Below are 115,343 nucleotides of genomic sequence, written 5' to 3'. Positions count from 1 at the left end.
GGTGGCCCGCGTGCCCGGCGTGCGCATCTACGAGGTGGGCATCAGCTACTACGGCCGCACCTACGCCGAGGGCAAGAAAATTGGCTGGCGCGACGGGCTCCGGGCGCTCTACTGCATTTTCAAATACGGGTTGCTGGGGCGGTAGCGCGGAGCCGATGGGTTGAGCGAGTCGGGAGGGGGTAGGGAATTAGCTCAGGAATAACAGTCAGCCTCAGGCCGTGAAGCGTTGAATTATTGAGCATCCTTTTCGGCCGAAAAACTGGCCTACTTAGGCGCCAGGGCTCCTAAGATTCGTAGTGTGGCGCAGGAATCCTGCGCGAAAAGCAGCTCTGTGGCGTAGGCACTCTCCAGGCGCTGACGCAGTCGGGGGGCGCAAACCACCACAGTCTGACCAGCTCGAAGGCTGGTGGCAGCCGACCCATACCGCCGCTCAACGCGGTGGCCATGAGCTGCTTGCATAGCCAGGGCGTACCAGTCCAGGGGCGCATTATTGTTCTCAGAACTCAGCATAGTGTAAGCGGTGAGGGTAGGCTGCTGCGCAGCTTGCCCGGCGAGGTAGCGCCCAAACTGCTGGTTGCCCTGCGCAAAGCGCCGCTGAAACTGGGTATCGAGCCGGTTGAGGATGGCTAGGTAAGGCAGCCAGCAAACCAACAGCCCAAATGCCAGCAGCTGCCAGGGCCGGGGCGGCCGCAGCTGAAAATAGCCAATAACGGCGGTGTGAATAAAGGTCAGGCCCATGGCGGCTAGCAGGGCCAGGAACGGGTAAATCGGCGCCACGTACCATTCCAGCTTGGTTTGGACTAGGCTGATGAGCAGCAGATGCCCGCCCACGACCAACCCAGCCAACTCCGCAAACTCGCGCAGCGCCGACAACCGGGGTTGCCGCAAGCCCAGCAGCAACCCGCTGATGGCCGGCAGCAGCCACAAGCTGAAGTGAATGGTGGTTAAGAGCTTCCAGTACCAGCTCCAGGGTTCCTGATGACCATCGAGTGCCTGCAAAGCCCGGCCTCCCAGCTCATTGGCCCATACGGCGGCCAGATAGCCCGGCGCCGCCTGCTCCCGAAGGCCATAATAGCCGGCTATCACCAGCCCAAAGCCCCCAAGACCCAGATAAAACGCCCGCTGCCGCAGCAGCCACCCCAGCTGACCGCTGCGCCACGTGAACAGCAGCAGCGCGGGCGCAAACAGCACGCCGGCAATGCCTTTGGTGAGGACGGCCAGGGCGAAGGCGGCCGCCGCCAGCAGCCCCAGCCCCGCCCGGTGGGTGCGCATATACTGAGAGAACGCCAGCGTGCCCAGCGTGGTCCAGCCTATTAGTAGGGCGTCGTAGTCGCCGGTCCGCGCCACGTGCTCACAAACGAAGCCCGCTGTAGAGAGCAGCACCAGCGCCGCCAGCCAGCCCAGTAGCGGGCTACCCAGCTGCCGGGCGCCGAAGCGAAAAACCAGCAAAATAGTAGCCAGCGCGGCCAGCGCCGAAGGCAGCCGCACTGCCAGCTGAGTGTAGCCCAACGTCTTGATGCTGAGCGCCTGAAGCCAAATCATGAGCGGCGGCTTGGTGTTCCACAGGTCGGGCTGCTGGCCGAACGTGGTGACGAGCCACTCGCGCCGGGCCAGCATCTCGGCGGCGTTCACGGCCAACCGCGACTCATCCCACAGCATCAGGGGCGCCGAGCCCAGGCGGAAAAAGAGCACGAAATAAGCCAGCCCTAGCAAGACTAGTAGAGCCTCGTAAATGAAGGCCCTGGCAGCTGGCGGCGGAGTGAAAGAAACTGGCACAGCAGGACAGATAAAGGGCCGGCGCGGGTCTGTTAGCTTACTGTAGGGCCGGCAATGGGGGTAGGGGATTGGCAAGCTGCGCCGCTTACCAGGGCCGGGACCGGTCGCGGCGGCGCAGCACCACAGCCGGCGTTCGGTCCAGCAGTTCAAAGCCCTCGGCCAGCGCTGCGTGCTGCGGCGCCAGTTGAGCATACATGGCGGGCGGCATCACCAAGTAGTCGAGGCTATCGGCGGCCATGCGGCTCAGGAACTCCGAGGCCGTGACGGCGGCGGGGTCGGCGGGCTGCCAGGCAATGCCGCGCCGGTCGTAGTACACCAAGCCGGTGTTGATGGCTTCATTGATAACCAAAATGTTGGCCGTGGCCGGTACCCCCACGCGCCGCAGCTGCTCGGCCCCGCCCCGCATCCAGAGGTGGGTGTAGTACTGCGAGAAAGGTGGGTAGTCGTCGCTCATGCGGCGCTGCAGGCGCCGGTAGCCGCTGCTGCCCAGAAACACGACTAGCGCCGCCAGCCCCACGCTCGTGAGCAGGCGCGCCCGACCCGCGTAGCGGCTCACGTTGAGCAGGGCCAGCAGCAGCAGCAGCATTGCCGGCGGCACAAAGGAGCAGATAGCATAATAATCGTGCACGATAAATTGCCGGCCCATCAGCAGCATAAACAACCCGGCGATGCCAACCGCCGCGACCAGCAGCAGGCTCAGGGGCAGGTAGCGGCCCAGGTTGGGCCGCGCGAACACCAGCAGTAGCCCCGCGCACCCGGCCAGCAGCCAGCACTGCGTGCGGGTGGCGTACTCGGGCAGCCAGTCGCGGCGCAGCGACTGCCCTACCTCATGCCAATCATTGGGGCTCTGAATGGGGTTGGGCGAGGCGAGGAACTGCCACGAGCGGTACGCCTCGTTGAGGTGCTGGTTGTGGAGGAAAAACGCCACTATCAGGCCGGTGCCCAGCCCGGCCCAGCCCAGCAATTGCCAGCGCTGCCGGCCAGTCAACAGGCTCGGCTCCAGGTAGACCCATAGCACGGTAATTCCGGCCACGGCTCCAAAGTGCAGAGCGGTGGTGGTTTTCAGCAGGCCAGCCAGCGTGAGCACCAGCAGGGCCCGCCGCAAATCGGCGAAGCGCCGCTCGTCGAAAAAGCGCAGCCAATAGTAGTAGCCCACGAAGCTCAAACTCAGGCTGCACGGGTCGGGCAGAAAGTTGCCGGCGTAGAACGCAAAAAACGGCGAGGCCAGCAAAAAGAACCCCGGCACCAGCGCGGCCACGAAATGGCCCGTGCGCTCGTAAACCAGCCGGAATAAGTAATAAAACCCCAGCACGACCACGGCCACATTCAGCAGCCGAAACAGCGGCACGATGCTGCTGCGCCCAACCACGAGCCCGCCCAGCGCCGCCACGTAGGCCTGCAAGGGAAACTCAACCCCCGTCACGCCCCCAATCGAGACCAGCGACGAGGTGCGAGGCTGGAAGAAACGAAAGCCGTAATCGTAGAAATTGAGGGCCAGCGACAGCCGGTCAGACTGCGCCCAGGTGTGGAGGCCGGTGGGCAGCCACCGTAGAAACGGCCCGTAGTAGACGGCGGCCACTACCCCGAAGAGCAGGGCCGCCGCCACATGGTAAGGCTGGGCCTGCAGGGGCCTCATGATAGAGCTAGGCAGGGGTAGGCGCAGGGCCACAGTCAAGCAAACTTAAATAGCGTAGAAAGAAAGCCGGCTCCGTTGCCTGGCGCTAGGCCTAGCGCTAGGCGCCAGGGGCTTCTACGGTCACAGTCAGGTCGTCGAGATAAATGGGCTGCGAGCTGGGGTTGTTACGCCACAAATAAATGCCAAAGCCGGTGGCGGCCGTCGCCGCATCGGGAATGTCAACTACCCGGTTCACTTCTACCCACTCGTCGTAGTTGCCGGCCACGGCCTTCACTAAATCAAAGGCGTCCCATACCAAAGGCTTGCTGCCGCCGCCGTTGCCGACTTGAGTTATCAGTAGCCCGGACGCTTCGGCGCTGGGAATGAACACCCACGCCCGCACCCTGACGCGGCGCACGCGCACGTCGCGCAGGTTGCCCAGCGTGCTGGAGAAGCCCACGCTGTATTCGGTGCTGCCGTCAACTTTAATCGAATAATGCCCTGAGTGCGCCTCTTCCCGGTTGAGCGAGGGGTTGGGTGAAGTGCCCATCCAACCCGCCAAATTCTCAAAATCAGTGCTGACCAGCACATCGCCTTTGGCCGGCGTGGCTTGGTCAGCGCCGCAACTGGTGGCAGCCAGCAGGAACAGGCCACTGGCCAGCGGCCGCAGCCCAGCCCAGCGGAAAAAAGAAAAAGCAAGCATGGCGGACAGTTTAGCTAATTGGGAGAGGAGCGAGTGAGGGCCAGAAATCAGTAAAGCCCGTATTTCCTTATCCCCTCTTAGTTGGTGATAAGTCGGAGCGTTAGTGAATCTCGGTTAGCTGCCAGTCGTCGGTAAACACAGCATCTTTAGCCGCGTTGTGCCAGACGTAGACCACTAGCCCGGTGCGGGCAGAAACTTCGGGTGGCAGCGGAACATCGCGGCTGATATACGTCCAGCGCTTATAGGGCCAATAATCGCTTAAAAACAGCTGGCTGGTTACCTGGGGCGGCGCGTTGGGCGGCGCGTCGGGCGAGTTGCCAACCAGCACAAGTTCGGCTGCTTCGTCGGGGCCCGTCACCCACACCCAGGCGCTGAGGCGCATCAGCCGGGGCCGCTGCATGAACTTCTCGCCTAGCGTCAGACGGTAGGTGATGGAAAATGGGTGTTCCTTATCAACCTTGACGGCGTAGCGGCCCGAGTGGGCGCGCTCCGTCGTGAGCGTGGGGTCAGGCGGGAGCCAGCCGGCTAAGTGCTCGAAATCTTCGGCGAACACCACCCACTCGCGCACGTCTTGCCGGCCGGCGCGGGGTTGGCAGGCCGCCAGCGCCAACAGCCCGCTCAGCCCCAGCCGTCGCCAGGTACCGCGCGGCTCCCACCGGCCACCGCTGGGCCACGGGCGGGGAAAAAGCTTGCGGGCAAGGCGCATAGTCGAAACCCAGATTTGATTTACCACGCTGCTTGTTCAAGATGGCGCCGCCGCAACACGACCACGGCCGACTGGTGGAGCACCGGGGCAAAAGCTTCGGCTAGCGCGGTTGGCTCCGCCGTCAGGCGCTGGTAGGTGTCGGGCTTCATAATCAGATAGTCCAGGCTATCGGCCGACATGTACTTAACCAAGCCGGCCACGTTCATGTCATACCGATAGTGTAGCGTCGTGCGGCCCCGACGGTCAAAGTACACGAGCGAAATATTCGACGAGTAGTCATCGAGCACCAGCACCTGCGCCTGGGCCGGCACCCCCGCTTGCTGGAGCAAGGCCGCCCCGCCCCGCATCCAGCGGTGGGTGTAGCCATCGCTCAGCGTCGGATAGTTATCGCTCATGCGGCTGGCAAAGTGACCGAAGCTGGCGTGGGTCAGGTAGCCGGCCAGTAGCAACAGTCCCCCAGTCAAAGCCGGCCGGCCCCAGCCAGCTCGGCCTGGATAGCTGGAACTGGGGGGCGGCACCAGCAGCAGCACGGCTAGCAGCAGCACTAGCACCACGGGCGGCAGAAACGAGCAGATAGCGTAGTAGTCGTGCACGGCCAGCAGCGAGCCCATCAGCTGATAGAATAGCCAGGCAACCGCCAGCGACGCCAGCACCAGTAAAGTCAGGAACCGGAAGTGCTGCCAGGCCCGGCGGGCCCGTGCCAGGCACACTAGCACCGCGGCCAGCAGCACGTAGTACTGGGAAGGGAGCAGGTACTCATAGCGCCAGCCGCCTTCTTTGGCCTTATAAACACGCATATATTCATGCCACGTAATTACGCCCTCAGCCGGCATCGCGGCGGCCAGAAACTGGTGCGACTGGTAGGTGGTGTTGAGTTGGAGATTGTGCAGGTAAAAGCCAATGAGGAGCGCGGCGCCTACCCCTAGCGTAAGCAGCAGCCGCACCCGGTCGCGCGGGGTGAGGCGGTCGGGCTCTAAAAAAACATAGAGCAGCGTAATGCCGGATACGGCCATTAGGTGCAGGCCGCTAGTGGTTTTGACGAGGGCGGCCAGCACCAAAATCAGCAGGGCCCGCTGCAAATCAGCAAAGCGCGCCGACTGATCAAAAAAGCGCAGCCAGTAGTAATAGCCTACCAGGGTGAGCGAAAAGCTGAATGGGTCAGGCAGCGCGCTGGCTGCGTAAAAGGTGAAAGTGGGCGACGCCAGCAGAAATGCGCCCGGCAGCAGGCCCGCCGCGAAGCTGCCGGTACGCTCAAACACCAGCCGGAATAAATACCAGAGTCCCACCACGTTCATGGTCACGTCGAGCACCCGAAAGGCCGTCACAATATGGCTTCGCCCCGCCACCAGCCCGCCGAGAGCCGCCAAATAAGGTTGCAGGGGAAACTCAACCCCCGTGATGCCGCCAATGGATTGCAGCGAGGAGGTACGCGGATGCCAGAAGTCAAACCCGAAATCGTAGAAGTTCAGGGCCAGCGCCAGCCGGTCAGTCTGCGCCCACACGTGCGTGCCTTCGGGGAGGCTGCTCAGGTAGGGTCCGAAAAGCAACGCCCCCAGCACCACGAACAAGCCCGCCGCTGCCGCGTGATAGGGCCGGGTTAGCTGCGGCAGCCGCCCCGAAATAGCCGTGGTAAATACAGACAAAATAACCGGATGGGTAAGCGGAAAACTCCGCAAAAGTAGCGGATTCGCCGGGAATGCTAAAGTGGCGCTGCGCGGCACATTCTGCGGGCGCCTACCTTTACGCAGGTAAAGCGCTTGACTAGACTACTGGACTAATCACGAGTCTGAGCGGGATGCCAGCGAAGCCGGCTCGCCGCTTGCCGGGCTTCGGCCCTCACTTCATGTGCTCATCATTCTCACCTGCCATCCGCGTGGAGCTATCTGTTATCATTCCCATCTACAACGAAGAAGCTAACATCGATGCCCTGTATGCGCGGCTGCGCGGCGTGATGGACATGATGCGGGTGAGCTACGAATTCATCTTCGTCAATGACGGCTCGCGCGACCAATCCCTACCCCTGCTCCGGGCCCTGGCCGCCCGCGACGAGCACGTGCGCTACCTGGATTTTAGCCGCAACTTCGGCCACCAGATTGCCGTCACCGCTGGCCTCGACCAAGCGCAGGGCGCGGCCATCGTCATTATTGACGCCGACTTGCAGGACCCACCGGAGCTGATTGTTGACCTCTACGCCCGGTTCCGGCAGGGCTACGACGTGGTATATGCCAAGCGCCGCTCGCGGCAGGGCGAGAGCCAGGCCAAGAAGTTCACGGCCAAGGCCTTCTACCGAATTCTGGCCAATATCACCCGCATTTCAATCCCCGTCGATACCGGCGACTTTCGCATCATCTCGCGGCGCGTGCTGCTGGCGCTGCGCCAGATGCCCGAGCAGCACAAGTTCCTGCGCGGCCAGATTGCCTGGGTCGGTTACCGCCAGACCTTCGTCGAATACGACCGCTCCGAGCGGGCCGGCGGCGAAACCGGCTACACCTACCGCAAGATGCTCAGCTTCGCCCTCGATGGCATCACGGGCTTCTCCGATACACCCCTTAAGGCCGCCACGCTCATGGGCTTCGCCGTGTCGGGCGTGGCTTTTCTGCTGATGGTCTACACGCTGTATTCGCGCCTGGCCCGCCACGACTATGAGCCTGGCTGGGCCTCTTTAATGATGAGCATTCTGTTTCTGGGCGGCGTGCAGCTTATCGCTGTGGGTGTCATCGGCGAATACATTGCCCGCCTCAGTGCCAACGTGCGGCAGCGCCCACTCTATATCATCGCCGAAACTGACCACGGCCCGCAGGATTTTGGCGTCGCGCCCGCGCCGCCGGTGCCTGCCGCCGCCGTCACGGCGCCCGAAGTTCGGCCAGCAGGTCGTTAGAATCACTGCCCCTAACTAGCCCACTTATCTGACGGCAGCTGGGTTGCAGCCTCGTTATTTTTCTCCCTCCATGACCACGTACTCTCTACGCCAGCAAGCCGCCCTCACCGTCCTGCTCTTTGGGATGTTGCTGCTGCTGGTGCCGCGCGCCGGCCACGGCGGTGATGTGCACTATTGGTACACTTGGGCCTGCTACATCTTCGACTACGGCCTGGGCAACGTCTACCAAGTGCCCGACAACAACTACAACCCGCTCTACCACTACATCTTGTGGGCGTTTGGCAAGCTGGCAGGCAGCAAGGAAAGAATCGACCACTATCGCCACTGGCTCAAGGCCTTCACGCTGGTGTTCGATTTTGCGGGCGCGTTTTGGGCGGCCTCACTGGTGGGGGAGCGCGAGCGGCGCTTTGGGCTGGTGCTGGTGCTGCTCTTCAACATCGGCTACTTGTACAATACGCTCATCTGGGAGCAGGTCGATGCCATCTACACCTTCTTCGCCTTTGGGGCGGTAGTCTTGGCCGTGCAGCAGCGCAGCGTGGCCAGCTTACTGTGCTTTGTGTTGGCCCTGGCGGCCAAAACGCAGGCCATAATCTTCTTGCCGCCGCTGCTCCTGCTCTGGGCCCCGCAGTGGTGGCGCCGGCCTAGCCGGTTGCTACTGGGGGGGGTAGGGAGTGCCGCGCTGCTCGCGCTGCTGCTGGCGCCCTTCATCTGGTTCGGCTACGACAACTACGTGCCGCGCATCGTCGCTATCAACTTGGGCGCCACCGAGGTCTATCCCGTCGTGTTCATGGGCGCCTTCAACTTCTGGTGTCTGCTGCCCACCCACCTAAGCCTGGACCTCTCTGACGCCACCGTGGTCGCGGGACTGAGTTACCGGGGCTGGGGGCTGGGGCTGTTCTGCGGCAGTTCGGCGCTGGCCCTGCTGCCGCTGCTGCTGGCCACCGCCCGCCAGCTGCGCGCCGGCCCGCGCGCGGCAGTGGCTCCGTTTCCTACCCCCCTCCCCCCGCCCGCCCTTCCGGCGACTGACCTCGCTCCTGACCTGGCGCTGACCTTGCTCAGCTGCGGGCTGATTCCGCTCTTGTTCTGCTTCTTCAACACCCAGATGCACGAGCGCTACTGGCACGCGGCCATCCTGTTTCTGGCTGCCTACGCCTTCCTGCGCCGCGACTACCTGCCCTATGGTCTGGCTTCTGCCGCTTATTTTCTCAACCTGGAAGGAGTGCTGCGCTACCTGAATCTGCTCAAGTATACTTCCTTCTTTCTGAGACCTTGGTTCAGCGCGGCCTTATTTGCCCTCACCATCATTATCTGCCTGGTGAAGCTCTACCGCCTGGCGACCCTGCGCGCCGCTCGGCAAGGCCGCCAGCTGGGCGCCGCGCCCAAGAGTGCCGAGAGCAGTTCGTGGCCCGTACCGGCTTAGCCTTTGAGGCGCGCTGCAACCTCTGGCCGGCGCGGTGAGTCAGACAGGCACCTCAAGCCTTGAAGCTGCTGCCTGCCGCGCGCCAGCCGACTTATTCTTCCTCCTCTGTATCGTATGGCTACTCTCTCGCGCCGTCAGCAGGCTGCGTGCCTCGCGCTGCTATTTGGGCTGCTGCTGTTCCTGCTCCCGGCCACCGGCTACGACGCTCCATTCTGGATTACCTGGACCAGCTACGGGTTTCAGCACGGGCTGAGCCGCGTTTATGAGGTGCCCGACAACAACTACAACCCGCTGTATCACTACGTATTGTGGACGTATGGACAGCTGGCCGGCAGCCTGCCGGCCATTGCGCGCTATCATTATCTGCTTAAGGGCTTCACGCTGATTTTTGATTTTGCGGGCGCGGTTTGGGCAGCGTCACTGGTGGCCGAAAAAGACCGCCATTTAGGGTTGACGCTGCTCCTGCTCCTCAATGTTGGCTACTTGTACAATACCCTGATTTGGGGCCAGGTCGACGCCATCTACACGTTTTTTGTGTTCGGGGCGGTGGTCTTGGCCGTGCAGCAGCGCAGCGTGGCTAGCGTGCTGTGCTTCGTGCTGGCCTTGGCCACCAAAACCCAAGCGGTCATTTTCCTGCCCCCCCTACTCTTGCTGTGGCTGCTGCTCTGGCGGCGGCCGGCGCAATTGCTGTGGGCGGCAGGCGCGGGGGCTGGGCTGGGGCTGCTGCTGCTGGCTCCCTTTAGCTGGGCCGGGACGTACAATTCCCTGCCGCGCATCATCGCCATTAACGTTGGCGCGGCCGAGCGCTACCCGCAGGTAGGGATGAATGCCTACAACTTCTGGCATTTGCTAGTGCCCAGCCGGCTCAGCTTTGTTGATACGCTGCCCTTTGCCGGGCTGAGTTACCGGGGCTGGGGACTGGGGCTGTTCTGCGGCAGTTCGGCGCTGGCCCTGCTGCCGCTGCTGCTGGCCACCGCCCGCCAGCTGCGCGCCGGCCCGCGCGCGGCAGTGGCTCCGTTTCCTACCCCCCTCCCCCCGCCCGCCCTTCCGGCGACTGACCTCGCTCCTGACCTGGCGCTGACCTTGCTCAGCTGCGGGCTGATTCCGCTCTTGTTCTGCTTCTTCAACACCCAGATGCACGAGCGCTACTGGCACGCGGCCATCCTGTTTCTGGCTGCCTACGCCTTCCTGCGCCGCGACTACCTGCCCTATGGTCTGGCTTCTGCCGCTTATTTTCTCAACCTGGAGAATACCATGCGCTTTATTGGGGTCCTGGCCCACAATTCTATCTTTTTTAAATCGTGGTTCGCCGCTGTCTTGTTTGCCCTGGTCATTATTATTGGGCTGGTGAAGCTTTACCGGCTGGCAGCATGGCGCGCCGACTGGCATCTGCTCCAGTCGGCGCGGCGCGGCTAATTCCCTACCCTTTGCATGACTACCAACCGCCGTTTGAATTACCTCTATTCCGTGCTGTTGGCACTGGGGCTACCTCTCGCGCAAAAACGAGTTTGCCGACACCGAGCAGCGCCACCGCAAAATCGCTTTCACCAACGACGCCTGGGAAGTCGGTATCATATGGCCCGGCCCCCACTGAGCAGCCACGATAACGCAAACCTGAGTTGTGCGGCGCGGGCCGCGGCTAGCCCCCGGCAGAAAATGGGCGTAATTCAACTCAACTGCGCCGATGCGCCACGCGCCTCGAAACGCTGTTTCGCGTTATAGCTTCGGGCGTACTTTAGCCGACTATTTTGAGGTTATAGCAATCTAATGAAACGCCCGGCCGGAGTTGGCCGGCTAAGCAGGGGGTAGGAAATGATGCGTGCGGCCGTAAGAATTTTGATCATCACGCTGGCGTTGCTCCGGCTGCCCGGCCCGGTAGCCACGGCTCAAACGCTGGCCGCATCCGCCCAAAATTCCCTGCCCCTCTCCGATTCGCTGACGCGCCATTTCCTGGCTCGCGCCATGACCATTCAGGACCATAGTGGCCTCAAGCCCGCCGAGTGGCGCGCGTTCACCACCTGGGCCGGGGCCGCCGGTACCCGCTTCGCTGGGCGGGTAGGCGGCTTCTGGTACACGCCCGAGAGCCCCACCCAGGAGCAGGCCGTGTATGACAGCTTGCGCCGTCACGTGGCCGAGCTGCACCACGCCCAGCCAAGCATGGTGGTGCAGGGCGCCATCTTCGAAATTCTCTGGCCTCACGTCAGCAACCTGCTAGTGCCGAATGCTTTGCGAGTAGAGGTGGGCGAGGACACGCTGGCCGTGCCCCGGCGCAACTTCCGCTTCGCCGACATGATGTATCCGGGCTATTTCAGCCCTGTCGATTCGGGCCATGTCCGCTGGGATAGCCGCCCGCCCGGCCAGGCCCCTGGCATGCCGGATATGAGCCGGCCCGAAACCCAGCTCTGGTTCTATCACTGCGCCCGCCGCCAACTCGATGCGGGCATTGAGGCCCTGCACTTCGGCCAGGTCATGCTCATGAACCGCCGCGACGCCGGCCACCGTGGCTGGTGGCAACTGCTGCAACGCGTGCGTGCCTACGCTCGCACCCGCAACCGGGGCTTCGTGCTCTGCGACGCTCACACTCACGGCGAATTCTACGATCCCGACCCGGCTCATCCGCTCCCGGATTCGCTGCGCCAGCTGCTTTTCGACTTCCACGCTTACCCGCTGCGCGCCGCCGAGCTGGACACGGTGCGGGCCGGCACCCACGGCGCCCGCCTCGAAATTGCCGAGAACAAGGGCCCAACCGATGCCATCTACCGCCTCAGCCGGGGCGGCCGGGCGCCGGGTGGCTGGCTCGTGCGCCAGCAGCCCGCGCTGGTCGAGCTGGACAACTGGGGCCCGGCCGCCCGGCCGGGCCAGCCGGGGCAGTGGCCCTGGCTCTGGGGGCTGGACGAGATTTCGTGGTTTGCCACCCAGCCCTCCACTTACCGCGACCTGTGGCTCGTGTACGCCGTGGCCTGGCTCCGGCAGCTCGACCCTAATACCTACCTCGAAATGCCCGGCCTGCGCGGCGTGACCCTGCCAGCGCCTACCCCCGGCTGGCTCTACCGGGCCGACACAGCCGGGCAGGGCGCCGTCATCCCCGCCATCTGGGCCGGCCAGACCGAGGAGCAAGCTCGCCGCCTGCTGCTGATTGGGCCAGTGCAATAGAGGGGGAGTGGGTAGGGAATTACTGACCTTCTGAATTTTAGGCCTCATTCTTCATTTCCTACCCTTGGGAAACCATTCGTACAGCGACCAATTGCCTTGGTGACTTATTCGGCGCAGGTGCTGCTCGCGGATGAAGTCTGGGGCACGCTCGAAGGCGGCTCGCCCCTCGGGGCGGTCCTTGAGTTGGTCGCGGTAGTAGTTGTTGCGGCCGTCGTAGTAGGCCGAATCCAGGAAAACGAGAATGGGGCGCTGGTCGAGGCGGGCGAGCAGGGCGGGGTCGGGGCCGCCGGGCCGGAAAATAGCGTATAGCTGCTGGGCCTGCAAGCGAATGGCGCGGGTGGCCTTGTGCGACATCAGGGGCAGGCCCGTGGCCATCGAGAGCTGATACGTGGTGTTGCAATGCGGGTCGTCGGGGTCGACGTTCAGCTCCGCGCCGCCCTCGGGCTCGGTGCCGACGTGGAAGTAGGGCAGGGGCAAAATGGCTTGGTAGCGGCTCTTCTCGGCCCAGCCTACTAGCTGCTGCGCGGGACTGGCGGCCACCGCCGAGGCCGCCAACAGATTGGGTCGCTGCGTGGCCGTGCGGAAGTGCCGCGCGGCATTCAAGGTATCAACTATCAGCAGCGCACTCAGCGCCAGCAGCGCCCAGCGCAGGCCCCGCAGGTGTCGCCAGCGCGCCGCATACCAGCCGAAGCCCAGCACCAGGGCCCACCAGAACGGCCAGATAAACCGCCCCAGCGCCCGAAACTGTGTGATGCGCTCCGTGATTTTGCGCAGCCAGCGAAACACATTCAGGTAGTTGTGTACCACGTAGCCACTGTTGTCCAGCTCAATATTTTCGCCCAGCGCGATGAAGGCGAGCGGCAAGCTGGCCAGCAGCAAGTATTTCAGAAACTGCGCCTGCTCATCGGCCACAGCGGCTGGCAGGCGAGCCGCCGCAGGCAGGCGCCCCACTAGCAGCAGCCCCGCCACCAGCAGCAGCCCAAACAGCACGAAACTCGTCAGGTAAGCCGATGACTCATAGGGCACCTGTCCCATGCGCTCGAAGGGAAAGCGGATTTTATTATAGACATAGCCCTGAAAGAGCCCTGTGAACTGAAACCGCCACTCAATCCAGTCGTAGCCACTGCTGCCCACGGGCCGCTCGGCGTAGCGCGGGTCGAGCCAGCGCAGCGGGCCCCAGGTCAGGGCCAGGCTGGCCAGCAGCGTGGCGCCCGTGCCCACTACCAGTCCGCGCCAGGGCCGGCCGGCCCGCCTGCTCTCATAAAGCAGCCCCACCACGAAAAAACCCAGCGTGCCGCCCAGCAGCGGCAAATAGTAGAAGTGCAGCCACGACGACGCCACAATCCCTACCCCCAGCCAGCCAAACTGCCGGCCCAGCGGCGCATTCAGGCGCCAGGCGGCGTGCAGGTGCTGTAAGCGCCAGATTACAAACAAGATAGCCGGTGTGTAGGCCAGGCTCATGTGCCCCACGTTGAGGCGGATGGTTTGCGGGCCCAGCCAGGGCAGGGCCACGGCCAGCAGCACCGTCAGGGCCGTCGGCACCGCCAGCCGCCGCAGAATCAGCACCAGCAGCCAGGTACTGATCAACAAATTGCTGAGAATAAATAAGTCGTAGAGATACAATCCATACGGTGCCAGCGCCGGCACCAGTTGCACGAGCCAGTGCAGCGGCGCCACCAGCAGCGGCGTGCTGTCGGTGTAGTACATGTACTCGCCAAACGGGTAGTTGTGCCCGCGCACCAGCATCCCGTCGCCCAGCGGCTGCCGCAGAAAAGAGGCGATGGAGAAGTAGCTCTTGATGCCGTCGTACTGGTCAATTATCAGATATTGGCCCGGATGGAAAAGCAGCTTGGCGTAGGTGAAGCCCAGCAGCAGCGCCTGCGCCAGTAGGGCCAGTAGCCGCGCCGGCCCGCGGCGGGCGGGCGCGGCGGCGGTTTCGGGTGCGGCCAGCGTTGGGGCGGCGAAGGAGGGTAGGGAGCTATTCATGCAAATGACAAAACCGGGGACGGCGGGCAGCCAGCAGGGGGGTAGGACCCGGCCCGGTGCGACGCGATGGCGGACAGTAGGGGCGGGAGGCGCGCCCCGCCCGTCGTTGAACAGGAATCAGGGCGGCGCGGCGGCCGGGCGGGGGCGCGCCCCGCGCCCTACCCGATTCCGCTTTAGCTTGCCGCCCCATTCCCGCCTGGCTCGCCAATGTTGCCTCAATTACCCTATCGAAATACTCATGTTTGAATTCGGCTTCGCGCTCCAGCCGCAGGTAGTTTTCGGGCGAAACGCAGGCGGGCAGGCCCATGAGTAAGTTAAAAAAGGCGGGTTAGAGGTTCCCAAAAATACAACCCTACCCCCCTGCTTTCTGCCCAACGCCCTACCCCGCCTTACCTTTGCCGGCTGAACCCCGCTGCTTACCCCCGTGGCCGAGCCCAACGCTGCCGACTTCTACGCCCACCCCACCGCCATCCTCGATGAGGGCTGCCGCGTGGGCGCCGGCTCCCGCATCTGGCACTTCTGCCACCTGAGCGCGGGCTGCGAGCTGGGCGAAAACTGCTCCTTAGGCCAGAACGTATTCGTGGCCGGCGGCGTGCGGTTGGGGCGCAACGTGAAGGTGCAGAACAACGTGAGCCTCTACGATGGCGTGGTTTGTGCGGACGACGTGTTCATCGGCCCCTCAGCTGTGTTTACGAACGTGAAAAATCCGCGCAGCGCGGTGCCCCGCCGCGGTGAAGGCCACTACTTAGCCACTTTCCTGGCGCGCGGCGTCAGCATTGGGGCCAATGCAACTATTGTGTGCGGCGTGCAGCTGGGGCGCTACGCCTTTGTGGGGGCGGGCAGCGTGGTGACCAGGGACGTACCGGATTTTGCCTTGGTGTACGGCGCCCCCGCCCAGCAACGCGGCTGGATAAGTGCCTACGGTGAGAAGTTGCACTTCGACCAGAGCGGTTTCGCCCGCTGCCCCGCGACTGGCGACGCTTATGAGTTAGACCACACCACTAATACAGTTTATTCGGAAGACTATTCGGCAAACGGCCACTTTGCCAAAAAATAATACTTACAGCAACAACCAGTAGACGTGTACGACGAATTAATCCGCAAAGAGGCCACGCTGGCCGTCATCGGCCTTGGCTACGTAGGCCTGCCTATTGCCCTTGAGTTTGCCCGCCATCTCAAGGTTATCGGTTTCGATATCAACGCCCAGCGCATCGACCAGATGCGCCAGGGCATCGACCCCAGCGGCGAGCTGGAGGCGCAGGACTTTGAGGGCTGCGACATCACCTTCACCGACTCGCTCGACGTGCTGCGCCAGGCCACGTTCTTTATCGTGGCCGTTCCTACCCCCATCGACGAGCACGCCCAACCCGATTTGAAGCCTCTGCTTGGCGCCTCCACCAGCGTGGGCAAAGTTCTGAAAAAAGGCGATTACGTGGTGTTTGAGAGCACCGTCTACCCCGGCTGCACCGAGGAAGACTGCATTCCGGTGCTCGAGAAGCTCTCGGGTCTGAAATTTCAGGCGGACTTCAAGGTGGGCTATTCGCCCGAGCGCATTAACCCCGGCGACAAGGAGCACACGCTGGCGACGATTGTGAAAGTAGTGGCTGGCTGCGACGCCGAAAGCCTCGACATCATCGCCAAGCTCTACGAGCTGGTGGTGCGCGCCGGCGTGCACCGGGCCAGCTCGATTCAGGTGGCGGAGGCGGCCAAAATCATCGAAAACACCCAGCGCGACGTCAACATCGCCCTGATGAATGAGCTGTCGATGATTTTCGACCGCATGAACATCAATACCTACGAGGTGCTGGAAGCGGCCGGCACGAAGTGGAACTTCCTGCGCTTCTCGCCCGGCCTGGTAGGCGGCCACTGCATCGGCGTCGACCCGTACTACCTGACGTACAAGGCGAAAGAGCTGGGCTACGACGCGAAAGTTATCCTGAGTGGCCGCACCACGAATGATAATATGGGCGCCTACATCGCCCGCAAAACCGTGCAGATGATGATTCGGCAGGGCAAGGACGTGGCCAAGAGCAGGGTGCTGGTGATGGGCGCCACGTTCAAGGAAAACGTGGAGGACATCCGCAATTCCAAGGTGGCTGATGTGATTCAGGAATTAAAAAACTTTAGCGTCAACGTCGACATCGTGGACCCGCACGCTGATTCCGACGAGCTGCATCACGAGTACGGCTTCCGCCTCACCGCGCCCGCCGAGGTACGCGAGGATTATGACGCCGTGATTGTGGCCGTCAGCCACGAAGCCTACGTGCGCAAGGACGAAGCGTATTTTCAATCGATTACCGGCGAGAAATCCGTGCTCGTTGATATCAAGGGCCTCTACCGCGGCAAGGTGCGCGAGATGCAGTACTGGAGCCTGTAGAACGAATACAATCTGAAATCCCTAACCCCCATTCGTCATGCTCATCTGGCGTCCGCCTGCGAAGCATCTTATCAGGTTAGAACGAGGCAGTAACCAACTGATTAGTGCTCGTTCTCTGGTGATAAGATGCTTCCTTCGTCAGCATGACGAATGGGGGGTAGGGAATCTAAAACTTCTAATATGACCGAACAACGTACCAAAATCCTCGTAACCGGCGGCGCCGGCTACATTGGCTCCCACGCCGTGGTCGAGCTGTATCAGGCCGGCTTTCAGCCGATTATTGCCGATGACTTCAGCAACTCGCAGCAGTCGGCGCTGGCCGGCGTGCGCGAAATCCTGGGCGTGGAAACGCCCTTCTACGAGCTTGACGTGGCCGACGAGGCGGCGTTGCGGCGGGTGTTTGAGGCCGAAAAAGACCTGCAAGGCGTCATTCACTTCGCCGCCTCCAAAGCCGTAGGCGAGTCGGTGGCCAAGCCGCTGCACTACTACCGCAACAACCTGGGTTCGCTGCTAAGCCTGCTCACGGTGATGGGCAGTTTTCAGGTCAACAACCTGGTTTTCTCCTCGTCCTGCACCGTGTACGGCGTGCCCGACGCGCTGCCGGTGACGGAGGCGACGCCGACCAAGAAGGCCAACTCGCCCTACGGCAACACCAAGCAGATTTGCGAGGACATTCTCACTGATGTCGTGCACGCTCCCGGCGGCACCTTGCGCACCATTCTGCTGCGCTACTTCAACCCGATTGGCGCGCACGAGTCGGCCAAAATCGGCGAGCTGCCCCTGGGCGTACCGCAGAACCTAGTGCCCTTCGTGACGCAGACCGCTGCCGGTATCCGCGAGCAGCTCACCATCTACGGCGACACCTACGATACGCCCGATGGCACCAACATCCGCGACTACATCCACGTCGTGGACCTGGCCAAGGGCCACGTCGTGGCCGTGCAGCGCCTGCTGGCGGGCGAGAGCGACAATGTGGAAACTTTCAACCTGGGCACCGGCCGCGGCAACTCGGTGCTGGAAGTGGTGCAGACCTTTGAGAAAGCCAGCGGCCAGAAGCTCAACTACCGCATCGGCGAGCCGCGCCCCGGCGACGTGCCCGCCATCTACGCCGACGTGACCAAGGCCACTGAGGTGCTGGGCTTCACGACGGAAACCTCGCTGGAGGACTCGCTGGCCAGCGCCTGGAAGTGGCAGCAGGCCTTGGGGAAATAGGAGGGGGTAGGGAATATAAAGAACTCATGCAGAACGCAAAGAGCCGGTCATGCAGAGCACAGCGGAGTGAAGCATCTCGCGGGCAGCAGTAGTCCAACTGTTAGTAGCCGTTGATTACTTACGCGAGCGAGATGCTTCACTCCACTGCGCTGTGCTCGGCATGACCGGCTCTTTGCGCAGATATTACATAAGCACTATGAAAATTCTCATCACCGGCGGCGCCGGCTTCATCGGCTCGCACGTCGTGCGCCTCTTCGTCCAGAAATACCCCAACTACCAGATTCTCAACCTTGACGCGCTGACCTATGCCGGCAACCTGGAAAACCTGCGCGACATTGAAAACGCGCCGAACTACCGCTTCGTCAAGGGCGATATTGCCGACCAGGCGTTTGTCGACGAGCTGTTTGCCAAAGAAGAGCCCGACGCCGTGATTCACCTCGCCGCCGAAAGCCACGTTGACCGCTCCATCACCGACCCGCTGGCGTTTGTGCGCACCAACGTGCTGGGCACGGTACACCTGCTGAACGCGGCCAAGAACCTGTGGAAGCCGGATGGCTATGAGGGCCATACCTTCTACCACGTCAGCACTGATGAAGTGTACGGCTCGCTGGATTTCGGGCCCGAGATGTTCACCGAAGAAACGGCCTACGACCCCCGCTCGCCATATTCAGCTTCCAAAGCCAGCTCCGACCATTTCGTGCGCGCCTGGCACCATACCTACGGCCTGCCCGTCAAGCTCTCGAACTGCTCGAACAACTACGGGCCCAACCACTTCCCGGAGAAGCTGATTCCGCTCGCCATTCACCGCCTGCGCACCGGGCAGCCGGTGCCGGTCTACGGCAAGGGCGAGAACGTGCGCGACTGGCTCTTCGTGAAAGACCACGCCACGGCCATCGACGCCGTGTTCCACCAGGGCAAGCTCGGCGACACCTACAACATCGGCGGCGTGAACGAGTGGCAGAACCTGAAGCTGATTCAGCTGCTCTGCGATGTGGTGGACGAGAAAACCGGCCAGCCCACCGGCACCTCCCGCAAGCTCATCACCTTCGTCACCGACCGCGCCGGCCACGACATGCGCTACGCCATCGACTCCTCGAAAATCATGAGCGAGCTGGGCTGGAAGCCGAGCGTAACCTTCGAGCAGGGTTTGGCGCAAACCGTGGATTGGTATCTGGCCAATGAAGAATGGCTTGCTAGCGTGACCAGCGGGGCGTATCAGGAATATAATTTAAAGCAGTACGGTGCGTAGGGGCGGGGCTTGCCCCCGCCCGGCGCCTGAACGACACCTATTACCTGACACCCAACCGGCGCGAGTGCCGGGCGGGGGCAAGCCCCGCACCCTACCCCCCTATGTACGACCAACCCTTCCACGAGCAGCCTCTAGACAATTTAACTTTTCTCGTCACGGGCGGGGCCGGCTTCATTGGTTCCAACATCGTGGAGTATCTGCTGAAATACGGCGCGCAAAAGGTGCGCACGTTTGATAACTATTCGAATGGGTTCCACAAAAACCTGACGCTGTTTGCCGGCCATCCAAATCTGGAAATCCTGGACGGCGACATCCGCGACGCGGCGGCCTGCGCCACGGCCTGCGCGGGTGTTAATATCGTGCTGCATCAGGCAGCGCTGGGCTCGGTGCCGCGCTCCATCAACGACCCGGTGCTGACCAACGACGTGAACGTGGGCGGCTTCGTGCAGATGCTCACGGCCGCCAAAAATGCGGGCGTGCGGCGCTTCGTGTACGCGGCCAGCTCTAGCACTTACGGCGACCATCCGGGCCTGCCCAAAGTCGAGGACCGCATCGGCAAGCCGCTCTCGCCCTATGCCGTGACGAAGTACGCCAATGAGCTGTACGCCGACGTGTTCGGCCGCACCTACGGGCAGGAAATTATCGGCCTGCGCTACTTCAACATCTTCGGCCCGCGCCAGGACCCCGGCGGCGCCTACGCGGCCGTGATTCCGCTTTTCATCGACGCGCTGCTGCGCAATCAGTCGCCCACGCTCAACGGCGACGGCGGCCAGACCCGCGACTTCACGTTTGTGGAAAACTGCGTGCAGGCCAACATCCGCGCGGCGCTGACCACGAATCCAGACGCTATCAATCAGGTCTACAACATTGCTGTCGGCGACCGCACGTCGCTGGTCGAGATGTATGATATTCTGCGCCAGGAAGCAGGCTCGGACTTGGCGCCGGTTTTCGGGCCCGACCGGGCGGGGGACATTCGAGACTCGCTGGCCGATATTTCCAAAGCCCAAAATCTGCTCGGCTACGACCCGCAAGTGCGCATCCGGGAAGGCTTGCGGCAGACGTTACAATGGTTTAAGGCGAACCAGGATTTCATTCAGCAGCGCAATTAGTTTGTAGCCTGGACTCTGTGAGTCCGGGCGTTAACCATTTTTTAACGCCCCAACTCGCAGAGTCCAGGCTACTTTCCCTACCCCCCATGAAAGGCATCATCCTCGCCGGCGGCTCCGGCACGCGCCTGCACCCACTCACGCTGGCCGTGAGCAAGCAGCTCATGCCGGTCTATGACAAGCCGATGATTTACTACCCCCTCTCGATTTTGCTAAGTGCCGGCATCCGGGAGGTGCTCATCATCACCACGCCCCACGACCAGGCCCAGTTTCAGAAGCTGCTCGGCGATGGCCAGAATCTGGGCTGCGACTTCCAGTACACCATTCAGGAGATACCCAACGGGCTGGCGCAGGCGTTCGTGATTGGGGCTGATTTCATTGGCCAGGACAAGGTGGCGCTCGTGCTCGGCGACAACATTTTCTACGGCGCGGGCATGGAAGAGCTGCTCAAAACCAACAGCGACCCCGACGGCGGCGTCGTCTTCGCCTACCACGTGCTCGACCCGGAGCGCTACGGCGTGGTCGAGTTTGACGAGAACCGCCGGGCCCTCAGCATTGAGGAAAAACCGGCCCGGCCTAAGAGCAACTACGCCGTGCCGGGCCTGTATTTCTACGACAACGACGTCATCGAAATTGCCAGGAACCTAAAACCCAGCCCGCGCGGCGAATATGAAATCACGGACGTAAACCGCGAATACCTCAAGCGCGGCACGCTCAAGGTCGGCATCCTGGGCCGCGGCACCGCCTGGCTTGACACGGGCACCTTCGAGAGCCTGATGCAGGCCGGTGAGTTCGTGCGCGTGATTGAGCAGCGCCAGGGCCTGAAAGTAGGCGCCATCGAGGAAGTGGCGTATCGCCAGGGCTTTATCACGGCCGACGAACTGCGCCGCATCGCGGAGCCCCTGCGCAAAAGCGGCTACGGCGACTACCTGCTCAACCTGCCGGAGCAGCTCATCATGGGCGAGTAGTTGCGCAGCAAGAAGCCCTACCCCCCTCTGTCCTCCCAAGCTTGCGAAGGACCTTCTCGCGCCGGTACGACGCGGTAATCTGATTACAGCAAATCGTTCGAGCGTAGTAAGATCTTTCGCAGGCTCAGGATGACAGAGGGGGGTAGGGAATTTAATAGCTCGACTACTTACTTGGCCGTCAGCAGCGGCAGCACATCCTGCACTTCAAACAGAGAGCTGTACAAGAGCTGCTCCCGCAGGAAGCTGACGTGGCCGGCCCCGATAATGAGGATGATAGCTTTATCGCGCTGCACGTCCACGGCGCGCAGCAGATTGGTGTAGATGCGCATGTTGCGCTTATAGAATTCGCCGGCCAGGTCGGCGCCGGCGTAGTTGTCGCCGCCGCCCACGCGGGCGCCGGTGAGCAGGTAGCTATCCATGTTTGCCTGCGCAAACCGCGCCGAGTTGTAGCGAATTAGCTTAGCTAACAAGGTTTCGCCGGGCGGGTCCTGTAGGTCGGGGCCAACGCCAATCCGGGTGCCGACACGCGCGGCCATTAGTTGCCCCACGCTGTCGGGCTCCGAATTGGAAAACGCGCTGGCGAGCAATTTTTCCTGCCCGTGCGCCTTGGCGTAAGCAGTAGCCGCCTCATAGTCGAATACGCCGTCGGCGTCGGCACAGTACACGCGGGGGCGGTTCAGGCGCTTGGCCAGCCGGTAGCCCACTTGGTACACTTCATTGTTGCCGAGCGTGAATTTATTTTGGCGGTAAAGCGCGTAGGTGCTATCCACGAAGCGTTGCCGGCTGGGCATCCACTCCACGAAAACTTTATCGGCCTTGGTTTTGGCTAGGCGGCCGATCATATCCTCCAACTCCTGTTGCCTCTTCGCATTACTCATGTCTGTCTTGCTGCCCTTATTAACATCATTTGAGCCGTTGAAGTGGAACGTGCCGACCAGATAAACCTTGATTCTAGCGTTGGGCGGCCCGGCTTTCGGTTGCGCAGCGACGGGTAGGGCCAAGCTCAGCGCGAGGAGCAGGCCAGCCAGCAGGGGGCGAAACGAGGAGGCGAAGAGTAGCATAAGGGCAGTTGGTGAAGGTGATGCGACAAAGGTGTTGGGCCGGCCACCCCGCCGAAAATTTATTATCCCAACCCAGTTAAACCGTATTCCAATCCGCCAAAAAGCCTGCAAAGCGGCTACGTCCCCGCAAGACGGGGAGTCGTACCGCAATTGACCCGGTTGGAATAATAAGCTGCGCTGCGCATGAGGCGCCCGCTACTTTTGGCCCATGAACCGCGCGCGCCTTTTGCTTTATCAGATGCTGGGTTGGGGGCTGATAGCCGGTTACACCTCGTGGTGGCAAGCCCTGCGGAACGCGCCCATCACGCCCGGCCTCTACAAAATCCTACTGGTGCAGCTCACGTTCTGGTTCAGCCTGATAAGCTTGTTCTACTACTGCCTGCTGCTCGTATTTCCGCTGGGAATGCGCCGGGGCCGGCGGGTGCTGCTGGTGCCGGGGCTGCTGAGTACGCCCATCGTGTTCGTCGTTATTCGCTACGGGCTGGAAGAAGTGCTGCTGCCGCTGCTGTTTGGCTTTCATAACTACGCGCCGGGGCTCACCCTGGGCTACTATTTACAGGACAACGCCTACTTTATTCTACCGATGGTAGCCTTGGCCGCCGCCGTGTGGGGAATTAAGGAGGCGTTCCTGCGCGAGAAAGAACGCGAAAACCAACTGGCCCTGCAACTGCTCCAGCAGGAGAAAACCCAGGCCGAGCTGGCGTTCTTGAAAACCCAAATCAACCCGCATTTCCTCTACAACACGCTCAACTACCTCTACTCCCTGGCCTACCCCGTCTCCGAGCCGCTGGCCGAGGCCGTGCTCAAGCTCTCGGCCCTGATGCGCTACATGCTGCACGAGAGCCCCGACGACACTGTGGCTTTGGCTCAGGAAGTTGACTATTTGGAAAACTACCTGTCGCTCTACCGCCTGCGCTTTGAGGATAACTTCTTCGTAAACTTCGACTTGCAAGGTCAACTCAATGGCCAGCGGGTACCGGCGCTGCTGCTGATTCCGTTCGTCGAAAACGCCCTCAAGCACGGCGTGACCGACGCGGCCGACCGGCCCATCGAAATCGGGCTGCACCTGCGCCCCGACCACAGCCTGCTGTTTGAGGTGCGCAACCACATCGGCCAGCACCAGCGCGACGCCACCACCGGCATTGGCCTGGCCAACCTCCGGCGCCGGCTGGCGCTGCTCTACCCCGGCCGGCACTCGCTCACCATCCACGACGACGGCGCCGTGCACCAGACCCGGCTGGAATTGCCTACCCCCTAACCGCCCGCCCATGCTGCGCTGTATCGCCGTCGATGATGAAGCCTACGCCACCCGCATCCTGGCCGCCTACATCGAGAAGGTGCCGTTTCTGACCTTGGCCGGCACCACCACCAAGCCGCTCGAGGCGCTCATGTGGGTGCAGGAAGGTCGCGCCGACGTGGTGTTTCTTGATATTCAGATGCCGGAGCTGACCGGCTTGCAGTTTCTCAAGCTCTGCGGCCCCAAGTGCAAGGTTATCCTCACCACCGCCTACCCCGAGTACGCGCTCGAAGGCTACGAGCACGACGTGGTGGACTACCTGCTCAAGCCCATTGCCTTCGACCGGTTTTTGCGCGCCGCCCAGAAAGCCTACGCCCTGCTCACGCCGCCAGCCGGGGCCAGCGCCGCGCCAGCGCTAGCCGCGCCACCAGTTTCCCTACCCCCCTCGCCCAACTACATGTTCGTCAAAGGCGAGAGCAAAAACAAGTTTCAGCGGGTCGCGCACGCCGATATTCTCTATATCGAAGGGCTGAAAAACTACGTCTCCATCTACCTGCCCGGCCAGCGTCTCGTCACCTACCAAAGCCTGCGGGAGCTGGAAACGCAATTGCCGCAGCCGCCCTTCCTGCGCGTGCACAAGTCCTACATCGTCTCGCTCAATTACCTGCGTCTTATCGATGACAATACGCTCACCATCGGCCAGGAAACCATCGTGGTGGGCGAAACCTACCGGGAAGCATTCTTTAAAATCATCCGCGAGCGGTAAGTCAATTGACAATGAGCAATTACCAACTACTCATTGTCAATTGCTCACTGTTAACCGCTCATTGTCAACTGCTAATTGATAAAAGCGCCCGCTGCCAGCGCCGCCCCCACGATGGCTACGCTCGGCACCCGCTCCCAGAGCAAGACCAGAAACGTGAGGCCGACCAGCAGCGGGTTCAGGGGCACGTTCCAGTTTGCGAGGGGGGTAGGGAGCGCCAGCAGGCGGTCGGGCAGCGGATGGTAGAGCAGCAGCGTGGCGGCAAACACCAGCCCGGCGCTGACGGCGTTGATGCCTTCCAGCGAGGCTTTCACGACCCGGTATTGCCGGAGCTGGTCCCAGAAGCGGATGACGAAGAAGATGAGGAAGGTGCCGGGCAAAAAGATGCCCGTCGCGCCCACCAGCGCGCCTAGCACCTGCCCGGAGGTGCTGCCCGCCGGCCGCATCGCCAGCGCCCCGATGTAGGAGGCGAACGAGAAATTCGGCCCCGGCAGGGCCTGCACCAGCCCCAGCCCCGACAAAAACTCCGGCGCGGTAAGGTAGTTTTTGAACTCAACGAACTCGGCGAAGAAGAGCGGCGCCAGCACCTGCCCGCCCCCAAAAACCAAGGAGCCGTTGCGGTAGAAGTTCTCGAACAGGCGCACCGGCAGCAGCCGCGTGTAGTGGCCCAGCAGCGCCGCCACCAGAAACGTGCCGCCCCAAAGCGCGAAGTTGGCCCACTCGATGCGCATGGGCTGCTTATTCTCAACCACGGCGTGGCGGCGGTAGCGCCGCGTCGTGACGGCGCCGCCCGCCAGCAGCAGCAGGGGTAGGACCCAGGGCGTCTGGAAAAAATACGCCACCATCGCCGAGGCTACGGCCAGCGCCACGGCGGTCTTCGTTTGGATAACTTTCTGCCCAATTCGGTACGCCGAAAACGCCACGAACCCCACCGCCACGGGCTGCACAAACTGCACCAGCCGCATGGTGTAGGCGTGGTCGAGCCGGCTCATGAACAGGCCCGCCAGGGTCATGATAATGACCGCCGGCGTGCACCAGACCAGCAGGGTAAGGTAGGCCAGGTTCGGCCCGCCAAGCCGGAAGCCGATGGCCGTGATGGTCTGGGTTGAGGTGGGGCCCGGCAGCAGCGCGCACAAAGCTTGCAGCTCCAGCAGCTCGGCGGCGCTGAGATAGCGGCGCTTATCGACCAGGAGCCGAAAGAACAGCGCCAAGTGCGCCTGCGGTCCGCCAAAAGCTGTGCAAGCCAGCCCGGCCACATCTTTCAGGAAAATAAAGCCCCGCACCCGGCGCGTGCGCTTGCCCGAGCGGCGCGGCGGGGGCGTCAGCGAGACTTCGGCGGGCGAGGGGGGTAGGGAAGGGGCACTCATACTAGCAGACCGTCATGCAGAGCGCAGCGAAGCATCTCGCCAGGGATAGTAATCCAATCGTTGTTTGCCATTGATTACTTCCCCACGCGAGATGCTTCGCTGCGCTCTGCATGACGGTCTTTTTCGTCTTTTTCCTACCCCCTATTTTTTCTTTAACCCCAGCTCAATCAGCCGCTCATTCAGAAACTCGCCGGCCGTGATGTCGGCTTCGTGCTTCGGGTTGTCGGGCGTGATGCAGTGTGCCAGCGCGGCCAGGCTCATCTCCGAGCGCGGGTGCATAAAGAAAGGAATGCTGTAGCGCGAGGTGTTCATCTTCTCGCGGGGCGGGTTCACGACGCGGTGAATGGTGGAGCGCAGCACGCCGTTGGTGAGGCGCTGGAGCATGTCGCCGACGTTGACCACAATCTGGTCGGGCAGGGCCGTGATGGGAATCCACTGGCCGTCGCGGCGCAGGACTTGCAGGCCATCGGCGGAGGCGCCCATGAGCAAGGTAATCAGGTTGATATCGCCGTGCTCGGCGGCGCGCACGGCGTCGGCGGGCACCGCATCGGGGTCTTCGATGGGGAAGTAATGGATGGGCCGCAGGATGGAGTTGCCGCTCTTCACTTTATCATCGAAATAGTTTTCGGGCAGCTCCAGGTACAAAGCGATGGCGCGCAGCACGTCCTGGCCGGCGGCTTCCAGGGTGCGGTAGGCGCGGAAGGTGCTCTGCTGAAAACCAGGCACTTCCTGCGGCCAGATGTTGGCCGGGTACTCGTGGCGCACGGGGTCGGTCTGGTCTTCCACTTCCTGGCCCACGTGGTAGAATTCCTTTAAGTCGCCGGTGTTGCGGCCCTTGGCGTGCTCCTTGCCCTTGCTGATGTAGCCGCGCTGCCCGGCCAGCTCGGGCACTTCGTAGGCTTGCTTGGCCGGGTCGGGCAATTGGAAAAAGGCTTGCACATCGGCGTAAAGCTGCCGGGTCTGCTCGCCGCTGAGGCCGTGGTTTTTCAGGGCCACAAAGCCGATGCTCTGGTAGGCTTCGCCGAGCTGCTGCACGAAGGCGGCTTTGCGCTGCGGGTCGGCGGAGCGAAAATCGGCCAGGTCGAGGGAAGGAATGTGGTCAGGCAGCGGATATTGTTGAGCTGGCATAATAAATTTTGAGGTTACTTTGGGGCTGATTTACAGCTTTTGGCGCAAGTTAAACAAAACGCCGGCCTCTGCTATCCCTGCCTATTTGCTTTTCCTCTACCATTTTTTCATTTATGAAAACTTCTTTGGGGCTGCTCCGCAGCCTGCCTCTCGCCTTGGCTGGCCTGGCCGTCCTCGGTAGTTGCGACACGTCGAAACAAGGCGTTGACGCGGCGGCTAACGCCAGCAGCTCGGCCACTTCGCCCGCCGGCACTTCGGCGCCGCGCCGCAGCTCCGGCCTCCCGACCATGCAAAAGAACGGCATCAACCTGACGCCCTTCGACGATTCGCCCAAGTACACCGAGGCCCAGCTGCGCCTGACTTCGCCGCCGCCCGGCGCCACCCAGCCCAGCGGCGCGGTGCCGTTCAGCTATGAGCTGACCAACTTCCGCCTCACCCAGATGACGGGCTCTGAGCACGCCGCCCAGATGGCTAACTCCATGAAGGGCCAGCACATCCACAACATCGTGGATAATCAGCCTTACTCGGCCCACTACGAGACCAAGTTCAGCAAGCCCATCGCCGACGGTCAGCACGTAGTGCTGAGCTTCCTCTCTCGCTCCTACCACGAAAGCCTCAAGCACCGCGGCGCCTACGACCTGCGCGTAGTAAACGTGGGCCAAGCCCCGCCCACGCCCCTAAACGTGGACCTGCGGGCCCCGCACCTGTTCTACAGCCGCCCCAAAGACACCTACACCGGCCCGGCCGAAACCCAGCGCGTGATGCTGGACTTCTACCTGGTCAACACCACCCTGGAGCCCGGCGGCAACAACGTGCGCGCCACCATCAATGGCACCGAGTTCATGCTCGACCGCTGGTTGCCCTACATGATGGAAGGCCTGCCCATCGGCCAGAACACGGTGAAGCTGGAGCTGGTCGACAGCAGTGGCACGCTCATCCCCGGTCCGTTCAACTCGGTCACCCGCACGTTCACCTTGCAGCCGTAAGGGGGGGTAGGGAATGCTGGTTTTTCTACAAAAGCCCCGCCGCATCTTTGCGGTGGGGCTTTTTGCTGCGCGAGGGGGGTAGGGATTTAGCGCAATGACGTTGCCGCGCCGGCCGCGGGAGAAGCTTGCCGCTCCTGCCTCAGCCCTCAGCCAGCGCCGCCTCCGTGACTTCCCGTGGCAGCTCGCGCAGCAGCTCGGCCAAGCCGTGCTCAAAATCCGCGGCGGCGGCCAGGCGCGCCGGGTCGGGCGTGTCCGGGGCTTCGAGCAAAGCGAGCGCGGGCAGCAGAGCCGTGGCGCCCAACAGGCGCAGCGTGGGCCGCAGCCGGTGCGCCACGGCCGCCAGGGCCGGCCAGTTGGCCGCGACGCGGGCGGCGGCCACTTCGGCCAGGCTGGCCGGCGTGTTGGCTTGAAATGCGGCCAGAATGCGGCTCATAAAGGCGGCACTGCCCTGCGCGGTTTCGCGCAGCAAGGTCAGGTCGTAGGGCCGGGCATGGCCGGGAGCAGGGGGGGTAGGCGGCGCCGGGACTGGCGCCGGCTCCAGGACCAGGTCGACGGGCAGGTCGGCGGCGTGCGCCGCCGGGCCCGGCGCCAAAGCTGGCGGGCGCAGCACCGAGGCCAGCTTGGCTAGCAGCTCGCTTTCCTCGAAGGGCTTGGCCAGCGTATCGTCGAGGCCGGCGGCGCGGTAGCGCTCAGCATCGGCCCGGAAAGCGTTGGCCGTGAGCGCGATGATGGGCGTAGCGGCCCGCGCCCGGTCGGGGTGGCGGCGCATGTGGGCGGTGGCTTCGAGGCCGTTCATGCCGGGCATCTGAATGTCCATCAGCACGGCGTCGTAGCGGTGCTCGTCGAAGCAGGCCAGTGCCTCGGTGCCGTTGGTAGCCTGGTCGACGCGCACGGCGTGGCGCACGAGCAGCAGCCGGGCCAGCTCGCGGTTCACGGCGTTGTCCTCGACCAGCAGCACCCGCCGCCCGCGCACGGCAGCGGCCGGGACGTTGCCGGCCACCGGCGCGGCCGGCGCCGCCACGCGCGGCAGGCGCAGCACGAAGCCGAACGTGCTGCCCTGGCCTTCGGCGCTGCAAATCAGCAGCGGCCCGCCCGCCAGCTGCTCGACCAGGCCGCGCGAGATGCTCAGGCCCAGGCCGGTACCGCCGTGCTGGCGAGCGGTGCTGGCGTAGGCTTGGGCAAAGGAGTCGAACACCGCTTCCTGCCGCTCCGGCGCAATGCCGGGGCCGGTGTCGCGCACCAGCACCCGCAGCTGCAAGTGCTGACGGCGGCGGCGCAGCACCTGCACTTCCAGCATCACGCGGCCCTGGGGCGTAAACTTAATGGCATTCGAGAGCAGGTTGAGCAGCACCTGCGTGAGGCGGTAGGGGTCGCCGCTCACCCAGGCCGGGCGCCGCAGGATGGGCGGCAGCTTCAGCTCAAATGCCAGTCCTTTCTCGGTGGCCCGGAAAGCCAGGGTTTGGGCGGCCGTGTGCAGGGCCGTGGGCAGGTCGAAGGCAATGTGCTCCAGCTCCAGCTTGCCCGACGTGATTTTGGCCATGTCCAGCACATCGTTGAGCACGGCCAGCAGGTTGCGGCCCGAGTTGCGAATCACGCTCAGAAACTGCTGCTGCTCGGTGTCAAGCGCCGTGCCGGCCAGCAGGCCGGCCATGCCCAGCACTCCGTTGAGCGGTGTGCGAATTTCGTGGCTCATGTTGGCCAGGAAGTTCTCGCGGGCCGAGGCGGCGGCTTCGGCCGCCTGCTGCGCCCGCTTGAGGGCCGTGATGTCGGTGCTCACACCCAGCACCTGCGGCGGCCCGCCGCCCGGCAGCAGCAGCGGCTGCCGGATGGTCTGGAACCAGCGCACCTCACCGCTGGCCAGCGTGAGAGCGTCGCTGGTGGTGATGCGCTGGCCGGTTTGCAGCACCTGGACGTCGGCGTCGGCGTGGCGCTGCCTTTCCTGCTGCGCTACGCCCGCGCGGGCGCCTTCGGCCTCAATATTCTGGTCGAGCACCGCGATGGCCTCGCGCATGGCGGCGTTGCTGAAGACAATCTGGCCCTCGGCGTCGCGCACGAAGATTACGTTCGGCAGCGTGTCGAGCACGAGGCTGGTAAAGGCCTGCTGGGCCAGCACGGCGGCTTCGCTGCGGCGGGTGGCTTCCTCGGCTTCGCGGCGGCGGGTGATGTCGAGGCCGTAGCTCATCATCAGGCGCAGGCGGCCGTCGGAAGCAAACACGGGCTGGTAGGAGCGCAGCCAGAAGGTGGGCTGCTGCGAGCCCGAGGGCGTAGGCCACTGCTCTTCCCATTCCACGGCGGCCCGCATCCGCACGGCCCGCTCGAAGAGGCGGCGACGACGGGTGGCCAGTGTGAACGGCAGCCCATAGTGCATACAAAACTCGCCGAACGTGTGGCCAATGCGCCAGTCGGGCTGGTCAGGGCCCGCGGGGTCGTTGGTGTTGTGGTAGCGGCAGCGCTGGTCGGCATCGAGCACGCTCACCGAGGCCGGCAGGTGGCGCAAGGTCAGCTCATGCAGCTCCTGCTGCTCGCGCAGCTCCTGCTCGGCCGCGCGCTGGGCCGTGATGTTGGTCAGATACAGCAGAGCGCAGCTTTCATCGGGCACGGGCACGGCGTAGAGCACGAAATCCTGGCCGCCGCTGCGCAGCTCCCGCACCTGCGGCAGGCCAGTGCGCAGGGCCTCGGTGGTGGCGCTTTGCAAGCGCGGGCGCAGCACGCTCGGGCCGCTGGTGCGCAGCTCCAGGGCCAGCGCCTCGGCGGCAGAATTGGCGAAACCCACGGTACCATCAGCGGCCAGGCGCAGCACGGGGTTGGGGTTGAGCGCCAGCAACTGCGCCAACTCCCGCAGCCGGACTACTTCGGCCTCGGCTTGCGCCCGCCGCGCCCGCTCGGCCCGCAGTGCCGCCCGCAGCTCAGCTAGCTCAGCCGCCAGGCCAGGCGGGGCAGCAGGGGCAGAAGCAGAACCAGGGGGTAGCATAATCATAAGCGGGGCCGGCAGCAGGAGCCAGCAAGATACGCCGAGTGCGGCTTTCTAAATAGTACTGTGAAGCTTAGCACTGACCACTAGCCCCAGCGTCTAGCATAGAAGTAAGCTTACGCATCAGCTCGCAGCCGCGCACAAACCGCGCCAAATCAATCATATAGGGCTATCAGCAGGTTCGGCAATGTACGCTGCCTCTGGTTGGATGCCCGTAAAGAACAAGCGTGCTAGTATGATTATAAAAAGAATCTAAAGTAATTTCGCGGCACCAGAGAAGCTTAAGCTGAGCCTTAGTCAGCCCTACCCCCCTGACCCTCCGGAAACTGCCCGCTGTCGCTAACCGGCCGCGAGCGGCGGCTGTCGCGGGGAAGCCTGACTAATTCCCTACCCCCCTTGCCAGCGCGAAAGCCAAGCCAACTGGCGCTCGTGCCGACCGGCTGCCAGCCTTCAGCCTCTGCGGTGCGCTGCCTATAGCTCCTTGCGCAGTCGCGCCACCGGCAAATTCAGCTGTTCGCGGTATTTGGCTACTGTGCGGCGCGCGATGTTGTAGCCGCGGGCGTTGAGCATCTTTTCCAGCTTGTCGTCGGAGAGCGGGCGCTCCTTGCTTTCCTTCTCAATCAGGTCTCTCAGGATGCTTTTTACTTCGCGGCTGCTCGCGTCCTCGCCCGAGTCAGTGGCAATACCTTCCGAGAAGAAGTATTTGAGCGGATAAATGCCGAACTCAGTTTGCACTGATTTTGAGTTGGCTACTCGGCTCACGGTCGAGATATCCATGTCGATTTTCTGGGCAATGTCCTTGAGTATCATCGGCCGCAGCCTGGTCTCATCGCCCTCCACAAAAAATTCGCGCTGCAACTCCACGATGGCGTTCATGGTGCGTAAGAGCGTGTTCTGCCGCTGCCGGATGGCGTCGATAAACCACTTGGCCGAGTCGAGCTTTTGCTTGACGAACGTCACGGCCTCCTTCATCTTTTTGTCCTTCTTGGCGGCCTTGTCGTAGGTCCGGAACATCTCGGTGTAGGCCGGGCTCACGCGTAGCTCCGGCGCATTGCGCGCATTGAGCGTCAGGCTCATCTGCCCGTTGTCGTTCGTGAGAATGAAGTCGGGCATCAGGTATTGAATGCCGCCGCGGCCGGTGCCGGTCGGGCCGGTGCCGCCGGGCTTGGGGTTGAGCTTGAGAATGACGCCAATAGCTTCCTTCAGCTCATCTTCCTCTAAGTCCAGCTTTTGCTGAATGCGGGCGTAGTGCTTCTTGCTAAATTCCTCAAATGTCTGCTCGATGATGCGCAGGGCATTGTCCGTGGCCTCATCGGCCGGGCGGCGCTCCAGTTGCAAAAGCAAACACTCCGGCAGGTCGCGAGCGGCGATGCCGGGCGGGTCGAAGCCCTGCACCACGCGCAGCACCGCCTCAATTTCGGATACAGTAGCCTCGATGTTGCGTGAAAACGCCAAATCATTAGCAATGGCCGCCAAATCGCGGCGAATGTAGCCGTCGCCGTCAATCGAGCCAATCAGCTGTTCGCCAATGGCCTGCTGCCGCTCATTGAGGTTGGCGAAGCCCAATTGGTCGAGCAGGGCGTCGTGCAGCGAGGCGCTGTTGTCGGCCAGCGGCATTTCGCGCTCTTCTTCCTCGCCGGGGCCGTCGCCCTGCATCTTGTAGCCCGCAATTTCGTCATCGTGCAGGTAGTCGCTCAGGTCCAGCTCGGCGGTGTCGGCCGTCTCCGCAGTGTCGGCGGGGCCGTCGTCGTCCTTGGGGGTCGGCAGCTCGATTTCCGGCTGCTCGCTGCTGCCGCCATCGCCATCGAAGTCCTCATCCAGGGTGTTATCGGGGTTGTCGAACTCCGCGTCCGGGTCGTCCGCGTCGCCGTCATCGTCGTCGCGCTCGGCCTCTTCGGGTGCGTCGTCGGCCTCATCTTCCTCCAGGGCCGGGTTTACTTCCAGCTCTTCCTTGATGCGGGTATCGAGTTCGGCCGTCGGAATTTGCAGCAGCTTGATGAACTGAATTTGCTGAGGGCTAAGCTTTTGGGAAAGCAGCTGCTTGAGGTCGAGGCGTTGCATGGCGGGCGGAGAGGGCAAAAAGACAGCAAGGATGGCCGGACTTTTGCGGCCCGCCCCCAAATGTAGGGGTAGGCTTACTAGAAAGAAAGCGGAAATATTGAGGGGTAGGGAACGGACCTGGAAATTGGCGCGGGGCTGTGCCCCGTGCCGACTGCTGCCTAGCCTTCAGCTGGGTCGCGCCAGTAGCGTCGATTAGCCGGGCTGTCGTGCTGGCGTCATCGTTCTTCCGGCCGGAGGCCGGATAGTAGTTGGCACGAGGCACAGCCCCGCGCCAAGTGCGCCGCTGCGCATTTTGATGCGCGCCCATTCCGCCTACCTTTGCCCGCTCATTTCCGCGACCTTATGGCTACTGAAACCCTGCGCCGCACCGGCGTCAAAGAACTGCTGGCCGCTGCCACCCTCGACCGCGAGGTGCTTGTCAAAGGCTGGGTGCGCACGCGCCGCGGCAATAAGTACGTGCAGTTCATCGCCCTCAATGACGGCTCCACGATTCATAACCTGCAAATCGTGGCTGCTGCCGAGCAGTTTCCCGAAGAGTCGCTCAAGGACGTGACCACCGGCGCCTGCCTGGCCGTACGCGGGCAGCTCGTGGCCTCGCAGGGCAAAGGGCAGGCCGTGGAAGTGCAGGCCACGGAAATTACCGTTATCGGCCAGGCCGACTCGGCTTCCTACCCCCTCCAAAAGCGCGGAAGTGACCAGAAAGGTATCTCGCTCGAAGCGTTGCGCGAGATTGCCCACCTGCGGCCCCGCACCAACACGTTCGGCGCGGTCTTGCGCATCCGGCACGCGCTGGCGTTTGCCATCCACAACTACTTCAATGCCCACGGATTCTTCTACGTCCACACGCCCATCATCACTGGCTCCGACGCCGAAGGCGCGGGGCAGATGTTCCGCGTGACGACCTTGCCGCCGGAGCACCCGCCGCGCACGGCCGACGGCTCGGTGGATTACGCCGAGGACTTCTTCGGCAAGCAAACCAACCTAACGGTTTCCGGGCAGCTCGAAGGCGAGATTGCCGCCCTGGCTTTGGGCAAAATCTACACCTTCGGCCCCACGTTCCGGGCCGAGAACTCTAACACCGCCCGCCACCTGGCCGAGTTCTGGATGGTGGAGCCGGAAATGGCTTTCTATGAATTAGAAGACAACATGGACCTGGCCGAGGACTTCCTCAAAAGCCTGGTCAAGTACGCCCTGAATCACTGCGCCGACGACCTGGCCTTCTTGCAGGAGCAGTACGACAAGGAATTGCTGGGCCGGCTCAACTTCGTGGTCGAGAACGACTTCCAGCGCCTGACCTACACCGAGGCCGTCGAAATCCTGAAATCCGCGAAGCAGAAGTTCGAGTTTCCCGTCGATTGGGGCACCGATTTGCAAAGTGAGCACGAGCGGTATTTAGTCGAGAAGCACTTCAAAAGGCCCGTCATTCTGACGAATTATCCGAAGGAAATTAAGGCCTTCTATATGAAGCTGGACGAGGACGGGCGCACTGTGCGGGCAATGGATGTGCTGTTTCCCGGCATCGGCGAAATCATCGGTGGCTCGCAGCGCGAGGAAGATTTGGAGAAGCTCCAAGCCCGGATGCAGGAGATGCACGTGCCCGAAGACGACCTCTGGTGGTACCTGGATTTGCGCCGCTTCGGCACGGCGCCGCACGCCGGCTTCGGCCTAGGCTTCGAGCGCCTCGTGCTGTTCGTGACCGGCATGAGCAACATCCGCGATGTGATTCCCTTCCCGCGCTTCCCCGGCAGCGCCGCGTTTTAGGAGTAGAGCTGGTCAGGCTGCAAGACTGATTGAGAAGCGGGATAATCCGTGTGAACATTACAACCTGCTCTTACCATCTGGTGCCTTCTCCCACACGAATTTTAGGTAAGCTGAAAATAATTGCGCCGGGAGCCCTAAGCTGGACCTGGGCCGGCAGCCTTAGCGCGACGTTGCTTTGCTGGTTGCCCTGGTTTGAGTTTAGTCAATTCAACTACGCCTTACTAACCGGCGCTGCCGCGGCCCTGCTGACGCTCATTGGTACTGGCCCCAACCACTTTGCTGCCCGCGCCGCGTCACCGTTCGTTCAGTGGCTGTTGCGCGAACTAGTGCGTGGAAGCCGGGGTGTCGTAAAGCTGCTGCTAAAGGTGTTGCTGGTGTTGCTGTGCCTGAATTTTCTTCTTTTTTTCATAATAAGCTACTATGCTATCGTGCCCGCATTGGTCCTGAGGGATTTGTTGTCTAAGTCATCGAGGCAAGATGCCATAATTACTCAAGTTTTATTCAAGCGAGGCAACGCCACTGTACAATATCGGTCGGCCCCGCTGTATCCGCAGTATCGCCCGGTTATTGTCCGGCCCCTATCGCCCTTTTTTAATTTCCTGACCGAGTTGCCGCCTGACCAGCCTGATTCTACCTGGGTTGTAGTCAGTGTCCCTACGCCTCCTCTAACGTATTTGCCGGAGCAAACCAAAGAGTGGCAGGCTTCCTTATTGGAACAAGTGCGTGATTACCGCCGCCAGCAGCGCCACGAGGCCGCGCTGGCTGCCCGCGTATTCAATACGCTTCATTTTGAGTTGAGCGCAGCAACTGACTCACTCGACGGCTCCTACAACAGCCGCTCTGAACGCCGTCCATTGCCGGATAGCCTATCCGATACGTCGCTGTACGCCCGCCTCGGGTCCGACCGGGTGCTGCGGATACGGGCTAACGATTTGCGCCCTGGTGTCCTTTCTATCACCCTGACGGGTTTCAGGGGGGTAGGGCACTACGAATTAGGTAATCCTCCACCTGATACTTCGCTCGTCATGTCCGGCCCCGGCTACGTCGAACTGTTGCACTATGACCAAGGCGTAGGCGTCGCGTATCGTAGTGCCGCCACGTCGCCGGTCCGACTTATCATCACGCGCTACGACGCCGCGCAACGGCTTATCGCCGGCACGTTTGAGGGAGTGTTGCAAGCGCCCGCCGACCAAACTGCTACTATTGAGGAAGGCAGCTTTGAGGTGCGCTTTCAGTAGTTTTTACTCCGTTGAGCGTCAGCAGTAGTTACGCAATTCCTTGTCGTCCACGGCCAGCAACGTATCGAGGCGCAGCTCGAAGCCATCAGCCAAGCGCAGACACTCCACTTTGTCGCGGATAAACAGGTCGGCAATAATGCCCCGGTACGTTACAGGCGGCGCATCGGCCCCGGTGCGGTAGCGCAGCGTACAGGGCTGGCCGAGCGTGGCGCGGGCTTCCAACTCATCGTAGAACGAGCAGCTGACGGGCTGATAAGTGGGCTTAGTTTCCATGCCCGACTGAACGCGAAACCGCCGCGCCCGTTGCGGGGCGCGGCGGCTAGGGTGGAAACAGGGGGTAGGGAAGGTCGGGCTAATGCTTGCCGTGGCCTCTGCCCTTCTTGCCTTGGTCATCATCGTGGTTGCGGTCGTCGCGGTACTTTTTGGCCTGGCCGGGGGGTAGGGCCTTGCCGTTTTCGAGGCGCTTGCGCTGGCCGGGCGGCAGGCTGGCGGGGTAGCGGCGGCGGTACTCGTCGTGGCGGCTCCAGGGCTCGGCGCCCACGTAGTCAATCACGACGGGGTGCCAAGAAGTGGGGTTGGAGCCGTTGAGCTGGTTCAGGCGCTGCCACTGGCCATCGCGCCGCACGAGGTATTGCTGGGCGCGCAAATCGTAGTAGCCGCCCACTTCGGGCAGGTAGTAATACTGGGCCGAAGCTGGAACGGCCGGCCCCCAGCTGGGCGAGCTGACGACTACCACCTGCGCCTGGGCGGCCGTCAGGGCGGCCAGCGCCAGCAGGCCGCCGAGAAATAAATGGGGCAGACGAGCCATGAAAAAGCGGGAAATGTGGTGGTGAAACGGCCAGCGGCTGGCTAGGGGGCCGCTTTCCAACAATAAGGCCAAACCAACGCTGGCACTTGGAGCGGGTTGACAGAGGCGAGGGGGTAGGGATTAGAAAGAGCGTTTGGGCTGCTCTCCTTCCAGTTGTCCGGCACGAAAAGCGGCCGGCGGCGGTTGTGCCCCGACGCCCCAACCTGAACTAGTTTCGGCTGCGCCAAACGGCTTAGCTGCGAAGCTATTCCGGCTAGCTTTCGGGGCGGCTTTGCCGTACTTTTGCAGACTTATCCGCTCCGCCCGTAAATGGCCAAAAAATCCGCTGCCGCGCCCGTTCTTACCAAGTCGGCTCCCAAGCCCAAAGCTGGCAAAAAAGCCGCTGTCAAGCCCGCCCAGGCTGATTTAGCGATAGCCGATGTGCTGGCCGAAATTACGGCGCAAACGTCCAAAACCGCCGCCACAGAGGCCGTGAAGGAGGCCATCCGGCAGAGCAAGGCCAACGAGGGCGCCGACACGGCGGCTTACAAATCGAAGAAGCAAGCCAAGCAGGACAAGCTGGCTAACCCTACCCCCCGCCCAGCGGCCAACGGCAAGAAGGCGCCCGCCGCCAAACCTGTCTCGGCCGAGGAAGTGGCTTTGATGGCGAGCCAACTCAGCCAGGCCGGGCACAACGGGCACGACCAGAGCCGCATCAGCGGGCAGCTGCCGGCGCCGGTGGCGGGCGAAGGTGCCGACCTAGAAGCGCCGTTTATCGAGGTGTACGGCGCGCGGGAGCACAATTTGAAGAACGTGAGTGTGCAAATTCCGCGCGGGCGGCTGGTGGTGTTCACCGGTATTTCGGGTTCGGGCAAGTCGAGCTTGGCTTTTGACACGATTTACGCGGAAGGGCAGCGGCGCTACATGGAAACGTTTTCGGCTTACGCCCGCTCGTTCATGGGCGGGCTGGAGCGGCCGGAAGTGGACAAGATTGAGGGGCTGAGCCCGGTCATCAGCATTGAGCAAAAAACCACTTCGCGCAACCCGCGCTCGACGGTGGGCACCATCACTGAGATTTACGACTTCCTGCGTTTGCTGTATGCGCGCACGGCCGAGGCGTTCAGCTACGCGACGGGGCAGAAGATGATTCGGCAGAGCGACGACCAGATTATCAACTACATCCTCAAGCACTTCCAGGACAAAAAGCTGATTATTCTGGCGCCGGTGGTGAAGGGCCGCAAGGGCCACTACCGCGAGGATTTTCAGAAAATTGCCAAGCTGGGCTTCACCAAGGTGCGCGTCGATGGCGAGCTGCTCGACATCACGCCCAAGATGCAGGTGGACCGCTACAAAATCCACGACATTGAAATCGTGATTGACCGGCTCGTGGCCAAGGAAGACGACTGGTTTCGGCTCTCTGGCTCGGTGCAGAACGCGCTGACCCACGGCAAGGGCACCATGCTGGTACTCGACCCAGAGGCTGAGAAGGGGGTTGACAAAGCCAAGGGGGGTAGGACGCAGTTTTTCTCGCGCTTCCTGATGGACCCGGCCACCGGCATCGCCTACGACGACCCGGCGCCGAACACGTTCAGCTTCAACTCGCCCTACGGCGCCTGCCCGACCTGCCACGGCCTGGGTGAGGTGCAGGAAATCACGGAGGATTCGGTGATGCCGGATAAGAAGCTGAGCATCAGCCGCGGCGGTATCGCGCCGCTGGGCGAGTTTCGCGACATCTGGATTTTCCAGCAGCTCGGCCTCATCGTCAAAAAGCACAAGGCCAGCCTGACCACGCCGCTCGAAAAGCTGCCCGAAGACCTGATAAAGCGCCTGCTGCACGGCATTACCGAGGACGAGGCCGACGACAACAAATCTATCTACGCCGAGCCGTTTGAGGGCATCATTCCCTTCCTGCGGCGGCAGATGGATTCCGATTCCGATAACATCCGGGAGTGGATTCAGCAGTACGCCACGGCGCAGACTTGCCCGGAGTGCCAGGGCTTTCGATTAAAGAAAGAGAGTCTGCATTTCAAGCTAGCCGGCCGGCACATCGGCGAGCTGTCGGTGCTGGATTTGAGCGAGCTGGCGGCTTGGTTCGTGGGCCTGGAAGAGCGGCTGAGCGAGCGGCAGAACGTCATTGCCCGCGAGCTGCTCAAGGAGATTCGCAAGCGCATCGGCTTTCTGCTGGAAGTCGGGCTGGACTACCTCAACCTGCACCGCTCGGTGCGCACCCTGAGCGGCGGTGAGAGCCAGCGCATCCGCCTTGCCACGCAGATTGGGACGCAGCTTGTGGGCGTGCTCTACATCATGGACGAGCCGAGCATTGGCCTGCACCAGCGTGATAACGAGCGGCTAATCAAGGCCCTACAGCACCTGCGCGACATCGGCAACTCCGTGATTGTCGTAGAGCACGACAAGGATATGATCCTGCACGCCGACCACGTGCTCGATATCGGGCCGGGCGCGGGCATTCACGGCGGCCACATCGTGGCTAGCGGCTCGCCGCAGGAGATTTTTAACTCCGGCTCGCTGACCTCACAGTACCTGAGTGGGCAGCGCCACATCGAATTGCGCCGGCAAAAGCGCAAGGGTGACGGCAGCGAAATTGTGCTCAAAAATGCCACCGGCCACAACCTGCGCAACGTCACGGTGCGCCTACCCCTCGGTAAATTGGTAGCTGTTACGGGCGTGTCGGGCTCCGGCAAATCGACGCTCATTCACGACACGCTGTACCCGATTCTGAACCGGCACTTTTTTAATGCCAAGAAAGAGCCGCTGGCCTACGGCGCCATCGAAGGGTTGGAGCTGATTGACAAGGTGATTGAGGTGGACCAGTCGCCGATTGGCCGCACGCCGCGCTCAAATCCAGCGACTTATACCGGTGTGTTCACGGAGATTCGCAGCCTGTTCGCCGAGATGGCGGAGGCGAAGATTCGCGGCTACGGGCCGGGTCGGTTCTCGTTCAACGTGAAGGGCGGGCGCTGCGAGACCTGCGAGGGCGCCGGCATCCGCACCATCGAGATGAATTTCCTGCCCGACGTGTACGTGCCCTGCGAAACCTGCAAGGGCCGCCGCTACAACCGCGAAACCCTGGAAGTGCGCTTCAAGGGCAAGTCCATCACCGACGTGCTCGACATGACCGTGGAAAAGGCCGTCGATTTCTTCGAGAATCAGCCCCGCATTCTGCGCAAGATTCAGACGCTGAATGATGTAGGCCTGGGCTACCTGACCCTGGGCCAGCAGGCCACGACGCTCAGCGGCGGTGAAGCGCAGCGCGTGAAGCTGGCCACGGAGCTGAGCAAAAAGGACACCGGCAAAACCCTCTACATCCTCGACGAGCCCACGACGGGCCTGCACTTCGAGGATATCCGCCACCTGAGCGACGTGCTGCAAAAGCTGGTCGACAAGGGCAACACCGTCCTCATCATCGAGCACAACCTCGACCTGATTAAGGTCGCCGACCACATAATCGACATTGGCCCCGAAGGTGGCGCCGGGGGCGGTACCATCGTGGCGCAGGGCACACCAGAGCAAGTGGCGAAGTCCGGCAAAGGCCACACGGCGCGCTTCCTGGCCGAGGAGCTGCGCACGAGCAAGTACGCGGCGTAGGAGGGGGGTAGGGATTTGGGACCCACAAAAAAGCCGCCGTGGAAACCCACAGCGGCTTTTTAGCGATTAACTCAATTCTGACTAGCTCGGAAGGGCGATAACTACATCTTGCCCATGCCTTCACCCTTCTTGGCCATTGCCAAGTGCTGCTGCACTACGGGCAAGGTTTTGCCGATGAAGCCTTTCAAGTCGGCGTCCTGCGTCATCTTCTCGTGGGCCATCATGGTGTTGGCCGTCTTTTGGTGGTCGGCGTCCATCTGAGCGATGTACTTGGCTTCGAACTCCTTACCGCTTAGCTTTTGCATCGTCGGCACCAGGGCTTTGTGCTCGGCGTCCATGTCGGTGGGCAGGGTTACGCCTTTTTTAGCGGCAATAACTTTCAAGTCGGCCGTCGATTTGGTGTGGTCGGCAATCATCTTGTTGGCCATATCCTTGGCCATACCAGTTACGCCTTTAGCCAGGGCCATTTTGCTTTGCTGAATCTCATTCTGGTCGGAATGAGCGGCAGTCTTCATGAATTCCGGGTCGTCCTTATGAGGACCGGTAGGGCCATTCGGGTCGCCCATGCTGGCATCGGTCATGCCCGAACCACCCGCATCAGCTACACCGCCGGGGGCCGTGCCGGCCGAGCTGGCCATGTTATCAGGGTTGTTGGCATTAGCCGGCATGGTGGCCGTGGTGGCGTCACCGCTCGTCGCCGAATTCATGGCGTTGTCGCTGGCATTGCCGCCCGCCGTTTCGGGAGTCGTGGTACCAGTGGTGGCTTTCTCGGCGTTATTACAAGCAGAGGTGCTGAGCAGCGCGGCGGCTAGCATTGGCAAGAGGAGGCGTTTCATAAGAAAAAGATTAATAGGTGGCGATGGTTGAGTTGTTTATCTGCTCTACGCAAGGCAAGCAGGGAGGTTATCCGCGTTAGTAGGCCTAATGGTTGAGCTTACTAAGAAAAATAGCTTTGGAGCCTTCAAAAAACGGCTTAGCGAGCCTGCTTAAATCAGGTGGCAGCTCTGCCAAATCAGCAACTGGCTACTCAGTCAGGTGGTCCTCGACCTCCTGAGCGGCGGCCAGCTGCTCGCGCACGGCGGGCAGGTATTTGGCCGCCAGCGCCCGGATGTCGCCATCGTAGGCATCTTCCCGCATATCATCGAAGGCATCCTCATCCTGCTTCTGGGTTTTGATGGCCAGCGCCAGCAGGCGCTTGTCGAGCGGCAGGCCAGTTTGAGTGCTGACCTCGTGGTAGGCGGTGCGGGCATCTTCGCCCAGGTCGGCCGGCACGGCCAGCTGCTTGGCTGAGGCCAAGCCTTGCAGGGCGCGCAGCAGCTCCAGGCGCTGCTGCACCAGGCGCGGCCCGTAGGTGCGCGTGAACACCGTGCTGCCCTGGGTTTGGGCCAGCTTGCCCAGCTCAACGGCCAGCAGCGCGTTGCTGGTGGCATTGACCAGGAAGTTGGCGTCGGCTTCCTGCTTTTTAGTGATGTCGGCCGTGTCAATCTTCTTCTCGTTGCGATTGCGGGCCGCCTCCACCGGGTCGGCAGTGCCGGAGTTGTTGGACGAGCAAGCCAGCAGCGTGAGCAGGGGTAGGGCCCACGTAAGGCGCCGAAGAAAGAAGGTCATGGCAAGTATAATAGGAAAGAAAAATAGCCGCTGGGGCCGTTGGCCTGCTATACGCCGCCCCGAAAAGCGGGTTGAGCCAGCGGGCTCAGGCGCCCCGGAACACCGGCTTGCGCTTTTCGCTGAACGCCGCCACGCCTTCCTTATAATCGGCGCTTTCGCCCGCAATCTGCTGGCAGTGTGCTTCGTAGTCCAGCATCTCATCTAGGGTGGCTACCCCGGCCTTGTTGAGCATCTGCTTGAGCAAGCCAATGGCTTTGGTGGGCGCCGAAGCGTAGCGCGCGGCCAGGGCGTAGGTGGCTTCGTCCAGTTGCTCGGGGCCGACCACCTGGCTGACCAAACCCAGGCGCAGGGCTTCTTCAGCCGAAACCTTGCTGCCCAGCGCGCACAGCTCAAACGCCTTGAGCGTGCCCACCAGCCGCGGCAAAAACCACGACGAGCCCGAGTCGGGCACCAGGCCGATGTTGATAAACACCTCCATCAGCGAGGCCTCGGTGCTGGCCACGAGCGCGTCGCAGGCCAGCGCCAGCGAGCAGCCTGCCCCGGCTGCCACGCCGTTAATTCGGCCAACGATGGGCTTGGGCAGCCCGCGCATGGCCCGGATAATGGGGTTGTAGCGCTGGTGCAGCGAGTCGTAGAACGAGCGCTTCTCGGTCGTTTGGGCTGCTTTTAAATCCTGTCCCGAGCAAAAGGCCCGGCCGGCGCCGGTCAGCACCACAGCCCGCACCGCCGCGTCGCGCGCCACCTGCTTGAGCGCATCCTGCAGTTCGTAGCTCAGCGGGTCATTAAAGGCGTTGAATACTTCGGGGCGGTTGAGGGTGATGGTGGCCACGCCATCGGGGCGCAGCTCGTAGAGGAGCGAGGTGTATTCCATGAAGTGAAAGTAGGGCGGGATTTTGTTCTGCGCGCCGCGCCGAGGACGGCGCCGCAACCTGAAAATCCCTACCCCCTCAATTCCGCCGAATGGCCCGAACAGCGGGCTACGACCGGCGCTACTTTGCCCCCAGCAGCGCCTCGGCCAAGAGCAAATCCTCGGGCGTCGTGATTTTCAGGTTGCGGTAGTCGCCCTCCACCAGTTCGACGCGGCACAAATCGTCCACCACGGTCGCGTCGTCGGTGAAGCTCGGCAGCTCCGGTAGGGCGTAGGCGCGGCGCAGCAGGTCAATCTCAAAGGTTTGGGGCGTTTGCATCAGCCGCAGCCGCTGCCGGTTCAGGTTCACGGAGCCGTGCGGCGCCACCTGCCGCACCGAATCTTTGGGCGCCACGGCGGCGGCGGCGGCGGCGTGGACGGCGGCGGCGGCGTAGGTGCGCTCAATCACGGCCAGCGGCACGAGCGGGCGCACGCCGTCGTGCACGGCCACCAGGCCCGTGGCGTGGCCTTTCAGCGCCGCCAGGCCTGCCTTCACCGAAGCCCAGCGGGTGGCGCCGCCGCTCACCAGCAAGTGGGGGGGTAGGGATACTTGCTGCTCCCGGCCCAGGCGCTGCCAGGTATCCAGCTCGGCGGCCGGCAGCACCACCACTATTTTCCGCACGCCCAGCGCTGGCGCGGCAAAGGCCCGCAGTGTGTAGGCCAGCACCGGCTCGCCCCGCAACAGCAGAAACTGCTTGGGCACCGCCGCGCCCATGCGCAGCCCGCTGCCCCCGGCCACGAGGATGGCGAAGCGGGGCGTTTGGGAATCGGAGGGGGGTAGGCGGTAGTCAGCCACGAGACGCAGAAAAAGTTAGGGTTTAACGCCGGGTGCCAAGCAAACGCCCGGCCGCTGAAAAGCAACCGGGCGTTTTGGAAAGAATCTATCTGCTAATTACAAGCTGCCGACTACTATGGAATCACAGAATCAGCATGGCATCGCCGTAGCTGAAAAACTTGTAGCCTTCCTTGATGGCTTCCTTATAGGCATTCATCAGGATGTCGTAGCCGGCGAAGGCGGCGGCCAGCATCACGAGCGTGCTTTCCGGGGTGTGGAAGTTGGTCAGCAGGCAGTTGGCAATCTTGAACTCGTGGGGTGGGAAGATGAAACGGTCGGTCCAGCCCTGCGTGGGCTTCATGCGGTTGTGCGCCGACACGGCCGCCTCCATCGCCCGGATGCTGGTCGTGCCCACGGCGCAGACGCGCTTTTTGGCGTCGAGCGCCTTGTTGACGATGGTGCAGGCCTCGGCTTCCACGATGTAGTTTTCCGAATCCATCTTGTGCTTGGTCAAATCTTCCACGTCCACGTTGCGGAAGGTGCCCAGGCCCACGTGCAGAGTCACGGCCGCCGTCTCGATGCCCTTGATTTCCATGCGCTTCATCACCTCGCGGGTGAAGTGCAGGCCCGCCGATGGCGCAGCCACGGCCCCGATTTTGTCGGCGTAGATGGTCTGGTAGCGCTCCTTGTCGGCCTCCTCGGTTTCGCGTAGCAGCACGTCCTTCGGGATGGGCGTCTCGCCCAATTCGTACAAGGCCTTGCGGAATTCCTCGTCGGTGCCATCAAACAAAAACTTGATGGTGCGCCCGCGCGAAGTGGTATTGTCAATGACTTCGGCTACCATATCGGACTCGCCGAAGTAGAGCTTGTTGCCCACCCGGATTTTGCGGGCCGGGTCCACGAGCACGTCCCAGAGGCGCAGCTCTTTGTTGAGTTCGCGCAGCAGAAACACCTCGATAATAGCGCCGGTTTTCTCCTTGTTGCCGTACATGCGGGCCGGAAAAACCTTGGTGTCGTTAAGCACAAACACGTCGCCCTCAACGAAATAGTCCAGGATATCTTTAAACGTGCGGTGCTCGATGCGACCACTGTCGCGGTGCAGCACCATCAGGCGGCTCTCGTCGCGGTTGCGGGCCGGGTGTTGGGCCACCGAGCCCTCGGGGAGTTCAAACTTGAACTCAGATAATTTCATCGCCATTAGGCAGTAGTTAGGGAAGCTACGATATTTTCGGGATGCAAAAGTACGATTTTTTTGGTGGGGAAGTCAAACCAGGTGTAATACAGCGTCATGCAGAACGCAGCGCAGCGGAGAGAAGCATCTCGCCCGCTGACTAATTCAAGTAATTGAATAATAGTTGGATTACTTCCCCGAGCGAGATGCTTCTCTCCGCTGCGCTGCGTTCTGCATGACGTTCTTTGTAGCTTGGCTTGCAGCACTAATTCCTGCCCATTCCCTACCCCCATGCTCGCCCTTCGCCTCTCCCTGGAAAGCCTGCGCTTCGCGTGGCAGGCCCTGCGCTCCAACCTGTTGCGCACCACGCTCTCGCTGCTCGGCGTCACGGTGGGCATCTTCGCTATTATCGCCGTCTTCACGGTCGTGGATTCGCTGGAGGCCAACGTGCGCCGCAGCATGGACTTTGTGGGCGACAAGGTGATCTACGTGGAGAAGTGGCCCTGGACCTTTGGGCCCGACTACCCCTGGTGGAAGTATTTCAACCGGCCCGTGCCCACGCCGCGCGAGTTTCAGGAGTTGCGCCGGCAGCTCAGCGCCAACAAGCAGGGCGTGGCCATTTTCGCGGCCAAGGGCGGCAACACGCTTAAAGTGCGCTCGAATTCCGTCTCGGACTGCGCTATTCAGGGGGTGAGCTACGACTACCGCGTGGTGAGCGCCGTGCCGCTGGACCAGGGGCGCTACTTCACCAATCAGGAAATGGAGGCGGCCCGGCCGGTGGCCATCATCGGCGCCACCATCGCCCAGAATCTGTATCCGCAGGGCGGCGCGCTGGGTCAGGAGTTCAAGACCGCCGGCCTGACGTTTGTCATCATCGGCATCATGGAAAAGGAAGGCAAGAAGCTGCTCGACACGCCCAGCAACGACACTAACGTGCTGATTCCATTCGGCACCTTCACCAAGCTCTTCGGCCTGAGCACCAACGGAATGGGTGGCCCGCAGCCCCGCATCGGCGTGAAGGGCCGCAATGAGGACGTGGGCCTGCTCGATTTAGAGTACGAGATGAAGGGCGTCATGCGCAACATTCGCGGCCTCAAGCCCCGGCAGGAAGACAACTTCGCCCTCAACCGCCCCGAGATGATTGCCGGGCAGATTACTAAGCTTTTCAGCGCTATCGGGCTGATTGGGGCCGTCATCGGCTCGTTTGCCATGCTGGTGGGCGGCTTCGGCATTGCCAACATCATGTTCGTTTCGGTGCGCGAGCGGACCAACATCATCGGCATTCAGAAGTCGCTGGGCGCCAAAAACTACTTCATCCTGTTCCAGTTTCTGTTCGAGGCCATTTTTCTGTGTCTGATTGGCGGGTTGGCCGGCGTGGCGCTGGTCTGGCTCATCACTCTGATTCCGCAGGATGCCCTACCCCTCACCATGACGGCGGCGCGGGTAATACTGGGCCTGCTCGTCTCGGTGGGCATTGGCATCGTGGCCGGCATCGTGCCGGCGGTGCTGGCCGCCAATATGGACCCCGTCATTGCCATTCGGGCGAAGTAGGGGGGTAGGGAATTGCGCAAAAAGCCGGTCATGCTGAGCCCAGCGAAGCATCTCGCGTCGGGCGCTAATCCAATCATTGCAGAAGTTGATTACTTCCCCTGGCGAGATGCTTCGCAAGCTCAGCATGACCGGCTTTCGGCTCCTGACTCCCTACCCCCCTGCTGGCTCGCCAGGGCTCGGCAATACTACTATTCGCTCATAATCCGGTAACTTGCGCTCCTTATTTTTGGTCGCCCTGCACCAGCCGGGGCGACCTTCTTTTTTCCTTCGATTCGCCTTATGCCCAAGCTCACGAAATCCGCCAAAATCAGCACCACCAAGCTCGCCGACGAAACCCAGAATGCCGGCAGCGGCAAAACTATCAAGCAGCCCAACATCAACGATAACAAGCTGACGACCATCACCGAGATGGAGCAGCCCGGCGGCCCGGCGGTGCTCGAAGGTCTGCCCGATGAGGAAAAACAGCGCCTGCGCAAAGCCTTCGTTGATAAGGACTGGAACGAGATTAAAATTGCCGATAGCTGGCAGATTTTCAAGGTGATGGCTGAGTTTGTGGAGGGCTTTGAGAAACTCTCTAAGATTGGGCCCTGCGTAAGCATCTTCGGCTCGGCGCGCACCAAGCCCGATAATCCGTATTACCAGTTAGCCGAGGAAATTGCGGCCAAGCTCGTGCGCCACGGCTACGGCGTCATCACCGGCGGCGGGCCCGGCATCATGGAGGCTGGCAACAAGGGCGCCCACTCGGAGGGCGGCAAATCGGTGGGGCTGAACATCGAGCTGCCCTTTGAGCAGCAGCACAACATCTACATCGACCAAGACAAAATCATCAACTTCGACTATTTCTTCGTGCGCAAGGTGATGTTCGTCAAGTACGCGCAGGCCTTCGTGGGGATGCCCGGCGGCTTTGGCACGATTGACGAGTTATTTGAAGCGCTGACGCTCATTCAAACCAAGAAAATCGGCCGCTTCCCGATTGTGCTCGTCGGCTCAGCCTACTGGAATGGCCTTTTTGACTGGATTAAAAGCATTATGCTGACTGAGGAGAGCAACATCTCGCCCGAGGATTTGCACTTGGTGCAGATTGTGGACACGGCCGCCGAAGCGGTCAAAATCATTGACGACTTCTACCACAAGTATTTGCTGTCGCCGAACTTTTAACCACAGATTGAACGGATTCCAACGGATTAAACGGATTATTTGTGGTTCCGCTTGTTTAACTGTCAAGTGAGTTTGTCTTAGTCAGCGCGGGCCCCCAAATAATCCGTTTAATCCGTTGAAATCCGTTCAATCTGTGGTTTACGATTACCTGATTGTCGGCGCCGGGGCGGCGGGACTGAGCCTGGCGTATCATATCAGCCGGGAGCCGCGGCTGGCCGGCAAAACCGTGCTGCTGCTGGAGCCCGAAGTCAAAGACCAGAACGACCGCACCTGGTCGTTCTGGACCGATAAGCCCACGCTGTTTGACGAAATTGCCATCCGCACTTGGCGTAAGGCGGCGTTTCGGGCACCGGGATTTGAGCAGGTTTTCGATTTAGGACGCTACCGCTACCTCACCATTCGGGGGCTGGATTTTTATCAATTTGTGAAGCAGAAGCTGGCTGGCAACGTTCAGTTTACGCGCCTGAAAATTTCGGTAGAAAGCCTGGAAAATGAGGCATCCGACGTGGTTGCTCGCGCGGAGGGGGGTAGGGAATTTCGGGCTCGCTACGCCTTTGACAGCCGGCCCCCGCAATTCGCGCCGCGGCCCGACCGGCACCGCTACTTATTGCAGCACTTCGTGGGCTGGGAAGTCGAAACCGACCAGGATGTGTTTGACCCAGAGGTGGTTGAGTTCATGGATTTTCGGGGGCCGCAACACCACGAGCCGCGCTTTATCTATGTGCTGCCGTTTACGGCGCGGCGGGCGCTGGTCGAGTACACCTTGTTTTCGGCCACGCGGCTTCCCAAAGCCGATTACGAAAACGCCATTCGGGACTACCTGGCCGGCACACGGGGGGTAGGGAATTATCGCATTACGGCCGAAGAAACCGGCGACATCCCGATGAGCGACCACCCGCTGCCGGCGCGGGCCGGGCCGCGCATCCTCAACCTGGGCACCCGCGCCGGGCGCGCCAAGCCCAGCACCGGCTACGCCTTTGCCCGCATTCAGGCGCACTCGGCCCGGCTGGTAGCGGCGCTGGCGGCCACCGGCCAGCCGCCCGCCGACGCGACCGGCGACCAGTGGCAGTTCCGCCTCTTCGACACGCTGCTGCTCGACATCATGCAGCGCCGGGGCGAAACCGTGCGCGACATCTTCCGGGAGCTGTTTGAGCGCAACCCGGTGGAGCGCATCTTTCAGTTTCTGAATGAGGAAACTTCCTGGGCCGACAACCTGCGGGTGATGAACTCCGTGACGCCAGGACCCTTTATGCGCTCCATTGCGCAGGTGTTGCGGGGCCGGCCGGGGCAGCGGCAGGGGTAGGGCGCGGGGCTTGCCCCCGCCCGCCGCGTGAACGTCAATCGTTGGATTTATTAACAAATCGGCGCAGATGCCGGGCGGAAGCAAGCCCCGTACTCTACGCTCTTGTTTCCAGCAGCTGCCGCGCCGCCCGCACGGTTTCGGGGCTGAGTGGGCGTAGCTGGGGGGCAGGCTCCGACAGATTAAGCAAAAAGCCACTCAAATTCAGCAGGCTGTCGAGGTCGTGGGTGCTGCACAGCACGGTGCGCCCGGCCGCGGCCCAGCCGTGCACCAGCTCAAACACGCGGCGCCGGTAGTACACGTCGAGCTGCTGGGTGGGCTCATCGAGCAGATATACCAGCGCGTCCTGCAAGCTGAGCTGCGCCAGCCAGACCAGCTGCTGCTCGCCGCCCGACAGCTCCGGGAAGCTGCGCTGGGTTAAATGCGCAATGCCCACTTGCTGCAACGCCGCATCGGCCAACTTGTAATCCAGGGCTGAGTAGGAGCTGAACAGGCCGTGGTGGCGGTAGCGACCCATGAGCACCAGCTCGCGCACCGGAATGGCGAAATCGAGAGGGCCGCGCTGCGGCAGATAGCCCAGCAGCCTCGCGGCGGCCGGGGGGGGTAGGGAGCGCCGCTCGCGGCCATACACCTGCACGCGGCCTTCGTACGGCAGCTGCCCGGTCAGGACCCGGAAAAGCGTGGTTTTGCCGCTGCCGTTGTGCCCCACAATGGCGACGAAGGCCGGCGCCGGCAGGCAAAAAGAAAGGTTGCGGAGCAGCACCTGACGACCAGGGTACCCCGCAACCAGATTTTCCACGCGGAGCGTGGAAGTTATGAGTTTTAAATTATGAGTTATGAGTTGAGCAGCACGGTCATTATCCAACTCATAACTCATAATTCAGAACTCATAACTCAGATTAATACTCGTCTTCATTAAACATGAAGTCCTCCTTGGTGGGGTAGTCAGGCCATACTTCCTCGATGTTCTCGTAGGGCTGACCGTCGTCCTCCAGGGCTTGCAGGTTTTCGACCACTTCCATCGGGGCGCCGGAGCGAATGGAGAAGTCAATCAGTTCATCCTTGGTGGCCGGCCAGGGCGCATCTTCCAGGTAGGAGGCGAGTTCGAGGGTCCAGTACATAATAAAAGGGAGTAAGCTCCGGAAAAAAGGTTGGCAAAAGTAAGGGACGGTTCCGGCACAACGTGAAACCGGCCGGAAGGTTAGACCACAGATTTAACGGAATCCAACGGATTGAATGAATTAATTGTGGTTCAGCCTTATTGGCCGCCCTGTTCAGTCAGGTTAAAAAATGACGTTTTATCCACGCAAAACCACGATTAATCTGTTCAATCCGTTGAAATCCGTTAAATCTGCGGTCTAAACAGCTCAATCAAATCAGTCTTGGTGCGCACCTTGCGCTCGAAGCCGCGAATTTTGGTTTGCAGCAGCTGCCGGAAGGCTTCGTTGGCGGGCGTGGGGCTGAGGTTGTCGAAGTTGGCTTGCAGCGTCTCCAGCTCCTGCCGGTCCTGCTTCAGAAACTCGCGCAGGGCCGTGATTTTGGTTTGGGCCAGCTCGGCGGGCGCCGTGGGCAGGGGCTGGCCGGTGCGCTTGCGCAAGTAGTAGTCCAGGGCGCTTAGCTCAAATACTTTGTCGCAGGCCACCATGAAGCGCTGCCAGAGGCGGTCTGACTCCTCGCCGCGCACGGTGCCGCCCTTTTTCCACTCGGCCTGCAGCACCTTGGCCCGGCTGATGGCCTCCTGCGGCGGCACAGCCAGCAGGGCCTCAGCCTGCTCGGCCAGGGCGCGCTTGCGGGCCAGCACCTGCTCGGGCGTGGCGCCGGGGCCGGGCGCGGCGTCGTTTTCGGGCCGGGCCGTGGCCAAGTGCTGCTTGAGGCGCTCAAAGAAGTGGTTGTTGGCCGCCCGAAACCTCGTCCACAGCTCGCCGGCCTGCTTGCGGGGCAGGCTGCCGCCCACCTCGCGCCAGGCCTGCTGCAAGGCCTTGAGCTGGCGCGAAGCCGTCTCAAACTGCTCGGAGTTCTGCAGCTCCTCGGCCTGCCGAATCAGCTCCTTGTAGCGGTTGAGGGCACGGTTGCCCATCGCCTTTTTGTCGGCCTGAAACGCCTTGCGGCGATCGAAAAACACCTGCACGGCCGTCTGGAAGCGCGTCTCCAGCTCGTCGGTCAGTTCCTTGTCCACAGGGCCGGTCTTGAGCCAGCCCTGGCGCAAGTCCTTGACCTTTTCGCTGGCCGTCACCCATTCCACGGTGTCGCGCAGGGCTTCGGCCTCCTGAATGAGGCTGACTTTGGTGGCCAGGTTCTTTTCCCGGTTGCGGGCCACGCTCTGCTGAATGTCAGCCTCGGCTTCGCCGAGCCGGCGGTGCAGCGTCTCAAAGTCGCCCAGGGCGTCGTAGCGCACGGTCAACTCCTTAAGGTGCAGCGCTTTCATGAGGAAGGAGCCGCGGTTCTCGGCCGTGGCCATCGCCCGCAGCAGCTCCTCGACCTTGGCCTGAAAGCTGGCGTAGCGCTGAGCAAAGTAGCGCAGCGCGGCTTCTTCGGTTTCCTTCACCAAGCCGATGCGGCGGGCGGGCTGGCCCAGCACCGGGCGCAGCCACACGGCACTGTCCTCCACGTAGCCAAAGCGCCGGGCCTCAGCCACCAAGGGGTCTAATTGTTCCATGTAATCAACTAAGTAAACAGCCGCGGGCAGCCAAAAAATCCGGCCGGGCTGCTAACGGGGCAAAGAAGCACAAGTTTACGCGAAAACAGCCGATGTGCTAATGTGCAGGTAAGATGATTGGCGGATTGTTTAGCGGCTAAGGTGCTGGCGAGGTGATTGGATGATTGGCTAAAGCACTACGAGGCTAGGCAGGGGGTAGGAATAGCGCCGCCGGCGCGCCGCATCTCCCGGCCGGCTTGCCGTTCTTTGCCTTTTGGCCGGAACGAGGGGGTAGGGATGCTCCCGCATCGGCACATCATTAATCAGCACCTCAGCACCTCAGGCAATGAGCGACCAGACCATTATCTTCAGCATGGCCGGCGTGAGTAAAATCTACCCGCCCCAGAAGCAAGTTCTTAAGAACATCTACCTCTCGTTTTTCTATGGCGCCAAAATCGGCGTGCTCGGCCTCAACGGCTCGGGCAAGTCGAGCCTGCTCAAGATTATTGCCGGCGTCGATAAGCAGTTTCAGGGCGAAGTCGTGTTTTCACCCGGCTACTCGGTGGGCTTTCTGGAGCAGGAGCCGCAGCTCGACCCCACCAAAACGGTGCTCGAAATCGTGCAGGAAGGCGTGGCCGAAACCGTGGCTCTGCTCCGGGAATTCGACGAGATAAATGAGGCTTTCGGGGCCGAAGACGCCGACTTCGACAAGCTGCTGGAGCGGCAAGGGACCGTGCAGGAGCGGCTCGACCAGCTCGACGCCTGGGAACTAGACTCGCGCCTGGAGCGGGCAATGGACGCGCTGCGCACGCCCGCGCCGGAGGCCACCGTGGGCACGCTCTCGGGCGGCGAAAAGCGCCGCGTGGCCCTGTGCCGCCTGCTGCTGCAAGAGCCCGACGTATTGCTGCTGGACGAGCCCACCAACCACCTTGACGCCGAGTCGGTGCTCTGGCTGGAGCAGCACTTGCAGCAGTACAAGGGCACGGTCATCGCCGTCACCCACGACCGCTACTTCCTGGACAACGTGGCGGGCTGGATTCTGGAGCTGGACCGCGGCCAGGGCATCCCGTGGAAAGGCAATTACTCGTCGTGGCTGGAGCAGAAAACCGCCCGCCTGGCCCAGGAAGAGAATTCGGAGAGCAAGCGCGCCAAAACCTTGCAGCGCGAGCTGGACTGGGTGCGCATGTCGCCCAAGGCCCGCCAATCCAAGGGCAAGGCCCGCCTGGCCAACTACGACAAGCTGGCCAGTGAGGAAGCCAAGGACAAGGAGCAGAAGCTGGAGCTGTTCATCCCCGACGGCCCGCGCCTGGGCGCGCAAGTCATTGAGGCCGAAGGCTTGCGCAAGGCGTTCGGCGACAAGCTCTTGTTTGAGAACCTCTCATTTTCCCTACCCCAGGGTGGCATCGTGGGCATCATCGGGCCCAACGGCGCGGGCAAAACCACCTTGTTTCGGCTGATAACCGACCAGATGCAGCCCGATGCCGGCACGTTCGAGGTCGGCCCCACCGTGCAAACCGCCTACGTCGACCAGCAGCACGACACGCTCGACGGCAGCAAGTCGGTGTTCGACACCATCACCGGCGGCGGCACCGAAACCATGCTGCTCGCCGGCCGGCCCGTCAACTCCCGCGCCTACGTGAGCAAGTTCAACTTCACCGGCGGCGACCAGGAAAAGAAGGTCGGCGTGCTGAGCGGCGGCGAGAAAAACCGCGTTCACCTGGCCATGACCCTCAAGCAGGGCGCCAACCTGCTGCTGCTCGACGAGCCCACCAACGACCTGGACGTGAACGCCATCCGCGCCCTGGAAGACGCGCTGGAAAACTTCGCCGGCTGCGCCGTCATCATCTCCCACGACCGCTGGTTCCTCGACCGCCTCGCCACCCACATCCTCGCCTTCGAGGGCGACTCGGAAGTCGTCTGGTTCGAGGGCAACTTCTCGGACTACGAGGAAGCTAAGAAGAAGCGCCTTGGTGATGTGACACCTAAGCGGGTTCGGTACAAGAAGCTGGGGTAGGGACTGATATAGAAGTAGAACTACGCCCGCCATCGCCGATTTTCTGCGCCGCACTGAAGGCCGGACCTTAGAGTTCAAGCAGAACTTATCCTCGCCTGAACGAGTGCTGCGCGCCGTTGTAGCTTTTGCCAACACCACGGGCGGAACCTTAGTGGTCGGCATCACCGACGACCGCCGGCCGCTGGGAATCTCGAACGCGGCCAGGGAGGAGGAACGGCTTGCCAACCTGATTGCGGACAGCATTGAGCCCGCGTTTTCTCCTGACTTTCAGATAGTGACGGAAAATGAGCGGGACTTTCTGGTAGTGCGGGTTCCTCGCTTTCCGGGCATGTTTTACGTGAAGCGGGAAGGCCCGGAAAATGGTGTGTACCTACGCCACGGCTCAACGAATCGGCTGGCCACGCCCGAACAGCGGGCCGACCTGCTGCGGCAGGCGCAAGCGGGCACTTTCGATAGTCAGGTGTGCGCTCAAGCCACACTGGCTGACGTTGACCAGCGAGCGGCCCGTAAGCTGTTTCAGGAAATCGGCTATGACCTGACAATCGCTAAAATGGAAACGCTGCATTTGCTGGTGCGCTCCAACGATACCTGGCTGCCTACCAACGGGGCAATCATTCTTTTCGGAACGCCCGCCGCCCGTGCCCGCTGCTTTCCCGATGCGCGGGTGCAGGCGGCTCGGTTTGCCGGCTCTTCCAAGGCGGAGTTTCTCGACCAGCTGGAACCCGACGACCGAGGCGTGTCCATCATGGCGGCACTAGAGGAGGTGCCCCGCTTCGTGCGGCGCAACACGCGCACGGCTTCCCGCATCACGGGTGAGACGCTGCGGCGGCAGGACGTGCCGGAATATTCGGCCGTCGCCCTGCGCGAGGTGCTGGTCAATGCGCTGGCCCACGCCGACTACAGCCGTCACGGCATGACCATCAAAGTGGCGGTGTTCAGCAACCGCATTGAGGTAGAGAATCCTGGCGGCTGGCCCGTAGGCTTGAGCGAGGAGGATTTTCGCAACGGCGTGAGCCGCGCCCGCAACCCCGTTATCGCGGGCGTGCTGCACAAGCTCACCATCATGGAAAATTGGGGGTCCGGGTATGAGCGCATCGAAACCGACGCCCGGCAACTGGGCTACGCCCTGCCGGTGTGGGAGGACAAAGGCACCGTGTTGCGGGCCCGGTTGCTACCGCATCCAGAGTTACGAATTCCGGCTGGTGAAGAAGCTGTAGTGACATCCGATGTCACTACAGATGTCACCATAAATGTCACCACAAACGAGCGGCAAGAGTGGTTTTTGCAGCAAGTAGCTCGGGGCATCAACGTGCGGCCCGCGGCCTTGAGCGAGAAATTTCACGTCACGGAGCGCACCGCAAAGCGCGACGTTGCCGCCCTGCAAGACGCAGAGCGGATTGTGTTTGTCGGAGCCAACAAAACCGGCCGCTACATATTGCTAACCAAAGCCGATTGACCAAGACTCGGTTACGTGACGGCATTGGGCCTACCCGCTTAAAGTGTACAAATGTCACAATAAATGCTGTGTAAGCACCAATATAACAACTGCTTGACATTTGTAGTGACATTCAATGTCACTACAAATGTCACTACAAATGTCACTACAGCCGGCCGGCGGATTTGGCCTAATAATCACAAGCGGCCCCAACTTCCCCCACCTCCCTACCCCCCTTCATGCCCCTACCCCCCTCGCCGCCCTGCAAGCCTTTACTGCCCGCGTCACGGCGGCGTTTGCTAATGCGGCGCAGGTCGGGGCACAGCCGGAGGTGCAGCTGCTGGCGCCGCTCACCGAGCTGTTGCACGGCTACGCCGGGACGCAGGCGCTGGCTGAGGTGCAGCTGCCGGGCATCGGGCGGCCGGATTTGGGCGTGCTCAGTGGCGGGCTGCTGACGGGGCACGTGGAGCTGAAGGCGCCGAGCAAGGGCGCGAATCCGAAGCGGTTTACGGACGCGCACGACCGGCAGCAGTGGACCAAGTTTCAGAACCTGCCCAACCTGCTCTATACCGACGGGCAGGAGTGGGCCCTGTTCCGCACCGGCGAGCGCAGCGGCGAGGCCGTGCGGCTGAGTGGCGACGTGACCCAGGATGGGCCGGCCGCCGCCACGGCCACCAACGCCGCCGCCCTCGACCAACTCTTGCGCGACTTCCTGGGCTGGCAGCCCTACGTGCCGACCCAGCCCCGTGCCCTGGCGCAAGTCGTGGCGCCGCTCTGCCGGCTCTTGCGCGACGACGTGGCCGCCGCCCTGGCCGCCGACGCCGGCTCGGCGCTGGGCGCGCTGCACGAGGAATGGAAGTTGTACTTCTTCCCCGACGCCGACGCGGCGCAGTTTGCCGACGCCTACGCCCAGACCCTGACTTACGCTCTGCTGCTGGCCCACGTGAGCGGCGCGCCCAGCCTGGCGCCGACCGTGGCGGCCGAAACTCTGCGCCAGGGCCACGGCCTGCTCGCCGACACGCTCGACGTGCTGGGCCAGAGCGCCGCCCGCGAACAGGTGAAAGTGCCGCTCGAACTCTTGCAGCGCACGATTGGCGCGGTGCGGCCGGCGCTGTTTGGCGGCGGGGGTGGGGGTAGGGAAAGTGCGGGCGGCGCGGCCAGCAGCAGCGGCGCTACCAGCAGCAGCGGCGCTACCAGCAGCGGCGCCAGCAACGGCGCGGACAGCGCCAGCGGCGCGGACGACGGCGCCGAAACCGACCCGTGGCTGTATTTCTACGAGGACTTCCTGGGCGCCTACGACCCGGAGATGCGCAAGAAGCGCGGCGTGTACTACACGCCCGTGGAAGTGGTGCAGGCGCAGGTGCGGCTGGTGGATGAGCTGCTGCGCGAGCGCCTGGGCCGGCCGCTGGGCTTCGTGGATGAGGGCGTGGCGACGCTGGACCCGGCCTGTGGCACCGGCACGTATCTGCTGGCGGCGTTGCGCCACGGCCTGGCCCGCGTGGGCGCCACGTTCGGGCCCGGCGCCCGCGCCCACGCCGCCACCACGGCTGCCCGCAACCTCTACGCCTTCGAGCTGCTGGTCGGGCCCTACGCCGTGGCCCACCTGCGCCTGACCCAGCAGGTGCTGGCCGCCGGCGGCACGCTGCCCGCCACCGGCCCCCACGTGCTGCTGGCCGACACCCTGGAGGCGCCCCACGCCGCCGCGCCGGGTTCCCTGCCCCTGAGCTACCGCCGCCTGGGCCGCGAGCACGAGCGGGCCCAGCGCATCAAAAACAGCACGCCCGTGCTGGTCTGTATCGGCAACCCGCCCTACCGGCGCGAGCAGCGCGACCCTGCCGAAGCCGGCGCCGCGGCCGGTCCGCGCCACGGCGGCTGGGTGCGCTTTGGCGACAACACGCCGGGGGCGCCCGCGCCGCTGCTTCAGGATTTTCTCCGGCCGTTGAAAGCCCTCGGCGCGGGCGGCCACGCCAAAAACCTCTACAACGACTACGTGTACTTCTGGCGCTGGGCCCTGTGGAAAACGTTTGGGCCGGCGCCCAACCAGCAGCCCGGCATCGTCTCGTTCATCACCGGCTCGTCGTATTTGCAGGGGCCGGGCTTCGCCGGGATGCGGCAGGTGATGCGCGAAACCTTCGAGGAGCTGTGGATAATCGACCTCGAAGGCGACAGCCGCGGCACCCGCCACACCGACAACGTCTTCGTCATCCAGACGCCAGTCTGCATCGCCGTGGGGCTGCGCACGCCCGCCAAAGTGCCCGGCCAGCCCGCCGCCGTGCGTTACTGCCGCCTTACCGGGACGGCCGCCGACAAGCTCGCCCAACTCGGCGCCATCGAGGGCTTCAACTCGCTGAGCTGGCAGGACTGCCCCACCGCCCTCACCGCCCCGCTGCTGCCCGCCGCCACCTCCTCCTATACCACCTGGCCCCAGCTGACGGACGTGTTTCCGTGGCAGAGCGGCGGAATGCAGTTTAAGCGCAAATGGCCCATTGCCGAAACGCCGGAGCTGCTGCGCCGCCGCTGGGAAACGTTGTTGGCCGCGCCAGCCGCGCAAAAGTCAGCGCTGTTCAAAGAAAGCCGCGACCGGCTCATCACCGGCAATTACGCCAGCCTTACTGACCCCACCCGGCGCCTACCCCCCCTTGCCCGCCTGAACGCCAGCGAACCGCTTCCCGAGCCGCAACTAATTGCCTATCGAAGCTTTGACCGGCAATGGGCGCTAGTTGATAGCCGGGTCGGCGATTACCTGCGGCCTGAATTGCAACACGCGCATGGGCCCAAGCAGATTTATTTGACGAGCTTTTTGACGGGTGTTTTAGGCGAAGGCCCGGCTGTTGTTGCTACTGAGCTGCTGCCCGATATGGACAGCTTCCGCGGCTCCTTCGGGGCAAAACACGTCATCCCGCTCTACCGCGACGCGGCGGGCACGCAGCCCAACCTGCCGGCGGGGCTGCTGCCGCTGCTGGCCGCCACCTACGTCCACGCCGTCGCGGCGCCCGACGTGCTGGCCTATGCCTACGCCCTGCTGGCCGGCCCGCGCTACGTCGAGCTGTTCCGGCCGGAGCTGGAAACACCCGGCCCCCGCCTACCCCTCACCCGCGACCCAACGCTCTTCGCCGAAGCCGTGGCCCTGGGCCGCCGCCTGCTGGCCCTGCACGCGGGCGGCCCGGCCGGCGCGGCGACGGCCGGCCGCGCTCGTTTGGCCGTGGGCACGCCGGCCACCTCCGCCGCCTACCCCGCCGCCTACCGCTACGACGAGCCCGCCGAAACCCTGCACCTGCGGCGCGACGGCGCCGCCGTGGGCCAGCTCAGCGGCCTGGCGCCGGCCCTGTGGCGGTTCCGCGTGTCGGGCCTGCGCGTGGTCGAGAGCTGGCTCAGCTACCGCCTGCTGGCGCGCGCCGGCCGCTCGTCCTCGCCCCTGGATGCGCTGCGCCCGCCGGCCTGGACCTTCGACCTCGACCTGCTGCGCCTGCTCTGGACCCTGGAAGCCACCCTGGCCCTGCACCCCGACGCCGCCCGCCTGCTCGACGCCATCGTGGCCGCCCCGCTGCTGCTGGCCGCCGAACTGCCCGCCCCCAGCGCCGCCGAGCGGGTTGGGCCGGGCGGGGGGGGTAGGGAAGCGGCGCCGGGCCTGTTTGGCTGAGGCGCTGGCGGCAGACAGCAGGCCGCCGCCAAGGCCGGCCACCGGGCAAAAGAGGAAGTGAGCGAGCGGCCGGCCAGCGCCCTCAGTCGGGCTCAGTCACGCGAATCAGCTTGACCGTCGTTTTAGTTATCTCTATCTTGTAGAGGCCGGGTTCCAGGGTGCCCTTGCCGTTCGTAGGAGCGGCAAAGCTGTTTTGTTGCTTAAGCCCGCCCAGCACGGTGGGCAGGATGCCGGCAATAGCCGTGAGCATTTCGGGGACCTTTGAGTCGGTCTGGCTGCCGAACTCCGTCAGCATCCAACCACCGGCTAGCTTGATGTCCATATCCACCGTGCCCAGGCCTCCGCGCCGCTGAATAGCATAGACCTCGTTAAAATCCGGCAAATACTCCACTTTGTAGTTCAGCACGGGCTCGGCGGTGCGGATGGCCGCCTTACCACCCGCTGATGGAGCTTGGCCCGTGGCAGGCGCGGCTAGCGCGGCCTGCTCCGTGGCCGCCTCGCTCACCAGCAGGTAGGGCGCGGGACGGTAGTAGCGAATTCCTTCCGGGTCCTCACCCTCCTTCACCCGGACAACCTGATAATGGGCGCAACCACTCAGCCCTATCCCCAGAACCAGGCTGAGCGCCTTCAAGAGTCGTTTCATGCGGAATAGAGGGTAGGTTGAGGGTGAGAGAGGCGAACGCGGGCCTGTTTTCGCGCGTGGTTGTTCCGGATCATCATAAGACGGGAAGCTGAGCGAAGAGTATTCAGCCCAGGAGCTTGGTGCTGATTCACTAGCAAAGCACGGCTTTCCTACCCCCTCCCGCATCAGTGCCAGCACTGAACTTTCAGGCCACCCAGCCCTCGCGTACGGCGCGGGCCACCAGGCCCACCAGGGTGCGGGTGCCGGCCTTGTGCAGCAGTGTGCGGCGGTGGCTTTCCACGGTGCGCACGCTCAGGCAGAGCCGGTCGGCAATTTCCTCGTTACAATGGTCGTCCACCACCAGGCGCAGCACCTCCAGCTCGCGCGGACTGAATGGGTCGGGCAGTGGGTGGGCTTGAGCGCGGCGGGGGGGGTAGGCGGGCGCGGCATCGGCAGCCGCCGCGTCCAGCCAGGGGGCCAGCGCGGCAGTCAGCGTCTGCGGGAGCACGTGGCGGGGCACCAGCAGTTGGGCATTGGGCCTGGTCGGGGGGGGGCCGGGCAGAAGCGGGCGCGGGTCGGCCAGCACCAGCAGGCGCTGGCTGGGTCGGGCGCGGTGCAGCCGGCCCAGCAGCGCCGGCAGGGTGAACCGGGGCAGCAAGGCGCCGTCGAGCACGATGAGCCGAAAGGGCCGCTGACCAGCCAGCTCCGCGACCTGCGTTGCATCGGCCGTGAGCGTGAGGGCCAGCTGCGGCCAGTGCTCCCGAAACAACGCCAGCAGCCCCTGCCGAAACAGCGTGGGCGCCGCCGCAACCAAGACCGTTGGGGTAGAAACAGTCATCGCGGTAGTAGAAAAGCAACCCTGAGCCCGCCATCAGCTCATCCCTACCCCCTCCCCGGAGGACGAAGGGTGCCGGACCGCAGTAGCTGCGAAGAGCCGAAAGATAGGATTTATTCAGTAATAAAATGTATAATTTGTTTTAATTCTAGCAAAACCTGATAGCTTGGCTTCTCATGGCTAGCTCGTCACCCGGAAACCCTTGCTGGCAGCCGGGGGGCTCACAGTAAAAAAGCCGCCATCCCCGTGAGAGGATAGCGGCTTTCGCCCGAACGCTGGGTTGGTAGCGCCAGGCAGCCCGCCCACCGGCTCCGCGTGTAGTGGCCTTTACGCGGGCAGTTGCGTGGTTATGCCGGCCCGCTTGCGCTACTGCATGTCGGCCGTGCCGAAGCGCGTAATCTGGCCGGCGCGCTTGCCGTTTTTCTTCACGCGGGTGCCGGGGGCCAGCTCCAGGCCCACGACCGGGGCGGTGCAGTCCGTGAGAATGATATCGCGGGCGGTGTAGCCGGCGGCTTCTATTTCTAGCGTCTGCCCCTGATACACGGTCCCCGCCACCAGGTAGCGGCCATCGGAGTTGGTGATGTAGAGGTGCTGGGTGCCCTTCACCGTGACGGTGGCGCCCACCAGCGGCTTGCCGCCGAGGCCCAGCACCTGCCCGTTAAGCCGCGAGCAGGCCAGGCGCGCGGCAACTGCTGCTGGGGCCGCGGCGGTAGTTGCCGCGGCTGGGGCCAGCGCCAGGCGGCCGGCGGCTGGTCGGGCCGCGGCCGGGGGGGTAGGGGCCGCCCGCTGGGCAAACGCCGGCTGCCAGCCACCTAACAGGCTACCGCAGATAAAGCAAGAGAGCAGGGAAAAACGCATGGTAACGAGCAGAAAAGTTGGGGTTAAAACAGAAAACAGCCGGTAGCGGCCCCAAACAGCCCCCCGCGCGGCCGCCGCGCCCGAAGCCTCGGGTTATCAGGCTAAATGGAAACCGGCGCAAACCAAAGCCAGCACGGGCGGACGTGGCCGGGGGCCAATTGGCTAAATTTATAATCCGATTAATACTTCACAAATCTACGGCCACTTAAATTTTTAAATCAAAGGCTTCTATCAAAGGATTTATATACACCATGAATGCGCCAGTTAACTGGTTCGCCGCCTCGTTTAACTCTTTGGTGTCGTCGGTGGGCAAGCACCCTGCGCAACCTGCCCCGCGCAATCCGCGATGCGCGCGGGCCCGGCATTCAGCCCGATGATGATACCTTAGAGGTTCGCCCCTATTCCGGCGGCTCTGGCCGCCAGCTCCACCACTGCCATCTCCGTTCGCGCGCATGATTTTACCGGATACCGCTCGTTGCCGTTTTGTATTTAGCAGGGGCCTGGGGCTGCTGGTGGCCTGCCTGGCAATCAGCTGGCGGATCGGAGCGCAGCCAGCCGGAAGCCCGGCCGGCCACTGCCTGCTCCAACCCCTGGCCCCCGGCCAGCGCGCCACGGCGGCGCTCATCGTGGAGGGGCAGGTGCTCGATGCGATAAGCTACTATGATGCGGCGCGGGGCCGGATTTTCACCCGTCACCGGCTGCGCCCGTTCAGCATCCTCAAAGGCGCGCTTAGCCCCGCTGATACGGCCGCCCTGACGCTGCTCACCGAAGGCGGCGCGGTGGGCCAGCGCCGCGAAGTGCTCACCAACACGCTGCGCCTGCAAGCCGGCGAGCAGGGCATCTTCTTCCTGATGCCGGCACCCTGGTCTCCATCCCTACCCCCCCCCGCCGGCCCAACGTGGGCCGTATATGGCAGCGAGCAGGGATTCATTAAATACGATTTGGGTACTGTAACCGGGTCGGCGCCATTTGAAAGCTACCCGGCCATCGACGCCGCATTTTACCAAACGCTGGTGGGCCCGCTCGCCGCCCGCCGCGTGCTGCGCCCCAACCCGGCGCTACGGGCGGCGCAGCAAGCCCGGCAGACCCGGCAGACCAACCGCCGCGACACCCAGGCGGCCACCGTGGATGGGCTCTCGCCGACGCAGCTTACGGCCGGCACGGGCGCGGTGCTCACCATCAATGGGGCGGGCTTCGGGGCCGGCCGCGGCACGGGGCAGGTTGAGTTTGCCAACGCCGACGACGGGGGCCGCACCTTCATTGCTGCCCGCGACGAGGACTATTTGAGCTGGACCGATGGCCAGATTCAGGTGCGCGTGCCCAGCCTCAACGCCGACAGCCACCCCGCCGGCAGCGGCCGGGTGCGCGTGGTGGCGGCCGGCCAGGACCCCGTGACCAGCCCGCAGGCGCTCACCATCCTTTTTGCCGTTGCCAATGCCCAGGCCACCGAAACCCGGCAGCTCGACCAGCCGGGCCACGTCGCGCTCAACGGGCGCGGCGGGCTGAGCTTCCAGCTCACGGCCGCGTTCCAGGCCAGCCCAGCCGCCGCGGCCTGGCGGCGGGCGCTGACCAGCTGGCGCTGCCAGACCGGCATCAACTGGGACGAAGACCCTACCCCCCCCGCGCCGCCCAGTACCGCCGCCAGCGACCAGCGCAACGTGGTGAGCTTTGATGCCGACGGCGCAGCCCTGCCCACCGGCGTGCTGGGCCGCACCACCACCTACTACAATGGCTGCTTCGGCCCGGCCGGCGAGCTGGTGTTCGCGGTCGAGGAAATTGATATGCAGTTCAGCAGCGCCGCCAGCTTTCAATTCGGGCCGGCGGGGGCCGTGACGCCGCAGCTGGACTTTGAAACCGTGGCCGTGCACGAGCTGGGCCACGCCCAGCAGCTTTCGCACATCATCCGGCCCGGCGCCGTGATGCATTTCGGCGTCGCCCGCGGCCAGAACACCCGGCGGCTCGACCCGGCCAGCGACGTGGCCGGCGGGCGCCTCGTGCTGCGCCGCCGCAGCTTCGTGAACCGCGGCTGCGGGCGGCCTCCCATGCTGCCGGCCCCGCTAACGGCCCTGGACCTGACGGCCTTAAGTGCCGTCCCGACTCTGAGCTGGAGCACCAAAGACGAGTGTTTCCTGGCCGACTTCGTGGTGGAGCGCAGCCTGAGCGGCGACACGCTGGCCTGGCAGGCGCTGGCCACGCTGCCCGCCGGCCGCGCCGATGGCCGCTACACCTTCGCCGACCCGCAGCCCGCCGCCGGCTTGCACTACTACCGCCTGCGCCTGCGCCGCCCCGATGGCACGCTCAACGGCACGCTCGACAGCACGGCCCCGCTGGCGTTCAGCGCCGAGGTGCTGGCCGAAGGTCCCCAGCTGTTTCCCAACCCCGTAGCAGGCAACGAGCTGCGGTTTCTGTATCCGGCCAGCGAAGCCGGGCGCCTCATTTTTGTCTTTTACGATGAGCTGGGCCGCTACCACCGGGCCGTAGCCACGCCTCTGCGCGCCGAGCTGAACGTGCTGAGCCTGAGCGTAGCGGGCTTGCGGCCCGGCTTCTACGTGCTCACCTGGCGCGACCCGCAAACCGGCCGCCACGGCAGCCAGCGCCTGGTGCGGCTTTGAAAGGTTGAGTTTTGAAGGTTGAAGACGGAATGAAAAGGCCTGGCTGGGCGAGTGAGTTGCTGAAATTAGATGGGGGTAGGAAAATGCCCGAATTCCAGCCGGGCCGCGGAGCCGTTCAGTCGGTTTCCGCGCCTTGCTGGGGTTCGGGCAATTTGGGGGGGTAGGGAATTTCCGAAACCCGGCGCCCACCCCGACCACCTTCATTTAACCCTCAACATTCAGAATTAAACTCTTCAAAGCCCGCTGCGCGCGGCCGGGGAAACGGGCGCCGCCACAGCCTGCGCCGCCGCCGACACGGCGAAGCCCGCGAGCTGCTCGGTCGTGAGGTTGCCGTTGAGCCACTCACTTTCGACGTTGGCGCCCAGCCTCTTATAGAACGTAATGGCGGGCTCGTTCCAGTCGAGCACCTGCCACTTGAGACGCTGGGCGCCGGTGGCGCGGGCCTCGGCCACCACGGCCTCGAACAAGAGCCGCCCGAAGCCGCCGCGCCGCGCCGCCTCGGTCACCACGAGGTCTTCCAGGTAGAGCATCCGGCCCTTCCAGGTGGAGTAGGCGGTGTAGTACAGGGCCAGGCCCACGAGGCGGCCGTCGGGGCCTTCGAGCACGAAAAAGCCGAAGATGGGCGCCGGCCCGAAGCCGTCGCGGCGCATGGCTTCCAGGGTGTTGGTCACGGCCTCGGGGGCGCGCTCGTAGGCGGCCAGCTCCCGGATGAGGGCCAGCACCTGGGGCAAATCGGCCTCACGACCGCGCCGGAGAAGGCAGTTTTCAGTTGTCAATGAACAGTGAGCAGTTAGCAGCGGGTGAGGGGGGTAGGGCAGCGAGAAGTGGTAAATAAAAATGAGCAATGAAAAGACCCGGATGGGCACTGTTCACTGCTCATTGATAACTGTTCACTGCCTGATTACATCTGCGGCTGCATCTTCTTGATGTCTTCCGTGGCGTTGGGCGCGCTCAGCTCGCGGGGTACGTTGGCGTCGGGCTTGCCGCCGCTGGTGTCCGATTTGGGTGGCAGGGGGGGTAGGGGCACGGTGGCGATGTCCTCGTCGGTGCCGGAAGCCGGCGAGTCGCAGGCGGGCAGGGCGAGCAGCAGGGCGGCGGCGAGCAGCGCGGGCAGGAAGGATTTTTTCATGAAGCAGCGGGGATTTGGACCCGCAAGTTACGAAGGGCTTCAGGTATCAATGATTAGTAGTTACTGATGACCCGTAGTAGTTACTGATGACCCGAAAGAACGTCATGCAGAGCGCAGCGAAGCATCTCGCTAGGGGGAGTAATCAGTTTCTAAAACGATTTGATTACTTCCCCTAGCGAGATGCTTCGCTGCGCTCTGCATGACGTTCTTTCGGTTTGCTTTTAAAGACGCGCGTCCAGATTAGCATAGGTGAAGGCAAACACGTCGGTCCACTCTCCAATCTGAAGGCGGGTGCTTTTGCCGGCGCCGTGGCCGGCGTTCACATCGACGCGGATGAGGGTAGGGTAGGGGCCGGTAGTGGCCTGTTGCAGGGCGGCCGTGAACTTGAACGAGTGGGCCGGCACCACCCGGTCGTCGTGGTCGGCGGTGGTGACGAGCGTGGCGGGGTAGGCGGCCGGGCGCAGATTGTGCAGCGGCGAGTAGGCTTGCAAGTACTCAAACTCTTCGCGGCTAGCTTCGGCCGAGCCGTATTCCGGCACCCAGGCGTGGCCGATGGTGAAGCGCTGAAACCGCAGCATGTCGAGCACGCCCACGGCGGGCAGCGCCACGCGGCACAAATCCGGGCGCTGCGTCATAACGGCGCCCACCAGCAAGCCGCCGTTCGAGCCGCCCGCAATGGTGAGGTGGGCGGCGTCGGTGTAGCCCTGGGCCTGCAAATACTCGGCGGCGGCCACGAAGTCATCGAACACGTTCTGCTTGCTTTCGCGCATCCCAGCTCGGTGCCAGGCTTCGCCGTATTCGCCGCCGCCGCGCAGGTTGGCCACGGCCAGCACGCCGCCATTTTCCAGCCACAGCAGCCGCGCCGGGCTGAAGCCGGGCGTGACCGAGACGTTGAAGCCGCCGTAGGCGTAGAGGTAGGTCGGGAGGCACCCGGTCAGGGCCAGGTCCCGGCGGTGAGTGATGAACATGGGCACCGGCGTGCCATCTTTTGAGGGGTAGAAAACCTGCCGGGTTTCGTAGTCAGCGGGGTTCACATCGACTTGCGGTGCCCGAAACAGGGTGCTTTGGCCGGAAGCCAAATCGTAGCGGTAAATGGTCGTTGGGAACGTGAACGAGGTGAAGGCATAGTACACGCTCGTCGCGTCGCGGTAGCCGCCGAAGCCGCTGGCCGTGCCCAGGCCGGGCAGCAGCACGTCGTTCTCAAACTCGCCTTGTTCACTAAACACTTTTACCAGGCTGCTGGCATCCTTCAAGTAGCTGGCAATGAGCTTGCCGCCCACGTGGCTCACACCTTCGAGCTTGTAGTCGGCTTCCGGAATTACGTCCTGCCAATGGGCTTCGTCGGGCTGCTGCGGGTCCACGGCTACTACCCGGAAGCGCGGCGCCCGGTAGTCAGTGTAGAGCAGCAGCCGGCCGCCCACGTTGCCGATGGCGCTAGTATCGAAGTCGAAGCTGCTGCCAATGGTGATGAAGGTATCAGCCTGCGCGGGGTCGCGCAGGTCGCGCACGGCCAGGCGGGTGCCGTAGGTGCCGTTGGCGCGGTGGATGAGCAGAAACCGTTCGTCGTCGCTCACGCCGGCGTAGTGCGAAACCAGCGGGAGCGCCGGGTCCTCGTACACGAGCTGGTCGCTGGCCTGGGGCGTGCCGAGCTGGTGGAAATACACCTTGTGAAACTCGTTGCGGGCGGCCAGGCCATTTTCGCCGGCCTCCGGCGCGCCGTAGGAGCTGTAGTAAAAGCCGGCCTGGGTCCAGGCGGCGCCCGAAAACTTCACCCAGTCCAGCTCATCCGGCAGCGGCTGGCGGGTGCGCAAATCCAGCACGTTCAGCCGCTGCCAGTCCGAACCACCCGCCGAGGTGGCGTAAGTCAGGTAGTGGTGGTCGGCGCTGAAATACAGGCCCGTCAGGGCCGTGGTGCCATCGGCCGAAAACGTGTTGGGGTCGAGCAGCACCTCGGCCGGGGAGCCGGGCGCGTCGCGCTGCGCGTACAGCACGGCCTGGTTTTGCAGGCCGTCGTTGCGGGTGAAGTACAACCACTCGCCCTCCGGCTGCGGCACGCCGTAGCGCTCGTAGTTCCAGAGCTGGGTGAGCCGCGTCCGGATTTGGTCGCGGCCAGGCAGTTGCGCTAGATAGCCGAACGTGACCTCATTCTGGGCGGCAACCCAGGCGTTGGTTTCGGCCGAGTCGAGCTGTTCGAGCCAGCGGTAGGGGTCGGGGACCGGGGTGCCGAAATAATCGTCGGTGTGGTCGGTCTGGTGGGTGTCGGGGTACTGCACGGGGGTAGGGAAGCGCGGGCCGGCCGCCGTAGCGGGGTGGGCGCGGCCGGCCCGAAAGAAGTAGTGGGGTTGAGGACGGAAGTTCGGCCGGCCAGGGCCTGGGGCACCAGCACGCCGGTAGCGCGGCAAACGGCCGCCACGGCCAGCACGGCAACTAAAGCAGTACGTCTCATGCGAAAAAGAAGCGGGCGTGAAGGTGGAGAAGATGAAAAAAAGCGGTGGCCTGAGCGAAGCAGAGTCGTGGCGAAAGTGAGCGGCCAGCCTAAGCCACCCGGCTCAGCCCCGGCGCAAGCTTAGCCATTTGCCTCCGTTGTAGTAGGCGCGGGGCCGGGGCCCGGCGCTGCTGGCAGTCGGCGGGCCAGCTCGGCCGCTACCCGCTGCTGAATAAGCGCTTCCACCTCGGCCCGCTGCCCGGCCGTGAGCTGGCCGAGCGCGAGCGGCAGCTCGCTGGCGGCGCGGGCGGCAGCCGACGCGCCGCCCGCAATCTGGGCGCCCGTGGCGGCGGCTGCCGCCGCCGAAGCAGCGGCCTCAGCCGTGGCGCGGGTGGCTTGGTCGGCGGCGAGCTGGGCTTGCTGAGCCGCGGCGGCGGCGGCCGTCACCTCTTGCTGCTGGCGGCGCAGCAGCCGGCTCACGCTGGCCCGCAGCAAACCGAAGAGCACGAGGCTGAGCAAGCTCAGCGTCAGGGCCAGAGGCGCGAAGAGGCGGCTCATAAGCGAGCCGGCCGCATCGGGGGGGGTAGGGGCCGGGCGACGGGCCTCGGCAGGGGCGGCGGCCTCGGCGGCTTCGGCCAGGCCGGCGGCGGGCGGCGCGGCATTGGTGGTATCGGGGGGGGTAGGGGCCGCGGCGGCGGCCAGCTCGCCGGGGGGCGTGCCGCTGCTCACGTAGGTGGTGAGGGCCGTTTCGAGCGCCGTGAGCCGGGCGAGCCGGGCCGGGTCTTTGCGCCGGGCCGCTGATGAGCGCAGCCGGCTGATAATGGCCCTGGTAAGGGCGGCCAGCTGGGCCGGGTTGTCTTTTTTGCCCTGATAAATAATCCCGCGCCCCTCAATGGGCTGGTAAAGTAAACTGTACACCCGCTGGCTGTCGGGCCGGATGCTGGCTTCGAGCGCGGCCAGGTTGCCAGCCTCGCAGCGCAGGCCGTTGCGCAGCTGCGGGTGGCCGGTATCTTCATAAACGAAGCGCAGCGTGGCGCACCAGATTTGCACCTTGGCCTCGTCGAGCGAGGGCTGGCCCAGGGCTGTCTGGGCCCGTGCGGCCGGCGTCCCGCTCAGCAGTAATAGCAATCCAATCAGCGCCCTGATTGGCACGGCAAACCCTTTTTTCATGCGGAAAAGTAAGGCGAATCCGGTAATAAAACCAGACGAAGTTCTACTCTGGCGCGTTTAAGCCGGTCTTTGCTCGGCCGGAGCGGGGTAGGGGCCGGCTTCGCGCTAGTGGGCGCTCCGGCCCCAATGTATGCTGGCGGATTAGGGGCGGACTGCTTGCGGACGTTGGCTTGCCAGAAGCCTTCCGGCGCTCGCAAGTAAAGCCAATCCGGCCTCGCGCTCGTACCTCATCCGGACCGGCGGCTACTTGATGACTGCCCGTAGAGCCTGAGAATTAAAGAGTAAGTTTGCCCTCGCGACTACATACGCTTTCAGTCAGCATGACTACTAGTTCTGAGCGGTTTCCCAGCACTGCTCCGCTTATTGCCGCTTTGCCTGACTCACCGGACCGGCCCTTGTGGTCGGTGATGATTCCGGTCTATAACTGCGCGGCGTTCCTGTGCGAGGCCTTGCAGAGCGTACTGGCTCAGGACATGGGGGCGCAGGCCATGCAGATTCAGGTAGTAGATGACGCCAGCACCGACGCCGATGTCGAAGCCCTGGTACTGGAAATAGGGGCGGGCCGGGTTGAATATTTCCGGCAAGCGGAAAACGTGGGCAGCCTGCGCAATTTCGAGACTTGTATCAACCATGCGCGCGGCCACCTTGTGCATCTGCTGCACGGCGACGACCGAGTGTTGCTAGGCTTTTACCAGAAGCTGACTTCTCTCTTTGAGAAATATCCGCTAGTTGGCGCGGCTTTCAGTCACCATGCTTTTATTGACGAAAGTGGTATCAGAAGGTATACGCCACCGCTAGTTGACCCCGCCGAAGGGCTTTTAGACAACTGGCTACTGCGCATTGCGCAGCAGGTTTATACCCAGTACGTTGCCATTGCCGTGCGCCGCTCCGTCTATGAAAAGCTGGGCGGCTTCTACGGCACTAGCTACGGGGAGGACTGGGAAATGTGGGTCCGGATTGCCCGGCACTACCCCTTTGCCTACTCGCCAGAGTTATTAGCAGAGTACCGGGTTCATTCAGGCTCAATTTCTTGGGAAAAAGCGCGCTCTGGTCAGATAATCAGTGACTTATCGCGCGTGATAAAACGAATTGAGAAACACTTGCCGCAGCATGAGCGGGCTAGGATATCACGGATAGCGAGAAAATATTACGCCTCTTATAACATTGATGTGGCTTATGAAGTGTTTCAAGAAACCGGCAACTGGACTTTAGCTTATGCCCAAGTGAAACGTTCACTTAGCATGAGTAATCATCCATCAATTTATTATAAATTGTTAAATATCAACCTCAAAATTGTAAGAAGTAAGCTCAAGTAGAAATCTGTTTAATTAGATAATTTGTTTCGTTGTAGTTGCATAGTTACCCAGCGAAGTTGCGTTGGCTTTCTTTTCACTAATGTACTTGCTCATGAGGCACAAGTTAGCTGTGCTAGCAGCGCAGCTACCTTCCAAAATGCTTTGTAATATGCGCTTAGCTGTAATGCAGCCTTACATTTTCCCTTACTTCGGCTACTTTCAGTTGATAGGTGCGGTAGATACATTTATTCTTCTCGATGATGTGCATTATATCAACCGGGGCTGGATAAACCGTAACCGGCTCTTAATGAACGGCCATATCATCCCGTTTACGATTCCGTTGCGCAAGGCTTCACAAAATAAGTTAATTAATGATATAGAAATTTGTTATGAAACCAGATGGCAGCGCAAATTTCTAAAGACACTCGAGCAGTCGTATAGAAAAGCCCCCTACTTCAGCGCCGTATTTCCCCTGGTGCAGCAGGTAATTACTGCGAACGAAACTCATATTTCGCGGCTGGTGTATCAAAGCCTGCTTGTCTTGTTGAAGTACTTAGAAATTGATATCAAGCTAATTGCCAGCTCCGCAAGCTACGCCACCGAGCAATTGCGGGCGCAGGATAAGATTCTGGCCATCTGCCGGCAGGAGCATGCCACGCACTATATTAATCCTGCGGGAGGGGCGCAGTTATATGAACGCAGGGTGTTTGAAGCCAACCACGTTCACATAAGCTTTCTGAAGCCGACTTTGCCACCTTATTCTCACTTTTCGCCCAGTTATGTGCCAGGCCTATCTATTCTGGATGTGTTGATGCATAACTCACCGGAAATGGTGAAAGCCATGCTGAAAGAGTATCAGCTTGAGTGAGAGTGGCTAATAAGTTGTCGTTTATGATATACCTTAACCTTGATGGAACATACTAGTCCAATAAGGACCGTGCGCCAGGAGCTAATTCCATTATCGGCGCGAGCAGCCTGGGAAGAGGCCCTTCAGAATATTCCCCATGCTTTTGGGCATACCTGGGAGAATTGCTACGCTATGCAGCTAACTACGGGCTACGCAACGTATCTGTATCTATTGCAAAGCGGCGACCTCAGAATTGTTTGCCCCTTAGCTGAACGAAAATACCAGGGTTATACGGATATCGTTACGCCGTACGGTTTTTCGGGCTTTGCAGGCACTAAAGACTTTTCGGATTTTCCAGACTACTGGCGGCGTTTCATCAGCCAGGCTGGGTACGTATGCGGCTACATCGGCTTAAACCCGCTATTAGTGGATGAAACGTATCTTTCAGCGACCGATATTTATCATTACAATTCAGTATATGTCCTGAATCTGCAATTAAGTAGCGCAGAGCTTTACCAAAGGCTGTCACAAAACAGGAAAAGGCAATTGCGAGGGTGGGAAGGAGAAGCGCATCGCGTCATTACTGAAAAAAAAGAGCTAAAAAAGTTTTTTATCGCTCAATACCACACCTTTATAACGCGAAAAAACGCAGCTCCAGTTTATAACTTTTCGCTGCCGACCCTTTTATATCTTTTAGACTTGGAGCAGGTGATGCTTGTGGGTTTCCAAGAGGCAGGAGAAATAAAAGCCGTATCGGTATTTGCTTCTACTTCTACTATAGCCGACTATTTCTTCAACGTTTCTCTCCCCGGATATCAGAACCAAACAGCTTTCTTGTTCTGGCACGGAATGCTTCAACTGAAGAGCAAGGGTATCTCTTACCTAAACTTAGGAGGCGGGGCAACGGCCGACGATTCAATTGCGCACTTTAAACAGCGTTTCGGGGCGGCAACTCTGCCGCTAATATGCTTAAAGCAAGTGTATAACGAAGTATTATATGCTGACCTGTGCCGAGAAGAGCAAGTAGACCCACTAAATAAAGAAGGCTATTTCCCTCCCTATCGGCGCGGAGACAGAGCGCTATGATTCGTCCGAAGCACTTCTTTTTTGGAAGTGCCGGGCTCTGAATACTAGCCGCTGCCAGTTAGGTATCGCCTGAGTCCATCAAGTATAATTAACCAGTAAGCTATTAAGCTGAGTTATTAAGCGTGTTAACGCGAGCGAGACTTTTCAAATAGCTTTTCACTACGCTTCAATGTTTTCTGGTCAACTAGAGCAATAGCAATGTTTACAAAAACCGCCGAGTACTACGATGCGCTTTATCACTTCAAGGATTATGGCGCCGCTTGTAGTCAACTGCATCGCCTCATCGAGCAGCGTAGCCCAGGGGCCAAAACCCTGCTGGATGTGGCCTGCGGAACGGGCAAGCATTTGGAACACCTCCAGGCATATTATCAGGTAGCAGGCTTGGATTTGAGTTCGGATCTGCTGGCAGTGGCCCGAAAGCGCTGCCCTGATGTAGTTCTGCACCAGGAGGATATGACCAATTTTGACTTGCGCACGACCTTTGATGTGATTGTTTGTTTATTTAGCTCCATTGGATACGTGCAGACGGTCGGGAATTTGCGCAACGCCGTAGCTTGTTTCGGCCGGCACTTAAATCCGGGCGGCTTGCTTGTTATTGAGCCTTGGATAACGCCAGAGAAGTACTGGGTGGATAAGCTCACGGCTAACTTCGTCGACCAGCCGAACCTTAAGATTGCCTGGATGTACACCAGTCAGTTGCGCGGGCTCACTTCGGTTTTTGATATTCACTACGTTGTGGGCACCCCGGCCGGAGTCACTAGCTTCACCGAGGACCATGTAATGGGCCTGTGGACCGATACCGAATACCAGGAGGCGATTGAGGCGGCTGGCGTGCCGGTGCAGTACGATGCACAGGGCTTATTTGGCCGGGGCATGTACTATGGCGTCAAGTCCAGATAAACACGCTATCTTTCCTACCCCCCTTTGCCGTCCTCAAACCTTCTTTCTGGCGCCTTCTGAATGGTCGATATAAGTGTTTGGATTACAACCTACAATCACGAGCAATTTATTGCCGAAGCGATTGAAAGTGTGCTACAGCAGAACACCACTTTCACTTATGAACTAGTCATTGGTGAGGATTGCTCAACCGACCGGACACGGGAAATTGTAGTATCTTACAAAGAAAAGTATCCCGACAAAATCAAATTATTTTTACCCGAAAAAAACCTAGGCATGGTGCCTATGACTTGGGCGTCTTACCGGCTCTGCACGGGGAGCTACGTGGCATGGCTCGACGGAGATGACTACTGGTTGGATTCTAATAAGTTGCAAAAGCAAGTTGTTTTTTTGAGAGACAACCCGAAATTTTCCTTTTGCTTTCACAGGGTGAAAATTCTAAATCAAGATAATAACTCGTTATATGACGCTCGACACCCCCTGATGCATAGGTCAGACGATACTCTTTTTATTGAAGATTTTATCAAAGTGAATAATCCCATTCATGCATTATCAGTTGTGCATCGAAATATATTAACTGAAAGTTTGCCTAAATGGATTTTTGAACTTCCTTTCCCAGACTTAGGATTCTATTTTGCTTTGTGTCAACATGGTGAAGCTAAGTACATCAGGGATATTATGGGGGTTTACAGAGTCCATGCCAAAGGGGCTTATACAGGTCAGAGTGAATATTATAACTTTGTTAGAATAATTGAATTTTTTAACATAATAAAAAGAGAAATTTCTGGAGTATATCGCCGGCCTGTGAATATTTTAATCAGGTATCATCGTCACAAACTACTCAGATTTGACTTAAATAATAGAGAATTATTAAAGGTTATTGACCACGGACTTCGCCTGCTGCTCAGCGCTTGATATGACTATTTTAGCTCGGTTATAGCCAGCACGGCCTGGCTACATTCAGCTAGCTCTTCAGTAGCTTCTTTACTAGAAGCACATGGGGGGGCAGAAAGTAGCGAAGAAGAGCGAGGGGGGTAAATGCGCCGAGGGTTGCGAGTTCAGCTAGGGTAGCAGGCCGCTTGCTTGCCTTTAACTTCTGATAAAGCTCAGCGCAGTAATAAGCTTTCCAGATTGTCTGTCCTTGGGTGAAAGCCTGACGTTCAGAAGAGGTTTGTAAATGTGGTTGCTGTCGTTTGAGCACAGCTAAGGTTTTGCGCAGCATTAAAGGAATATTGCTGGACATGTTGGTGCCGTGAAGCCGGTAGGCAGCAACTCGCTGGGTATGGTGAGCCACGGGATGTGCGCGGGCAATCTGCAAATACAAATCATAATCCTCACAAACTTTCAGGGTGGGGTCATATCGGAAAATATCGAAAACCCAGCGCTGATACATGACCGCAGCCGGCATTCCGATATAATTTCCGCGCAGCAAGTGCTCATAGTGATTATCTGAGACCTGCTGGGTATCGTCCTTAATCAAACCCGTAGCAGTGAATACTTTATCGTGGCCTCCCGACACAAAAGCCAAAGAGGGGCTTAGCCGCAGATAATGAGCGTTAGCGCGCAGTGCTCCTGGCAAGAGCCAGTCATCAGCATCCAGAAATACCAGGTAAGCGCCGCGGCTATGACTTATTCCTGCGTTTCGGGCAGCTGAGAGGCCGTGGTTGTTCTGGTAAATGTAGTTGACCCAAGAATGGTGTTGTGCCACCTGTTTAGTATTATCGGTCGAGCCATCGTCAATAATTATCACTTCAACGGCAGGATAATCCTGCTGTTGAATGCTAGCCAGCGCTTCCGGCAAATAGGCGCCATGATTGTAGCAAGGAATAATTACCGACACTAGTGGCCATTTTGTTGGCGTTGGCAAATTCATCATTAGAGTAGCGGCTAAGAACCCCGATTCTGATAATAAAATACTACCCCAGAAACTAGCCCTTTGACTTCGGACCACAGCGTGCGGCTGCGAAAACGATAAAAAGGAAACCCGGCTCGGAGCAAGTAAGCGTAGTATCTGGGCATTCGCCACAAATGACGAGCGTAGCCGGCCTGTGGCTGCTGCTCGTGCTGAATAAGCGCCGCCGCCGCGTGCCCGCGCATATAGTAGAAGAGTTGACGCTCCAAATCGGTCAGTCTCTTTCGATGGGTATGATAAACAACGGCTCTTGGGTTATAATGAATGCTATGCCCCTGGATAAGAATTCTAAACCACATTTCAGAGTCTTCGCTGCATCCGGACGCACCGGCCCCCAGTTTTTCATTAAATAAACCTGCTTCCTTGAAGACGCTTTTCCGAAAAGCACTATTCGCGCCGGCCCCAATATCCCACACTGGAGGTGCTGTCCGTAAGCTTTTGGCCCAGTAGTGAATGTCGTAATGCACATCGTCATAGCCTCGGTTGAAACTCCAGTGCTTTTCGAAAATCTGCTGTGCTTCCGTTTGTAGCTCCGCAGCTATGACTAAACCAGTCATAGCCACAATTTTCTCGTCTAGAAACGTCTCCCAGACTCTGTAGAGCCAATCAGGGTGCAGTTGCACATCATCATCTGTGAAGGCAATAATGTCACAGGCTGCTTTTTTCACGCCTGTATTTCTAGCGTAGGATAAGCCGGGTGCTATTTCCGCTACATATTTTAGATTGGGATAAGCCTTTGTAACCTTTAGAGTACTAGTGTCGGAAGGGGCATTATCCACAACAATTATTTCTGCTGGCTGACACACCATTCTGCGTAAGGACTCTAAACAGAGTTGAAGAGAAGGGGCCCGGTTGCGCGTGCAGATGATAACCGAGACAGGTACTTGTTGGGGAATAACTGTGGAGCGCCAGTCCACAAAAACCGAGTTAAGCCAGGTGTCCCACCGTTTAAAATTCCGCTGGAGCACCCAGTTTGCCCAAGGCTCTTTTTCAAGAGAATGCCTGGCGGCGTATCGCTCAAGAGTGGGTTTAATAACGTTTAATAGGGTTTCGTGGTATGTTTGCTCGGAGAGCGGACAGTTCGGCTCAATGAATAAATGCCCCAAAGCAATTTCTTTCCACCAGAATACTATGTAGTTGCCTTGGCCTTGATAATTAAGTTCCGGCAACGCCTTTTGGCTGGCCAAATCGACGTGGGTAATTGTGTAGCTTGGGTACAGGCTGCTAGTCATTTTCAGGTCAGGCTCATCTCGGTCTGCGTGAGTTGAAAGGGCAGCTGCGGCCGCACTGCCCCCCACCATTTGCCGTACCATTGGGTACCGGTTCGGTAATCGTCCAACTCAAAGCTCAGGCATTGCTCAAAATCGAACAGGTTGGTGGTAGTGTCTTTGAGCACGTAGAGCGTGATGTAATAAGCTCCATCGTTAAGAAAATTGCCCGGAATAGTGCACTCGCCGCTAACTACCCCTTTCTGACAGACCGTCGCCACGGAGGCCACGTCGAAAACGCACTCGCCGTCGTAGGAGAACAGCGTCAGGTGAGTGCTAATGAGAATGTTATCGGTGAAATTCCAGAATTGAAACTTGACTGTCAGCGGTGTGCGAATGTCAAGGGGCGCCTCCGGCTGGGCTAGGTGGGGAATCAACTCGACCTGCCGGAACCGAATTAGGTCGTTGCCGGGGGCTTCGGCCGGCTGCGCCCAGCTTTGCCTGGCCTGAACGTGCTGCGCGCCTACGAGATAGCGGTTAACGACGTGGGCAATGTCCCCTGACGCTTGCACCTGACCCTGCTGCAGCCACAGGCCGTGGTCACAGAGATTTTTAACAGCGGGCAGGTTATGGCTCACGAAGAGGATGGTGCGGCCTTCGTTGCGGGCCACTTCCCGCATCTTGCCCAGGCACTTTTTTTGAAAATCGGCATCGCCGACGGCCAGCACTTCATCAATGATGAGAATGTCAGGCTCCAGGTGGGCGGCGACGGCAAAGGCCAGGCGCACGTACATGCCCGACGAATAGCGCTTGACGGGCGTGTCCAGAAATGCCTCTACGCCGGAGAAAGCCACAATTTCATCGAACTTAGCCCGGATTTCGGCCTTGCTCATGCCCAGGATGTAGCCGCTCAGGAAGATGTTTTCGCGGCCCGACAGTTCCGGGTGAAAGCCAGTGCCCACCTCCAACAAACTACTGACTTTGCCCCGCCCGCGCACTACCCCCCGGGACGGGCGAATGATGCGGGAAATGATTTTAAGCAAAGTCGACTTGCCCGCCCCGTTGTTACCGATAATACCCCAGACCTCGCCCTGCCTTACCTCAAAGTTAATGTTGCGCAGCGCCCACAGCGCCTGACTCGATGCTTGCTGAGGATTGTCAGGCAGTTGAAAGAATGGGTCCTGCTGCCGGCGCACCGTCGTCGTCCACCAGCGTTGCAGGTCCTGGAGCAGAAAGCCGGTGCCAATCGTACCCAGCCGGTACACCTTCGAGAGCTGTTCAACCTGAATAACTACGTCGGACATGAGCGCTCACAGAATATCAATTAATTTATCTCCCTGCTTGTTAAAAATAAGCAGTGACGCCAGGAGTAGCGCTCCAGTGAAGACGAAGCTGTACGCAAATTGAGGCAGCGTCACTGCCCCCTGCCCGAGCAGAGCCAGCCGAAACAGCTCGAACAGCGGCGTCAGGGGATTGAGCTGCACCACCCAGCGCCACCGCTCCGACACGTAGCTGACCGGATAAATAACCGGGGTTAGGAACATGAACAGCCGCACGCTCAGGCTGAGCAGGTTGGCCATGTCCCGGTACTTGGCCGTCAGCACGGCGAAAAACAAGCCTAAGGCTAGGCTTAGAGCGCCCGCCAGGCCCAGCGCCAAAGGCACTAGCAGTAGCCTTTGGACGGTGGGTATCGGTACCTGCTCAAGCAATACATAATACGCCAGCAGCACACCGAGTAGGCTAAACTGAATTGTGAAGTGCAGTAGATAGCCGCTAAGACGCGCGATGGGAATAATGAGCCGCGGAAAATATACCTTGCTAAATATCTGGGCATTGTCGCGGAAAGTAGCGGAAATGCTGATGAATGACTCGTTGAAGAGGTTCCAGAGCACAATGCCCGCCAGGTAAAACAGCACCGGTGGAATAGGGCCAGTTGAGATTCCGATTACTTTGCCAAACACTAGCACGTAAGTGACCAGCGTCAGAACGGGCTGCAGCAGCACCCAAAACGGCCCCAGAATAGTTTGCTGGTAGATGAGCAGGAAATCTCGACGAACCAAGCCCATAGCTAAGTGGCGATAGGCCCAAAGCGCCGCCAGACTCGTGCCCCACCAGCTGGTCTGGGTGCCAAGCTCCCAATCCCATTTTTTTTCCGGCGGAGTAGACATAAGCATATGCGGAGCGCCCCACTGAGTAAGGAGCAATAATAGAGAGGGCGCGGAGCGGCGGCTAGATAGCCAGATACTTTGGCTGGTGAGAGCAGCAAAGTACTACTGGGAGAGCGAAATCAGTGCCGTCCCATTCCCTACCCCCCCCCAGCTGGCCCAAGCCGGTGCGGCTGGCCCTAGCTGTAATCAATCTCGGTGTTGTCGCCAATATTCAGGCTGTGGTTCAGGCCCCGGAAGGAGGCGTCGGAGCCCACGATGCAGTCGTGCATGACGGCGGAGCGCAGCTCGGAGTACGAGCCGATGATGGAGTCGCTCAGGATGGTGTTCTGGATGATGGTCTTGTCGCCGATGGCCACGTTGGGGCCGATGATGGAGTGGGCAATCTGGCAGCCGTGGCCGATGCTGACGGGCGGAATGATGACGGCGCCCGGAAACTGGGCGGCGTAGTCGCGGCCGTCGAGAAACTCGGGCCGGTTGAGCAGCTTGGCGTTGGCTTCGAGCAGGGTTTCCTTGCGCCCGCAGTCAAACCAGTTGTCGACGGGGCAGGTCGTCATCTGCTCGCCGTCCTCAATCAGGCGCATGAGCGCATCGGTGAGCTGAAACTCATCGTGAGTGCGCACGCCGTTGTCGATGATATATTCCAGGGCCTGGGCCAGCGCCTCGGGGTAGGCGAGCTTGTAGAGGCCGACCAGGGCGAAGTTAGATTTCGGGATGCGCGGCTTCTCAATGACTTTGCGCACGGTGCCGCCCTGATTGGTCTCGACCAGCCCGAACATGCTCGGCGTCTTGACTTCCTTCACGGCCAGTACTGAGCCGGGCGTGCGCAGCAGCTCACCCAAATCAACATCCACAATGGTATCGCCGAGCAGAATCAGCACCCCGTCGGGGTCGTGGCGGAAGGTGTCGCGGGCCAGCCAGAGGGCGTGGCCCAGGCCCTCGCGCGGCTCCTGCACCACGAAAGTGCTGGTGATGGCGGGGTAATGGCGGCGCACGTAGCTCTCAACTTTCTCGCCCAAATACCCAATAATGAACACGAACTCCTGAAAGCCGGCGTCGCGCAGGCGGTCAATGAGGTGGCCCAAGATGGTATTGCCGGCCACCGGCACCAGGCTTTTGGGCTGGGTGTGGGTGTGCGGGCGCAGGCGCGAGCCAATGCCGGCGACGGGAATAACGGCTTTCACGGGAAGGTTGGCGGGAAAAATGAAAGAACAGGGGGGTAGGAAAGCGCCGCAGTGGCCGGACCGAAGCAAGAAGCTGCTAGATACTGCTTTTCGAGCGGCTGCTCGCGCGGGGCGCGGTGGCAGGCTTTTCAATAAGGCAGGAATAAATAGGCTTTTCCGGCTACTACAACCGTAGCCGCCCCGCTACGTACCATTGCGCCGAGCCTGCCTCAACCGTGTGGCCCCCGCCGGGGTTTCAAGGAAATGGCTCAACCTTCTTTCTTCCCAACCCTTCTCTACTTTTTGTTGAAATGAATCGTATCCTTCTCTACCTCGCTGGTTTCGTCGTCCTGCTCTCGCAGTCCTCGTGCGGCTACAATGGCATGGTGCAGCGCGACCAAGCCGTGAAAGGCCAGTGGGCTAATGTGCAGAGCGCCTACCAGCGCCGGGCCGACCTGATTCCTAACCTCGTGAACACGGTCAAGGGTAACGCCAAGTTCGAGCAAGGCACCCTGACGAGCGTCATCGAGGCCCGCGCCAAGGCCAGCTCGGTGCAATTGAACGCCGACCAGCTTACGCCCGAAAACATTCAGCGCTTTCAGGCCGCCCAAAGCCAGCTCTCGCAGGGCCTGGGCCGCCTGCTGGCCGTGTCCGAAAACTATCCCGAGCTGAAGGCTAGTGCCGCCTTTCAGGAGCTGCAATCCCAGATTGAGGGCACCGAAAACCGCATCAACGTCGAGCGCAACAAGTTCAACGCCCTCACCACCGACTACAACACGTTCACCCGCTCCTTTCCCAATAACCTCTTCGCCGGCGTGTTTGGCTTCCAGCCCAAAACGGCTTTCGAGGCCGACGCGGCTTCGCAGCGGGCGCCCACGGTGCAGTTTTAAGTGTCTGCCATGCTGACGAAAGAAGCATCTTATCACGGCGGCTTTTATCAGAATTACTAACCTAACGGCGCGGCGGTGATAAGGTCCTTTGCTGCGCTCAGGATGACAGACAGGAGATGACCAACTTTCTTACTCCGGTTCAGGAGGCGGCCTTGGTAGCGGCCATTCGGCAGGCGGAAATCACGACGTCGGGCGAAATCCGGGTACACCTGGAGGCTCACTGCCCCACGCCCGAGCCGCTCGACCGCGCCGCGCAGGTATTTGCCGAATTGGGGATGCACCGCACGGCTCAGCGCAACGGGGTGCTGTTTTACCTGGCCTGGCAGGACCGGCAGTTTGCCGTCATCGGCGACGCGGCTATCAATGCGGCCGTGCCCGACGACTTCTGGGAAGCCACCAAGGAAACGGTGCTGGCCCAGTTTCGGCAGGAAAACTACGTCGATGGCCTGGGCCGGGGCGTGCGCATGGTGGGCGAGCAGCTGCAAAGATTTTTCCCCTACGACGCGGCCACCGACCAGAATGAGCTGGACGACTCTATTTCTTACGGCCGGCCCGCCGGCCCGCCTCCCGGCCCATGAGCCTGATTTTTTCGCCCGTCCCTACCCCCCCCTCCGCCGCCAACCCCCGCCGTCTGCGGCCCGCCTGGGCTGGTGGGGCTGCGTGGGTTTGGGTTATGGTGCTGGCGCTATTCCTGCTGCCCCTGGGGTTGTTGCAAGCCCAGGGTGTGCCGCCCCGCCCTACCCCCCCCCGCCTGGTCAATGACTTGGCCAACCTGTTGCAGCCGGCCGAAGCCGAGGCGCTGGAACAAAAGCTGGTGGCCTACGACGATAGCACCTCTACTCAAATTGCCATCGTAACCGTGCCCACGCTCGGCGACCAGGAGGTAGCCGCCTACGCCCAGGAGCTGTTCACGGCCTGGGGCATCGGCCGCGCCGGTAAGAACAACGGCCTGCTCGTGCTCGTCTCGTTGCAGCCGCGCAAGGCCTGGATTCAAACCGGCTACGGCCTGGAGGGCGCTGTGCCCGATGCCCTGGCCCGGCGCATCGTGAGCAACACCCTGGCGCCCGCCTTTCAGCAGGGCCAGTACTACGCCGGCCTCGACCGCGCTACCGACCAGATTATTGCCCTGGCTAAAGGCGAGTACCAGGCCGACCCCGCCAACGCCCGCGTCCGCAACCCGGATGGCGGCGGGGGCGGCCCGCCTTTCTGGCTTATTATTCTGATTTTAATACTGGTATTCTGGTTTCTGAACCGCGGCGGGGGCAACCGCAACAACCGCAACCGCGGGGGCTTTGGCGGTGGGTTCATGCCGCCCATCATCTTCGGCGATTTCTCGGGTGGGCGCGGCGTGTTTGGTGGAGGCGGCGGTGGTTTCGGGGGTGGGGGAGGAGGCGGTTTTGGCGGCTTCGGCGGCGGCAGCTCCGGGGGCGGCGGCGCGGGCGGCGACTGGTAGCGGTAGAAGCAGGTGCAACATGCAAAAATCCCTGTCCGCAAGTGGATAGGGGTTTTTGCGCATTGTCAAGTGACAACGTAAACAAACTTGACGCCTGATTCTAAGTTAGCGGAGGTGTTTGCTGAACCGAAATTTTCGGTGCGCAAACTACTAAAAACTACTAATTTCATGGTGAGTTAGTATTTTTTATAAAACAGTGTTATTTTTGTAGAAACTACTAATTCATCATGAAATTAGTAGTTTCTGAAACATGAATCTAGAGTACCCTCCTGTAGTAACTGCAGCAGTTGATAATTTCGACTTCTTTCGTCACTTCCAGAATGCGGATGTGATGAAGCTAGCCCGACGTGCTAATCATGAGTACTGGTACTGGACCGAGTTAAAGCACCGGCCGCTACCAACTGGTGTACCAGCGGCCGACATCTGGGCTATTGCCAAAATAAATCGGCAGAGTAGCTTGAAAGAACTACGGCTGGCCAACGTGCCGGACTGTCGATTTCACTACCAGGTCACGGAGCCGACCGTGGAAAAACTTCACCGCTTTGACTTATACATGGGCGGCATTTTGCAGGCGGATACGCTGATTCCAGCCGACGATAAGAACCGCTATTTGGTAAGTTCCATCATGGAAGAAGCTATTGCTTCCAGCCAGTTAGAGGGCGCCGCTACCACGCGCGAGGTCGCCAAGGACATGCTGCGTAAGAAGCGCAAGCCGCGCAACCAGTCGGAGCGCATGATTTACAATAACTATCAGACCATTCAATTCATCCTGACCCATAAAAGCGAAAACCTGACGCCCGAAATGCTCTGTCAGATTCAGGAACGAATGACCCTGAATACCTTGGCTAACCCCGAACACGCGGGAAGATTTCGGCTGAACGACGAGGTGCGGGTGGAGGACTTCACTACTGGTGAGGTGGTGCACATTCCGCCCCCTCAGAAGCATTTGACGGCCTTGATGGAGTGGTACTGCGCTTTCGCCAATGAGGAACCCATGAACCCGAAGGCGAGCGCCGCCCGCGGATTTGTTCATCCCATCGTGCGGGCCTCTATTCTGCACTTTCTGCTAGGCTACATCCATCCGTTTGCCGATGGCAACGGCCGGACTGCGCGGGCCGTGTTTTACTGGTACCTCTTGCGCAAGGGCTACTGGCTACTTGAGTATATGTCGATTTCTCGTATTATTCATCAGTCGGCAGCCCAGTATGCCAAGGCTTATCTGTTTACCGAGTACGATAGTAACGACCTCACTTACTTTATTAATTACCAAGTAAAAACACTAGACCTTGCCTTTACCAGCTTGCAGCAGTACATCGAGCGCAAAGTGGCCGAGAAGAAGCAGCTACGAGACTTTCGCCACCTGGTAGGGCTCAATATGAGACAGGTGAGTATGGTGCAGGAACTGGTGGGAGAGCCTCAAGCCGACTGGACCATTCAAGAAGTTCAAGACCGTTTTGATGTAACCTACCAGACGGCCCGCACCGACCTTATGAAGTTGGCCGACCTTGGACTGTTGGAAAGCCGGCGGGTGGGCAAGGCCAAGTTGGCCTACGTGCGGGCCGCTGGGTTCGATGAGTTGGTAGCGAAGCTGCGCTAACGCCCCGTTGCCTAAGTCGTACTTTTAAGAAGCCGTTGGGTTAACTCATTGATTATAAATAGGAAATAGTTGTCTTAAACTGCGGCTAGCTTTTGCGCCTGCCCTGCCGCTTGAGCGGCCACCGCCACCGCTTTAGGAGCCTGCACCGGCAGATACACCCGCACCGTAGTCCCTACCCCCGGTTCGCTCTCGATAGCCAGGGTACCGCCCTGCCGGCGCACGAAGGCCAGGCACAAACTCAGGCCCAGGCCGGTGCCGGCGCGCGGGTCGGGGGTTGGCGGGGGCGGCGCGGCGCCCGGTGCGGTGCCCAGCAGCTCCCGGATTTGGGTGGCGCTCATGCCGCTGCCGTTGTCGGCCACTTCCAGGCATACGGCTGGCCCGCCGACAGCGTCGGGCAGCAGCGTGGCGCTCAGGCGCAGGTGGCCGCCAGTGGGGGCAAACTTGAGGGCGTTGCCCACCAGGTTGCGCAAGATGGTGAGCACCATGCGCGAATCTGCCCACACGTGCAAGCCGGGGGGGGTAGGGACCAGCTCGAAGTGCAGCCGGCGGCGGTGGGCGGCGGCGGTGTAGAGGTGCTGGATTTCGGCCAGCAGCGGCGCCAGCAGCATGGGCTCCGGCGCGTAAGCCAGCTCGCCGGTCTGGCTCAGGGTCCAGCCCAGCAGGTTTTGCAGCAGCTCGCTCAGGTTGCGGGCGGTCTGCCGTACCAGGGCCGTCACCTGCTTGAGGCCGGCGCCGTCCTGCTGCTCCAGGTACAACTCAATTAGCTGCGATACCCCGCTGAACGAGGCCACCGGCCCGCGCAGGTCGTGGGCCACGATGGCATAGAGCCGGTCGCGAGCTGCCGCGTGAGCCTGCGCGGCGGCCGTAGCGGCTTGCAGGGCCGTATTCTGGTGGGCCAGCTGCTGGTCGCGGCGCTTGAGCTTCCAAACAGCCGTGACCGTCCCGCCCAGCCCCAGCGCCAGCAGCGCCACCAGGCCCAGCAGCTGGCGGCTGCGGGCCTGTTCCTGGCTGCGCTCCAGCGCCGCGATGCGGTTGCGCTGGCTCAGCGTCAGAATCTGCTGCTCGCGGGCGCGGGCCTCATACTGGCTGTTGAGACGAAGCAGGGTGGTTTGCTGCTGCCCGTGATTCAGGCTGTCGTCGAGCGCCCGGTAGCTTTCCAGCCAGACGTAGGCGTCCTGGTAGCGGCTCAGCTGGGCATAATGCCGGTAGTATTCCTGGTAGCAGCTCAGCGTGCACTCCCGCAGCTGGAGCTGGCGGCTTAGGCACAAGGCGGCGTGCAGGGTATCGAGGCCGGCTTGCGGTTGGTTTTTGAGCAGGGAATGCGCGAGGGTGGTCAGATTTTCCACTACCTGTGGCAGCTGGCCCAGCCGGCGGTTGCGCACCAGCGTCAGGCCGATAAGCTGGCGGGCCTGCTGCTCATCGCCTAAGTCGGAGTAGCAGGCCGCCAGCAGTCCCTCGGCCATAGACAGCCCCGGAAAGCTAAGCCGCGCCGCCCGCTGAATCAGCCGCCGGGCCACCAGCGCCCGGCCCAGGGCCGGCCCGAAGCGGCCGGCATCGTAATCGAGGGTGGCCAGGCCAATGAGCAGCTCGCCGCGGGCGCCGCTCCCGGCCAGTCCACCGGGGGCCAGGCGCAGCCCCAGCCGCAGATAGCGGCCGGCGCTGGTGGTATCGTGGCGGCCGGCCAGGGTGGCGGCCAGGCTGCGACAGGCCAGGCTGGCCGCTACCAGGTCGCCGCGCTGCCGGGCCAGGGCCAGCGCCTGCTGGCCGTAGTGGAGGGCAGCTTCGGCTTCGCCGGCATAGTCGGCCGCGGTAGCCAGAAACGCGAGGCACTGCTCCTGCCGCTGGGGGTCGGGCAGCTGCCGCGCCAGCACCAGCGCCTGCCGGCCCCGGCTCAGCGCGCGGGTCGGATTGGCTTTCCAGAGCCGGCGCGCCTGCTCCAGGGTGCTGTCGAAGCAGGCCACGGCCGAAGGGGGCTGCTGCGCGAGCAGGGGGTAGGAGCCAAGTAAGAATAAGACAAAAAACAGCTTTGATGATAACATTAATAAATTTGAATACTAGAGTTGTAGCGAAGATACTATAAAAGCTCATGCCATGTTATAGCAGATACATATTAAAGAGCAACTTATTTTACCAGATAAATTGTGGTCTCGTATACCCCAGCTTCTATTGCGGTCAGCAAACGGAAAAGTTATAAATCCTAGAAGATTGATTCTCGAAAACAAGCGCCAAGGCGCGCTGCCCCTGTATCCCTACCCCCCGCCCGCCGTACTTTCGCCCCATGACCCCGACCACTGACCAGCCCGCCGCCCCTAAGCTCTTTCTGCTCGACGCCTTCGCCCTGATTTACCGCGCCCACTTCGCGTTCAGCAAAAACCCGCGCGTCAACTCCAAGGGCATGAACACCGGGGCCGTGCTCGGCTTCACGAATACGCTGGTCGAGGTGCTGCAAAAGGAAAAGCCCAGCCACCTGGGCGTGGCCTTCGATGCGCAGAAAAAGACGTTTCGCCACGATTCCTTTGCCGACTATAAGGCCCAGCGCCAGAAGATGCCCGAGGACATCGGCATCGCCATTCCCTACATCAAAAAGATTGTCGAGGCCTTCGGCATCCCGATTCTGATGGTCGATGGCTTCGAGGCCGACGACGTGATTGGTACGCTCGCGCAGCGCGCTGAGGCCCAGGGCTTCGACGTGTTTATGATGACGCCCGACAAGGACTACTGCCAGCTCGTGACCGAGAAAATCAAGATTTACCGGCCCGCCTTCATGGGCAACGCGGCCGAGGTGCTGGATGTGCAGCACGTGCTGGAGCGGTTCGAGATTGAGCGCGTCGAGCAGGTGATTGATATTCTGGGCTTGCAGGGCGACGCGTCGGATAATATTCCGGGCATTCCGGGTATCGGCGAGAAGACGGCCAAGGCGCTGATTAAGCAGTTCGGCTCGGTCGAAGGGCTGATTGCGAACGTGGACCAGCTCAAGGGCAAGCAGCAGGAGAACGTGCGCCAGTTTGCCGAGCAGGGGCTGATGAGCAAGGACCTGGCAACCATCCACGTCAACGTGCCCATCCCGTTCGAGCCCACCGAACTGGCCATGTCAGGCCCGGACGAGGCGCGGCTGCGGGAGCTATTTGACGAGCTGGAGTTCCGGCAGCTGGCGGCGCGGGTCCTTGACGGCGGAGGGGGGGGTAGGGATGACCGGGCGCCGGCCGGCCCGGTTGGGCGCGGCGCGCGGCGGCCCAAGGTGGCGGCAACTGGCCAGGCCTCGCTGTTTGGCAATCCGGGCGATGAGGCTGTGGCCATTGGCGCCGAGGAGGGCGAAACCGGCCAGCACGGCAGTCCCTACCACGGTCCGCGCCGCACGCTGGCCGACATGCCGCACCAGTACCACTTAATCGACACGCCGGAGCTGCGCAAGTCGCTGCTGGACTTTCTGTTGCAGCAAGCCGAAGTCAGCTTCGACACGGAGACCACGGGCCTGGATACGATGACGGCCCGGCTCGTGGGCCTCTCATTCTGCTGGCTGCCTGGCGAAGCTTACTACGTGCCCGTGCCGCAGGACAGCTTCGAGGCGCAGCAGGCGCTGGTGGAGGAGTTTCAGCCGTTTTTCAACGCCGAGAGCATCCTCAAGATTGGGCAGAACATCAAGTACGATCTCACCATTCTCAAGCACTACGGCGTTAGCATCAAGGGCAAGCTGTTTGATACGATGCTGGCCCACTACCTCATCGAGCCCGATATGCGCCACAACATGGACGTGCTGGCCGAAACGTATTTGCACTACCAGCCAGTGTCGATTATCGAGCTGATTGGTCCGAAAGGCAAGAACCAAAAGACGATGGCCGACCTCGACCCCGCGCTGGTGAGTGACTACGCCTGCGAAGACGCCGACGTGACCTTGCAGCTCAAGCACGTCTTTGAGCCGATGCTCAAGGAAATCAACCTGCTCGGCTTGCTCAACGACGTGGAAAACCCGCTCGTGCCAGTCTTGGCTGCTATTGAGTACGAGGGCATCCGCATCGATTCTGGCGCTATGAACGAGTATTCGGCCGAGCTGCAAGGTTACATCAAGGAGCTGGAAACGCAGATTTATGCCGCCGCCGGCCAGGAATTCAACATCGGCTCGCCCAAGCAGCTGGGCGAAATCCTGTTCGACAAGCTGGGCATGGGCGGCTCGAAATCCAAGAAAACCAAGACTGGTCAGCACGCCACCGGCGAAGAGGTCCTGAGCCAGCTCGCCGCCGAGCACCCCGTGGCCGCGCTGATACTGGAGTACCGCCAACTCACCAAGCTGCGGTCAACCTACGTCGAGGCCCTACCCCAACTCGTGAACAAGAACGACGGCCGGGTGCACACCTCATTCAACCAGGCCGTCACGGCCACCGGCCGTCTCAGCAGCACGAATCCCAACCTGCAAAACATCCCCATTCGCACTGAGAAGGGCCGCGAAATCCGCAAGGCCTTCGTGCCGCGCGACGACCAGCACGTGCTGCTGGCCGCCGACTACTCCCAAATCGAGCTGCGCATCATGGCCGACTTCAGCGGCGACCCGACCATGATTGAGGCCTTCCGGCTGGGCCAGGACATCCACGCCAGCACCGCCAGTAAGGTCTTCAACGTGCCACTCTCAGCCGTGGACGGCGAGATGCGCCGCAAGGCCAAAACCGTCAACTTCGGCATCATCTACGGCATCTCGGCTTTTGGGCTGGCCCAGCGCCTGAGCATCAGCCGCAAGGAAGCCGTGGACATCATCGAGGCGTATTTTGAGGAGTTCGGGGCGGTGAAGAAGTTCATGGACGAGAGCATCAACCGCGCCCGCGAACTGGAATACGCCACTACGCTGCTCGGCCGCCGCCGCTACCTGCGCGACATTAATTCGCGCAACGCCACGCTACGCGGCTTCACCGAGCGCAACGCCATCAACGCGCCCATCCAGGGTACGGCCGCCGACATCATCAAGAAGGCCATGATTACCATCCACGACTGGCTGGAGCAGGAAAAGCTCGGTACCAAGATGATTCTGCAAGTCCACGACGAACTCGTCTTCGACGCCGTGGCCAAGGAAGTGGAGTTCATCACGCCCAAGATTCGGGAGCTGATGATAAGCGCCCTGCCCCTGCCCCGCGGCGTGCCGATGGAAGTGGAAATCGGTACGGGCCGCAACTGGCTGCAAGCGCATTAGCAGCATTCCTATAGCATCTAATCTCATGGATAAGACCACTAAGCAAGCCGTGGTGACGGAGCTTGTTGACTTACTTGTCAAAGGCAACGCCCACGTCACTTTTGAGGACGCCTGCGCCGACCTGACGCCAGAAATCTGGAATCAGCACGTAGCCGGCACACCCTACAGTATCTGGCAGCTGACCGAGCACGTTCGCATTGCGCAGTGGGATATTTTAGAGTTTTGCCTTGACTCCAAGCACGAATCGCCGGAGTGGCCAGCCGGGTACTGGCCGGCTAAAGATGCTACTGCCGATGAGAGAACGTGGCAAGCTACGCTGGCCCAAATTCAGCGAGACCGCCAACGCTTTATAAGCCTGCTAAACGCGCCAGATACCGACCTGCTGGTCCCGTTGCCACATGGTTCCGGCCAAACTATCCTGCGCGAGGCCATGCTTATTGCTGACCACACGGCCTACCACACCGGTGAAATCATCTTGGTACGGCGCCTGCTGCGCGCCTGGGGATGATAAGCGCCCTACCCCCTGCCCCGCGGCGTACCGGTGGAAGTAGAAATTGGCACGAGCCGCAACTGGCTGCAAGCACATTAACCGCTTGCTCTGATTTATTGGCTGAGAATCCCGACCATTTTACCCAAACCTCAGTCATGAGACGACTACTCGTACTACTTCTCTTACTTCAGTGCTCAGCAAGCTGGGGCCAGTCGGTACCCACCGCAGCCACTCTTACCGCCCTGATGCAGAAGGCCAGCGTGCCGGGTATGCAGCTGGTGTACACTCATGGCGTTAAGAAACAAGCCTATGCCCTGGGCCAGCGCACGGCCGGCAGCGCGCTGGCTGTGGATGCTACTACCATTTTTGAGGCGGCCTCGCTGGGGAAAGCTGTACTGGCTTACGTGGCCCTGCGCTTGCTCGACCGGGGCGTGTTCAGCCTCGACAAGCCGCTGCTGAGCTACTACCCCTATCCCCGCCTTCAGGGCGCGCCAAATGCCGATAAAATCACGGCTCGCATGGTGCTAGGGCACACCACGGGCTTACCCAACTGGGTGGCCAACCCAACGAGCCCGGAGTGGAAAACGGCCCCGCTGCGCCTTAAATATGCGCCCGACAGCTGGTGGAACTACTCCGGCGAGGGCTACGTGCTTTTGCAGAAAACGCTGGAGCACCTCACCAATAAGTCGTTTGAGACGCTGGCCCAGGAGGAAGTATTCGGCCCGTTGCGTATGGCGCACAGCAGCTTCACATGGCGCGAGAAATTCGCGGCCAACGCCGCGGCGGGCCACGACGGCCAGGGCCAGCCGGTGCCCATCAATCACTTCCCGGAGCCCTACGCGGCCTTTAGCCTGCTCAGCACTGCGTCCGACTACAGCCGGTTTCTGCAAGCGCTGATGAGTGGCCGGGGGCTGAAACCCGCTACCGCGCAGCTGCTACTCCTACCCGCTAACGAAGCTAACCGCTACGGCAAGCCAGCAACGGCCACCGACCCGTTTATTGCCTGGGCCTGCGGCGTGGGCTTAGCCACCACCAGCCAGGGCATAGCCCAGTGGCAATGGGGCGACAACGGCGCCTTTAAGGGCCTTTACATGACGCTGCCCGGCAAAAAGGAAAGCCTGGTATTTTTAACTAACAGCTCTAATGGTCCCAAAATGGCCGACGACTTGCTGCGGCTGTTCTTCGGGCCGGGCGAGTATCGGGCTACGCAGTGGCTGGCCGAATAGTCAGGCTGCATTTGGATGAAGCTCCATAAAAAAGCCCGGAATGCTTAAGCGTTCCGGGCTTTTTTCGTGGCCATAAAACCTACTTCTTCTGAGTCTTTTTCGTCTTGCCCGAAGGCTTATCTTTCTGCTCGGTCTCGTTTTTCTGCTCCTTATTCTTGGTGGCCGGGTCAGTGTGCTTGGGGGTGTTGGTTGAGGTTGCCATAATGGTAAAAAATGTGGTGAACTGGATGCGTACTATACGCGCGGCCGGGGAAAGTCGGCTGAATGCCAATTTCCTACCCCCCTTTCCCATTCCGGGCCACTACGAACATTCGGTCGCCAAACCGGCCGGTGAGCTTGTTCAAGTAATACGTCGGGTACTGCCCGGCCAGCTTGCCGGCTTTTTCCAGCAGGCTGCCGCCCAGGCGGATGTGCTGCGGCGGCTTCACCGGGTTCAACAGCTCGACTACCTCGAAGTGGTGCTTGCGCAGCAGCTTGGTGATAGTGGCGGGCGTGAACTCGTAGAGGTGATAGGGCGGAATGTCCATCTTGCGCTGCCGGCCCAGCAGGCCGTAAGCGGCGAAGCCCAGGCGCACGGTGGGCAGATTCAGTACGCTCGGCAGGGCCAGCACGAGCAGGCCACCGGGGCTCAGGATGCGGCCGAACTTGGCCAGCACGGCGCTGGGCGAGAGCAGGTGCTCCAGCACGTCGCCCATGTAGGCGAGGTCGAACTGGTTTTCGTGAAAGTCTTCGGTGGTTTCGATGTTGCCGGTCACGACGGGCAGGCCGAGCTGGCGGCGGGCGAAGTCGGCGGCGTGGGCCGAGATTTCAAGACCGTGGGTTTCCCAGCCCAGGCTTTGCAGGCTCTTGAGGGTGTAGCCGGGACCGCAGCCCACTTCAAGGTAGCGAAACTTCTGGCCCGGATACTTGGCCTGCATGTAGTCCACGAACTTGTCGGGCTTGGGCTGGCTGAGGTCCAGCTTCTCGCCTTCCTCGATGAACTTTACGTCCTGCTGGGTGCGGTCGTAGTTGGGGCGCTCGGTGAAATATTCCTTGCCGTAGAGCCTCTCGAGCTGGGCGGGCGTGGGCTGGGGGTCGAGGAAAATCAGCTCGCACTGCCGGCACTGCGTGCCTTGCAGGCGCTGGCCCTCGAAGGCGTAGTAGAAGGGTAGAGGACGGGAGTTGGTCTCGCCGCAAAGGTCGCAGGTGCGCATAAGGGCAAAGGTACTGGGGTGGGTTGTTCTAGTAGCATTAGCCCGCAGAGGGCGCGGAGGTTTGCGCAGATGACGCAGAAGCTGATAGCGCTTTGCCAGCGGAAGGGGGGGTAGGGATTTTCGCTCAGGCGTGAAACCCGCCCGGAAACCCCTACGGCCGGTTTGGGGTTAAAAGTATCATGTTAGAAGACCTGCTTATTTCCCCGGCGCCCCCGGTTTCGGCCCGCAACTCGCCCACGCTCGATGTGCTCGTGATTGGGGCCGGCCCCGTCGGACTAGCCTGCGCCTTGGAAGCGCAGCGCCAGGGCCTGCGCACGGCCGTTATCGACAAGGGCGCGCTGGTCAATTCCATCGTGGGCTACCCTACCAACATGGAGTTTTTCTCAACGCCCGAGCTACTCGAAATCGGCGGCTACCCGTTCCCGACCAGTGGCTACAAGCCCCTGCGCGAAGATGCCCTCGACTACTACCACCGCGTGGCCGTGGCCGAGAAGCTGGATTTGCGCCTGTATGAGCGCGTCGTGCGTCTCGAAGGCGAAGCTGGCGACTTCACCATTGAAACCGAAAAAGGCGAAATTCACACCCGCGCCGTGGTCATCGCCACGGGTTTTTTCGACGTGCCCAACCGCCTGCCCGTGCCCGGCGCCGACCTGGCCCACGTGAGCTACTACTACAAAGAGCCCTACCCTCACGTCGGGCGCGAGGTCGTGGTTATCGGCGCCAAAAACTCGGCCGCCAAGGCTGCCCTGCAACTCACCCGCGCCGGGGCGCGCGTCACGCTGCTCGTGCGCGGCCCGGAAGTAAGTGAGTCAGTGAAATATTGGATTCGGCCCGACTTGCTTAACCGCATTGCCGAAGGCCGCATTAAAGCGCACTTCAGCACTCAAATTGTGGGTATTCGGCCCAACGCCGTAGACATCCGCACCCCTGATGGGCCGCTGAGCGTCCGGGCTGATTTCGTGTACGCCCTCACCGGCTACCGTCCTGATTATCCCCTGCTCGCGGCGCTGGATGTGCCCATCGCCGATGACGAAGCGCGCACACCGCTCCATGACCCTGCCACGCACGAGTCAGCCCGGCCCGGCGTGTACCTGGCCGGCACGGTGTGCGGTGGGCTGCACACCAGCCGCTGGTTTATCGAGAATGGCCGCCACCACGCCCAACTCATCGCGGCGCGGCTGCGCGAAGTTGTCAGTTCAGGTAGCTGAGCAGCTCGGTCACGGCTACGCCTTGCGCTACTCGGGTGTAGCGCAGCTGCAAGGCATCGGTACTGAGCAGCACAATGTCGTAGGTCGCCTTGACGGTGCCCACGCCGCCCACGCCGAGGGTAAGCTTGGTGCCGGTCGCATCAAGGCTCCACGAGCGCATGTTCACAGTGGCGCGGGGCAGGCTGCCGGGACAGGCCGAAGAGCCTTCGGTGCGCACGAGCACGCCGGTGGAGGCGAAGTTGAACTGGTCGTCGCGCTGGCACGGCCGCAGCAGCGCCTGCCGGTCCAGCGTGTCGGCGCCAGTGATAGTTTGCCAGTTGGTCAGGTGCCAGGTGCTTTCCATCAGCAGTTGAGCTGAAGGCTGCGAGATAAGCTTTTGAGTTTCCCGTGGCTTCACTGCTGGCAGCAGGGGTAGGAGAGAAGTAAGAAAAAAGGTAAAGATTTTCATACAAACTAGGTTACTAACGCCTTGATAGTCATGGCATATACAAATAATAGGCCTAAGTTACCAGCCCTCCATAAATTTGACAATGATCTAACACCGTGCGGCCCGCCCCATGAAAGGCAGGCCACGCGCAGCGAGGCATAAAGCTCGGGAGGGTCAGAACCTCCCGGCCGGAATAAGGCAGGCTTAAGATTAAACAGGGGGGTAGGAACGCTACGCCGACCAATCCGCCAGCTCGGGTTGCTGCATAAAAAAACGCCGCCCCGGTCGGGAGCGGCGTTTTCGCAAGTCAGATTACAAGCTGATTACGGAAACTTCACCCCGCGGTAGCGGGTGGCATCGACTCCCGCCACGTGGGCACCGTACTTGCCATTGATAACCCGAATCATCTCGTTAGCGATGACGGCGTAGCCGCGGGGCGTAGGGTGCACACCGTCGAGCGAGAACAGGTTGCCGGTGATGTAGGCGGCGCTGTTGTTCGCACCGTTAATAGCCAAGCCGCCACGGGCCACCTGCGTGAAAAAAGCATTGGCATCGAAAATGGCCAGGCCGCGGGCATTGGCGGCCGTGGTAAGGGCTGCATTGAACGCGGTGGTGGCGGTGGCTACCAGGCCCTGCTCTACATCATCCAGCACAAAAGCACTCGGAATTGGGTTGGCGGCCGTAACGCCAAACGCCGCCGTGGTGTCGATGGCATAGCCGGCCAGATAGGCGCTGAGGGAAGCGCGGGGTACCAGCGCGCGCCAGGGAGCGCCGGTGGGCCGCCCCAACAGACCCAGGAAGGACGCGGAGGTCAGGGTAAACAGCTGCCGGCCGCCACTCGCGTTGCGAATATCGGCGGCGGCAATCTGCTTGCGGTTGCCCGACGTGGCGTTGCCGGGGGCCGCGCCGGTTAGCGTCACGACGCCCGGCACGCTGTTGGCCGTTAGCGTTGACCGGAGGGTTGGTCCCACAGTGGTAAAGAACGGGATGCCGGTAACGTCTGGAATAGTAGCCACCACGCCTTTGGCCCCGCCCACCGTCAGGGCATCCAGAATGCTCGCCGTGCTCGCCGTGAAGGTCGCCACCGAAGTTAGTGAGTTGTTGGGCGCTGTCGAGGCCCCTCCGCTGGTTGCGTAGCCCAGCACGTCATTGTTGCCCAGCCATTCGGTAAAAAACGTGGGGTTGATGGCTGCCACCGTGGCCTGCACGCGCTGCAAGTAAGTTTGGGTGGGCGTGGCATCGGGCGTGATGCGCTCAAAGAAGGCGTTGCCGCGGTTGCTGCCGTAGCCCGCCGTCTGAATATCGGACATCCGAATGCCAGGCACGCCTAGATTGTTGATGGGGTCCGTAAACTTAGTATAGAGGATTTGTGGCGTCACGGCCCGCACGGCTAGGTTGGTCGTCACAGGAGTCGTAATGGGTGTGCCCGCCGCCGTAAAGCCAGTCAAGCTCAGGTAGCCGGAACCGTTGGCCTGAGCCTCGGTGAAGAGCGGCTGCGTGAACGCGCCGCCGCCGACCTCGGCGAACTGCTGGGCCAAGAGGGCGGGGTAGGAATTCTGCTGGCCTTCCAGGTACAGCCCCCCGTCAGCGTAACCAGCCGTAAGGGAGTTGCCCACGGCGATGTAGCGGCTGAAATCGGCGCCGCCGGCGCTGGCTTTGGGCTCGTCGATGTCGGGCTGGCAGCCGCCGAGCGTAAGCCCCAGCAAAGTCAGCGCCGGGGTGGCATACGTTAAAAACTTTTTCATATTAGATAGAGACAGAGGAAGAGCAGGTGAAGACCGGGAGTGGCGGCTACCAGCGCTCGGAATTAAAACTTATAGTGCAGCCCGATGCCGGGGATGTGAATGTTGGTTTTGTAGGTGCCGGCCACCCGGTCGGCGGTGCCATTGTCGAGCAGGTCCTGCTGGGTCTGGCTGCGCTCCTTGAAGCTGTTGAACTGATAAGAGGCGTCGATGCCGAAGTTCTCGCTCAGGTTGTAGGAGAGGCCGGCGGTGAGGATGGTCCGGTCCGCGTCGGGCGTTTCGGGCGTCACGTAGCCGTCCTTTACGGCCGTCAGGTCCAGGGCCGCCCCGGCGCGTACGGTCAACTTCTCGTCCAGCTCATACTGGCCACCGAGGCGGAAAGTCAGCGCGTCCTGGTAGCTGCGCTTGGACGAGGAGAACGTGCGGTTGCCAACCAGGCCGCTGTTGGCGTCGGTGCTGGGGCCGGCATTGCCGTTGTTGCCGCTAAAGGTGAAGTCCAGGTTGCGGTAGTCGCTCCAGAACGTCAGCGACGCGTCGAGGCCGACGGTGAGCTTGTCGGTGGGCATGATGCCGATGCCAATGGAGGCCAGCGCCGGCAGCGGCAGCGTGGCGCCGAAGCTGGTGGCCGTGAACTGCGCCGTCACCGGGGCCGAGGCGCCGCCGGCCGTCGGCAGGCCCGACAAAGTCACGTCGCCGTTCTCTACCTGCGCGTTAATCTTCGAGCGGTAGCTTACTCCCACGCTCAGCTTGTCGGAGGGCTTGAAGAAGATGCCGGCGTTGTAGCCAAACTTGGTTTTGGCCTTGCCGTCCAGCTCAATGTGACCATCGCCGGTAGGCAGGGGCAGGTCGCGCTGCAAGTTCACCGAGCCGCCCACCAGAATGGTCAGGCCCGCGCCCACGCTCAGCGTGGGCGTGATGGCGTAGGAGGCTGTGGGCTGCACATACACCGAGCGCAGCGTGATTTCGGTGAGCGAGTAGCGGCCCTCCCAGCTGCTGCCGTAGCTCAGGGAGCTGCCGTAGGGCGTGTACACGGCCAGGCCCGCCCGGAAATTGCCGTCCTTGGGGCCGAAGCTGGCGTAGAAGTTAAACGGATACACGATGGGTTGGTCCTCCAGTTCGCGCTGCGGCCCGCCGTCGGCGCTGCGGAAGCTGACGCGGGCCAGGGCGAAGTTGGCGCCCAGCTGCACGCCGTTTTCGCGCACCATAGCCAGGGCGCCGGGGTTGTAAAACATGGCGGCCTGGTCGAGCGACAGGCCCACACCCACGCCGCCCATGCCGTTGTTTTTCTGGCCGCCCAAGTTGACTTGGAAGCCGCTGGCCGAGGCCGCCTGCGCGCCCACCAGCAGCGTCCCGCCCGCAAGCAGTAAAGATTTAACCGTCATAATAAGAAGAAAGGGAGATGGGAATAGATTCCGGGCTTAAAAGTAGCGCAAATTTCGCTTAGGCTATTCTCGTAGTGCCCGGTCAGCCCGGCCCGCGCACCGCCCAAACCCGGCCCGCCGACACTCACCTGCTAGATAGACGGCTGAGCTTCGCCGCTAAATCCCTACCCCCTCTGCCGCGCGCGAAGCCGGGCACCAAATGCCGCTACCTTTGCGTTTGCTGCCGCGACCTCTGCCCGCTTTCTTCATGCGTTTTCCTTTTCGGCACTTCCCCGCTCCGGTCTTTCTGCTGCTTTCGCTGACGCTGCTGGCGCTGGCCCCGGCCGCCTGCACCCGCAAAGCCGTTTCCTTTAATAGCCGCCCCGAATCGGTGGTGACCACCGCCAGCCCCCGCGACACGCTCACCATCACGGCCGACTCGCTGCGCAAAGGCCCCTCGCTGAGCACCGCCCGCAAGCAGCTGGCCTTGAGCAAGTCCGAAGAGCGCGCCGCCAAGGAAAAAGAGAAAGAAACGCAGCGCAAGCCCCGCAAAAAGAAGAAAGTGTTTCTGGGCGAGCGAATTAAGCGCGCCTACGTGAAGTCGGGCGGCAGCGGGCGCAGCCAGGTAATTGAGATTTTCTATTACCTGCGCACCTTCCAGCAGCCCAATCCCTACGCGCCGGCCCGCTACTACTACGACGGCAAGAAGCGCCGCATCTATAAGGCCACCCGCGAACTGGACCCGGCCACCGACAAGATTCTGCACGGCCCCTATAAGAAGGTGCAGAACAACCAGACCATCGAAACCGGCTTCTTCGCCCTCGGCACCCGCCATTTGCGCTGGGAAAAGTTTGGCCGCGACGGGGTGCTGCTCAGCAAGACCCACTACGAGCAGGGCTACCCGCGCGACGCCAACATCAGCTACTACGACGCCGGCCGCACCCTGCCTCAGGAAGTGGTGCCCTACGTGAATGGCAAGCTCGAAGGCGACTACGCCCGCTTTCTGGCCAACGGGCAGCGCGACTGGTCGGGCGAGTTTGAGAATGGCCACCGGGTGGGCACCTGGACCAAATACTGGGGCTTCCGCAACCGCCGCCACTACGAGTATCAGTACGCCGAGAGCGGCTTTGACCCCGAGGTGGCTGAACCCGAACTCGTGCGTGAATACAACCGCAACGGCACCCTCATCTTCGATAAGGAAAAGGGTCTTGACAAGCGCGGCCAGCCCGAAGCCGAGGACCGGCCGGGCCAGCGCCGCCCAGCCGGGCGCGGGAAGTAGGGTATTGAGGTCTGGAGAGGATAGGAAGAGAACGTCATGCTGAGCGCAGCGAAGCATCTCGCTAGGAGAAGTAATCAATGGGAAACAACGATTGAATTACTATCCGGGCGAGATGCTTCGCTGTGCTCAGCATGACGTTACTTTTTCCTACCCCCCATTTAATAGAAGGCATCCTCAAAGTGCTCAATGCGAAAGCCCTGGCTGAGCATGGTCAAGGCCAGAATGTCGAAGCGGATGTCGCCGCGCCAGTCCAGCGTCTCCTGCAAGTGCGTGGCCGCCAGTCGGAATAGCTCCTTCTTGCGCGCTGAGACAAAGGTTTCGGGCGGGCCGAACTGCCCGCCGGAGCGGGTTTTTACTTCCACGAACACTAGCAGCTCTTGGCCGCGGCGCGCCACCAAATCTACCTCGGCGCGGCCGTGGCGGTAGCCGCGGGCAAAGATTTCAAAGCCCAGGGCAGTTAGAAAGTCAGCCGCGGCGGCCTCGCCGGCCCGGCCCAGCTCGTGGGGAAGATGCGCCATAACGGGGATAGGGAGCTTCTCAAGCTGCGCCTAAAGCTAGTACCTTTGCGAGCTTTTCAGCCGCTGGGCGGCCGGAGGAGTTAGGTTATTTATACTATATATCAGGCGGCCGGCAGCGCGGTCGAAATCCCTACCCCTGCCCGGCTCCGTAAGCTACTATCATGGTCCTCGTCCCCGACTCGCCCGCCGTTTTCCTACCCCCCCCGGTGCCGGCGACCCGGCCCAACCGGCAGGTGCGGGTGCAGCGCCTGGGCCATGCGCCCTACGTGCCGACCTGGGAGCTGCAAGAGGCCCTACTAGCTGACACGCTGGCCATTAAAACCCGCAACCGCCTGGCCGAAGCCACTGGTACAACCCCGGAGGCGACGCCCAACCACCTGCTTTTCTGCGAGCACCCGCACACCTACACGCTGGGCAAAAGCGGCCAGCCCGAACACCTCCTGCTCGATGAGGCGGGCCTGGCCCGGCACGAGGCGGCCTTCCACCGCATCAACCGGGGCGGCGATATCACCTACCACGGGCCGGGGCAGCTAGTGGCCTACCCCATCCTCGACCTCGACAACTTCCGCCCCGACATCCACTGGTACTTGCGCACACTGGAAGAAGCCGTTATCCGGACTCTGGCCGACTACGGCATCCGCGCCGGCCGCATCGCGGGTCTGACCGGCGTGTGGCTGGACTTTGAAGAAAATGCCTCGCGTCCGCGCAAAATCTGCGCCCTGGGCGTGAAGTGCAGCCGCTGGGTCACGCTCCACGGCCTGGCCCTGAACGTCAGCCCCGACCTCACTTACTTCAACCACATCATCCCCTGCGGCATCGCCGACAAAGCCGTGACCTCCTTGAGCCAGGAACTGGGCCGCGCCGTGCCGGTAACGGAGGTGCAGGAGCGCCTGCTGCCGCACTTGGCCGCCCTGCTCGGCGCCGAGCTAAGCTAAGTCCAAGCCTAAGCTAAGTGCAGATACAGATAAGCTAACCCAGTATTCCCTACCCCCTCCGCGGCGCGGAACCCCAAATAATCCGTTCTAATTCATTTAAATCAGTTAAATCTGTGGTCCGTGAAGCACGATATTCCTTTTGACCCGGTGGAGGGCGTGTCCGTGGCGGTGGTGCCCGACGCGGCGGCGGCCGTCAGCGACGAGCAGCCCGGCTGGCAGGTGTACCTGCTCAACCACAATCCCTACCCCCTCGAAAACGTCATTATCAGCGCCAACGGCTACGGCCCGCAGAACGACGGCGAGCAGGTGCGTACCTCGACGCTGCGCTACGTGTACGAGCAGGTGCCACCCCGCGCCGCCGTGCCCATCGAGCCCATCGACCCGGCTCTGTTTCACCTCAATAATCAGTACTGGGTGAGCTACTACCGCGGCCGGCAGGTGTTCGACAAAAAGTACATTTTCGTGCCCGACTCCATCGTGGCCGCCAACTTCATCCACATCGGTCTGCTCAACCAGGCCGGCGTTTTGCACAGCTAGTCTGCCCTGGGCACGTTGTCGCCAACTTGATTTCCGCTATTATCTATCTCCGTACTTCTTTAAGAACTAGGCTATGCATTTACCCATCAACTTAGCGCTGGCCTGGATGTGGGCCCTGCTGGTTTCGCTCTTCGCGGTGCCCTCCATCATCTATATTGCCCACCTCAAAAACATGCTCGACACGCCCAACGGGCGCACCGTGCACCAGTCGCTCACGCCCCGGCTGGGCGGCGTGGCGGTGTTCGCGGGCTTTATGTCGGCGCTCACCATCTTCGCCGACCTCAGCAATGGCGTGCAGCAGCTGCTGGCGGGCTGCATCGTCTTATTTTTTGTGGGGCTGAAAGATGATTTGGTAAGTATTTCGGTGGCCAAGAAGTTCGTGGGGCAGTTGCTGGCGTCGGGCGTCGTCATGATTATGGCCGACGTGCGCATCACCAGCTTCCAGGGCATTCTGGGCGTCGGCACGCTGCCGGTGGGCGTGAGCTACGCCTTCACTTTCGTCGTCATCGTGGGCATCACCAATGCCATCAACCTGATTGACGGCCTCGACGGGCTGGCCGGCACCATCGTGCTGCTCATTGCCGGCACGCTGGGCTACTACTTCTACGCCTACGGCGGCCCCAGCTTCGGCAACTACGTGTCGGTGGCCGTGTGCCTGATTGGTGGGATGCTGGGCTTTCTGCGCTACAACTTCCACCGGGCCACCATCTTCATGGGCGACACCGGCTCGCTGGTGTGCGGCTTTATTATCTCGATTCTCACCATTCAATTTATCGAGATGGGCCTGCGCGTGGGGCAGCCGTTCGGGCAGGCCTCGCCGGCCGTGGCGCTGGGCATTTTGTTCGTGCCCTTGTTCGATACGCTGCGCGTATTTCTGTTGCGGATGCTCTCGGGTCGCTCGCCCTTCTCGCCCGACAAGAATCACATTCACCACCGCATCCTGGCGATGGGCTTCTCCCAAATAAGTACGGTGCTGCTGCTGGCGCTGCTCAATATCCTGGTTATCCTCTTCGTCATCAGCTTTGCCTACCTCGGCAATCTGGCCCTGATTGGCACGATGGTGGGCTTCTCGGTGCTGCTCAACATCTCCCTGGGCGTGTATCAGAGCCGGCTGGCGGCCCGGCAGCGCCCGCTGGTTTCGTCCTAATCCCTACCCCCTTCTTAGCCAGCAAAGCCCGGACTAATGCGGAGACCTGAACAGCGGAGGGGGGGTAGGGAATGGGCTTGCAGACTCAGCTTACGGAGTTTGCGCTTTGGACTGCTGGGGCTGCTAGTGCTGCTGGCCGCGCGTCCGGCCCTGGCCGCCGAGTACCAGCCCCTACCCCCCCGCTGGGCCGCGGGCCTCTCGGCCGAATGGCTCTTGCACGATGCGGCCCGCAACCGCCTGATTCTGTATCTGCCCGGCTATCACGCGCCGGCCCGCGCCTACTACCAGTGGCTGCGCCTGCGGCCCGGCCAGCCCTTCCGCATCAGCTTCGCCGCCCAGCCCGGCCTGAGCTTGCTGCTCAACAATCAGCTCGTGTTCACGGCCCGCGCCGCCACCACCTACTCCCTTGACCTGGCCCGCCTGCTGCCCACACCCGCGCCGGCCGGGCCTATGCTACTAGCCGTCTGGCAGCCCGAGGGCTCGCCCGACCTGGCCTCGTTCAGCAGCGGCGCGGCGGCACTGGCTGGGCCCGGCCAGCCGGCCGCCGCGCCGCTAGCGGCGCGGCCCCGCCGCCCCGGCCAGCAGGGCGAGAACGTGTTCCTGACCTGCGTACTGCTGCTGGGTCTGAGCTATGGCGGCCTGCGCGCCAGCTACCGCCCCGGCCTGAGCCGCATTTTTCAGGTAGAAGACCTGTTCGGCAGCGCCCCCGACCAGCAGAGCTTTCTGACCCGGCCGGCCTTTACGCTGCTTAACCTGCTGCTGGTAGTGCTCTTCGCCTTCGCCCTGGCCCTGCTGCTGGTCGCCATCCACACCAACTTACAGAACCTGCCCTTGGTGCGGCAGCTGCTCGACGTGCCCGAGTCGGCCATTGTGGTGCGCGTCTTGCTCTACACGCTGCTCATCGCTGGGCTGGTGCTCGGCAAGTACCTGTTTCTGGAGCTGATGGGCTATATCTTCGACGTGCAGGGGCTGGTCAACATCCACTACCGGGAGTTTTTGCGCAGCCTATTGCTAGCCGGATTAGGGTTGCCGCTGGTGCTGGTGCTCTATATCAGCTTCAACGCGACCCGGCCGGCGCCCGTCAACTGGGTGGCCAATGCGGTGGTGCTGCTCCTGCTCAGCGGCACCGTTTTGCGGGTGGCCCGCACGCTGCACCGGCACAGCTCCCTGCTTACTCTTCAATTGTTTGCCTACCTTTGTACAACTGAGATTCTGCCATTAGCCGTTATTCTTAAGCTCATCGTGTTTGCTTAATGAACTGCCGTCTGGCCCGGCTTATCATCGTTCGTGCCGTTCCCATTCCCGTTCTCTATCGTTCTAGCAGTACCTTTTTCTTTTCGTATGGCCGAGAGTGCAGATACGCCGGACGCCGGCCGGCACGCCAAGCGCATTAGCAGCATCCTGGTTACCCAACCCAAGCCCACGACCGACGTTTCGCCCTACTTCTCGATTGCTGAAAAGTATGGCATCCAGGTCGATTTTCGGGAGTTTATTGAGGTGCAGCCCGTTTCGTACAAGGATTTCCGGCGCGAGAAAATCAACATTCCTGATTATACGGCTATCATTTTCACCAGCCGCAACGCCGTCGACCACTTCTTTCGCATCTGCCAGGAAGCCAAGCTGGAGATGCCGGCCGAAATGAAGTATTTCTGCATCTCGGAGCAGACGGCTAACTACCTGCAGAAGTACATCGTGCTGCGCAAGCGCAAGCTGTTTGTAGGCACCCGCACGGCCGCCGACCTGTTCGATGTCATCAAGAAACACAAGGGCGAAAACTACCTTTACCCCTGCTCCGACATCCGCAAGGACGACATTCCGGAGTTTATGCGGGCCAACAATATGCGCTTCACCGAGGCCGTCATCTACCGCACTGTGGCCAGCGACCTGTCCGATTTGGCCGAAGTGAAATACGACTGCATTGCCTTCTTCAGCCCGTCGGGCATCAGCTCGCTGTTCGTCAACTTCCCTGATTTCATCCAGGACGGCACCCGCATCGCGGCTTTCGGGCCCACCACGGCCAAAGCCGTGCGCGATGCCGGCCTGGAGCTAGATATCGAAGCCCCGCTGCCCAATGCGCCGTCCATGACAGGAGCCATCGAAGCCTACATCCGCCGGCATCAGGGCCCTACCCCCCTCTAGCGCCGCAATCGATAAAGATGAGCAGGCCGCGAAACCATCCGAGCGGTAACTTACGTTAGCAAAGTCCTAAAAAGCAATGACCGCCGGCACTTTTTCCGGCTGTTTTTGTGTCAGGATAATTCCAACGAGGCTTTTCCGTTACATTTGGGATTCGCTGTTTTGCATTCATCCGGAAACTTTTTTCAGTTTTCGCTTCGTTCGCCCGCCCTTATGAAACCTACGCTACTTGCTACCCTGCTGCTGTTGGCCGTAGCAAGCACAGCTGCCTATGCCCAGCAACAACCGCAGTTCACGCACTATGGGCTCAACGGTATGTATCTCAACCCGGCATACGCTGGCATTAAGGAACAAGGCGAGGTGAATTTTATTGGCCGCTATCAGTACTTTAATTACGGAGGCTACCCCGGCGATGCTAATGGCTCGCCCCGCACCGGTATGGTGAGCGTGTCGTTGCCCATCCTGGCCGTGAGGGGGGGGGTAGGGCTGGTAGTTTATTATGACCAGGCTGGGGAGCAAAAAATGTCCAACGCGGCGCTCTCCTACTCTCAGCACGTTAAAGTGGGCGCTGGCAAGCTGGGCTTTGGCATCCAGGGACTTTACACGCATCTCGGCGCGGGCCGGTTCCGCCCAGTTGATGAGGGCGACCCTTCGGTGCCGCTCAATGCCTCGGACCGGAAGTTTGATGCTGGTGCTGGGGTCTGGTATGAGGCGCCTAAGTTCTACGCTGGCCTCAGCGTCAACAACTTGTTGCGCTCAGAGTACCGCTTTGCCAATCAATACGGGATTTCTTCTTATATCAATGAGAATCATGCTTACTTCACGGCTGGATACAATATCGAGGCCACCGATGCCGTTGTCGTGACCCCGATGGTGCTAGTAAAAGCCGTGTTGCCAGGTGGTGCTTCCAGTAACTCGGCGTTTAGCAACTCGAAAAACTATTCCGTAGATGTTGGCGCCCGCGCTACGCTCGACGACCGGTTTTGGGTTGGTGCTAATTTTCGCTATGATGAATCTATATCCGGATTGCTTGGCCTGAGTTTTGCGAAAGATAATGCCATGCGTTTGGGGTACGCATTCGATTTTATTGCTTTTAACCAATACGCCCGGGCCTTTGGCTCGCACGAAATAATGTTTACGTACCGGCTGCCTAAGCCTGCTTTATTTGTGCGCCCCGCCGTTCGTACCCCCCGCTACAGCTTCTAGCGTTGACAGATTTGAGCCTGTTATTTCTTAGCAGAGTTCTATTCAAAAAATAATTATCCTTGCTTTAACTGCTTCAGCAAGTATTTGCTCTTCACTCCATACTTTTTTAGTACATTTGCTCGCTGACCTGAAACGGCGTAGCTTTGTCAGCCTGTTTACTTCTAGCATTTCGACTCAGCTATTAATTCAGTCACTCCCTACCCATGAATAAGATTTTAGCATTATCCCTGTTTGTTGTCACTAGCGCCACGTTGGGTGGTTGCGGCTTCGGCAAGAAATTTCAGGGTGACTTGGTGGGTGCCGAAGACCGGCCCATCTTCAATCCTCAGGAAGTTCCGTTGGGTATGGTGCCTTGCCCCGGTGGCACTTTCCACATGGGCCAGACCGACCAGGACATCTCGGCCTCGATGGTAAACATGAACAAGCAGGTAACCATCGCCGGCTTCTACATGGACGAGACTGAAATCACCAACAATGAGTACCGGCAGTTTGTGGACGCCATCAAGCAGGATTCACTTGACGTACTCGGCGAAGAGTACGTGATGACAGAATTGTATCCCGACACGACCGTGTGGGTGCGCGACTTCACCTACCACATGGGTGACCCCTTGCTGGAATATTACTATACTCACCCGGCTTTTGATGATTACCCGGTGGTAGGTGTTGATTGGTTTGCGGCCAAGTACTTCTGCAACTGGCGCACCAAATTCAAGAACACGTCGAACGAGGAACTGGGCTTTGCGCCCGACCCCAACTTCCGTCTGCCTTCGGAGGCGGAGTGGGAGTACGCTGCCCGCGGTGGCCGCGACTTGGCTACGTATCCTTGGGGTGGTCCTTACGTCCGCAATAGCAAGGGCTGCATGTTGGCCAACTTCAAGCCCGGCCGCGGCGACTATGCTTCGGATGGCTTTGCTTACACCTCGGAAGTCGGCTCGTTCTTCCCCAACGACTTTGGCTTGTATGACATGTCGGGCAACGTAGCTGAGTGGTGTGATGACGCTTACATGGAAGCTTCGGTGCCGGTGGTATGGGACCTGAATCCAACCAATCCGGACGACAATGAGCCCCGCAAAGTGGTGCGCGGCGGGTCGTGGAAAGATATTTCCTATTTCCTCGAAACCGGCACTCGCAATTTTGAATACCAGGACTCCGCTCGCTCTTATATCGGCTTCCGTTGCTCCATGATTCAGATTGGCATGGGCACTAACCGGAACCTGAACTAATAACCATTAATCATTCCTCCGTCTTCATTTAACCCTTCCACTTTTTTTAATTTACTAACGACATGGCAGCTAAAGGAAATTTTCTATACGACACGCTGATGCCCAAGATATATGGCATCGGCGCCGCAGTGGTTATCATTGGTGCACTATTTAAGATTCTTCACTGGAAGGGTGCTGACATTATGCTGATGGTTGGTTTGGGTACGGAGGCCGTTATCTTCTTCTTGAGTGCATTTCAACCCAATCCGAAAGAGCACGATTGGAGCTTGGTGTACCCGGAGTTGAGCGAAGGTTATGACCCTTCGACTGGCAGCAACAAGTTTGTGGAGCAGTCGAACGGCAAGGGCCTCACCAAGAAGCTCGACGATATGCTGAAGGATGCTAACGTAACCCCCGAGGCTATTGCCAATCTGGGACAGGGTCTGAACCGCCTGAGCGCCACCACCTCCCAGCTCACGCAGCTCGGCGATGCTACTAACGCTACGGATGAGTATACCAAGAAAGTGCGCACCGCCGCTACCTCGCTGGAGCGCATCAACGAATCTTACTCCAATACGGTAGAGGCGGTGACGGCTATGTCGAGCGCTACGGCTGACGCCAAAGAGTATCACATGCAGGTGCAGAACGTAACCAAAAACCTGGGCGCGCTGAATGCAGTGTATGAAATGGAGTTGCAGGACGCCAACACGCACCTCAAGTCCATGAACCAGTTCTACGGCACGCTTTCGGCAGCCATGAACAACATGACGCAGGCAGGCAAAGACACCGAGCAGTTCCAAAAGCAGGTCTCGGACCTGACCGGCAACCTGACCTCGCTCAACCGGGTGTACGGCAACATGCTAAACGCCATGCGCGCCGGCAGCTAGGCTGAATTACAATTAAAAAGCGGCTCCTCCCGATTCATATTACAGGATATATAACCAGAACTATGGCAGGTGCAAAAGAAACGCCCCGGCAGAAGATGATTGGCATGATGTACCTCGTGCTGACTGCTCTGCTGGCGCTCCAAGTAAACTCAGCAATCTTGCTGAAATTCAAATTTCTTGACGACAGCTTGCTGGGCGTTAACGATAAAACCTCAGCCGCGGCCGATGGTACGGTGAAGGGCATTCAGGCTGCCGTGGTGAAAAACCAGAACCAGGCTCGTGACAAAACGGTATTGGCGCAGAGCGAAGAGATTCGCACCCGCACCAAGGATATGGTCGCTTATCTGCGCGAGGTGCGTGACAAGCTGGTTTCCTCGACCGAAAATGCCAAAGGCTCAAACGAGTACAAGAACATGAGCGCCGAGGATAAGGTGGCCATCACCATGCTCGGCGGTGCCCGCAACGGTTTGGCTTACCCCCTCAAGGACAAGCTGAACGCTTACTCGGGGTACATCGGGCAGTATGTGCCCGGTGCCGCGCCGCTGGCACTTGATCCGAAAGAGGATAAGATGATAATCGACCCGGAGCAGAAGAATAAGAACTTCGCCGAATTGAATTTTGAGAACACGCCCTTGGTAGCTGCTTTGGCAGTGCTTTCGCAGAAAGAAACCGAAGTGTTGAAGTATGAGGCTGACGCATTGCAGAAGCAAGCAGAAAAAGTAGGCGCCAAAACTATCGTATTTGATAAAATCGGGGCCTTCGCCAGCGCTGAGTCGAACACCGTGGCCGCTGGCACCAAGTACAAAGCCGAACTTTTTCTGACCGCATCGGCCTCCAGCCTACGGCCTAGCATGACGCTGAACGGCTCGCCGCTGTCAGTTGATGCTTCGACGCAGCGCGGCAAAGTAGAGTTTACGGCCCGGCCCGGTGCCTTCGATAAGGAAGGCAACGCCAAGGCTTCCTGGACCGGCACAGTTCGCGTAAATAACAACGGCCGCGACACGACTTTTAAGGTGCAGGTGCCTTACACCATCACCAAGCCGGTAATGCAGATTCAGTCGGCCTCAGTGCAGGCCTTGTACTTCAAGTGCGGCAACAAGCTGACAGTGAACGTGCCCGCGTTGGGTTCGCAGTATGCGCCGAGCTTTTCAGCTTCAGGTGCTACTACGATTAAAGGTGCTCAAAAAGGTGAGGTTACGCTGGTACCGAATTCACGGGAGGTGACGCTAAGCGTGTCGAGCGGTGGCAACCCCATTGGCTCACAAACCTTTCAAGTGCGGCCAATCCCTAAGCCCGAAGTCAAAATATTCGTGGGTGGCCGTGAGGCTAACGACAAACAGGGTACTCCCGGCACGGCGGTTCGCAACATGCAACTCCGCGCTATTCCGGATGCGGGCTTCGCTACGTTCCTTCCCGATGATGCCCGCTACCGGGTAGCCCGGTACGAGGTAACGTTAGTACGTGGCAAGCGTCCTGTTGGCGGCACCCGCACGGTTAACGGTCCGCAGGCTGACTTGAGCGATATCGTAAACTCGTACCGCGAAGGTGATCGCCTTTATGTGGATGTGAAAGAGGTGCAGCGCCAGAATTTCCAGGGCAACGTGGAGCCAGTGAGCGTGTCAAAAACCATGAATATTCCCCTGCTGTAATAAGCTAGGCTAGCGGTCCGTTAGCGAACTATCAGCCACCGTTTTGCATTCTCCAGATATGAAATTCATTCGCACGTTTGCCGCGTTTGCCGCGGGTTTAGGTATAGCTTACTCAGCTTCCGCGCAGGAGCAGGCCACCACGGCTACCAGCACTGGCTCAAAGCGCCCGATTCCGACTTCCGACCAAATGTTTCGCAAGACTATCTGGCGGCAGGTTGATTTGCGCGAAAAGCAGAACAAGCCCATGTTCTCGGAGGGCAAAGAAATCAGCCGCATCATCATGGAGGCCGTGAAGCGTGGCGAGTTGCAAGCTTACAAGAGCGATTCGCTGACTTCGACTTATAATCCGCAGGAAGTTTCGGGCCGTATGTCCTACGCCGACAAGTCATTTGAGCTTAGCGCCGAAGAAAAAGCCGCTGGCTTTAGCGAAAGCGATTTAGGTGGGGGTGGTGCTGCGGCCGATGATGGCTGGGGCGCCCCGGCTAAGCCGGCCAAGACCAAAGCTAAGATGGTTGCTAAGCGCGATGCTAAAGGCAACGTGATGAAGGACAAGAAAGGCAAAACCATTATGGTGGCAGCCGCTCCGGCGGCGGCTCCGATAGCTGCTCCAAAAACTGTCAACGAATACCGTTACAAGGATTTGTATGAGATGGAGTTGAAGGAGGATATGATTTTCGACAAGAAACGGTCGCGGATGTATCACGATATTAAGACCATTACCTTGCTCGTCCCTTCAACCTTGCCTTCGAATACTTCCGGCATCGAGACGCCCATCGCGACTTTCAAGTACAGCGATTTGGTGAAAGTGTTCCGCAACAATCCCGAGAATGCTATCTGGTTTAACCCGCAAAACGACGCGCAGCATAAAAACCTGGCCGACGCATTCGAGTTGTGGTTGTTTAACTCTTACATCACGAAAGTATCGAACGCGGCTGATTCGCGTCTTGATGATATTTACGGCGGGGGACAGCAAGGCATTTTGGCGGCTCAGCAAACGGCTGCTGACTTAGTAGAGTATGAATACAATTTGTGGTCTTTCTAAAACGCAGATTTAACGAATTAATCCTAGCAAAAAGGCCCCTGACATTATTGTCAGGGGCCTTTTTGTATTAACAATTGAGCTATTCGGTTGGAGCAGCCTCTTGCTGGGCAAAATAATCTTGCAGCACCTTCGCTTTAGCTTTTCCGACTTCAGCTACTAGTTCAGATTCGCTTAACTCGCGTATTTTTTTAACTGACTTGAATTTGTTGAGCAGTTTTTCGGCTGTAATAGGGCCAAGGCCTTTGACTTCGGTTAGCTCGGTTTTTAAGGTGTCGGCGTCGCGGCGGGAGCGGTGAAAGGTGATGCCGAAGCGGTGCACCTCATCGCGCATTCGCTGGAACAGGCGCAGGCTCTCGCTCTTCTTATCGATATAGAGGGGTAGGGGGTCGTTCGGCACGTAGATTTCTTCCAGGCGCTTGGCAATGCCGATGACCGGAATTTGCCCCCAAAGATTGAGGTCTTTGAGCGCCTTGACGGCCATGCTGAGCTGGCCCTTGCCGCCATCGACGATGACAAGCTGGGGTAGGGAAGCGCCTTCGTCCACGAGGCGGCGGTAGCGGCGCGACACAACCTCGTACATCGAGTCGAAGTCGTTGGGGCCGACGACGGTTTTGATGTGGTAGTGGCGGTAGTCTTTCTTGCTGGGCCGGGCGTTGCGGAAGCACACCATCGCGGCCACGGGGTTATCGCCCTGGAAGTTAGAGTTATCGAAACATTCAATGTGCTTGGGCAATTCGGTCAGGCGCAGGTCCTTTTTGATGGTTTCCATGATGCGCACCTCGTTAAGGTCTTTGCTGCGGTCGTTCATGCTTTCCTTTTCCTTGCGGGCGTAGAGCACGTTTTTCAGACCTAGCTCCAGCAGCTTGCGCTTGTCGCCAATCTGGGGCACGGTGGCCGACGCGTTGGGCAGCGGCAGGGGGGGTAGGGAAACGTTGGTCAGGATTTCGCGGGCTTCGCTCTCAAACTCCTGCCGTAGCTGCATCACGAGCGGCGCCAGGATTTCAGCATCGTCTTCGTCCAGCTTCTTAGTCAATTCCAGCGCCTGCGTCAGAATAATGGAGCCGTTCATCACCTTCATGTAGGAAATAAAGGCCGACTTCTCATTCGAGGCGATGGCGAACACGTCGATATTAGTAAGCGTATCGCTGACGATGGTGCTTTTAGCCTGGAACGCGTCCAAACGGTCCAGTTTCAGCTTGAGTTGATGCGCCAGCTCGTAGTTCATTTCCTGGGCAGCGGCAGTCATGCGCTCGCGGAAATACTGCTTGGGAATGCGCAAGTCACCGCTCAGAATCTGCTTTATTTGGTTGATATAGCCGTTGTAAGTCGCCTCATCTTCCAGCGCCTCGCAGGGGCCCTTACAGTTGCCGATGTGGTACTCCAAACACACCTTGTACTTGCGAGCCTCTACGTTGGCTTCGTTCAGATTATAAGTGCACGTGCGCAGCGGGTACAGGGCCCGAATCAGCTCCAGCAGCACGTTCATGGCCGTGCCCGTGGCGTAGGGGCCGTAGTACTTGGAGCCGTCGTTGATTTTGAGGCGGGTAGGAATCAGGCGCGGGAAGCGCTCATTTGTGAGGCAGAGATACGGGTAGGTTTTACCATCCTTGAGCAGGATGTTGTACTTGGGCTGGTGCTGCTTGATGAGGTTGTTTTCGAGCAGAAACGCATCCGACTCCGAGTTCACGATGGTAAACTCGATGCGCTTGATGTTCTTGACCAGCTGCTGGGTTTTCTTGTTGTGGTCCTGCTTGGTGAAGTAGGACGAGACGCGCTTGCGCAAGTCCACGGCCTTGCCGACGTAGATAATGCCTTCGTCGTCAAAGTACTTGTACACGCCCGGCTGATGGGGTAGGGAACTGATTTGCTCTTGAATTTCGGGCTTCGCGGCCATAATATATTTCGCGCAGGGTTTCGCAGAGTTAAACGCAGGGTCGCGCAGGGTTTGTTCGCCTACGATTAATAAGACGTCGAAACACGTGCCTACTTCTCCCGACGCGTGTAAGCCCATTCGTATAACTCCCTACCCCCCTCGCTGGCGCGAGCGGCAAGCCACAGAAAGACGCGCTGGCATCTTAGCGCCAGTCCTAGATATCCTCGTTTTCCAGGGCGCTGGGGTCGGCGGGCGTGAGCTTCTGGTCGTAGGAAATCGTGTCGCGCTGGCCGGCGCCGTAGTACTTCGAGCAGTCGATTTCCACGCTCAGCGGCTTGGCCGGCACGGGGAAGGGCGCCGTGCTGATGCCGATGCTCTTGTCCTTGTACACCTTCTGCATAAAAATGCCATAGAGGGGTAGGGCGAGGCGGGCACCCTGCCCATAGGTGCCGCTGCGAAAGTGGATGCTGCGGTCCTCGCCGCCCACCCACATGCCGCAAACCAGGTCGGGCGTGAGGCCCATAAACCAGGCATCGGAGTAGTTGCTGGTAGTACCGGTTTTGCCGCCCATCTCATACGGAAATTTAAAGCCCGTGTGCAGAACGGTGCTTGTGCCGCCCTGCTCGGTGGTGCTGGCTTGCAGCATATACGTCATCAGGTAGGCAGTTTCTTCACTGAGTACTTCCTTGGTTTGGGGCACGAACTCGCGCAGCACGTTGCCGTTCTTGTCCTCGATGCGCGTCACCATCATCGGCGCGGTCCAGACGCCCTTGTTGACGAACGTAGAGTAGGCGCCGCACAGCTCGTAGATGTTCACGTCGGAGGCGCCGAAGCCCACGGCCGGCACCGGGTCAATCGGGGAAGTGATACCTAGCCGTTTAGCGTAGGTCACGATGGCCTCGGGGCTGAGTTTATACACCAGCCAGGCCGTGATAGAATTCATGGAGCGGGCCAGCGCTTGCCGCAGCGTGAAGGTGCGCCCCGAAAAGCCGCCCTCGAAGTTGGTGGGCGTGTAGGGCGCGCGGCCCGCCACGGCCGGGAAGGTCGTCGCCACGTCGGGCCGCGGGTAGCACGGCGAATAGCCCTGGTCGATGGCCGCCGTGTACACAATGGGCTTGAACGTGGAGCCCGGCTGGCGCTTGCCCTGCTTGACGTGGTCGAACTGGAAATACTTGTAGTTCGGCCCGCCCACCCAGGCCTTAATCTGCCCGTTGAGCGGGTTCATGGCCATGAAGCCGGCCCGCAGGTAGCGCTTGTAATAGGCCAGTGAGTCCATCGGCGACATTAGCATCTCCTTTTCACCAGCCCAAGTGAAAACCGGCATCCGGTACTTCTTGCGCAGGTAGTAGTTGATGGAGTCCTTGTTGCTGCCGTAGCGCCCCACCAGCGACTTATACCGCTCGGTGCGGCGCATGGCATTTTCCAGAAAGCCTGGAATAACCTTGCCGTTCTCATCGCGCCAGGGCAGCTGGCCTTTCCAGTGCTGGGTAAACCACTTTTGTTGCAGCTTGAGGTGCTCGGCCACGGCCGCCTCGGCGTATTTCTGCATCCGCGAGTCGAGCGTGGTGTAGATTTTCAGGCCATCCGCATATAAGTCGTGGTCGGTGTCCTTGGCCCAGGCCTGCAGCGCCTTGGCTACTTCGGTGCGAAAATACGGCGCCAGGCCCTTGCTGGCATTTTCCACCGAATAGTGCAGCACAATGGGCTTGGCCACGTAGTCGCGCAGCTGAGTCTCGCTGATATACTGATACTTAAACATCTGGCGCAAAACCCAGTCGCGGCGCTTGCGCGAGCGCTCGGGGTTGCGGCTGGGATTGAAGCGGCTGGGCGCGTTAACGATGCCGACCAGCGTAGCCGCCTCGGGCGTGCTGAGCTGCTTGGGCGGCTTGTTGAAAAAAGTCTTGGCCGCCACGTTCACCCCGAAGGCGTTCGAGCCGAAATCCACGGTGTTCAGGTACATGCGCAGGATTTCGGCCTTGGTGTAGTTGCGCTCCAGGCGCACGGCCAGCAGCCACTCCTTGGTTTTGGTGATGAGCAGGCCCAGCTTGCCGGGACCGTTGAGGGTGCCATCGTTGAGGTTGCTGTCCTCGCCGGGGCGGGTCTTGAACAGCTTTTTGGCCACCTGCTGGGTAAGCGTCGAGCCGCCGCCGGCGCCGCCCAGCGCCGCCACGGCGCGGGCCACGCTCTTGGGGTCGATGCCCGAATGCTGCTCGAAGCGCACATCCTCGGTCGCCACGAGCGCATCAATCAGGTTCTGCGGCAGGTCTTTGAACTCGACGGGGGTGCGGTTCTCGCGGAAATACTTGCCTAGCAGCGCGCCATCGGCCGAGTAAATTTCCGACGCCAGCTCCGAGCGCGGATTTTCCAGCGTCTTCAGGTTGGGCATCTTCCCAAACAGGTTCAGGAAGTTGACGCTCACTGCGCCCACGTACAGCAGCCCGCCCACCAGGCCACCGATAAACAGCGCCCACATCGTGCGCACCAGTGCCGTGAAGCGCCCCGGTCGGGCCGGCTTGAGGGCAGGAGCCGCCCGGCGGGTAGGAGAAGAAGTCGGCATGGAAAAATACGCAGTGAAAAGAGTTAGGCAGGAAGCAGCGAAACAAAAAGCAGGAAAGCGGCGAGTAGCTCAGCGTAATCGTGCTACTCCGTACTTATTACTTTATATTTTTCGCTTGAAGCTACAAAAATAAAGCCTCCGGCGCGGGCCGGAGGCTATACGGGAATTTTAACGCTAAGCCCCGCGAAGCCGGGCCTATTTATACGTTCGCTGATAGAAACTCAAATATCCGGCCAAATCGCCCGAGGCTTGCAGCAGAGCCAGGTTTTCGAGCGTGATAACCAGGGTCTGGTAGCCGACGCCACGCAGCCGCGCCACCGGCGACTGCGGCCCGCGCAGCTTTGTGGCGTAGCTCTGCGCCACCTTGGCGCCCGGCAACGGCCGAATTACGAGCAGCTCCTGCGTCACATCCAACGGCCGTGCCTCGGCTTGCAGGTTGTTAGCGCGGAAAAACCGATTGTTGTACGTCCCAAACTGCGCGGGCAGCTCGGCGGCCGGCGGCGTGCTCTTCGGAAATACCAGCACCACCGCGTGCATGGCGCTCAGCTGCGTGACGTAAGCCGTAGCGGGTGCGGCCGGCGTGGGCACCACCGGAGCCGAAGCTGGCGCGCCGGGTGCCGGGGCGGCAGTTGGGCTGCCGGCATTGGGTGCCACGGGGGGGGTAGGGGTTTCTGTCGTGGGTGTGCCCGTCGGCGCACTAGGCGCGGTGGTCGAGGCCGTTGACGTTGTTGGGGCCGGTGCTGTTGACGCTGGCACCGTGGAAGCCCGCGGATTTGCGCGGGCCTGACGTTTGCCGACGCGGGAGGGGGTAGGGGCGGTCGGTGCTGAGAGTTGGGCTGCCGAGTTAGCCGCCGGGCTGGCCGCCGAACTGGCCGCCGGGTTGGTACCAGAAGGGGGGGTAGGAACTGCCGTCGCATCCGGCGCCACGGCCACGTAAGGCGTCTGATTGGCGCCGTAGTAGATGCGCATCCGGTTCTCGACTTCGCCCGGCCGGAACACCGACACGCCCGGCTTGTCGGTGGAAGCCAGGGCGCCGACAATCTGCCGGGCCTCGTACTTTTTATACGTATCGGCCAGCATCTGCGCCTGTGGCACGAGCGGGCTGTTGGGATATTTCTGGTAGAAAGACTCGACTGCTGCCCGTGCCGCGGGCGGCGGCTGGGTACGGATGGCCAGCAACGTGCTCAGATACGCCACCCGGTCGCTCAAGTCACTTTTCGGGTACTTGGCCTGGGTGCGCGCCAGGACGGCGCGGGCCCGCTTGAACTCCTGATTTTTATAAAGCGTAAAGGCTGAATCGACCCGCGCGGCCACCGCGTTGTGCAACGCCAGCTCGTGTTCCCGGTACTGCGGGTCTCGGATGAGCTTGGCGTAGAGCGAGTTGGGAAACTCTCGCTGCAAGGCCGCCGCGTACTCGGCCGTTTTGGCCGGGTCGGGCAGGTCCTGGTAATGCAGATAAAGCAGGTAGTAGGCATCGGGCGCGTTGGCGCCGCGAGGGTAGCGCGCCACTTGGGCAGCGTAGGTCTCAAAGCCTTTCTGAGGCTCCTTGAGCTGTTCCTTATAGATAGTCCCCAGCGCATACAGCGCCGCCTCAGTCTGCGCATTAGAAGCGAGCAGCTTCTCGGGCGTGTCGGGCAAATTTTGACGCAGCTGCACGACGAGGGCTTCCTGGGTGGCCTCGGGGGTAGGGGCCACGCTGGCGCCGGGGCCGAGGGTGCCGCCAACGTTGCGCCCGCCGGGCAACCCCGCCGGATTCTGCGGGTCGGCCGGCGCCACGCCGCCGGGCTGAATGGCGCTGGCCGCGGCGCCGCTCTGGCTATTGGTGCGCCAGTTGTCCTGCAAGGGTCGGTTGCCCCAGCGGCGCTGAAAGTCGCTGCGGGCCGTGCCCAGCGCGGCCGGGTTGTCGAAGTACCAGACTCCGCCAGCGCCCGCCCCAGCGGCTCCGGCCGTTAGGTCGGGTATATCGCGCTGCCCGGTTTGCAGGGCGCTGGCGCTGTTGGCCACATCACTGTTGCCGGCGCCGCGCGAGGCTATCTCGTCGGCGCGGGCCTGCTCCTTTTGCTGCGCCGCCAGCCGCTCGGCTTCCTGCTTTTGCGCCTGAAGCTGAGCGGTTGCCAGCGCGTTCAGCTTAGCGTCAAGCTCGGCCGGGGCCAGCTTCACCAGAGCTTGCAGGCTGTCCTGGGTTTCGATGACGGTGTACTGCTTGGCGAACTCCGTCAGGATTTCGCTGCGCTCTTTTATGGCGGCGTAGGTCGGGGCAGTTTCGCTCAGGTTCTGCACCGTGCTGTCGTAGTAGGCCGCCGCCAGCCGGTACTTGCGCAGGTTGTCGTAGTAGATGCGCCCGCTCAGCAGGTAAGTGTAGCTTTTCTGGGAGCCGTTGCGGCTGGGCGTGCGCAAGGATTTGTTCAGCAGCGCCAGCGCGGCCGGGTACTGCTGCTTGCGGTAAGCCACGCGTGCCATCTCGTAGTAGATTTTGTCGCGGTATTCCTTGTTCTTCTCATCCTTAAGCAGCTTGGCGAAGTACTTGTCGAGCCGCGCCTGATTCTCCGCGTTCAGCTCCGACACCTGCCCCAGCATCAGCTTGGCTTGAAAGTCCAGCTCGTAGGGCGGGTTGCGTTTGAGAATCTCATTCAGCTGCGCGTAGGCCTGCTTATCGTTGCCGGCTTCCTGATAAAGCTGCGCCAGGATAAAGCGGGTGCGCGAGCGCTCATTCTTCTGCGGAGTCAGGGCCGCCGCCCGCTCCAGTTGCGCGATGGCCTGGGCCGGGTCTGCGGTTTTCAGGTAGTAATCGGCGCGGGTCAGGAACAGCTCGCGGGCATCATCGGGCCGGCCGGTTTCCTTATCCAGCAAATTCGATACAGCCTTGGCATTGTCGAGCTGCTTGGTCGCCACGAAGGTGCGCATCAGCCCAATCAGCGCCTCGTGCTTGGCGTTGGCGTCCTTGCTGGTCGTGTTGACATATTTAAACGTCAGGGCCGCGTCGTCAAACTCCATCTTATAAAACCGCGCCCAGGCCACAACCAAGTAGGCATCATCGGTCCAGTCGGAGCCGGGCCGGTGCTGAATCGGCATCGAGGCT

At 61.0% G+C, this 115,343-nt stretch carries 91 protein-coding genes (2 of these 91 running past the window's edge); 48 read left to right on the top strand and 43 right to left on the bottom strand.

Annotation, left to right across the window (positions count from 1 at the left end):
• A protein-coding gene (locus ACFE70_RS03585; RefSeq protein WP_375416343.1) for a glycosyltransferase family 2 protein crosses the window boundary here: on the top strand, positions 1-145 show its 3' end. It extends 581 nt beyond the left edge of the window; the window shows 145 of its 726 coding nt (coding positions 582-726); the start codon falls outside the window, past its left edge; it ends in the stop codon at positions 143-145.
• Between the two features lie 119 nt (positions 146-264).
• Here the strand turns inward: ACFE70_RS03585 and ACFE70_RS03580 are convergent, their stop codons facing one another.
• The 5 genes from ACFE70_RS03580 to ACFE70_RS03560 form a co-directional block, all read right to left on the bottom strand.
• On the bottom strand, positions 265-1,776 hold the full coding sequence (locus tag ACFE70_RS03580) for an ArnT family glycosyltransferase (protein ID WP_375416342.1): 1,512 nt from the start codon (positions 1,774-1,776) through the stop codon (positions 265-267).
• Between the two features lie 85 nt (positions 1,777-1,861).
• Positions 1,862-3,412: a glycosyltransferase family 39 protein gene (locus ACFE70_RS03575; RefSeq protein WP_375416341.1), complete on the bottom strand. Its 1,551-nt coding sequence runs from the start codon at positions 3,410-3,412 to the stop codon at positions 1,862-1,864.
• 97 nt (positions 3,413-3,509) lie between these two features.
• The gene (locus tag ACFE70_RS03570) at positions 3,510-4,094 is read right to left on the bottom strand and encodes a hypothetical protein (protein ID WP_375416340.1); all 585 of its coding nucleotides are present in this window, start codon (positions 4,092-4,094) and stop codon (positions 3,510-3,512) included.
• 100 nt (positions 4,095-4,194) lie between these two features.
• The gene (locus ACFE70_RS03565; protein ID WP_375416339.1) at positions 4,195-4,800 is read right to left on the bottom strand and encodes a hypothetical protein; all 606 of its coding nucleotides are present in this window, start codon (positions 4,798-4,800) and stop codon (positions 4,195-4,197) included.
• Between the two features lie 20 nt (positions 4,801-4,820).
• Complete coding sequence (locus tag ACFE70_RS03560) at positions 4,821-6,443, bottom strand: hypothetical protein (protein WP_375416338.1); 1,623 nt, start codon at positions 6,441-6,443, stop codon at positions 4,821-4,823.
• A 230-nt stretch (positions 6,444-6,673) separates the two neighbouring features.
• Here ACFE70_RS03560 and ACFE70_RS03555 point away from each other — a divergent pair, with 230 nt between their 5' ends.
• The 4 genes from ACFE70_RS03555 (at position 6,674) to ACFE70_RS03540 (ending at position 12,251) form a co-directional block, all read left to right on the top strand.
• The gene (locus ACFE70_RS03555; RefSeq protein WP_375416337.1) at positions 6,674-7,678 is read left to right on the top strand and encodes a glycosyltransferase family 2 protein; all 1,005 of its coding nucleotides are present in this window, start codon (positions 6,674-6,676) and stop codon (positions 7,676-7,678) included.
• A gap of 70 nt (positions 7,679-7,748) precedes the next feature.
• Positions 7,749-9,098: a hypothetical protein gene (locus tag ACFE70_RS03550; protein ID WP_375416336.1), complete on the top strand. Its 1,350-nt coding sequence runs from the start codon at positions 7,749-7,751 to the stop codon at positions 9,096-9,098.
• A gap of 114 nt (positions 9,099-9,212) precedes the next feature.
• Positions 9,213-10,514, top strand: a complete 1,302-nt coding sequence (locus tag ACFE70_RS03545) for a hypothetical protein (protein ID WP_375416335.1) — start codon at positions 9,213-9,215, stop codon at positions 10,512-10,514.
• Positions 10,515-10,910: 396 nt separating this feature from the next.
• Positions 10,911-12,251: a hypothetical protein gene (locus ACFE70_RS03540; RefSeq protein WP_375416334.1), complete on the top strand. Its 1,341-nt coding sequence runs from the start codon at positions 10,911-10,913 to the stop codon at positions 12,249-12,251.
• A gap of 51 nt (positions 12,252-12,302) precedes the next feature.
• Here the strand turns inward: ACFE70_RS03540 and ACFE70_RS03535 are convergent, their stop codons facing one another.
• Positions 12,303-14,237 (bottom strand): hypothetical protein, encoded by a 1,935-nt coding sequence (locus tag ACFE70_RS03535; protein WP_375416333.1) that lies wholly within the window; start codon positions 14,235-14,237, stop codon positions 12,303-12,305.
• A 424-nt stretch (positions 14,238-14,661) separates the two neighbouring features.
• Here ACFE70_RS03535 and ACFE70_RS03530 point away from each other — a divergent pair, with 424 nt between their 5' ends.
• The 6 genes from ACFE70_RS03530 (at position 14,662) to rfbA (ending at position 21,149) form a co-directional block, all read left to right on the top strand.
• Entirely contained in the window at positions 14,662-15,294 is a 633-nt protein-coding gene (locus tag ACFE70_RS03530; protein ID WP_375416332.1) for an acyltransferase, read from the top strand.
• A 24-nt stretch (positions 15,295-15,318) separates the two neighbouring features.
• Positions 15,319-16,614 carry a nucleotide sugar dehydrogenase gene (locus ACFE70_RS03525; RefSeq protein ID WP_375416331.1) on the top strand — a complete coding sequence of 432 codons (1,296 nt, stop codon included), beginning with the start codon at positions 15,319-15,321 and terminating at the stop codon, positions 16,612-16,614.
• Positions 16,615-16,794: 180 nt separating this feature from the next.
• Positions 16,795-17,826 carry a UDP-glucose 4-epimerase GalE gene (gene galE, locus ACFE70_RS03520; protein ID WP_375416330.1) on the top strand — a complete coding sequence of 344 codons (1,032 nt, stop codon included), beginning with the start codon at positions 16,795-16,797 and terminating at the stop codon, positions 17,824-17,826.
• A 196-nt stretch (positions 17,827-18,022) separates the two neighbouring features.
• The gene (rfbB, locus tag ACFE70_RS03515) at positions 18,023-19,075 is read left to right on the top strand and encodes a dTDP-glucose 4,6-dehydratase (RefSeq protein ID WP_375416329.1); all 1,053 of its coding nucleotides are present in this window, start codon (positions 18,023-18,025) and stop codon (positions 19,073-19,075) included.
• 101 nt (positions 19,076-19,176) lie between these two features.
• Positions 19,177-20,184 carry an SDR family oxidoreductase gene (locus tag ACFE70_RS03510; RefSeq protein ID WP_375416328.1) on the top strand — a complete coding sequence of 336 codons (1,008 nt, stop codon included), beginning with the start codon at positions 19,177-19,179 and terminating at the stop codon, positions 20,182-20,184.
• 86 nt (positions 20,185-20,270) lie between these two features.
• Positions 20,271-21,149, top strand: coding sequence for a glucose-1-phosphate thymidylyltransferase RfbA (gene rfbA / locus ACFE70_RS03505; protein WP_375416327.1), 879 nt, complete (start codon positions 20,271-20,273; stop codon positions 21,147-21,149).
• 167 nt (positions 21,150-21,316) lie between these two features.
• On the opposite strand, the gene ACFE70_RS03500 is transcribed toward rfbA, so the two are convergent.
• Positions 21,317-22,210, bottom strand: a complete 894-nt coding sequence (locus ACFE70_RS03500) for a DUF5694 domain-containing protein (RefSeq protein WP_375416326.1) — start codon at positions 22,208-22,210, stop codon at positions 21,317-21,319.
• A 208-nt stretch (positions 22,211-22,418) separates the two neighbouring features.
• Between ACFE70_RS03500 and ACFE70_RS03495 the strand changes: the two genes are divergently transcribed.
• Positions 22,419-23,468 (top strand): sensor histidine kinase, encoded by a 1,050-nt coding sequence (locus ACFE70_RS03495; protein ID WP_375416325.1) that lies wholly within the window; start codon positions 22,419-22,421, stop codon positions 23,466-23,468.
• Between the two features lie 10 nt (positions 23,469-23,478).
• A complete protein-coding gene (locus ACFE70_RS03490; RefSeq protein WP_375416324.1) occupies positions 23,479-24,213 on the top strand; it encodes a LytR/AlgR family response regulator transcription factor in 735 nt (244 codons plus the stop codon).
• Positions 24,214-24,284: 71 nt separating this feature from the next.
• Here ACFE70_RS03490 and chrA read toward each other — a convergent pair whose 3' ends face one another.
• A complete protein-coding gene (gene chrA / locus ACFE70_RS03485; protein WP_375416323.1) occupies positions 24,285-25,577 on the bottom strand; it encodes a chromate efflux transporter in 1,293 nt (430 codons plus the stop codon).
• Positions 25,578-25,718: 141 nt separating this feature from the next.
• On the bottom strand, positions 25,719-26,705 hold the full coding sequence (locus ACFE70_RS03480; RefSeq protein WP_375416322.1) for an isopenicillin N synthase family dioxygenase: 987 nt from the start codon (positions 26,703-26,705) through the stop codon (positions 25,719-25,721).
• A 113-nt stretch (positions 26,706-26,818) separates the two neighbouring features.
• Here ACFE70_RS03480 and ACFE70_RS03475 point away from each other — a divergent pair, with 113 nt between their 5' ends.
• Positions 26,819-27,691: a hypothetical protein gene (locus ACFE70_RS03475; RefSeq protein WP_375416321.1), complete on the top strand. Its 873-nt coding sequence runs from the start codon at positions 26,819-26,821 to the stop codon at positions 27,689-27,691.
• Positions 27,692-27,830: 139 nt separating this feature from the next.
• Here the strand turns inward: ACFE70_RS03475 and ACFE70_RS03470 are convergent, their stop codons facing one another.
• Complete coding sequence (locus ACFE70_RS03470) at positions 27,831-30,668, bottom strand: response regulator (protein ID WP_375416320.1); 2,838 nt, start codon at positions 30,666-30,668, stop codon at positions 27,831-27,833.
• Positions 30,669-31,133: 465 nt separating this feature from the next.
• On the bottom strand, positions 31,134-32,723 hold the full coding sequence (gene rpoN / locus ACFE70_RS03465; protein ID WP_375416319.1) for an RNA polymerase factor sigma-54: 1,590 nt from the start codon (positions 32,721-32,723) through the stop codon (positions 31,134-31,136).
• A gap of 342 nt (positions 32,724-33,065) precedes the next feature.
• On the opposite strand from rpoN, the gene asnS reads away from it, so the two are divergent.
• Positions 33,066-34,484 (top strand): asparagine--tRNA ligase, encoded by a 1,419-nt coding sequence (gene asnS / locus ACFE70_RS03460; RefSeq protein ID WP_375416318.1) that lies wholly within the window; start codon positions 33,066-33,068, stop codon positions 34,482-34,484.
• Positions 34,485-34,534: 50 nt separating this feature from the next.
• The gene (locus ACFE70_RS03455; RefSeq protein ID WP_375416317.1) at positions 34,535-35,722 is read left to right on the top strand and encodes a hypothetical protein; all 1,188 of its coding nucleotides are present in this window, start codon (positions 34,535-34,537) and stop codon (positions 35,720-35,722) included.
• 18 nt (positions 35,723-35,740) lie between these two features.
• Here the strand turns inward: ACFE70_RS03455 and ACFE70_RS03450 are convergent, their stop codons facing one another.
• Both ACFE70_RS03450 and ACFE70_RS03445 read right to left on the bottom strand, forming a co-directional pair.
• Positions 35,741-35,995: a hypothetical protein gene (locus tag ACFE70_RS03450; protein ID WP_375416316.1), complete on the bottom strand. Its 255-nt coding sequence runs from the start codon at positions 35,993-35,995 to the stop codon at positions 35,741-35,743.
• A 79-nt stretch (positions 35,996-36,074) separates the two neighbouring features.
• Positions 36,075-36,530 (bottom strand): hypothetical protein, encoded by a 456-nt coding sequence (locus tag ACFE70_RS03445; RefSeq protein WP_375416315.1) that lies wholly within the window; start codon positions 36,528-36,530, stop codon positions 36,075-36,077.
• Between the two features lie 309 nt (positions 36,531-36,839).
• Between ACFE70_RS03445 and uvrA the strand changes: the two genes are divergently transcribed.
• On the top strand, positions 36,840-40,115 hold the full coding sequence (uvrA, locus tag ACFE70_RS03440; RefSeq protein WP_375416314.1) for an excinuclease ABC subunit UvrA: 3,276 nt from the start codon (positions 36,840-36,842) through the stop codon (positions 40,113-40,115).
• A 101-nt stretch (positions 40,116-40,216) separates the two neighbouring features.
• Here uvrA and ACFE70_RS03435 read toward each other — a convergent pair whose 3' ends face one another.
• The 5 genes from ACFE70_RS03435 to queA form a co-directional block, all read right to left on the bottom strand.
• Complete coding sequence (locus ACFE70_RS03435) at positions 40,217-40,951, bottom strand: DUF4142 domain-containing protein (protein WP_375416313.1); 735 nt, start codon at positions 40,949-40,951, stop codon at positions 40,217-40,219.
• Positions 40,952-41,138: 187 nt separating this feature from the next.
• Entirely contained in the window at positions 41,139-41,723 is a 585-nt protein-coding gene (locus ACFE70_RS03430; protein ID WP_375416312.1) for a DUF4142 domain-containing protein, read from the bottom strand.
• An 85-nt stretch (positions 41,724-41,808) separates the two neighbouring features.
• A complete protein-coding gene (locus ACFE70_RS03425) occupies positions 41,809-42,594 on the bottom strand; it encodes an enoyl-CoA hydratase-related protein (protein WP_375416311.1) in 786 nt (261 codons plus the stop codon).
• 118 nt (positions 42,595-42,712) lie between these two features.
• Positions 42,713-43,426, bottom strand: coding sequence for an IspD/TarI family cytidylyltransferase (locus tag ACFE70_RS03420; RefSeq protein ID WP_375416310.1), 714 nt, complete (start codon positions 43,424-43,426; stop codon positions 42,713-42,715).
• A 121-nt stretch (positions 43,427-43,547) separates the two neighbouring features.
• Positions 43,548-44,597 carry a tRNA preQ1(34) S-adenosylmethionine ribosyltransferase-isomerase QueA gene (gene queA / locus ACFE70_RS03415; protein WP_375416309.1) on the bottom strand — a complete coding sequence of 350 codons (1,050 nt, stop codon included), beginning with the start codon at positions 44,595-44,597 and terminating at the stop codon, positions 43,548-43,550.
• 270 nt (positions 44,598-44,867) lie between these two features.
• Between queA and ACFE70_RS03410 the strand changes: the two genes are divergently transcribed.
• The 3 genes from ACFE70_RS03410 (at position 44,868) to ACFE70_RS03400 (ending at position 48,588) form a co-directional block, all read left to right on the top strand.
• Positions 44,868-46,127: an ABC transporter permease gene (locus ACFE70_RS03410; protein ID WP_375416308.1), complete on the top strand. Its 1,260-nt coding sequence runs from the start codon at positions 44,868-44,870 to the stop codon at positions 46,125-46,127.
• Between the two features lie 408 nt (positions 46,128-46,535).
• On the top strand, positions 46,536-47,285 hold the full coding sequence (locus ACFE70_RS03405; protein ID WP_375416386.1) for a TIGR00730 family Rossman fold protein: 750 nt from the start codon (positions 46,536-46,538) through the stop codon (positions 47,283-47,285).
• A 133-nt stretch (positions 47,286-47,418) separates the two neighbouring features.
• Positions 47,419-48,588: a lycopene cyclase family protein gene (locus tag ACFE70_RS03400; RefSeq protein ID WP_375416307.1), complete on the top strand. Its 1,170-nt coding sequence runs from the start codon at positions 47,419-47,421 to the stop codon at positions 48,586-48,588.
• A gap of 94 nt (positions 48,589-48,682) precedes the next feature.
• Here ACFE70_RS03400 and ACFE70_RS03395 read toward each other — a convergent pair whose 3' ends face one another.
• The 3 genes from ACFE70_RS03395 to ACFE70_RS03385 all read right to left on the bottom strand — a co-directional run bounded on the left by ACFE70_RS03395 (position 48,683) and on the right by ACFE70_RS03385 (position 51,241).
• Positions 48,683-49,384: an ABC transporter ATP-binding protein gene (locus ACFE70_RS03395; RefSeq protein WP_375416306.1), complete on the bottom strand. Its 702-nt coding sequence runs from the start codon at positions 49,382-49,384 to the stop codon at positions 48,683-48,685.
• A gap of 100 nt (positions 49,385-49,484) precedes the next feature.
• On the bottom strand, positions 49,485-49,706 hold the full coding sequence (locus ACFE70_RS03390; protein WP_035561220.1) for a DUF2795 domain-containing protein: 222 nt from the start codon (positions 49,704-49,706) through the stop codon (positions 49,485-49,487).
• Between the two features lie 224 nt (positions 49,707-49,930).
• The gene (locus ACFE70_RS03385; RefSeq protein ID WP_375416305.1) at positions 49,931-51,241 is read right to left on the bottom strand and encodes a DUF349 domain-containing protein; all 1,311 of its coding nucleotides are present in this window, start codon (positions 51,239-51,241) and stop codon (positions 49,931-49,933) included.
• Positions 51,242-51,566: 325 nt separating this feature from the next.
• On the opposite strand from ACFE70_RS03385, the gene ettA reads away from it, so the two are divergent.
• The 3 genes from ettA to ACFE70_RS03370 all read left to right on the top strand — a co-directional run bounded on the left by ettA (position 51,567) and on the right by ACFE70_RS03370 (position 58,309).
• The gene (gene ettA, locus ACFE70_RS03380) at positions 51,567-53,234 is read left to right on the top strand and encodes an energy-dependent translational throttle protein EttA (protein ID WP_375416304.1); all 1,668 of its coding nucleotides are present in this window, start codon (positions 51,567-51,569) and stop codon (positions 53,232-53,234) included.
• A gap of 31 nt (positions 53,235-53,265) precedes the next feature.
• Positions 53,266-54,690, top strand: coding sequence for an RNA-binding domain-containing protein (locus ACFE70_RS03375; protein ID WP_375416385.1), 1,425 nt, complete (start codon positions 53,266-53,268; stop codon positions 54,688-54,690).
• A 139-nt stretch (positions 54,691-54,829) separates the two neighbouring features.
• Positions 54,830-58,309, top strand: a complete 3,480-nt coding sequence (locus tag ACFE70_RS03370; protein ID WP_375416303.1) for a type ISP restriction/modification enzyme — start codon at positions 54,830-54,832, stop codon at positions 58,307-58,309.
• Positions 58,310-58,391: 82 nt separating this feature from the next.
• On the opposite strand, the gene ACFE70_RS03365 is transcribed toward ACFE70_RS03370, so the two are convergent.
• The 3 genes from ACFE70_RS03365 to ACFE70_RS03355 all read right to left on the bottom strand — a co-directional run bounded on the left by ACFE70_RS03365 (position 58,392) and on the right by ACFE70_RS03355 (position 60,624).
• Positions 58,392-58,952, bottom strand: a complete 561-nt coding sequence (locus tag ACFE70_RS03365; protein ID WP_375416302.1) for a hypothetical protein — start codon at positions 58,950-58,952, stop codon at positions 58,392-58,394.
• 184 nt (positions 58,953-59,136) lie between these two features.
• Complete coding sequence (locus ACFE70_RS03360) at positions 59,137-59,769, bottom strand: LuxR C-terminal-related transcriptional regulator (protein ID WP_375416301.1); 633 nt, start codon at positions 59,767-59,769, stop codon at positions 59,137-59,139.
• Positions 59,770-60,132: 363 nt separating this feature from the next.
• Positions 60,133-60,624: a carboxypeptidase-like regulatory domain-containing protein gene (locus ACFE70_RS03355; protein ID WP_375416300.1), complete on the bottom strand. Its 492-nt coding sequence runs from the start codon at positions 60,622-60,624 to the stop codon at positions 60,133-60,135.
• Positions 60,625-61,076: 452 nt separating this feature from the next.
• Between ACFE70_RS03355 and ACFE70_RS03350 the strand changes: the two genes are divergently transcribed.
• Positions 61,077-63,236 carry a matrixin family metalloprotease gene (locus tag ACFE70_RS03350; RefSeq protein ID WP_375416299.1) on the top strand — a complete coding sequence of 720 codons (2,160 nt, stop codon included), beginning with the start codon at positions 61,077-61,079 and terminating at the stop codon, positions 63,234-63,236.
• A gap of 233 nt (positions 63,237-63,469) precedes the next feature.
• Here the strand turns inward: ACFE70_RS03350 and ACFE70_RS03345 are convergent, their stop codons facing one another.
• From ACFE70_RS03345 to ACFE70_RS03330, 4 genes are all read right to left on the bottom strand, one after another.
• Positions 63,470-64,012 (bottom strand): GNAT family N-acetyltransferase, encoded by a 543-nt coding sequence (locus ACFE70_RS03345; protein ID WP_375416298.1) that lies wholly within the window; start codon positions 64,010-64,012, stop codon positions 63,470-63,472.
• A 125-nt stretch (positions 64,013-64,137) separates the two neighbouring features.
• Positions 64,138-64,365: a hypothetical protein gene (locus ACFE70_RS03340; RefSeq protein ID WP_375416297.1), complete on the bottom strand. Its 228-nt coding sequence runs from the start codon at positions 64,363-64,365 to the stop codon at positions 64,138-64,140.
• 221 nt (positions 64,366-64,586) lie between these two features.
• Entirely contained in the window at positions 64,587-66,638 is a 2,052-nt protein-coding gene (locus tag ACFE70_RS03335) for a prolyl oligopeptidase family protein (RefSeq protein ID WP_375416296.1), read from the bottom strand.
• Positions 66,639-66,931: 293 nt separating this feature from the next.
• Positions 66,932-67,960 carry a hypothetical protein gene (locus ACFE70_RS03330; protein ID WP_375416295.1) on the bottom strand — a complete coding sequence of 343 codons (1,029 nt, stop codon included), beginning with the start codon at positions 67,958-67,960 and terminating at the stop codon, positions 66,932-66,934.
• A 320-nt stretch (positions 67,961-68,280) separates the two neighbouring features.
• On the opposite strand from ACFE70_RS03330, the gene ACFE70_RS03325 reads away from it, so the two are divergent.
• The 5 genes from ACFE70_RS03325 (at position 68,281) to ACFE70_RS03305 (ending at position 73,000) form a co-directional block, all read left to right on the top strand.
• Positions 68,281-69,276: a glycosyltransferase family 2 protein gene (locus tag ACFE70_RS03325; protein ID WP_375416294.1), complete on the top strand. Its 996-nt coding sequence runs from the start codon at positions 68,281-68,283 to the stop codon at positions 69,274-69,276.
• 91 nt (positions 69,277-69,367) lie between these two features.
• Entirely contained in the window at positions 69,368-70,123 is a 756-nt protein-coding gene (locus tag ACFE70_RS03320; RefSeq protein ID WP_375416293.1) for a WbqC family protein, read from the top strand.
• 42 nt (positions 70,124-70,165) lie between these two features.
• Positions 70,166-71,188: a hypothetical protein gene (locus ACFE70_RS03315; RefSeq protein ID WP_375416292.1), complete on the top strand. Its 1,023-nt coding sequence runs from the start codon at positions 70,166-70,168 to the stop codon at positions 71,186-71,188.
• Between the two features lie 198 nt (positions 71,189-71,386).
• Complete coding sequence (locus ACFE70_RS03310) at positions 71,387-72,088, top strand: class I SAM-dependent DNA methyltransferase (RefSeq protein WP_375416291.1); 702 nt, start codon at positions 71,387-71,389, stop codon at positions 72,086-72,088.
• A 60-nt stretch (positions 72,089-72,148) separates the two neighbouring features.
• Positions 72,149-73,000 (top strand): glycosyltransferase family 2 protein, encoded by an 852-nt coding sequence (locus ACFE70_RS03305; protein ID WP_375416290.1) that lies wholly within the window; start codon positions 72,149-72,151, stop codon positions 72,998-73,000.
• A gap of 49 nt (positions 73,001-73,049) precedes the next feature.
• On the opposite strand, the gene ACFE70_RS03300 is transcribed toward ACFE70_RS03305, so the two are convergent.
• The 5 genes from ACFE70_RS03300 to ACFE70_RS03280 all read right to left on the bottom strand — a co-directional run bounded on the left by ACFE70_RS03300 (position 73,050) and on the right by ACFE70_RS03280 (position 78,554).
• Positions 73,050-73,961, bottom strand: coding sequence for a glycosyltransferase family 2 protein (locus ACFE70_RS03300; RefSeq protein WP_375416289.1), 912 nt, complete (start codon positions 73,959-73,961; stop codon positions 73,050-73,052).
• 11 nt (positions 73,962-73,972) lie between these two features.
• On the bottom strand, positions 73,973-75,229 hold the full coding sequence (locus ACFE70_RS03295; protein WP_375416288.1) for a glycosyltransferase family 2 protein: 1,257 nt from the start codon (positions 75,227-75,229) through the stop codon (positions 73,973-73,975).
• Positions 75,230-75,231: 2 nt separating this feature from the next.
• Positions 75,232-76,509: a polysaccharide ABC transporter ATP-binding protein gene (locus ACFE70_RS03290; protein ID WP_375416287.1), complete on the bottom strand. Its 1,278-nt coding sequence runs from the start codon at positions 76,507-76,509 to the stop codon at positions 75,232-75,234.
• A 6-nt stretch (positions 76,510-76,515) separates the two neighbouring features.
• Positions 76,516-77,373: an ABC transporter permease gene (locus tag ACFE70_RS03285; protein WP_375416286.1), complete on the bottom strand. Its 858-nt coding sequence runs from the start codon at positions 77,371-77,373 to the stop codon at positions 76,516-76,518.
• A gap of 176 nt (positions 77,374-77,549) precedes the next feature.
• Positions 77,550-78,554, bottom strand: a complete 1,005-nt coding sequence (locus ACFE70_RS03280) for a sugar phosphate nucleotidyltransferase (protein WP_375416285.1) — start codon at positions 78,552-78,554, stop codon at positions 77,550-77,552.
• A gap of 290 nt (positions 78,555-78,844) precedes the next feature.
• Between ACFE70_RS03280 and ACFE70_RS03275 the strand changes: the two genes are divergently transcribed.
• From ACFE70_RS03275 to ACFE70_RS03260, 4 genes are all read left to right on the top strand, one after another.
• Complete coding sequence (locus ACFE70_RS03275; RefSeq protein WP_375416284.1) at positions 78,845-79,423, top strand: LemA family protein; 579 nt, start codon at positions 78,845-78,847, stop codon at positions 79,421-79,423.
• Between the two features lie 116 nt (positions 79,424-79,539).
• Positions 79,540-80,001 (top strand): TPM domain-containing protein, encoded by a 462-nt coding sequence (locus tag ACFE70_RS03270; protein ID WP_375416283.1) that lies wholly within the window; start codon positions 79,540-79,542, stop codon positions 79,999-80,001.
• Positions 79,998-80,876 carry a TPM domain-containing protein gene (locus ACFE70_RS03265; RefSeq protein WP_375416282.1) on the top strand — a complete coding sequence of 293 codons (879 nt, stop codon included), beginning with the start codon at positions 79,998-80,000 and terminating at the stop codon, positions 80,874-80,876. The genes ACFE70_RS03270 and ACFE70_RS03265 overlap by 4 nt, the downstream gene beginning before the upstream one ends.
• A gap of 457 nt (positions 80,877-81,333) precedes the next feature.
• Positions 81,334-82,473, top strand: a complete 1,140-nt coding sequence (locus ACFE70_RS03260; RefSeq protein ID WP_375416281.1) for a Fic family protein — start codon at positions 81,334-81,336, stop codon at positions 82,471-82,473.
• A 74-nt stretch (positions 82,474-82,547) separates the two neighbouring features.
• Here ACFE70_RS03260 and ACFE70_RS03255 read toward each other — a convergent pair whose 3' ends face one another.
• Positions 82,548-84,512: an ATP-binding protein gene (locus ACFE70_RS03255; protein ID WP_375416280.1), complete on the bottom strand. Its 1,965-nt coding sequence runs from the start codon at positions 84,510-84,512 to the stop codon at positions 82,548-82,550.
• Between the two features lie 239 nt (positions 84,513-84,751).
• On the opposite strand from ACFE70_RS03255, the gene polA reads away from it, so the two are divergent.
• From polA to ACFE70_RS03240, 3 genes are read left to right on the top strand one after another with little or no spacing between them, the layout of a single operon-like run.
• Positions 84,752-87,649 (top strand): DNA polymerase I, encoded by a 2,898-nt coding sequence (gene polA / locus ACFE70_RS03250; protein WP_375416279.1) that lies wholly within the window; start codon positions 84,752-84,754, stop codon positions 87,647-87,649.
• Positions 87,650-87,674: 25 nt separating this feature from the next.
• Positions 87,675-88,157, top strand: coding sequence for a DinB family protein (locus tag ACFE70_RS03245; RefSeq protein ID WP_375416278.1), 483 nt, complete (start codon positions 87,675-87,677; stop codon positions 88,155-88,157).
• Positions 88,154-89,365, top strand: coding sequence for a serine hydrolase domain-containing protein (locus ACFE70_RS03240; RefSeq protein ID WP_375416277.1), 1,212 nt, complete (start codon positions 88,154-88,156; stop codon positions 89,363-89,365). Before ACFE70_RS03245 ends, ACFE70_RS03240 begins: the two co-directional genes overlap by 4 nt.
• 79 nt (positions 89,366-89,444) lie before the next feature.
• Here the strand turns inward: ACFE70_RS03240 and ACFE70_RS03235 are convergent, their stop codons facing one another.
• Together ACFE70_RS03235 and ACFE70_RS03230 are read right to left on the bottom strand one after the other, a co-directional pair.
• Positions 89,445-89,567 (bottom strand): hypothetical protein, encoded by a 123-nt coding sequence (locus ACFE70_RS03235; protein WP_375416276.1) that lies wholly within the window; start codon positions 89,565-89,567, stop codon positions 89,445-89,447.
• A 73-nt stretch (positions 89,568-89,640) separates the two neighbouring features.
• Positions 89,641-90,558 carry a class I SAM-dependent methyltransferase gene (locus ACFE70_RS03230; RefSeq protein ID WP_375416275.1) on the bottom strand — a complete coding sequence of 306 codons (918 nt, stop codon included), beginning with the start codon at positions 90,556-90,558 and terminating at the stop codon, positions 89,641-89,643.
• A 179-nt stretch (positions 90,559-90,737) separates the two neighbouring features.
• Here ACFE70_RS03230 and ACFE70_RS03225 point away from each other — a divergent pair, with 179 nt between their 5' ends.
• Entirely contained in the window at positions 90,738-91,766 is a 1,029-nt protein-coding gene (locus ACFE70_RS03225; RefSeq protein ID WP_375416274.1) for a YpdA family putative bacillithiol disulfide reductase, read from the top strand.
• Here ACFE70_RS03225 and ACFE70_RS03220 read toward each other — a convergent pair.
• From ACFE70_RS03220 to ACFE70_RS03210, 3 genes are all read right to left on the bottom strand, one after another.
• Positions 91,750-92,214 carry a hypothetical protein gene (locus ACFE70_RS03220; RefSeq protein WP_375416273.1) on the bottom strand — a complete coding sequence of 155 codons (465 nt, stop codon included), beginning with the start codon at positions 92,212-92,214 and terminating at the stop codon, positions 91,750-91,752. The genes ACFE70_RS03225 and ACFE70_RS03220 overlap by 17 nt on opposite strands.
• A 302-nt stretch (positions 92,215-92,516) precedes the next feature.
• On the bottom strand, positions 92,517-93,938 hold the full coding sequence (locus ACFE70_RS03215; RefSeq protein WP_375416272.1) for an SGNH/GDSL hydrolase family protein: 1,422 nt from the start codon (positions 93,936-93,938) through the stop codon (positions 92,517-92,519).
• Between the two features lie 62 nt (positions 93,939-94,000).
• Complete coding sequence (locus ACFE70_RS03210) at positions 94,001-95,317, bottom strand: OmpP1/FadL family transporter (protein WP_375416271.1); 1,317 nt, start codon at positions 95,315-95,317, stop codon at positions 94,001-94,003.
• Positions 95,318-95,564: 247 nt separating this feature from the next.
• Here ACFE70_RS03210 and ACFE70_RS03205 point away from each other — a divergent pair, with 247 nt between their 5' ends.
• On the top strand, positions 95,565-96,575 hold the full coding sequence (locus ACFE70_RS03205) for a toxin-antitoxin system YwqK family antitoxin (RefSeq protein WP_375416270.1): 1,011 nt from the start codon (positions 95,565-95,567) through the stop codon (positions 96,573-96,575).
• Between the two features lie 158 nt (positions 96,576-96,733).
• Here ACFE70_RS03205 and ACFE70_RS03200 read toward each other — a convergent pair whose 3' ends face one another.
• A complete protein-coding gene (locus ACFE70_RS03200) occupies positions 96,734-97,093 on the bottom strand; it encodes a YraN family protein (RefSeq protein WP_375416269.1) in 360 nt (119 codons plus the stop codon).
• Between the two features lie 161 nt (positions 97,094-97,254).
• Here ACFE70_RS03200 and lipB point away from each other — a divergent pair, with 161 nt between their 5' ends.
• The 10 genes from lipB (at position 97,255) to gldN (ending at position 107,834) form a co-directional block, all read left to right on the top strand.
• Positions 97,255-98,028, top strand: a complete 774-nt coding sequence (gene lipB / locus ACFE70_RS03195; RefSeq protein WP_375416268.1) for a lipoyl(octanoyl) transferase LipB — start codon at positions 97,255-97,257, stop codon at positions 98,026-98,028.
• A gap of 120 nt (positions 98,029-98,148) precedes the next feature.
• Positions 98,149-98,565 carry a hypothetical protein gene (locus ACFE70_RS03190; protein WP_375416267.1) on the top strand — a complete coding sequence of 139 codons (417 nt, stop codon included), beginning with the start codon at positions 98,149-98,151 and terminating at the stop codon, positions 98,563-98,565.
• A 73-nt stretch (positions 98,566-98,638) separates the two neighbouring features.
• A complete protein-coding gene (locus ACFE70_RS03185) occupies positions 98,639-99,712 on the top strand; it encodes an MraY family glycosyltransferase (protein ID WP_375416266.1) in 1,074 nt (357 codons plus the stop codon).
• Positions 99,713-99,811: 99 nt separating this feature from the next.
• The gene (locus tag ACFE70_RS03180; RefSeq protein ID WP_375416265.1) at positions 99,812-100,966 is read left to right on the top strand and encodes a DUF4271 domain-containing protein; all 1,155 of its coding nucleotides are present in this window, start codon (positions 99,812-99,814) and stop codon (positions 100,964-100,966) included.
• Positions 100,967-101,053: 87 nt separating this feature from the next.
• The gene (locus ACFE70_RS03175; RefSeq protein ID WP_375416264.1) at positions 101,054-101,851 is read left to right on the top strand and encodes a uroporphyrinogen-III synthase; all 798 of its coding nucleotides are present in this window, start codon (positions 101,054-101,056) and stop codon (positions 101,849-101,851) included.
• A 210-nt stretch (positions 101,852-102,061) separates the two neighbouring features.
• Entirely contained in the window at positions 102,062-103,054 is a 993-nt protein-coding gene (locus ACFE70_RS03170; RefSeq protein ID WP_375416263.1) for a PorP/SprF family type IX secretion system membrane protein, read from the top strand.
• 203 nt (positions 103,055-103,257) lie between these two features.
• Positions 103,258-104,277 (top strand): SUMF1/EgtB/PvdO family nonheme iron enzyme, encoded by a 1,020-nt coding sequence (locus ACFE70_RS03165; RefSeq protein WP_375416262.1) that lies wholly within the window; start codon positions 103,258-103,260, stop codon positions 104,275-104,277.
• Between the two features lie 62 nt (positions 104,278-104,339).
• Positions 104,340-105,143, top strand: coding sequence for a gliding motility protein GldL (gene gldL, locus ACFE70_RS03160; protein ID WP_375416261.1), 804 nt, complete (start codon positions 104,340-104,342; stop codon positions 105,141-105,143).
• A gap of 62 nt (positions 105,144-105,205) precedes the next feature.
• Positions 105,206-106,792 (top strand): gliding motility protein GldM, encoded by a 1,587-nt coding sequence (gldM, locus tag ACFE70_RS03155; RefSeq protein WP_375416260.1) that lies wholly within the window; start codon positions 105,206-105,208, stop codon positions 106,790-106,792.
• A gap of 58 nt (positions 106,793-106,850) precedes the next feature.
• Positions 106,851-107,834, top strand: a complete 984-nt coding sequence (gene gldN, locus ACFE70_RS03150; RefSeq protein ID WP_375416259.1) for a gliding motility protein GldN — start codon at positions 106,851-106,853, stop codon at positions 107,832-107,834.
• A gap of 79 nt (positions 107,835-107,913) precedes the next feature.
• Here gldN and uvrC read toward each other — a convergent pair whose 3' ends face one another.
• The 3 genes from uvrC to ACFE70_RS03135 all read right to left on the bottom strand — a co-directional run.
• Positions 107,914-109,728: an excinuclease ABC subunit UvrC gene (uvrC, locus tag ACFE70_RS03145; RefSeq protein ID WP_375416258.1), complete on the bottom strand. Its 1,815-nt coding sequence runs from the start codon at positions 109,726-109,728 to the stop codon at positions 107,914-107,916.
• A 193-nt stretch (positions 109,729-109,921) separates the two neighbouring features.
• Positions 109,922-112,264 (bottom strand): penicillin-binding protein 1A, encoded by a 2,343-nt coding sequence (locus tag ACFE70_RS03140; protein ID WP_375416257.1) that lies wholly within the window; start codon positions 112,262-112,264, stop codon positions 109,922-109,924.
• A 195-nt stretch (positions 112,265-112,459) separates the two neighbouring features.
• Positions 112,460-115,343: the 3' portion of a hypothetical protein gene (locus ACFE70_RS03135; protein ID WP_375416256.1), read on the bottom strand. The gene runs 287 nt beyond the window's last position; the window shows 2,884 of its 3,171 coding nt (coding positions 288-3,171); the start codon falls outside the window, past its right edge; the stop codon is at positions 112,460-112,462.

It is taken from the genome of uncultured Hymenobacter sp. (assembly GCF_964243305.1).
GTDB lineage: Bacteria > Bacteroidota > Bacteroidia > Cytophagales > Hymenobacteraceae > Hymenobacter.
Note: the sequence above shows the minus strand (reverse complement) of the source record. Positions and strands in the feature narration are given on the sequence as shown.

What these genes read in the sequence shown, in the direction of transcription:
- ACFE70_RS03575 (WP_375416341.1), bottom strand. Translation starts at nt 3,412, where the DNA reads ATGAGGCCCCTGCAGGCCCAGCCTTACCATGTGGCGGCGGCCCTGCTC.
- ACFE70_RS03570 (WP_375416340.1), bottom strand. Translation starts at nt 4,094, where the DNA reads ATGCTTGCTTTTTCTTTTTTCCGCTGGGCTGGGCTGCGGCCGCTGGCC.
- ACFE70_RS03565 (WP_375416339.1), bottom strand. Translation starts at nt 4,800, where the DNA reads ATGCGCCTTGCCCGCAAGCTTTTTCCCCGCCCGTGGCCCAGCGGTGGC.
- ACFE70_RS03550 (WP_375416336.1), top strand. Translation starts at nt 7,749, where the DNA reads ATGACCACGTACTCTCTACGCCAGCAAGCCGCCCTCACCGTCCTGCTC.
- ACFE70_RS03545 (WP_375416335.1), top strand. Translation starts at nt 9,213, where the DNA reads ATGGCTACTCTCTCGCGCCGTCAGCAGGCTGCGTGCCTCGCGCTGCTA.
- ACFE70_RS03540 (WP_375416334.1), top strand. Translation starts at nt 10,911, where the DNA reads ATGATGCGTGCGGCCGTAAGAATTTTGATCATCACGCTGGCGTTGCTC.
- ACFE70_RS03535 (WP_375416333.1), bottom strand. Translation starts at nt 14,237, where the DNA reads ATGAATAGCTCCCTACCCTCCTTCGCCGCCCCAACGCTGGCCGCACCC.
- galE (WP_375416330.1), top strand. Translation starts at nt 16,795, where the DNA reads ATGACCGAACAACGTACCAAAATCCTCGTAACCGGCGGCGCCGGCTAC.
- rfbB (WP_375416329.1), top strand. Translation starts at nt 18,023, where the DNA reads ATGAAAATTCTCATCACCGGCGGCGCCGGCTTCATCGGCTCGCACGTC.
- ACFE70_RS03510 (WP_375416328.1), top strand. Translation starts at nt 19,177, where the DNA reads ATGTACGACCAACCCTTCCACGAGCAGCCTCTAGACAATTTAACTTTT.
- rfbA (WP_375416327.1), top strand. Translation starts at nt 20,271, where the DNA reads ATGAAAGGCATCATCCTCGCCGGCGGCTCCGGCACGCGCCTGCACCCA.
- ACFE70_RS03500 (WP_375416326.1), bottom strand. Translation starts at nt 22,210, where the DNA reads ATGCTACTCTTCGCCTCCTCGTTTCGCCCCCTGCTGGCTGGCCTGCTC.
- ACFE70_RS03495 (WP_375416325.1), top strand. Translation starts at nt 22,419, where the DNA reads ATGAACCGCGCGCGCCTTTTGCTTTATCAGATGCTGGGTTGGGGGCTG.
- ACFE70_RS03490 (WP_375416324.1), top strand. Translation starts at nt 23,479, where the DNA reads ATGCTGCGCTGTATCGCCGTCGATGATGAAGCCTACGCCACCCGCATC.
- chrA (WP_375416323.1), bottom strand. Translation starts at nt 25,577, where the DNA reads ATGAGTGCCCCTTCCCTACCCCCCTCGCCCGCCGAAGTCTCGCTGACG.
- ACFE70_RS03480 (WP_375416322.1), bottom strand. Translation starts at nt 26,705, where the DNA reads ATGCCAGCTCAACAATATCCGCTGCCTGACCACATTCCTTCCCTCGAC.
- ACFE70_RS03475 (WP_375416321.1), top strand. Translation starts at nt 26,819, where the DNA reads ATGAAAACTTCTTTGGGGCTGCTCCGCAGCCTGCCTCTCGCCTTGGCT.
- ACFE70_RS03470 (WP_375416320.1), bottom strand. Translation starts at nt 30,668, where the DNA reads ATGATTATGCTACCCCCTGGTTCTGCTTCTGCCCCTGCTGCCCCGCCT.
- rpoN (WP_375416319.1), bottom strand. Translation starts at nt 32,723, where the DNA reads ATGCAACGCCTCGACCTCAAGCAGCTGCTTTCCCAAAAGCTTAGCCCT.
- asnS (WP_375416318.1), top strand. Translation starts at nt 33,066, where the DNA reads ATGGCTACTGAAACCCTGCGCCGCACCGGCGTCAAAGAACTGCTGGCC.
- ACFE70_RS03450 (WP_375416316.1), bottom strand. Translation starts at nt 35,995, where the DNA reads ATGGAAACTAAGCCCACTTATCAGCCCGTCAGCTGCTCGTTCTACGAT.
- ACFE70_RS03445 (WP_375416315.1), bottom strand. Translation starts at nt 36,530, where the DNA reads ATGGCTCGTCTGCCCCATTTATTTCTCGGCGGCCTGCTGGCGCTGGCC.
- uvrA (WP_375416314.1), top strand. Translation starts at nt 36,840, where the DNA reads ATGGCCAAAAAATCCGCTGCCGCGCCCGTTCTTACCAAGTCGGCTCCC.
- ACFE70_RS03435 (WP_375416313.1), bottom strand. Translation starts at nt 40,951, where the DNA reads ATGAAACGCCTCCTCTTGCCAATGCTAGCCGCCGCGCTGCTCAGCACC.
- ACFE70_RS03430 (WP_375416312.1), bottom strand. Translation starts at nt 41,723, where the DNA reads ATGACCTTCTTTCTTCGGCGCCTTACGTGGGCCCTACCCCTGCTCACG.
- ACFE70_RS03425 (WP_375416311.1), bottom strand. Translation starts at nt 42,594, where the DNA reads ATGGAATACACCTCGCTCCTCTACGAGCTGCGCCCCGATGGCGTGGCC.
- queA (WP_375416309.1), bottom strand. Translation starts at nt 44,597, where the DNA reads ATGAAATTATCTGAGTTCAAGTTTGAACTCCCCGAGGGCTCGGTGGCC.
- ACFE70_RS03410 (WP_375416308.1), top strand. Translation starts at nt 44,868, where the DNA reads ATGCTCGCCCTTCGCCTCTCCCTGGAAAGCCTGCGCTTCGCGTGGCAG.
- ACFE70_RS03405 (WP_375416386.1), top strand. Translation starts at nt 46,536, where the DNA reads ATGGAGCAGCCCGGCGGCCCGGCGGTGCTCGAAGGTCTGCCCGATGAG.
- ACFE70_RS03390 (WP_035561220.1), bottom strand. Translation starts at nt 49,706, where the DNA reads ATGTACTGGACCCTCGAACTCGCCTCCTACCTGGAAGATGCGCCCTGG.
- ACFE70_RS03385 (WP_375416305.1), bottom strand. Translation starts at nt 51,241, where the DNA reads ATGGAACAATTAGACCCCTTGGTGGCTGAGGCCCGGCGCTTTGGCTAC.
- ettA (WP_375416304.1), top strand. Translation starts at nt 51,567, where the DNA reads ATGAGCGACCAGACCATTATCTTCAGCATGGCCGGCGTGAGTAAAATC.
- ACFE70_RS03370 (WP_375416303.1), top strand. Translation starts at nt 54,830, where the DNA reads ATGTCACTACAGCCGGCCGGCGGATTTGGCCTAATAATCACAAGCGGC.
- ACFE70_RS03365 (WP_375416302.1), bottom strand. Translation starts at nt 58,952, where the DNA reads ATGAAACGACTCTTGAAGGCGCTCAGCCTGGTTCTGGGGATAGGGCTG.
- ACFE70_RS03360 (WP_375416301.1), bottom strand. Translation starts at nt 59,769, where the DNA reads ATGACTGTTTCTACCCCAACGGTCTTGGTTGCGGCGGCGCCCACGCTG.
- ACFE70_RS03355 (WP_375416300.1), bottom strand. Translation starts at nt 60,624, where the DNA reads ATGCGTTTTTCCCTGCTCTCTTGCTTTATCTGCGGTAGCCTGTTAGGT.
- ACFE70_RS03350 (WP_375416299.1), top strand. Translation starts at nt 61,077, where the DNA reads ATGATTTTACCGGATACCGCTCGTTGCCGTTTTGTATTTAGCAGGGGC.
- ACFE70_RS03340 (WP_375416297.1), bottom strand. Translation starts at nt 64,365, where the DNA reads ATGAAAAAATCCTTCCTGCCCGCGCTGCTCGCCGCCGCCCTGCTGCTC.
- ACFE70_RS03330 (WP_375416295.1), bottom strand. Translation starts at nt 67,960, where the DNA reads ATGAAAAAAGGGTTTGCCGTGCCAATCAGGGCGCTGATTGGATTGCTA.
- ACFE70_RS03325 (WP_375416294.1), top strand. Translation starts at nt 68,281, where the DNA reads ATGACTACTAGTTCTGAGCGGTTTCCCAGCACTGCTCCGCTTATTGCC.
- ACFE70_RS03320 (WP_375416293.1), top strand. Translation starts at nt 69,368, where the DNA reads ATGAGGCACAAGTTAGCTGTGCTAGCAGCGCAGCTACCTTCCAAAATG.
- ACFE70_RS03315 (WP_375416292.1), top strand. Translation starts at nt 70,166, where the DNA reads ATGGAACATACTAGTCCAATAAGGACCGTGCGCCAGGAGCTAATTCCA.
- ACFE70_RS03310 (WP_375416291.1), top strand. Translation starts at nt 71,387, where the DNA reads ATGTTTACAAAAACCGCCGAGTACTACGATGCGCTTTATCACTTCAAG.
- ACFE70_RS03305 (WP_375416290.1), top strand. Translation starts at nt 72,149, where the DNA reads ATGGTCGATATAAGTGTTTGGATTACAACCTACAATCACGAGCAATTT.
- ACFE70_RS03300 (WP_375416289.1), bottom strand. Translation starts at nt 73,961, where the DNA reads ATGATGAATTTGCCAACGCCAACAAAATGGCCACTAGTGTCGGTAATT.
- ACFE70_RS03295 (WP_375416288.1), bottom strand. Translation starts at nt 75,229, where the DNA reads ATGACTAGCAGCCTGTACCCAAGCTACACAATTACCCACGTCGATTTG.
- ACFE70_RS03290 (WP_375416287.1), bottom strand. Translation starts at nt 76,509, where the DNA reads ATGTCCGACGTAGTTATTCAGGTTGAACAGCTCTCGAAGGTGTACCGG.
- ACFE70_RS03285 (WP_375416286.1), bottom strand. Translation starts at nt 77,373, where the DNA reads ATGTCTACTCCGCCGGAAAAAAAATGGGATTGGGAGCTTGGCACCCAG.
- ACFE70_RS03275 (WP_375416284.1), top strand. Translation starts at nt 78,845, where the DNA reads ATGAATCGTATCCTTCTCTACCTCGCTGGTTTCGTCGTCCTGCTCTCG.
- ACFE70_RS03270 (WP_375416283.1), top strand. Translation starts at nt 79,540, where the DNA reads ATGACCAACTTTCTTACTCCGGTTCAGGAGGCGGCCTTGGTAGCGGCC.
- ACFE70_RS03265 (WP_375416282.1), top strand. Translation starts at nt 79,998, where the DNA reads ATGAGCCTGATTTTTTCGCCCGTCCCTACCCCCCCCTCCGCCGCCAAC.
- ACFE70_RS03255 (WP_375416280.1), bottom strand. Translation starts at nt 84,512, where the DNA reads ATGTTATCATCAAAGCTGTTTTTTGTCTTATTCTTACTTGGCTCCTAC.
- polA (WP_375416279.1), top strand. Translation starts at nt 84,752, where the DNA reads ATGACCCCGACCACTGACCAGCCCGCCGCCCCTAAGCTCTTTCTGCTC.
- ACFE70_RS03245 (WP_375416278.1), top strand. Translation starts at nt 87,675, where the DNA reads ATGGATAAGACCACTAAGCAAGCCGTGGTGACGGAGCTTGTTGACTTA.
- ACFE70_RS03240 (WP_375416277.1), top strand. Translation starts at nt 88,154, where the DNA reads ATGATAAGCGCCCTACCCCCTGCCCCGCGGCGTACCGGTGGAAGTAGA.
- ACFE70_RS03235 (WP_375416276.1), bottom strand. Translation starts at nt 89,567, where the DNA reads ATGGCAACCTCAACCAACACCCCCAAGCACACTGACCCGGCCACCAAG.
- ACFE70_RS03230 (WP_375416275.1), bottom strand. Translation starts at nt 90,558, where the DNA reads ATGCGCACCTGCGACCTTTGCGGCGAGACCAACTCCCGTCCTCTACCC.
- ACFE70_RS03225 (WP_375416274.1), top strand. Translation starts at nt 90,738, where the DNA reads ATGTTAGAAGACCTGCTTATTTCCCCGGCGCCCCCGGTTTCGGCCCGC.
- ACFE70_RS03220 (WP_375416273.1), bottom strand. Translation starts at nt 92,214, where the DNA reads ATGAAAATCTTTACCTTTTTTCTTACTTCTCTCCTACCCCTGCTGCCA.
- ACFE70_RS03215 (WP_375416272.1), bottom strand. Translation starts at nt 93,938, where the DNA reads ATGAAAAAGTTTTTAACGTATGCCACCCCGGCGCTGACTTTGCTGGGG.
- ACFE70_RS03210 (WP_375416271.1), bottom strand. Translation starts at nt 95,317, where the DNA reads ATGACGGTTAAATCTTTACTGCTTGCGGGCGGGACGCTGCTGGTGGGC.
- ACFE70_RS03205 (WP_375416270.1), top strand. Translation starts at nt 95,565, where the DNA reads ATGCGTTTTCCTTTTCGGCACTTCCCCGCTCCGGTCTTTCTGCTGCTT.
- ACFE70_RS03200 (WP_375416269.1), bottom strand. Translation starts at nt 97,093, where the DNA reads ATGGCGCATCTTCCCCACGAGCTGGGCCGGGCCGGCGAGGCCGCCGCG.
- lipB (WP_375416268.1), top strand. Translation starts at nt 97,255, where the DNA reads ATGGTCCTCGTCCCCGACTCGCCCGCCGTTTTCCTACCCCCCCCGGTG.
- ACFE70_RS03185 (WP_375416266.1), top strand. Translation starts at nt 98,639, where the DNA reads ATGCATTTACCCATCAACTTAGCGCTGGCCTGGATGTGGGCCCTGCTG.
- ACFE70_RS03175 (WP_375416264.1), top strand. Translation starts at nt 101,054, where the DNA reads ATGGCCGAGAGTGCAGATACGCCGGACGCCGGCCGGCACGCCAAGCGC.
- ACFE70_RS03170 (WP_375416263.1), top strand. Translation starts at nt 102,062, where the DNA reads ATGAAACCTACGCTACTTGCTACCCTGCTGCTGTTGGCCGTAGCAAGC.
- ACFE70_RS03165 (WP_375416262.1), top strand. Translation starts at nt 103,258, where the DNA reads ATGAATAAGATTTTAGCATTATCCCTGTTTGTTGTCACTAGCGCCACG.
- gldL (WP_375416261.1), top strand. Translation starts at nt 104,340, where the DNA reads ATGGCAGCTAAAGGAAATTTTCTATACGACACGCTGATGCCCAAGATA.
- gldM (WP_375416260.1), top strand. Translation starts at nt 105,206, where the DNA reads ATGGCAGGTGCAAAAGAAACGCCCCGGCAGAAGATGATTGGCATGATG.
- gldN (WP_375416259.1), top strand. Translation starts at nt 106,851, where the DNA reads ATGAAATTCATTCGCACGTTTGCCGCGTTTGCCGCGGGTTTAGGTATA.
- uvrC (WP_375416258.1), bottom strand. Translation starts at nt 109,728, where the DNA reads ATGGCCGCGAAGCCCGAAATTCAAGAGCAAATCAGTTCCCTACCCCAT.
- ACFE70_RS03140 (WP_375416257.1), bottom strand. Translation starts at nt 112,264, where the DNA reads ATGCCGACTTCTTCTCCTACCCGCCGGGCGGCTCCTGCCCTCAAGCCG.